This is a genomic window from Chitinophaga sp. (assembly GCF_039596155.1).
Lineage (GTDB): Bacteria > Bacteroidota > Bacteroidia > Chitinophagales > Chitinophagaceae > Chitinophaga.
Map to the genome: position 1 here is coordinate 115,343 of NZ_JBCNKF010000012.1, position 83,120 is coordinate 198,462.

Below are 83,120 nucleotides of genomic sequence, written 5' to 3' on the forward strand. Positions count from 1 at the left end.
AGTGGGTGCTTGATTCCTGTAATTTCTATATACCTGAAACCATGATAGGTAAATCTGGGAGCAATGATCTCCTCTCCACCGTGAGATACGTAGATGTCCTGGGCCATCGCCGCACGGATGTTTTCGAGCATCATCATTCCTGCATGATCTTTATATGCCGGAAGGTTGGGGTATCTGACTTCTGCGTAGCGTAAGATTACCTTACTTCCAGCTTCCTGGCCGCTCAGGCGGATATGCGGGACGCCAGCTATGTTCTGCCCCATATCGTAAACAAATACCCCCGGCCTTACTTCCTCCATCGATCTGGCAGTTAACCTGTCTATTTTCCTCACTGTTTCACCGGTCTGGCCGATGATAGCGAGTTGGCTATAGTCGTCTACCGCGGGCATTCCATACAGTTTGTTCACAGTATCGATACTAATGTTGTGCTGCAGTGGTACCTCGGCGGCCTTTTTCCATGCGGTGTCTTTGTATGATGCAAGCGTCCAGTTCCGGATGACATTTTCCCTGGTCGCATCGTATACTTCCCCCTGGAACATACTGCCGTAAAGCCAGGGGCCTTTGTTGTATATTTTCCAGGTGACCGGATCTGTAACAACCGTATTTTCATGGCCATCGGCATAGGTGATCACCAGTTTGGCCAGTAAGGACTGCCGGTCTCCAAAGAAGTTCCAGAAATCGCCCATATAAGTACTTCCTCCACTCCACCAGCCTTCCCCTAAAACGACGCCCATGGCATTCTCACCGGCACTTACATAGTTTGTAACGTCAAATGTCTGGTACATCTGGGTTTTTGTATATTGTGTCAAACCCGGGTTAAAATAGTCATTCCCTAAATGGTGACCATTGATGTAAGCCTCATAGATGCCTCTCGCTGTTATATATAAACGGGCTTTTGCAACCTTACCCGGTTGAAGGTCGAATTTGGTGCGTAGGAGGGGCATAGCTTTGTTTTCCGGACTGATTAGATGCACGGCGGCAGCCGCCTGGCTATTCAGTAAAAATGGCGCTTTATAGCATTCGTATATGATGTTGGATGGACTTCTGTAATGGCGCACCTGCAGGTGGGAAAATAGCGCCTTCTCCTGTTTACCTACGGAAAAACCGATATCTGCCAGTACGGGGAAGGCAATAAAATCGCCGCCCTGTCCCAACGGATTCAGTCCGATTCTACCCACCAGGTTTTTAGCCGCTTCACCGTCAATATAAAGCCTGGTATCACCCATTACTGATGATACATGCAGTTGATGCGGGAGGTAGCAGTTGGCCTGGTTGATAAGTGACAATGGTACTGTAAACGTTTTCAGGGGTATACCAGATTTCTCCCCAGGTTGGTAACCCGTCCTGAATACGTGTAGTGATGCCGGGCTGCCACTTGTCAATGGGGAAATGTCCAGTTCAATCTTTATGTAAGAACTATCTTTCGGGGACTGTATATTGAAGTTGTTTTTGTTTTTATCCAGCAGCCGCATGTCATTAGCCCCCCAAATGAGTCCGGCGTGGGTTGAATGGGATGCTTCGTCAAGCTGTATGGAACAGTTTAATTTGAAAACAGGCAGGTACTGCGCATATAAAACAAGATCCTGATCGTCTCCACCTATCCACCGGGCCTTTTCCCAGGCCGAAATCCTGGTATCCATCAGGCCTGTCTCAAACCGTGATTTTCCCATTGCGGCAATGCCATCCTGGTTCCATACCTTGACTTTCCATTGATAGATAGTTCGTGGCTTTAATGGGGCGCCGTTATAGGCAATATTTAAAGAGATACCGCTTTTTACTTTACCTGATTGCCAAACGATATCTCCCCGGTCTGTACTTACTTCAATTGAATAAAAAGACTGACTGGTGTTGGGCTTGTCGGCATTCATCTGCCAGCTAAAGCGTGGGTGTGGAATATCTATCCCCAATGGTTCAATGGTATATTCAGTTCTCAGATTCGCTACTGTCAACTGCGGTGTTTGTGCATATATCGTTTTGCAGAAGCAACTCAGGCACAGCATGAAAGGAAATAGGTGTGTTAACCTCATTGGTTTTTATTTTTGACGTCCTGCGCTGCAATATTCAATAGTTGACAGTGCTGAGAAATAGTTTTGAAATGTGTTAACTGGTATGCTTTCATCATTTAGCATTTCCTGGCGGTCTAATTTACATCTTACATTCTCAAATTCTTACAGTATACAGGTACAAATCCCTAACAATGGAATTATTTGAGGATAGTGGGGGAAAAATTCTCAATTTCTTACTGTGTACAGCTACAAATCCCTAACAGTGAAATTATTTGAGAATAGTGGCGGAAAATTCTCAAATTCTTACAGTATACAGGTTCAAATCCCTAACAATGGAATTATTTAAGGACAGTGGCGGAAAAATTCTCAATTTCTTACTGTATACAGCTACAAATCCCTAACAGTGAAATTATTTGAGGATAGTGGTGGAAAAATTCTCAAATTCTTACTGTATACAGGTTCAAATCCCTAACAATGAAATTATTTAAGGACAGTGGCGGAAAAATTCTCAATTTCTTACAGTATACAGGTTCAAATCCCTAACAATGGAATTATTTAAGGACAGTGGCGGAAAAATTCTCAATTTCTTGCTGTATACAGGTTCAAATCCCTAACAATGGAATTATTTAAGGACAGTGGCGGAAAAATTCTCAATTTCTTACAGTATACAGCTACAAATCCCTAACAAAGGAATTATTTGAGGATGGTGGCGGAAAAATTTGAGGATAGTGGCAGAAAAGAGGTACGAGCGGCTGATAGGGGTTGTATACCTGTTTAATGACTGCTGTTCAGGCAATACAAATGTTTTGCTGGCTGTCTGGTATGTTGTGTGGGAGAGAGGTTTAAAGTAAGCCAAAGATGGAGGTCTTTATAGCGATACATTACAGCAGAAATATGTATGTAAGTGCAATCAATTGTAGGATATTCAGTTTAATCCTTGTCTGGTTATTATTGTAAAGAAGCAGGGGAAAGTGTAATCACTATGTTTAAGAAGCAGGGGAGATTTCACGGGAATTCCACGGGGGATATACGAGCAGTATGCCTGCATAAGGCGTTCCCAACGGGTAGAGAGCATCCGTTTGCCCAAACAGTTTATTTAACATAATATAAATTATAGGTAAAAATAGTAAGAAGGTTTTAAAGCTTGCTAAAGTGGCACAGCAAGTGTTAATTGCTATGCAATATGCGGTCATACTATGACAAGAGCCTGATACCAGTAAAATCAGATTACCATCACTAAATGACAATAACCTAATCCTAATATCATCGGGTTATCATCAAACTCTAGCAACAACCCGATTTCAATATTATGCGATCATCGCCAGTTGATGACGATAACCTGATCGTAATATCGTAGGACTATCATCACATGATAAAAATAACCTGATTTCAATATTATGCGATCATCGCCAGTTGATAACGATAACCTGATCGTAATATCGTAGGATTATCATCACGTGATAACAACAACCTGATTTCAATACCATACGATTATCATCACGTGCTGACTATGACCTGATTCGAATGTCCTACGATTACCATCACGTGATAACAATAACCCGATTCCAATATCATACGATCATCAAAAGTTCACTATAAGTACACCAGAAGTGCACTTGTATATCAATTCGATATTGAGGTGTACTCCTGGTGATTATTTAGTGCTGTATTAGTACTCATTTTATACTATAATCTGACTATAATCGCACACTAATCACTATATTGATTCTGTATTGTAATTGTTTCCCAAAATTGTTTGTTATATGGCGCTTGTAAAAGACAGTCTACTCCTTCACGCCGTTCGCGGCACGCTTGGCGATCAGGTTACGATTTATGAACGGAACGGCCAGATTATCATGGCCAAAAAACGCGGTAAATCAAATAAAAAGCCTACCAAAAAACAGGAAGAAGCCAGGTATAAAATGATCCTCGCGGCCGCTTATGCGAAAGAAATGTTGTCAGATCCGGCATTAAAGGCATATTATAAATCGTTAGCCGGCCCTGGCCAGAATGCCTACAATATGGCGATTAAAGATGCTTACCACTCTCCGGAAGTGCAGAATATGCAGCTGGAAAACGATACTGTAATGGTAACAGCCAAAGATGAATTCAGGGTGGCTGAAGTAAACGTAAGTGTATTCGACGCGGCTGGTAAAATAGTGGAACGGGGCAAGGCTGTTGTAGGCAGGAATGGCGTTGACTGGTATTACAAAATAACTGGTTTGCCACCTAAAGGTGAAATTGTCGTCTCTGTGGTTGATCTACCGGGTAACGCTACAATAAAAAAACTTCCAATCAATGGGTCTTAACAGATCCATACACCCGGCAAAATATAATTCCTACTGGCAGAATTTCTTTGCCAGCGAACGGTTAATGCCTGAAAAAGCCAGTTGAATACCTGTAGGATCTTACTTTGTCAAGCCCGTATGACCGTTTATCACGATCAACCACTCCCCTGCAACTTTTCATTCCTTACATTTGTCCTGCTACAAATTCGTTAGGTATGAAAAAGATCTTGTGTATATCAGGCAGTCTACGCCCAACATCTACAAATACAAATATTTTAAAAGTCATACCGCGGCTCGGTACATGGCCCGACACTTCATTTTCTTTATACGAAGGTCTGGATAAACTCCCTTATTTCAGTCCTGAACTGGATGGTGAGGGCGCTACACCCGCCCCTACAGTAGCGGATTTACGGGCACAACTCAAAGCGGCCGATGCAGTGATCGTATGTACACCGGAATATGCTTTTGGCGTACCTGGTGTGCTGAAGAACGCACTGGACTGGATTGTTTCCAGCGGGGAATTTGTTCATAAACCGACAGCTGTAATTAGTGCATCGCCCATGATGACTGGCGGCGACAAAGCAAATGCCTCCCTGGTACAGACTTTAAAAGTCATGACAGCAACAATCACGGAGGAGCAGATTTTGACCATACCGACCGTGCGTACGAAAATTGATGCGGAAGGGAATGTAGTTGATGAAGGGCTGAAAGCGAATCTTATTAAGATTGTGAACAGTCTGGTAAATACCGGTGTGGAGTAGTGATGTAGGAGTAAAATCGTGCTTTGACATTTATGAAAAATTCATTCACGAAGCGGCTCCTACTAAGATTGTGAACAGTCTGGTAAATGCCGGTGTGGAGTAGCGATATAGGAATAAAATCGTGCTTTAACATTCATGGAAAATTCTTTCACGAAGCGAATCTTACCAGGATCGGGAACAGGCTGGTAAATGCCGGTGTGGAGTAGCGATGTAGGAACAAAATCGTGCTTTGACATTCATGGAAAATTCTTTCACGAAGCGGCTCCTACTAAGATTGTGAACAGTCTGGTAAATGCCGGTGTGGAGTAGCGATGTAGGAACAAAATCGTGCTTTGACATTCATGAAAAATTCATTCACGAAGCGAATCTTACCAGGACCGGGAACAGGCTGGCCGGTAAATACATATATGCAATAGCGCTACAGGAATAAAATCATAGTCTAACAGTCATGATAAATGTATTCACTTAAAGTGAACGCATGAACGCAACCCATTATCGAAATAAAACAGCCTGTATCAAATGATACAGGCTGTTTCTACACTAACTTTTGAATTTCTTATCCGGCACCAGGTTGCAACAACCTTTCCTCTATAAAATTTCCCCTGGATGGATTTGGAAAACGAAACAACATTCCGTTCAATCAAAACCTCCATCTCAATCCGACATTCACGCCTAAACCACCAATGTTGATATACGATTTCAAATCATTAGACGGCTTATTATCATCCTTATAAGTCACCTTCGCACCACTCTGACTTACAGGCGTATTTGAGTTCTGATCCAGTGTAGACTGATACTCTGTATGTCTTTCTGCAGTTGACATATCATTCAGTCCGCGATGCTGCGTAGCAATCGTCTGTCCCGTAGTTGCACTGACAATATTCGTCGTTTCATCGTACGCAGTCACTTCTTTCTTTTTACTCCGTACGGGGATATTACGATACTCCGTTTCTACAAATACATCCAGCTTCGTCGCCACCGGGAATACAACCCCAAAAGCCCCCTGGAATCCAACGGTCACATTCGGATCTACACGCTCATCACGCGATATAGTTGTCTTGGTCACCACCGGCGAACCGCCTACCACCGCAGATCCGGTTTGATTCGCATCAGTATGGATCTTCAGCTCGCCCCATAAAGGCACCACCAATCCAACCCGTACATAAGGATCTACTTTCGCAAATCCGGGATGAATGACCACAGCAGGCGCAAAATCAATCGCATTCACATAACCGTGCGATTCAATCTTGCCCAGCTCCGTACCGGAACCAGCCAACACGGTTACCTCGCGTGTCATGAGATTCTTTTTACTGTGATAATAGTTAAACGCAGCTTCAACAGCAATGTACTGATTGATATTCCAGCCAAAGGAGAGTCCTCCCCTGCTGCCTGCGCCATACGATCCCGTCAGGACCTTTTCTGAGATAGTAGTAGTTGTTCCTGTCGATGCATTATACTGTTTTCGTTCATCGTGCGGCTCATACGGCCCCACTTTGGGAAACTCACCAGGAAAAACACTGAAGAAATAACCACCAGCAACTTTTACATAAAACTTTGAGGGCGCTGTTATTTTCTGGTCTTGCGCGTGTAAGGTGTACGAGCTTGATAACGTCAGAAATAACGTGGTAAACAGGGCTAAGTTTTTCATTTTTGTGGAATAATTTGGGTAAAAACTAACGTGTTTATGAATTTAACAAATTTCTATGAATTAAAAAAAATCCTATTGAATAGGTGTAGTGGAGGGTTGTTATGCCGAATTATACTGCCATTATGAATAAAAAAATAGAGTACGGTTACTACACCGAATTGTGCAGTCACTATGAACTGAAAAAATCTTATGGAATAGGTGTTCGTCAAGGCTATTATACCAAAGTATACTGACATTATGAATAAAAAATAGTGAAGGGTTATTTACCCAATCATACTGCCATTATGAATAAAAAATTCCTATTAAATAGGTATTAATGCAGGATTATATTCATAGATGGTCCCTATAAAAACAGGGGTGTTCAATATTCTCAAATATTGAACACCCCTGAAAAGTAAATTCCTTCTCTTCTAAAACGCCTCCGCCAGCGACAAATACAATCCCGATTGCCGCTCCTCTCCTGCCCGTTTCTCACCCCAGGCATAATCTATCCTGATCGTCAACTTAGACCCCTCATCATAAAACCATCTCACACCCATACCATAAGCCGGCTTGAAATGATCAGCTCCAAAATCATGATTGTTGAACACCGCCCCTGTCGCACCAAACGCTGCCAGTGCAAACTTCGGCTGCATATGCAAAAACCAGATATTGATAGGGATCTTCGGATCCAGGAAGTACCTGTATTCTGCCTGAAACGCCAGGTAATTCTGATCCCGGTAGCGACCTGTATAATACGCACGCATCATCAGGTCATTCCCCATCTCCGGCAACAAATAAAACGGCAACACACTCCCCTGCAATGAATTAAACAATCCATTCACCCCCAGCGTGCTCTTACGGGAAATCGGCACAAAATGCTTAGCCTGTGCATCAATTTTCCACAGCGTCTGCTTACTTAAAAACGAGGGCGCATACGCCACATTCAGCCTTACCCACGATCCCGTACGCGTATAGTTCTGGTTGTCACGATTATCAAAAATACCAGTAGCTCCTATGAAAGTAACATATCCACCATCCTTGTCTGCCAGTGACATGCCGGGATAAATTCCTTTCGTCTCATTGGCCTGATAAACATCGTGCTGATACTGAAAAGACAACCCCGCATAGAAATGCCCACTGAGCCGCTTCTCCCCTTCCAATACCACCTTGTAGCGCTGATTTCCTAACAATGTTCCGTCCGCCTTACGGGTAGTATCCCCAATCCCATAGAAATAAATCGGAAAATCATGATAGCGGAGGCTACTCTTAAAATGGTAATTATTATGATCCGTCCATAAATCCGTCTTTAATTCAATCTTGTACTGACTTTTTGTGGTCAGTGAAGGAATTAAACTAATGGTGGAATTACGAAGTACCGGATCATACTTATCCGTATAAAATGAATACAACATAGCAGCACCTATTTCCAGTCCTTTCTCCTGGGAATATCCCAGTACAGGCAACGGAAAGAAGCTTTTTTTATGTACTATAGAAGTATCATTATGTACTGCAGAAGTATCTTTTATTACAATGGCTTTATCATCCTGTGCTTTCAGGGATTCACATAACAATAATAATATAGCCGTACCTGCGAGTAAACGCGTCTTTAATATCATCTTATTTTCTATCTGAGTGACCCAGGCTTTTCTCGGGAGCTACTTTGTCCCGCACTTGTTGTTTTACTTCTTTGATTTCAGGGAAATGTCCGATCACCTTACGGTCCATCAGTACCTCATCATTCACATAAATAATGTAACTACCACCGATTGCACTGGGTTTCAAAGTGACTCCCTCCAGGTCCTCTGCAAATGTGGTCAGTAATTCCTGTGCCATCCAGGCCGCCCGCATGAGCCAACCGCATTTCGGGCAATATTCTATGGTTACTGTCGGTTTCATAGGGGGAAAGTTACAACGATTCCAGTAAATATACTTTGCATCGTATTTTTTTATAATTTTATCCCGCATTCAGGTTACCCTAAGATTATTATTTGTGCAGACGATGAAAACTTACTTGCAGAGAAGGAAATCTGCGCCATATACCATATTGATATTGATGCTGGCATTGTTCTTTACGAAGCCGGCGGCATGCTTTGCGCAGTCAAAAGTGACTGATAGTCTGACGAAAGTGCTGGCCGCCCATCCCTTGAAAGATACCACCCGTGTCAACATACTCAATCAGTTAAGTCGTTATCTCTTTACGCAGGCACCTTCCCTGACAGAGACTTACGCAAAAGAAGCTTTCCATATCAGCGATAGCCTGCGCTATCTGCCTGGCAAGATGTGGGCTACCCGCAACCTGGCCCTGGCTGAAAATGCCAAAGGGAACCTGGAAAAACAGGCCGACCTTACCCTGGAAGCGCTCAAGTGGGCCGAAGCGCTGAATGATTTGAAAGCTACCGGTATCCTTAACGCGGATCTGGGGAATATTTTTATTGAACAACAACAGCCCAGACAAGGTCTAATTTACCAGAAAAAAGCGCTGGCTATCAAACAGCAAGGTCATGACCAGGCTGAAATCGGGAAAACCCTGAACGGTATTGGCACCAGTTATATGGTACTGAAGGACTGGGATTCTGCCCTCCACTTCCTCTATGCCTCCGAACGGATCAAGCTGGCCCTCAACGACCACCGGGGATTGGCCTACGCTTATGAAAATATCGGAACAGTCTTAATGGCAAAAGGTAATTATAAGGATGCCCTTCGCTATCATACCATGGCATCCCAGTATTATAAAGAGTCTGATAATGTGCAGGGTGTGATCAAATCTTACCTGAACCTGGCCCAGACGAACATCCTGCTGAAAGATCTTACGGCTGCCGAAGAGGACCTGGCAAATGCACAGCTACTGAATAAAAATATACAGAATGCACGGAATGAGATGATCTATTATAAGTTTCGCGCCATGCTGGACTCTGCAAGGGGGAATTATGCACAGGCATTAGAAAATTATAAAGAATTTCAGGCACTGAACGAGGACTATTTCAGCACAGAAAAGTCAAAGTTCATTGCTAATTCGAAAGAAAAATATGAATCGGAAAAGAAGCAGCATGAGAATGAGTTATTGAAAAAGGAACAGTTGCTGCATCTGTCAACGATCAGGCAGCAAAAGATCTTTGTTATCCTTTGTACCGGGCTGTTTTTAGCGTTGGCTACCATCACCGTAATGTTATACCGGGTCTTCAAAAGGCAGCGGGACCTGTATGGACAGTTAAATAGCAGGAATCGCCGGGTACAGCAACAGAACCAGATTATTATGGATCAGAATGCGGCATTGGAAAGCGGGAACCAGGTGAAGGATAAAATTTTCTCCGTAATCTCTCATGACCTTCGCGCGCCGTTGGGCATCCTGGAGGGATTGCTGTTTTTGCTGAGAGATGAAAAAATGTCGCAGGAGCAATTTAATATGTTTGTGGATGACTTGTGGAGGGATATGAAAAACACCTCTTCAATGATGGACAATTTGCTGCAATGGGCCAATAGCCAGATGAAAGGGATCCGGGTGATGCCCGACGATTTTAATATTACTGCATTGCTGGATAGCGAGTTCGAGTTGTTGCAGACCCTGGCAAGACAAAAGAACATCCAGTTGAATCATTTTCTTCCACAGGTGATTCATGTGTATGCTGACAAGGATATGATACGCATGGTGTTGAGAAACCTGATCAGCAATGCCATCAAATTTACGCCCAGGAATGGGAGTATTATCGTAGATTATAAATTACTGCCCGATAAGGTGGAAGTGATGGTGAAGGACAATGGAATCGGTATTCCGGCAGAGGACCAGTCAAAGGTATTTTCCAATATTTATTATTCTACTACCGGTACCCAGAATGAGAAAGGGTGTGGATTAGGGTTACCGCTATCGAAGGACTTTATACAGCGGAACAATGGACAGATCTGGTTTCATAGTAATATGGACAGGGGGACCAGTTTCCATTTTACCCTGCCATTGTCGGAGGAGGAAGAAGAGCATACACCGGGTATGACAATTATTCTGCAGGCTACGAGGGATTATTCTCATTAAATCCCAAAATTCAATTGGTTAACTGGCATAACAGATCAAATAAAAAGGAGCCTGCACCCAAAACGGTGCAGGCTCCTTTTTATCTTAATATTTTTCTTTTCGTTTACAGATTAGCTGCATTGAACGTATCTCCCTGCTTAATATCTCCGGTATCGAATCCTTTCTTAAACCAACGCATGCGCTGTGCAGATGTTCCATGTGTAAACGCATCCGGTACAACACGCCCGTTTGCTGCTTCCTGTAATTTATCATCTCCTACAGCACTGGCGGCATTCAAAGCTTCCTCAATATCTCCCGGATCCAGGATATTATCCATTTTCTGCGCGTGGTGCGCCCATACGCCAGCGAGAAAATCGGCCTGCAGTTCGAGTTTCACGGATAGTTTGTTGTATTCCGTTTCACTCAGCTGCGAGCGCATGGCCTGCACTTTTCTGCTGATGCCCAGTAAATTCTGAATGTGATGACCCACTTCGTGGGCAATTACATATGCCTTGGAAAAATCACCGACCACCTTGAAACGCTGCTCCATTTCATTGAAGAAAGATAAATCGAGATACACCCTGTCATCAGCCGGACAATAGAATGGTCCCATCGCTGACTGGGCGGTACCACAGCCAGATTCGTCCACATCACTGAATAAGACCATTTTAGGGGCCTGGTATTCTTTGTTCATTTCTCTGAACAGTGTTGTCCATACATCTTCCGTATTTGCCAGAACGGTAGATGCGAAGCGCGCTTCTTCATCACTAGCGCTGGTGACTGTCTCGGAAGTAGTGGTTTGTTCGGTGTTGCCACCGGTACTGTGAGATACCTTGTTCAACAGTTGAGTGGGACTTTGTTTCGTGATGAGTGCCAGTACAACGATGATAATGACGCCACCGATACCGAGATTCCTGATACCGCCGCCACCACCACCGCCACTTCCGCGGCGATCTTCTACGTTATCGCTGAGTCGTCTGTTTTGCCAACGCATATAGATTGTTTTTAATTATTTTGGGCCGAATGTACAAAATGAGTACGAAAAAACGTACCAAGGCTGAAGGGGTTGGTAGATGGAATGGGGGATTTGTGTACCTTAGGAGGAACTTAGACGAAATACTGAGAAAGGCTGGAATAGCATAATAAGCCATCAGTAAGCATTCAGCGATGTTCTAAGGTGATTTAAAATTGTAATATAGAAGTAATTAGCAGCATTATAGACGTATGTCGAATCCAGCCATTTCTTACGCGCACATTACAAGAGTGACTGATACACTTGTTACAGCTACTGAAGATGCCCTGGCGGCCGAAGAGCCGCTCGAAATCCGCCTGGTGCATGGTCATGAGCACCAGTGCATCACAGTCACCATGCGATCGCCTGGTCAGGATGAGGAACTCGCCGCCGGTTTTTTATTTACTGAGGGAATCATTACCCAATATGATGCTATTCAATCGATCTCTTATCAGAATAATGTAGCCACCGTTACCCTCCTACCAGGAATTACCCCGTCATTACAACCTGCACAAAGAAATTTCTTAGCCAATGCCGGATGTGGCGTTTGTGGGAAAACGGAATTAGCGGCTATTTATACGCCAGTAGCCAGAAATGAGTCAGGTATTAAAATACCGGCAAATGTATTGCATGATCTGCCTGGTCAATTGAGGGCACAACAAGCCGTGTTTGACAATACCGGCGGTCTGCATGCGGCTGCATTATTTAATACGGACGGAACTTTATTGTTTTTAAGGGAGGATATTGGCAGACATAATGCAGTTGATAAACTGATCGGCGCTGCTTTGCGGGAAAAATTGCCATTTGGTCATTATGGGTTGTTGCTCAGCGGCCGTGCAGGGTTTGAGTTGATCCAGAAGGCTGCCGTGGCTGGCATCCCGGTTATTGCAGCAGTAGGTGCACCCAGTAGTATGGCGGTGAAGATGGCGATGGAATGGGGTATTACCTTAATTGGTTTTTTGCGGGAAGGCCGTTTCAATATTTATCATGGGAAAGAAAGAATCGTATTATAAAGCATTGAATTGCTGATAAATTGAATTGTTTACCAGCGCAGAAAGGGTGCATTTATCAGGGGAAAGTCTATGCATCTTATATAAGCACAATAACGAATTTACGCCGGCGCAAAGGTGATGAATTCATCGGGAAAAGGTCTAAGGAATCCTTTTTCTGCGAATTATTGAAATTCATTATAAACAGACTCTGAACGAATTTACTACCGGCGCACAAGTGATGCATCCATCCTGAACAAGAAAAGCTAGCATTATGAAACAATCGAAATTACAACAAACGGATACCATCCCCAATGCAGAAAACCCGGAAACCTTCACCGGCCATTTTCGCCTGGGCAAACCCAAATCATCGGCCGCCGGTTTACCTGCTGTGCTCAAAGCCATGCAGCATATTCTATCGGAGATGGATGCTATCCGTGGATTCAAGGCATTGAATGCATTGAATCAGAAAAATGGTTTCGACTGTCCAGGTTGTGCATGGCCAGATCCTGATGATGAAAGATCTGGTATTGCCGAATATTGTGAAAACGGTGCCAAAGCAGTCGCTGAAGAAGCAACGACTAAACGCCTGGATGCCACCTTCTTCGCAGAAAACAGTGTAGCCGCATTAGCTGAACTGACAGATTACGAGATCGGCAAAAAAGGTCGTGTCGCACAACCTATGTACCTGGCCGAAGGGGCCACTCACTATACCCCCATCAGTTGGGATAAAGCATTTGAAAAGATCGGTACACACCTCAATGCGCTCTCCTCTCCCAACGAAGCTATCTTTTATACCTCCGGCCGTACCAGCAATGAAGCGGCTTTTCTATACCAGTTGTTCGTCAGGGAATTTGGTACCAACAACCTGCCTGATTGCTCAAATATGTGCCACGAATCAAGTGGCGTTGCCCTCATTGAATCTGTCGGCATCGGCAAAGGCTCTGTGACACTTGATGACCTGTACGAAGCAGATGTGATTTTTATACTGGGGCAAAATCCGGGGACCAATCACCCACGCATGCTCACCGCTTTGCAAAAAGCGAAAGCGAAAGGGGTGACTATTATTTCAGCAAACCCTTTGAAAGAAACCGGTCTGCTGGGATTCATGAATCCGCAGACGGTCAAAGGAATGCTCCACATCGAGAGCCATCTCACAGATATATTCCTGCAGGTAAAAATCAATGGAGACATGGCCCTGATCAAAGCCATCAACCTGTTGTTATTACAGGAAGAACAAAAAGCGCCCGGCACTGTATTCGACCTGGAGTTTATTCAAAATAACACCAGCGGGTATGAAACGTATCTCGCTCATTTACAGGAACAAAACTTAGATCAGTTAGTCGCTGACTGCGGTGTACCACTGGCGCTGATTCAAAAAGCAGTACAGGCTTTGGTGCATAAAAAGAAGATCATTACCTGTTGGGCTATGGGATTGACCCAACATAAAAATGCCGTAGACACCATCCGCGAAGTCGTCAATCTTCTATTGCTGAAAGGCAGTATCGGGAAGCCTGGTGCAGGCACTTGCCCGGTTCGCGGGCATAGCAATGTACAGGGCGACCGTACTGTGGGCATCTTTGAACGACCGCCAAAAGCACTATTGGACAAAATCCAGGAGGTGTATGGCTTCGATCCGCCCAGGGAACATGGTTGGGATGTAGTAGCAGCCATCCGGGCAATGCGGGATGGCAAGGGGAAGGTGTTCTTTGCAATGGGGGGCAATTTCCTTTCAGCGACGCCGGATACGGTGCAGACGGCCAGCGCTTTACGCAATTGTAACCTGACCGTGCATGTATCTACAAAACTGAACAGAAGTCACCTGGTACATGGCCGGGAAGCCATTATCCTACCGACCCTGGGACGTAGTGATAAGGATATCATTAATGGCGAGCGACAGTTTGTAACCTGCGAGAATTCCATGGGCGTAGTGCAGATGTCTAAAGGCAACCTGCCTCCTGTCTCTGATCAGCTGCTCAGTGAACCGGTGATCGTGTGCCGCCTGGCTATGGCCACTTTAAAGGACAGGTCGGTAGTAGACTGGCCAAAATATGCGCAACATTATGACCATATCCGGGATGATCTGGAAAAAGTAATTCCTGGCTTCAATAATTATAATCAGCGGGTGCGGCACCCTGGTGGGTTTTACCTGCCGAACGGTGCGCGGGAAGGAAAATTTGATACAACAAATCAGAAGGCGAATTTCAATGTCGCTCCTGTGACAAGGCATGCGTTGAAAGAGCATGAGCTCATGATGATGACCATCCGGAGTCATGACCAGTTCAATACCACGATTTACGGATTGGATGACAGGTATAGAGGTATCTACCAGGAACGGCGTGTGATATTGATGAATGAAGCAGAAGCGGCGAAGCGTGGATTGAAAGCTGGAGATAAGGTGGACCTGATCAATGGATTTGGTGGTGTGGAAAGAGTAGTCAGGAACTTCCTGGTGGTGATTTATGACATGCCGGATCAGTGCGCGGCAACATATTTTCCTGAGGCCAATGCCCTGGTGCCGCTGGATAGCGTGGCGGATAAGAGTAATACACCTACTTCCAAACTGGTGATTATTACACTACGAAAGGCAGCTTAGGTAACTCATCTGAAATTCAGGGAATTCTACCAATACATCTACCTGCAAACTGGTGATTATTACACTACGAAAGGCAGCATAGGTAACTCATCTGAAACGCAGGGAATTTTACCAATACACCCACCTGCGAACTGGTAATTATTACACTACGAAAGGCCGCATAGGTAACTCATCTGAAACGCTGGGAATTTTACCAATACACCCACCTGCAAACTGGTGATTATTACACTACGAAAGGCAGCTTAGGTAACTCATCTGAAACGCAGGGAATTTTACCAATACACCCACCTGCGAACTGGTGATTATTACACTACGAAAGGCAGCTTAGGTAACTCATCTGAAATACTGGGAATTCTACCAATACATCTACCTGCAAACTGGTGATTATTACACTACGAAAGGCAGCATAGGCAACTTATCTGAAATTCAGGAAATTCGGCATCTTCAAGGTAAAGATATCAAACCGGAAATCCACCGTGGTCGTGATTTCAAAATATATCCGATTGGCCGGGTACGGGGCATTCGGAAAATAGTTAGCATCTATCAGCAGGGTATTGATGGGCAGGTTCTCATTTTTGATCCTGCACCCCAGGCCAACACCCCCATAGATCGGGTTCTTAAAGAGATTATTACTTTTGACGGTGATCTGCGAAGCCTGTAAGGTGGTATACCAGTTAAACTTAAAGCCCAGCACCTTCATAGGACTATAATATACCGTTTCCGACCGGATGTTCATGCGTTGGAAACCTACCAATGGCACGTTCTTATAACCATACACCCCATGCTCCATATTTATTTGCAACGGCTTATAAAAATACGGATTCAGGTTACCGAGGTAGTCAAAATAAGCGAATTCTCTTAGTTTACCACCGGCAAACCGGAATGCGCGGCTATAATATTGCACCTTGGCATGAATGATCGCATCTTCTGACCTGCCATCCTGGTAAAAGGTGCTGATTCCGATCTGCGTGTTAAAGATCCCTTTCAGTTTCGTGACCCAGAATTTCTGCGCTTCAAATCCTGCATATCCCCGGGTTCGTCCTTTCCAGGTTTCCCAACCTGAGGTAAAACCGGCACTGTACCCCAGGGGAATATCCTCTGTTCTGCCAAAGCCAAAGAAATGAGTAGATTTGAAAAACTCATTTCTAAACACGATCGCCTGCGCGAGGTAATACCGGTGGTTATTATAAACGGGGTCTAGCTTGTAAATAGGCTGCCAGGGCCGTTTCAGAAAGATCTGGTTGGAATGGCCGAATAAGAGCGCCAGGTTAGGCCGCTGATTATTCAAATTATGTTTGTCCTGTTTGATCAGGTTATAACCGCCCCACACTTCCAGCAATTCATACCGGTAATCGCGGTAAACTGTATCCGGGCGTTCCTGTGCATTAATCGAAAAGCTGTTTCTGTAGGACACCCCGCCGGCCCAATCTGCCGAAGAATTGTACAGGGGACGGTTGATATTGACATAATAGGCACCTTCGAATACGCCGGTATCCTGCGGAAAGTAGTTGTTCAGGGTAGTATATCCCAGCGATACGTCCGCAAAAGTGCCGAAGGCGTTGTACTTGGTGTACCGGGCTTCAGATCCCCAGGGTGGATCATAGCTGTTTTTCCAGTAGGCACCCACACGGAGTTCCTGTCCGGCGCCGAAGAGGTTATTATTATATACGGTGGTTCTGACGGCGGAGGTACTGGCTTCACCAATATCAATACCATATTCGTATACATCCTTGGTCACAACCAGCAGATCCAGGGAATCCGGAGACGCGCCGGCATTGATAATATACAGACGGGCATCCTGCATATAGGGACGGCTACGCAGGTAACGCTCGTTGTCCGACATCTCGTAGGGGTTCAGCGTGTCGCCTGATTTGAAAAATAATGCCTGCCGGATTACCCATTCTTCAGTATTATAATGCAGGCGGTTAGCCAGTTTAATGAGTTTCATGGTAGTGGTAAAGGCTGTATCGCGGATGTTTTGCGGTCCGAATACGTTTACCTTTCTGTAATAAATATCACGGATCACCCTACCGGTGTAAGGGATGAAGTACTGTTCACTCTTGATGATACTACTGTCGGTGGCCGGGGGTTCCGGTACGTTCTGTTTGGTGATGGATCGGATCAGGGAATCCCGGTAATCTTTCCGACGCAGGGAGTCCCGGTATTCTGCTACTCTATGGAACCAGCTTTTGCCTGCTGGCTTAGGTTTGAAGAGCGGAACGGTAATCGTGTCTGCAAGGGGTTTGTACAACGTTGATGAGATGGTATCGGGGGTGTAACGTTTATAACGATGAAGCGGAATGGTATCCGAGAGGCGGCCATGGATGGACGGGCGAGGCATAAATAAAGTGCTTGGAATGGTGTCTTTGTAAATCGCCCCGGTGGTTACAATGGTGTGCCTGCTACCGCTCGTTTCAGCCATTGTATTCCTGTCCACGATCGTGCTCCCATACGCATGCCGCATCATGAGCGGCATAGTCAGGTAACAGCAAACCAAAAAATGCAACAATATTTTGAAACGATTTCCCACTCGTATTTTTCAGTATATCCCCTTTCTTAGCAAAGAGTATACAACAGTTGTAGTATAAACATTGTAATCTAAAGAAAAATCACGAACCTGCATGCGCGAAAAAATCGCTTATGCCAAAGACATAAGCGATTTGATCCAAAAATGGACAATCAGCAATGGGTTAACTGTTCACGACAACAGTTTCCCATCCATTATAATCCGCGTTAATTGCCTGTGCCAGTTCAAACAGTAAAAGCACGACAGCATTGATGCTGGCTTCATCTGTACGATCATGCCTGGATACATGCAAACTATAAGGACGCTCTGCATTCCCACTCAGACTTCGCTGTTGAACAACGAATCCTTCTTTACTGATCTTTTGCCAGTAAAGCTCACGATGTTCTTCTGTGGCGAAATAAATCCAGTGATCAATGTGTCTGGCTTTTTCCTCAATATCCCCATGTTGTTTCAGGGTACGCAGCACCTTCCGGTTCTGTATACGCTGAATTTCCACTTTATCCGGGAGCAGGAAATCAAAATACAATTCCCACGTACGATCATCCTTTAATCCGAAATCGTACTGATACTCCGGGAAGGCAGTCATCACATCGGCTATATGCTTATCGTATAAAGTTGTGTCACCGGTATAAAAGTAAAAATCTCTTACACCATTAGAAATGGTCCTGCCCACAAAGTGAGCATTCAGGTTTGTTTCCAATCCTTTGACCAGGCTATCCTCAATTTCACCCAACACTTGAAACTCATCTCCCTGTGGGAACCCATCGGCCCGGGGAGTATTCAAATATACAGACACATAAATAGCATGCGGTTTACTGTTCAGCGGTGCGAATCGCCGTAGGTCGAGGTCTAGCCCTATAATGGCCGGGTGGTCATCAATGTGACACGTGTATAAATCCCAATCTGGCTGGTAGGCGTTAGACATAAAAATTTGCTATTCGAAAATGTAACGGTCCGGCTGTAAAGATACATCAATCATGTTCGCCATTCATCCATTATCACAGGAAACTTTTTATAAATCATTTATTTTTAATTCCAGTTACAGGCTAACATTAGAAAAGTTTATTGGATCATGCACAAATTTGTCTCGTTATGTTTGGGAATGACATTGTCATTTCTATCATTTTCTTATGCTCAGCAAACCGACCAGAAATCTCCTGAACACGGGTCAGTTCAGGGAAAACTGATTGACGGGCAAACCAATGCCCCTATTGAGTACGCCTCCGTGGCAATCATTCGTGCTGTTGATTCCAGCGTAGTCACCGGCATGCTCTCCAAACCCAACGGAGATTTTAGTTTTCCTGAAATTGCATTGGGGAAGTACTTTGTGAAGGTAAATTTCATTGGTTACACTACCGTTTATAAAGCAATTGTCCTTTCATCAAAAAATAATATTATAGATGTTGGTAATATCAAGCTCGGCACTAATGCAAAAGTATTAGCTGCTGTAGAGATCGTAGGTGAAAAGCCTGCTTATACCATGGCAATTGATAAGCGCGTCTTCAATGTGGAAAAAAATATTTCCAGCGTAGGTGGTACTGCCACCGACGTTTTAAAGCAGGTACCTGCTGTCAGTGTAGACATCGACGGTAATGTGACGGTGCGCAACGGCTCTCCCACCATTTTCGTAGATGGTCGCCCAACGACCCTCACCATGGACCAGATTCCTGCTGATGCGATTGCCAACATCGAAGTGATCACTAATCCATCGGCTAAATATGATGCGGAAGGTGTAAGCGGTATACTAAATATAGTATTGAAGAAAAACAGGAAAGCGGGTATCAACGGACAGGTGAATGCCGGTGTTTCTACTTTGGGTGGTGCGAACGGCGGCTTCGACTTCAGCATCCGTCGTGAAAAATATAACCTGTCCCTGAGTTACAACGTCCGTTCCCGTAAAGGTGGTTCAAGAGAACACCTGTTCCGTAAGAACATCGGTACGGATACCACTACTTACCTGGACCAATATGAAAATGGAGATCAGAGCCGCCGGTTTCAATATGGCCGTATCGGTTTTGACTGGTTCATGGATAACCGCAACACGTTTACCATTGCGGGCAGTATCAATGCCGGTGATTTCAAAGATAATAGTAACCTGTCGGTGTATAACCTGAACATTGGAAAAGAGCAGGTAAGATATGGTTCCGGTATTGATAATGACAACCACAACTTCAGGAACTATGCGGGTCAGTTGGGTTACAAGCATACTTTTGCGAGGCAGGGCCATGAACTGACTGCGGATTTCAACTATAACTACGCAACCAGTGAAGATGGCAGTGATTATGCATTGCAATATTACACTTTGGGCCATGTTGCAATCGATACACCTATTGCACCGGCTAAAAGATATGCTGACGGTGGTGGTAATACCACTTATATGACCGGGCAGATTGATTATGTAAATCCGCTGTCGGAAACTTCAAAGTTTGAAGCAGGTCTGCGTACCACCAGCCGCATTTTTAATAATACGCTGAGAACCATGGGCCTCAACAACGCTACCGGAGACTATGTGTTGGATAGCTCGCTGTCCAATAATTATCATTACAGTGAGACCATTAATGCGGGGTATATCACCTATTCCGGTCAACTGGGCAGCTTTGGTTATATGGGCGGATTGAGAGGTGAACAATCTTACTATAGTGGGGATATGACAAGTACCACTAAAAGTAACTATAAAATCAGCTATCCTATTAGCTTGTTTCCCAGTGTGTTCCTGTCTCAGAAGTTCAAGGGAGATCATGAGTTGCAGCTGAATTACACACGCCGTGTACGTCGTCCGTGGTTCCGGGATCTGTTGCCAAACCTGAACTACACTGCGCAGAGTGCGAGTCGTGGTAACCCGACACTGAAGCCGGAGTTTACGAACTCGTTTGAGTTTAGTTACCTGAAAGATTTTAACAGGAAGCATAATGTAATGGTGTCACTGTACTTCCGGAACACACAGAATGCTATCACGGATTATTCAACTGATACCATGATCACAGTGAATGGTACCGCATCGAAAGTGGTGTTGACCTATCCGGTCAATGCAGATACCAGAAATGCATACGGAGCGGAGTTTACGGTACGTAACCAGCTGACGAAGGACTGGGATGTGACCACCAATATGAACCTGGCGCAGACGAAGATCAATGCTTCTAACCTGCAGAATAACCTGACTAATTCCGGGTTTGTATTCTTTGGGAAGATCAATACGAATTATAAGTTGCCGTATAGAACAACTTTACAGCTGACGGGTATTTATGAGTCGAAGCAGATTATGGCACAGGGGGAAAGAGCAGGCAAATATACAGTGGATGCGGCACTGCGGAAAGAGTTGTTGAAAGACCGGTCGCTGGTAGTATCGCTGGGTGTGAATGATATTTTCAATACGGATAGAAGTATATCTTATACCAATACGGAATTTTCTGAGCAGGAGTATTATAGAAAGAGAGCGACGCGCGAGGCAAGGATCAATGTGAGCTGGCGATTTGGGAAGATGGATACAGGCAGGAAGAAGGAGAACAAGAAGGGTGAAGAGCAAGGGGGGAATGGAGATTTCTAGGATAAAGGCGGTGAACCACAATCCCCGGAATATAAATAACGATACAATATCCCCTGACGGATGACAAAGACAACTGGAAAATAATGATTTCTGATCACTGCCAGGCAAGCGTCGGTGGTCAATTTGTTTGTAGTTTGCAGCGCTCTCAATATTTTGGGGGCGCTGCTTTTTTTATTGAGTATCTTGCTGGCAATATTCAAATCGCGCACTATGATAGAAACAAACAGTAACACAGTGACCCTGCGTTTCCTCGCAGAGCCATCGGATGTGAATTTCGGCGGAAAGGTTCACGGGGGCGCCGTGATGAAATGGATCGACCAGGCAGGATATGCATGCGCAGCTAATTGGAGCGGGCAATATTGTGTAACCGTGTATGTTGGAGGCATCCGTTTTATTCGTCCCATCCAGATCGGCGATATGGTGGAGATCAATGCAACCGTGATCTATACAGGAAACACCAGTATGCATATTGCCATTAATGTATCGGCAGGGAACCCAAGACAGCGGGAGCGGGTGAAGACAACACACTGTGTGATGGTATTTGCGGCGGTAGACGATCATGGGAAAACAGTCCCTGTACCCAAATGGCATCCGGAAACGCCGGCGGCTGTTGAAATGGAAGCTTATGCGAAAAAGCTGATGGGATTGAGGATGAATATTGAGGAAGAAATGAAGCCTTATTTGTAGACCTGATTATAAAGAGACAGGGTGTATTTCTTTTATAATAAAGAATACACCCTGTTTTTATATGGTAAAAGTTGGATATGCAGATACTTTAATAGAAACGGTGGCCCTGGGCTGAAAATGGATTTAAACAGATTGGCAATGAAAGGAGGATGGTGGTTTGATGCACAAACTGCTTATAAATCAATTTATTATACAACCGGCCATTCCCGATTCCCTAATGCGCAAACTGCATCTCGCTCAGGCTCCTATACAGTCCACCGTCTACCATGAGTAATTCCTGGTGCGTGCCCTGCTCCACAATCCGCCCTTTATCCAGTACAATAATCTTATCTGCCTGGCGTACAGTACTTAGCCGGTGTGCAATAACAATAGAAGTTCGTCCTTCCATCAGTTTCTCCAACGCATCCTGTACCAGTTTTTCTGATTCAGAATCCAATGCGGATGTTGCCTCGTCGAGAATCAGTATTCTCGGATCCTTCAGCACGGCACGGGCGATAGCGATTCGTTGCCGCTGTCCGCCGGATAACTGAATACCCCTCTCTCCCACCACAGTATCCAGTCCTTCGGGGAAGCGTTGTATAAATTCCCATGCATTGGCTTTTTTTGCGGCTTCAGTAATTTCATCAGTGGTAGCATCGGGTTTGCCGTAAGCGATATTTTCGCGGATGGTGCCGCCGAAAAGGAATACATCCTGCGGTACGATCGCCATCTGGCTTCTTAAAGCAGACAACGGGAAATTACCCGCATCGCGGCCATTAAAGGAGATACTGCCACCGGCTGGCTCGTACAATCTTAATAACAGGGATACAATCGTACTCTTCCCCGCACCACTGGGCCCTACAAGCGCCACCTGCTGATCTGCTTCGATGTCGAAGGTAATGTCCTGCAGTACATTCAGGTCCTTCCTCGATGGATAACGGAATGCCAGGTGGTTGAAAGAGATCTCCCCGCTCAGCTGATCTTCAGGAGAAATAAGGGCACTGTCTGTAATTGGTTCTGCCGGTTCGTCCAGTATTTCCAGCAGGTGTTCGGTAGCGCCAAGTGTCTTTTGAATGGTCGCATATACTTCCGCAAGACCGGCCACAGAGGCACCGATAAATGTAGAATACAAAACGAATGAAATAAGTAGCCCTGGTTGTAAACTACCCATGGCAATCAAAACAGCTCCTCTCCAGATCACAGCGACGATCGCTCCAAATACGCCCAGGATCATAAAGGCTGCGAAGGCACCTCTGTAGGTACCGGTCCTGATACCTGTTTTGGCAACTTCGGAAGTCTTGTTTTTATATCGTCTCATTTCGAAGAACTCATTGGCGAACGCTTTGACATTCAGAATGCCTTGCAGGGTTTCTTCTACAATAGTATTGGCTTCAGCTACCTGGCTTTGTGCCTGCTTTGAATATTTACGGACTACGCGGCCAAACGCCCAGGCAAGGATGACAATCACCGGCAGGGTACCCAGCATCAGTGCAGTGAGTTGGGCGGAAGTATGAACGAGTAAAACAACACCGCCCACAATGATAATGATCTGTCGGATGAACTCTGCGACGGTGGTAGTGAACGTCTCCTGTAATAGTGAGATGTCCGAAGAAATGCGGCTGCCCAGCTCTCCTACTCTCCGGTTCAGGAAGAAACTCATGGGCAGGCGGATCAGGTGGTTATACACCTGCTGGCGGAGGGATGCCAGCGACCGTTCGGTTACACGGACAAAGATGTTGATACGGAAGTAGCCCAGGATACCCTGGATAAGCAGGAGACCAACAAGTAATAGCCCTGTGTGATTGATGGCCGAAATGTTTTTCGAGTGGGTGCCATTGTCTACGAGGTCACCCAGTAATTTGGGGAATGCAAGGTTCGAAAGGCTGGTAACGAATAATAATAACATGCCCGCGCTGAAGAGGGGCCAATAGGGCCGGATATATTTGTACAGGCGGAAAGTCTTCTTAAAAGATGCTTTTTTAATTTTGGTGTCCTGGTGTTGTTCCATAGAATTAATGATGCAATAGCATTTAAAGTTAGAGGGAGCTGATATAGGTTATGACGGGGTGGAAATGTAAATATTGTACAAATATGGGGTTCAATTTTCGAAATGGTGGTATCACCTGTTATTAAAGGATTTATGATAGGTATAAATGTCGGGTGTTTAATTTTCGAAATGGTGGTATCACCGGGCTGGCTCATTTTTTTAAACCCGTATAATTCCTGCACCCGGGTGGACCTGGATAACAGCAACTTTCAAAAACACTGCAGTTCCTTCAGCACTACTACTGATAACAGCGAAGGCGCTTCGCCGAAGCAGAAGCGCCTATAACCAAATTCACTTGTATTTATTGTCAATTATGGCCTCTCCAAAAAAAGATGACGGAAGGTTACTCCCGTCATCTGTCATTTATTGAGGTCTTCTGTTTCTGGAACTATCTTGTGTACCGGTACCGTAGCGGGAAGAATCTTCTCCCGGATTGGGGGCACCTGCCGGTACATCTGCGGCCGGAACCGTATCAGGATTAATACCTGTAGTAGAAGTATCTACTGTCGTTGTAGTAGAATCTGCATTTGAATTTCTACCGTTTCCACACGAAGCGATAAACGCTCCACCAACTATCAATAAGCTATATATAAAATGACTCTTTCTCATAAAATTATTTTTATAATAAGATAATCAATGTGTTCTGAGGAATTATTTTCCCCAATTAGTAGCGTAGGCGCACCACCCTAGTGGCGAGGTGTAGAATCAGGGCGTGCAGATGAAGAGGAATCCACTGAAGATGCCGCAGTATCTACAGGTGAAGATAATGATGTATCTGCCTGAACAGCCGTTGCTGTGCTATCTGCATTACTTGTGTCTTTACTGCTTCCACACGCAAACAGAAAGAGGCTGAGAGCTATAGCAAAACAGGCGGTTATACAAACTTTACAAACTGCAAGGCGGAAATTGATTGCTTGGGTTCCCAGGTCTTTTTTTTGCACTTTCATGATTAACTAGATTGTCAGGATGAACAAATAATGTCGAATACCGTATGATATTCGAAATAATTGTGCCAATGCAAATGGATAATAAATCGTACAGCTTATGGAAAACACTTTAATTCAATTGGTTGAGTTTCCCACGATACTCAAAGTAGTAGTTTCTTGCCTGGCCGGAGCCCTGTTGGGAATGGAAAGAGAGTTCCATCACAAAGCTGCCGGTATGCGAACGCTCACCCTCATCTGCGTGGGCAGCACGTTATTTACCATTCTATCGGTAGAGATAGGGCTGCCTAATAGTCCTGATCGTGTAGCTTCCAATATTATTACCGGGGTTGGTTTTATTGGGGCAGGTGTCATCTTTAAAGGTACTTATAGTATAGATGGCATTACTACCGCAGCTACCATCTGGATAGCGGCAGCGCTGGGTATCGCGGTGGGTATGAGTCACTACGTGCTGGTGGCAATTGCACTCATATTGGTGCTGATGATACTCCATGGACTTAAAATTATTGAAAGGAAGATTTCCGGGATCAGGGAAAAAAAGATCATTTGTATATCGTATGATACTTCGATCACCCCGGATTTTGATTTCCACGGTATTTTTAAACTATATCATCTGAAACATAAGCATATGACTATATCCCGGAGCAGGTCCGTCATTGAAAACCGGTTTGAGATCAAAGGCAGACCGGCAGATATCAAAGAAATGAGTCATTACCTGCAGAATAATCCCGACATTTGTCAATTCGAAATGCAAACAAATCCATTGTAGACTATGTCACGTGCGTATGCGGATCTTCCTTTACATTATGGTTCAGTGCCACCCTGGCTGGCTGCCAGAATGAGCCTGTTAGGCGGGGCAATTATTGAAACTATTGTCGCAGACTATGGTCAAGCGGAGGTATTGAGAAGATTAAGTGATCCTTGCTGGTTCCAGGCATTGGGTTGTGTATTGGGAATGGACTGGCATTCTTCGGGGATTACCACGTCTGTAATGGGTGCTTTGAAGAAAGCGTTGAACCCCAGGGCACATGAGTTGGGTATTTATATCTGTGGAGGTAAAGGGAAACATTCCAGGCAAACACCGCAGGAGCTATTGGCTATCGCGGAGAAAACCGGGCTACCTGGCCAGGAGTTGGTACGCAATAGTAAACTGGCGGCGAAGGTAGATAATACAGCTTTGCAGGATGGATTCCAGTTATATCTCCACTCCTTTATAGTTTCTAATGAGGGAGATTGGGCTGTTGTACAGCAGGGTATGAATGATGGTAATGGGATGGCCAGGCGATATCACTGGCACTCTGCCACAGTGCGCAATTTTACAGAAACGCCTCACTCCTTTATATATGGTAAGAACCAGGGGCTGATCCTGAACCTGACGGATAAGGATGCCATGCCGACAAAGGACGGGCTGATTGAACTGGTCAAGGCATCGCCGGAACAACTCCTGCCAGAGATCAGGAAGATCACGATGCCTTCGCATCATGAGGTACGGGCGGAAAATGTGGATCTGAAAAGATTGGGAGCTGTGCTGGCGGTAGCACATGAACGACAGGTATTGGATTTTGAGACGTTGCTGCTGATGGAAGGTGTGGGACCGCGTACCTTGCAATCGCTGACGCTCGTGAGTGAAGTGATACACGGTACCCCTTCAAGGTTTACAGACCCTGCCAGGTTCTCGTTTGCGCATGGCGGGAAAGATGGACATCCGTTCCCTGTACCGGTGAATGTGTATGATGAGACGATCAGCGTGATGCGGGAAGCAGTGAACAAGGCAAAGATCGGGCAAAGTGATAAGCAGGAGGCCATACGGAAATTGTCGGTACTGTCACAGCAGGTGGAGAAGGATTTTATACCGAACGAGCGGTTTGATGAAGTGGTGGAAAGGGAGAGAAAGGATTCATGGCGACATGGAGGGAGAACGATTTTTGGGAAGGAGAAGCCGCCGCCACAGAATAATCAGTTAAGCTTATTTGATTAGAAAGCAGGATGAAGATGTCCATTTGGGAAGATAAATCATAAAATGTGCGGGAATTTCATGTGAAGGGAGGATGAATCAGGAAAGAATAATTGCGAATTAGAAAGCAGGATGGGGACGTCTATTTAGAGAGATAAATCATTCCATGCGCAGGAATTTCATAAAAATGAAGGATAAATTTATAAAACTAAAAGTAACTGCTTAACCCGTTCAATTTAATATGACCATTTCGGAGGCCACGGAAGTACAGCATGAATTAAGAACGAAAGTTTTAATCCAACCCATTGATTATCCTGTAGATATCATTGCAGGGGCAGATATCTCCTTCAACAGGTTTAGCACTACCGTGTATGCAGGAATTGTGTTATTACGCTTCCCTACATTAGAAATATCAGGATACAGCCTCGTGAAAAAGGAAGTCCATTTCCCTTACGTTCCGGGTTACCTTGCTTTCAGGGAGGTCCCCGCTTTGCTGGATGCCTGGGAACAGTTGCCTTTTAAACCCGACCTGTTGGTGGTAGACGGACATGGCATAGCTCACCCAAGAAGATTAGGCATTGCCGCCCATTTTGGTGTTGTGGCTGACACACCTGCGCTGGGCTGTGCCAAGAAGGTCTTGTGCGGGTCATTTGAAGAGCCTGGGTTAACGAAAGGCAGTTTTACCCCTTTGATCCATAAATCCGAAATCATCGGCGCCGCCTTGCGCACAAAAGATAAAGTAAAGCCTGTCTTTATATCACCTGGACATAAGATTGATTTACAGGGTGCTATAAGCATTATTAACCAATGTGTCGGGAAGCATAGATTACCCGCTCCCACCAGGCAGGCGCATCATATAGTGAATGAATTCAGGAAAGGGAATCTGCAGGCTGGGTTTACGTCATTGGACAATCAACAGCTATTATCTTAATTCCGGCAGGTACTTCCAATACCTTTTAGGCATGTGCTGCAGTAGCAACTTCCGGTTAACCCGGCTGGCTATATTGGCCCCTTTATAATAAGTTTGCCACAAAGCCTGGTAATCCCCCTCCGCTTCGTCCCATATACCTTCCTGCTTATCCATTTCCATCCAGACCGTTTCCACCTTTTCCAGGTCATAGTAAATTCCGTAATTCCGCACCTTGTCATAGATCATCCAACGCTGGTCTGCATACCTGTCTTTGAAGTGCTTTATGATCAAAGGAAGCACATTATAGTCCGGCGACACCAGGCTGAAATAAATACCATCTTTGGTGAGTTGGAACCGCACAAACGCCTCCATCCGATGTTTCTCCCGATGTACCTTGCGAGCCGTCTGGGCAACAAACAGTACAAAATTATTACCAAAATCACGCTCTACAGACGACTGATTTTCAAATACATGACGGGTGTAGCTTAACATTTGATCTTCGACATTCTCTATTTCTGATAGAAAAGTTGAGAAATATTGATGCAATCCATTTGCTGATAGTTTTTTGCTTAGCCCCGCCCATACCCTATCCGCCTTTTCCAGGTCAGTTTCTACCCGGATTGTGGTCGCAAACATGTCCGGAACGAAGGCATTTTCTTTCCGAATGACTCCCCTGGATGTATAACTTTCGAACACGGCTGTCAGGAACCCTTCAAATGAGCTATCGTATAGATAAATATCCATTTTAGAACAAAGAAAGTTGAGGACTATGTAGTTTTAGATACTTGCTATGTGACTGATTCAGGATCTGTCGCCTGATTTGTTCGGAAGTAAAATCCTTCTTCTCTATCGGACCTTTCCTGCACGTAATGAAGTACTTAGCACGGTTTAATTGAACCCCCATTTGCTGTAGCTGATCCCATCCCAGGGCACTAAAACTCCTCGCCGCGATAATCTTGTTCACGCTATTCATCCCGATGCCCGGTACCCTCGCGATGAGCATTTTATCTGCAATATTGATATCTACGGGAAACAGGTGGAGGTTTCTCAATGCCCAGGACAACTTGGGATCGATCTCCGTATCCAGATGTGGGTTCGCATCGTCCAGCAATTCCTGTGCTTTGAAACCATAAAACCGCATCAGCCAGTCAGCCTGGTATAACCGGTTCTCCCGCATCATGGGTACCTGGTGACCCAGCCCAGGCAACCGGGCATCATTACTAATAGGCACATATCCGGAATAATATACCCGCTTAAGCTGGAACTGGTGATAAAACCGGGCGGCTAAGTGCACGATGTCCTTATCGGTTTCCTTTCCGGCTCCCACGATCACCTGCGTGCTCTGCCCCGCCGGAACAAAAGTGGGAACCTTCTTCAGCACCTTCCTTTCATCGTCCAGCCGGATAATCTCATTCTTCAGGTAATTCATGGGCTGGATCATATCCGCCCTTTTTTTCTCAGGTGCTAATAATTTTAGTCCTTCCTCCGTAGGTAGTTCGAGGTTCACACTCAGGCGATCTGCATACATACCGGCTTCCTGCATCAGTTCATCGCTGGCCCCCGGAATCGCTTTAAGATGGATATAGCCATTGAACTTATGTATGGTTCTCAGGTCTTTAGCAATTCTCACCAGGCGCTCCATCGTATAATCCGGGTCCCTGAAAATGCCCGAACTAAGGAAGAGCCCTTCTATATAATTACGCCGGTAGAAGTTGATCGTGAGATCAACCACTTCCTGGACAGTAAAAGCAGCCCTTTTGATATCATTGCTTTTGCGGGATACACAATAAGCACAATCATATATGCAATGGTTGGTTAAGAGGATCTTCAACAGGGAAACACATCGGCCATCAGGGGTATAAGAATGGCAGATGCCCATGCCGGGATGTGCGTTACCCAGTCCTTTGTTGGTATTCTTCCGGTCGCTGCCGCTGCTTGCACAACTTACATCGTATTTCGCTGCATCTGCTAATATGGATAGTTTTTCCTGTACTCTTTCGTGCATGACAATAGCTTTAACCAAAAATACTAAATTATTTAGCAAAACAAGCGAGGGCGGCAGGCGGTGCATGCATAAAAAAAAATCGTTTCTGCCTGAGACAGAAACGATTTCATATATACGCATGGTGAAATTACTCTTTTACATATACTTCTATTATGGCGTGGGTGGGCCTTCTGGGGGCGAGGAACACATCTACCTTTTTATAGTGTGCCTCCAATTCATACCGCAAGGCAAACGGGAAGAAGTTGTTATTCTCCGGTGCATATTCATACAGCACCACATCATAATAATGATTCCGGACCTTTTGTGTGAACACGTTCAGCTGTTTATTGAACATGCCTACCCCGAGGTGATACCACAGTGGGTTGTCAGGACCCGTTTCCGGCACATAAGGTATTTCTGCGGCCAGTGGGGTTAATTCTGTCATATTCAATACTTTAAGATCGCCTTTATTATTCTTTACTACCGGCAATTCCATGATTTTGCGCATACCTTCCACCGTTTGTGGCGGCATGTAGATCCCTTTAAACGCCTTCAGATCAGAGAACACCCATTTTGAAGTGGGTACATCGGTCGTATCCCATTCAATCATATAGTTACTGCGGGATACCACGTTTTCCCCTGTCTTACTGACTGTTGGTTCGAATGCCGCCAGGGATGTATCTGCCTTCAGGGAAGGTAACTTATTGACTGATTCATCATGGGGCAGTAATCTGGACGTAACCTTATCCATGTATTTCCAGAACGTACCTGACCACCATAACAAAACCAGTAAAGCGGCTGCGCCAAAAGCGGATTTCCTGCTCAGATCAATGTTCAGCTGCCCGACCAGCCTGGAGCCAATAAATGCAAAGGCAAAAGCATGGAAGAAGATATTATTGTCCGGCGGCGTATAGCTGGTTACCTGAAAAATAGCTGATTCTGCAAGGATACCCAGTGTCAGCAATGTAAACAACATGGCTTGTTTATCCTGCCAGAACGATCTGAACTGCTTAAATGAAGGGATCAATACGATCACCATCATTACTATATAGAACTTAATCCATTGTGACTGATACAGCACTTCGGACAGGATATCATAGAGTGACAAGCGACTGTTATGGGGTGCTTGTCCGTGGTTGAACCAATAGCCGAATCCATGGTGCAGGAAGGGGACAATAAAGATAGCCGCTATCACACCATAGAAAGCAAGGTATAAAGGCACATCCCATAAACGCTTCTCATTTAAGCTGTTATACGCCAATAATGCCAGCGAAAGTAACAGGGCCAGGCCACCGCCGTCCTGCTTGGTAAAGAATGACAGGAAAGTGAACAGCGCCGCGAGGAACAAATGTAAAAACCGGATATTTCCCTGTGGTCCTGACAGGTAACGGAACAAAAATGCCAGTCCGACCAGCTCATACACGATCACGGTCTGATTATACCATGGCCAGAAGTTAAAGAAAGAATAAGACAGGACGAACAGCAATACTGACAGTATCCTGATCACTGGTTTCACATCCAGGCTTTTCAGGATAGAACGGAAAGCAAGTCCGGCCATAATGTTCATAAATACCTGTGCTTTAACCAGCGTAACCAGGTAAGGGCCAAAGATCTTAAAGAACAATGCAGGCACGATCCAGAAACCATAGCCTAATGGCAGGCCAAAATCACGGTAAGGAACCTGTCCCTGGGAAATACGGTAAGCTCCTTCCCAGGATAAAAAGATGTTGACCCTGTACGGCAATGGGACAAAAAGGGGGAACAACGCCAAGCCGATAATGATCACTAATTCTGTAATAAAAGCGCTCTTACGGCTAAACGGTGCATAAGTTGACGGCATACAAAACGGGGATAAAAACGAGTGTAAAATTGTATTGAACGGACCAAAAATAGGAGAATTAACCGTAAAATAGCTTTTTCTAACGCAATTGTTCCATTTTCCATCGTATCTTGGCACGGTTATTAAGATCTTATCCCCGTGCAATATTTAAAATTATTACGCCCCTCCCATTGGGCCAAGAATCTCTTTTTGTACATCCCCCTTTTCTTTGCAGGCGAAATTTTCGACCTGAATAAAGTCGTCGAAGTATTCATCGGATTCATGGCATTTAGCCTCATCGCCAGCAGCATTTATATTATCAACGATTATAATGACGTAGAAGCAGATCGTCGTCATCCTGTTAAGTGTAAGCGACCAATTGCTTCCGGCGCTGTCTCCAAACCAATGGCCCTGGTATTCTTTGTACTTTGCCTGTTGGTAGGTGGCTTTCTAGCCTGGTATGTGAAGCCGAAGTTCCTGTTTGTAACAAGTATCTACTTCGTTATCAACCTCCTGTATTCTTTCGGATTAAAAAATATCAGTATCCTCGACATCCTCATTCTATCCACCGGTTTTGTACTGCGTGTCAAGGCAGGCGGCGTGGCTGCGAATGTAGCGGTATCTGAATGGCTCATGATCATGGTTTTCCTGCTGGCACTGTTCATGGCTGTCGCCAAGCGCCGCGACGATGTGCTGATTAAAACCAGCACGGGCCAGGAGATGCGGAAAGCTGCTGCGGGGTATAACCTCGATTTCATGAACGTGATGCTGGCACTGGTCTCCGCGGTCATTATCGTGGCCTACCTGATGTATACCATGGCACCTGAAACCATGATCCGCTTCAAAACATATCGCCTTTACTACACCTGCCTTTTTGTAATTGGCGGATTATTACGATATTTGCAAATAACTTACGTAGAGAACAATACAGGTTCTCCCACCAAAATCCTATACAAAGACCGTTTCATTCAATTAACCATACTCCTGTGGGTGCTGAGTTTTTATGTGCTTATTTATTTACCCACTAACAAAAGTTTTTTTGAGTAATGGAAAAACGGTTAGCAAACTGGGGCAACTACCCCGTCATCTCCTGCGATGAGACAACATTTACGCAGGTAGATCAGGTTGAGGATATGATATCCTCACATTCTTCCATCATTGCCCGCGGCAATGGCCGCTGCTATGGTGACGCCTCGCTGGCTACCAACAGTGTTTCCACTCTTAAGTTTGACAAGGTATTGCAGTTCGATACGTCGACAGGTGTTTTCGAATGCCAATCGGGTATCACTTTAGACCAGATCCTGGAGATCGCCGTGCCTAAAGGCTGGTTCCTGCCTGTTACTCCCGGTACAAAGTTTATTACCGTAGGTGGTGCCGTAGCTTCCGATGTACATGGTAAGAATCACCATGCGGAAGGCTCGTTCTCGAACCACATTATCGATATGGATGTCATCACAGGTAAAAAAGAGACCCTTACCTGTTCAAAGGAGGTATTGCCGGATTTGTTCTGGGCTACCTGCGGCGGAATGGGGTTGACTGGTATTATTACCCGTGTGAAGTTCGGCCTCAAAAAGATTGAAACGGCCTATATCAAACAGAAGCAGATCAAGGCACGTAACCTCGACGAACTGATCCGCCTGTTCGAAGAATACAACCAGTATACTTATAGCATGGCCTGGATTGATTGCCTCCAGAAAGGCGATAGTTTTGGCCGTGGTATTCTTATAGTAGGCGAGCATGCCACCAAAGAAGAACTGAACGCACAGCAGGCGGCAGCGCCATTGAACCTGCCTGACAAACGTCCCCTTTCTGTGCCGTTCAACTTCCCCTCATTTGCCCTCAACACATTGACGGTGAAGGCCTTCAACTGGCTGTATTATGCAAAGAACACCAAACGTGAGATCAATAACGTGATCCCTTACGAACCCTTCTTCTATCCACTGGACGCCATCCTGCACTGGAACAGGGGGTATGGCAAAGCCGGCTTTGTGCAATACCAGTTCGTGCTGCCGCTGGATAAAAAAGAAGGTCTCGTTGAAATCCTGAAGCGCATCAGCGACGCAGGATTGGGCTCATTCCTGGCAGTACTGAAAGTATTCGGCCACCAGGATGATCTGATATCATTTCCAAGGCAGGGTTATACCCTGGCGCTGGACTTCCCGGTGCGTAAAGGCCTGTTCGCCTTCCTCGATGAACTGGATGAAGTGGTGTTGCAATACGGCGGAAGGTTATACCTTTCCAAAGATGCCCGGATGAAGAAAGATGTATTCTGGCAGAGTTATCCCAATGCACAGCGATTTGCGGAAATCGTGCGGAAATACAATGGGGATAAGATCTTCCATTCAGTACAGTCAGAACGACTGGGTATCAATTAAGTAAATTCAGGTATTGACCCTTTTTTGACGCCCGCCAGCTCAATAGTTGTCAGGTTCAACATGGGGCCAATACATCCATTCACCGTCTTAACCGAATAATATAATATGCCTACTGCTCTCATACTGGGTGCGGGTTCTGATATGGCTGTAGCCATCGCCAGACAGTTTGCCAGCGAGAAATACGATATTCAGCTGGCCGCCCGGAAAGTTGACTCCCTCTACCCGTTACAACAGGATCTTGCCATTCGCTATCAGGTCAAAGTGGAAAGCTTTGCATTTGATGCTACTGATTTTGACAGTCATGCTGCTTTTTATGCGGACCTTCCTGTAAAACCGGATATCACGATCTGTGTATTCGGCTACCTTGGCGAACAGGAAAAGGCGCAATCCAACTGGTCCGAAGCTGCCCGTATCATTCATACTAATTACACCGGTGCAGTGTCTATCCTGAATATAGTTGCAGAAGATTATGCAGCAAAAGGCGCCGGTACCATTGTGGGTATCAGCTCGGTAGCGGGTGAACGTGGCCGGCTGAGTAACTATATTTATGGCAGTGCCAAGGCTGGCTTTACTGCTTACCTGAGTGGATTGCGAAACCGTCTTTTTCACAAGGGGGTGCATGTATTGAGTGTACAACCCGGATTTGTCTATACCCGTATGACGGAACACCTGAAACTTCCACCTTTGCTCACGGCACAACCTCAGGATGTAGCGAAAGACGTGTACAAAGCTGCGAAGCGAAAGAAGAATACCTTATATACAAAGTGGTTCTGGAAATACATTATGCTCATTATCAAGTCAGTACCTGAAGGCATTTTCAAAAAACTGAAATTATAATGAAGCCATCCATAGCGTTTTTTGACTTTGATGGAACGATCACAACAAAGGATACCTTGTTTGAGATTATCCGGTATCACAAAGGTAGTGGAGCGCTGTATGCGGGGATGACCTTGCTTTCCCCTGCATTGGTAGCGTTCAGGTTGAAGCTGATCTCTACTCAGCGGATGAAAGAAATGGTATTCCGGTTTTTCTTTGGGGGAATGCGTGTAGAAGCATTCAGAGATAAATGCGCGGAATTTTGCACAGAGCGGCTGCCTGGATTGGTGAAGGAAAATGCGCTGCAGGCCATCAGGCATCACCTGGCACAAGGCCATCAGGTAGCGGTAGTGACTGCATCGGCAGAAGATTGGGTGAAACCATGGTGTAGCAGTCTCGGGATCGTTTGCATCGGCACACAGTTAGAAGTGCGCAACACGTTGATAACCGGTAAGATACACGGATTGAATTGCAATGGTCCTGAAAAGGTGGAGCGGATTAAGCAGGCCTTTGACCTGAACGGGTATGATGATATTTATGCTTACGGAGATACAAGTGGTGACAGACCCATGTTGGCGATAGCGAAATACGGATACTTTCAAAAGTTCTAATACTGGCCGCATGGCCTTTTAAAAGCATTTATCCGCCGGTTGCAGGCACTTAAAAATCCCCGTACTGTTATCATAAGTAACTGTTCGGGGATTTTTCTGAAATAACAATTTGCCTGAATCAAAGGCCACCCAACTTTCCCCATTATTCACTCCTCAGACTCTTAATTGGATTTGCCAGCGCCGCTTTGATCGCTTTATACCCCACCGTTACCCACGCGATCAGGATCGACATCACAATAGCCAGTACAAAAATCCCCCACCCGATTTCAGTATGGTAATAATACCCCTGCAGCCATTGGTTCATACAATAATATCCTACCGGGGCAGCTACCAGAAACGCCACTGCAATTAAGATGGTGAACTCCTTTGAGAATAAGTACAATATGCTTTGCACAGACGCTCCCAACACCTTTCTGATCCCCACCTCTTTATTCTTCTGCACAGCCATAAAAGAAACTAAACCATATAACCCAAGACAACTAATCAAAATGGCTAAGAACGCAAAGACCTTAAATAGTTGTTCGACCATCGCTGCCGTTTCATAAAAATGTGCAATCTGATCATCCAGGAAAACATAGTCGTATAGATAAGTAGGATAGACTTCTGTAAATGTCTTTCTGATTAAATCTGCCGTTGTCATCATCATCTGCGGATCCATTTTAACCGAAATTGTGGAAAAGCCATCATACTCTGACGTGATGACTGAGGGCCAGATTTCCTCATCCAGCGGATTATTGTGAAAGTCCTTTAAGACACCTACTACCGGCACTCTTGTTTTACTTTCGCCAACGGTGATTAATTTACCAATAATCTCCTCATTGGATTTCAATCCAAGTTTCCTGACCAGTGTTTCATTAACAAGTGCCTCCCGCATGCTATCGGAAGCGAACATGTACCTGCCTGCCGCCAGTTCCAGCCCATAGGTTTTGTAATACCCGGAATCTGCGACCAGACGCTTTACGCCAAATTGTTCTTTTTCTATGCGGGTATCGTATAGTAAGTTGACATAGTAGCCTGACCGGGAAGTGGGGGCACTGTTACTGAGGGCTACGGATCTTACACCTGGTATTGCGGCAAACCGGTTTTCGAGATAATGATATTTAGTTTTCAGGAGACTATCACTAGGCAGATCAATCATCAATACGGCATCTTTCTGGAATCCCATGGACTGGTTCCTGAAAAATTTCATTTGTTTGACGACCACCAAAGTGCCTATTACCAATAACTGAGCGATAACAAACTGAAAGATCACAAGGCCTCTGCGTAATTCAACACTTCCTTTTTGTTTTATATTGATCCGGCTTTTCAAAGCGGTAACGGGATTAAAGCCTGATAATACCAGACCAGGGTAGAAACCTGCCAGGAAAGTGACGATCGCCCCTGTTAATAAGAGAAAAAGTACAATTACTGGCAAGGCTGAAAGGGTGATGCCGACGGGTTTATCCAATATATGGCTCAGGAAAGGCATCGCGAAGATAGCCATCGCAGTCCCGATGATCAATGCGAAAATAGTAATGAGGCCGGTTTCGAGCATAAATTGTCTCAGCAACTGCAAGCGGTTGCTTCCCAGTGCTTTACGAACACCCACTTCCTTTGCCCTGTTCACTGACTGGGCTGTGGCGAGGTTAATGAAATTGATACAGGCAACCAGCAGGAGGAAAATACCGATCAGTGCCAGAGACCATAATTCCCGTGGCGCAATACGTTTTGTATAGGGCAGGTCGAAATCAGCATCTATGTGCATAGATCCAAGGGGCTGCAAATTGAGTTGGGTATAAGTAATTTGTTTTTTCTGCTGCTCTTTGTAATGCGCTTTTACAAAACGAGGAAACTGTGATTCTATATTCTGTGGGGTAGTAGCAGGTTTCAATAACACAAAACATTGGGAACCGCCGTGCATATCCTCCCAGTTATTTTTCCATCTTTCCCGCAAATCACCGAGCGTCATCATTGTTTCGAAAGACGCGGCGAATTGCAGGGGTACATCTGTATTTTCAGGCAGATCTTTAAATACGCCTGTCACCCTAAGAGGCACTCTGTAAGACCAAAGCTGAATGGACTTACCCATTGCTTCCTGCGCACTGCCAAAATAAGCTTTTGCCTTGGTTTCATTCAGGACAACAGTATTAGGCATATTCAACTCTGATGCATTTCCTATTATCCAGGTTACATCAAAGATGTCGAAGATCTGGGATTCTGAGAAAAAAAGTCCCTGGCCTTCTTCTTTCACCCGTTTTTCTTCCGCTCCGTTTTTTCCGGGAATGTAGATCTGCGCGCCACCAATCGCATGCATTCTGCCTACGCGTTCCATTCCCGGAAACTCCTGCCGGAGGGCATCCGGCAATGGGATGAGGCACATGGTATATCTCCAGTTAACTTCGTTATTACTCACTTTCCTCTCTGTACTGACTACCCGGTAAATACGGTTGCGTTTTGACTGGTAGTCATCGTAACTCATTTCATTACGGATTACCAGGAAGATCAGCAGGCTGGCACCGATGCCGATGGCTAACCCAAAAATATTCAGGAGGGAAAATGATTTTTGGGCCCAGAGTGCGCGTAATGAGAGTTTGAGATGGGTGTTCATGATGATGGAATATAGGAGATGGTGAACACAAAAAGCAGGTCAAAAACGAAGGGTATTAATAATCAAATAGTTAAGAGGGTTTGATTGGTTTATTTCGTTCGTTATTGATATAGCTACTGTCCGGTTATGGACAAATTTCATGAATTCTTAGTATTTCTTGTGTTTGTTGTATTCACTGCATTTCCTCCCAACCACCCACAAACAAGAAAGCTTCTGCCTACGGCAGAAGCTTTCTTGTTTGCTTATTTCTAAACTTGTTTATTTCTATCATATCCACTAAGCCGCGGCCTTCATACTTACCAGTTTCGCTTCTTTCGGTTTTATCTTAATAATACCGACAAAATGCATCAATCTCATCACCGGGTAGGTAGGATCCAGCTCAAACCACTTCTTAGCGAAGTTCGGGCTGTCTTTAAACTTATGGTGGTTATTCTGGAACAACTCACCTAACAGTAAGATTCCCCATGGAGAAGTGTTCCTGGAGTGGTCTCCGTTATCAAAACTATGGTACCCATATTTATGGCCACACCAGTTGACAACTGCACCCTGTACAGGGCCCATTAGGAAGTGAATAGGCAGCAGCAGGTACCACCAGAAGCTGGGTGCGAATGCTACGTAATAGCCAATATAAATCCCCATCCAGGCCAGGCGGGTAATATTATTATCACCAAATTTATCCATTGCATCCCACACGGGCAGTGGATCTTTTGTAAACTCTTCTTTAGCAACCCGCTTACCATTCAGGAAATCATTATACATTGCACGGGTATGCACCATCATAGACCATACATCTTTGAAGAAGTGTGGTGAATGCGGATCCTCTTCGGTATCGCTAAACTCGTGGTGCATTCTATGCATCACGCCATATGCACGCGGAACCAGGTAAGAACTTCCCTGGAAGAACCAGGTAGAAAAATAGAAAACCTTTTCCCAGAACTTATTAGTGGTATACATCTGGTGGGATGCATATCTGTGCAGGAAGAAGGTGTGGAAGAAAAGCGACAGGAACCAGTGCGCGAAGAAAAATATCAATATCGCTGTCATTAACTCTTTTTAATTTTTAATCAATAAGGGGCCGAAGATAGTCTAATTACTATCATTAATTGTATAATAATCATGGAGATAATGCATGATACCTTGTATGCAGCTATAGGCAAGGTGCAATGAAATGTTAAAATTTTCTAATTGATGCTGACTCTCCGTAATTCGAGCAGGTTGAGTCCGTTATTCTCCATTCCCTTTACGTTTGGCTGAATCAGGTGGATCACTTCATCGTAAAAGAGAGGAACTACCGGTGCATCCGCCACGATCATTCTATCCATCTGGTTATAAAGGTCATATCGGATACTGTCGTTATTCTCCTGTAAGGCAGCTTCGTACAGTTTGTCGTAAGCAGGATTTTTATAGCGGGTATAATTCGGTGGTGCCGGGTTTTTGCTGTAAAATACGGCGAGGTAATTTTCCGCATCGGCATAGTCGCCCATCCAGCTACCCCTGAAAAAGAGTGCGTCAGATTTTGCAGTTTGTTCGAGCAACAATGCTTTTTGTAAAACTTCCACCTGTACAGTAATACCTATCTGTTGTAACTGATTGGCAACATAATTGGCAAAGTCTTCGTACACAGGAATGGATAGCAATCTGATCACGGGAAGCCCCTTCCCTTCCGGATAACCTGCTTCTTTCAATAACTCCCTGGCCCTGGCCGGATTATAGGAATATCCTTTTACTTTACTTGTATCGAAAGACGGCAGGCCTGCTGGAATAAAGCCAGCATTGGCGGGAGTACCGATGCCATTACGGAGGTAGGTAATGAGTTTAGCCCTGTCAAAACCATAATTTATTGCCAGGCGGATATTTTTAAGACGGGTCGGTGAGTTGCGGATTTTTGCGCTGTCGAGTAAAAAGCCGAAATATTCTATGTTAAGCTGTGGTGTTTTGTCCAGGATCATCTTGCCTTCCCAGGCTTTTTTCAATTCCCCTCTTTTATTCAGCACTTCATCTTTGAAGGAAGCATCGATATCATTCATGAAATCCAGTTGTCCCTGCCGGAACAAAAGGAATTCGGTGGCTTTGTTATCCAGGAAACTAATTTTTACCGCATCTAAATAAGGCAGTCCTTTCTCAAAATAGTGTGGGAATTTCTGGAGGACCAGGGCCTGTCCTTCTTCCCAGTAACTAAACTGAAAAGGGCCGGTACCGCAGGGATGTTTCCTGAAATCCTTTCCATATTTCTCCACAATTTCGTGGGGAATGACAGAACAATACTGCATGCTGAGAATACCCATGACCGGGTGAAAGGGATGTAACAGTGTGAGTCTGAACGTGGAATCGTTGATTGCTTCAAATCCTTTGTCAGGATTCACTTTACCATTGAAGATCCAGGCACCTGCGGATGCAGTGAGAGGGTCCATGATGCGTTTTAAACTATAGACCACATCACTGGCAGTCATTTTACGTCCTTTACCACCGGGAAATACATCATTGTCATGAAAGTAGACGTCTGTACGCAGATGAAAAGTATAGACCATCGCATCGGGCGATATCTCCCAGCTTTGCGCAAGCGAAGGTTTGATCTGCAATTGCTGATCGGGTTCCACCAGGGTATTATAAAGTTGTTTGACAGCCCAGATGATAGACTGGTTCTTGGCAAAGGCAGGATCCAGTGTGGCAATTCCATCCACGGCATTGTACCTGAATACCTGTCGTTTGTCAGTTTGTTTCGTGTTACAACTACTCAATCCGAATACGACGGTCCATATTATTAAAAAACGTTGTATGCTCATTAAACTGAAAATTAATATCTTTCCGTAATAAAATTATCAATTTCTATGCGTGGCTTATTGTTGCTTTTATTATTCATGGTTACGGCCTTCCAGGCTGGTGCCCAGGAGCGGACCTTCACCCATGCGGATACACTCCGTGGTTCAATCACCCCGGCCCGCGAATGGTGGGATGTACAGAACTACGACCTCCATGTAGCCCTGAATGCCCAGGATAGTACCCTGGGAGGTTATAATATCATTACCTACTTTATTAATAAGCCAGACAGCATTATGCAGATAGATCTGCAATTGCCGATGGAAGTGGATAGTGTGATGCAGGATAAACAGAAACTGGCGTACGAACGTGACGGCGATGCGGTGATGGTGCGTACACTGGCACAGCAACCCAAAGGTTCAACGAAGAAGGTGACCATCTTTTTCCATGGTCGTCCCAAGACGGCGGTCAATCCACCCTGGGACGGTGGTATCATCTGGCGGAAAGACAAAGATGGTCGTCCATGGATTGCAACTGCCTGCCAGGGCCTGGGGGCAAGTGTATGGTGGCCGAACAAAGACACACAATCAGATGAACCGAATGATATGACCATTTCCGTGACGGTACCCAACTTCCTGGTAGATGTATCCAATGGTCGACTGAAAAAGAAGATCTCAAATAAGGATGATACGGATACCTACGTATGGTATGTGGCGAACCCGATCAATAACTATGATGTAGCGCTGAATATCGGAAACTATAAAGAGATCAGGGATACCTATAATGGCGAGGGTGGTAAGCTCGACCTGAGCTATTGGGTACTGGACTATAATGTAGATACGGCAAAGATCCACTTTGAAGAAGTGAAGAAGATGCTGGCTTGTTTTGAGTTCTGGTTTGGTAAGTACCCGTTCTACCAGGATAGTTACAAACTGGTTGAAGCACCGCATTTAGGGATGGAGCACCAGAGTGCTGTGGCTTATGGAAATAACTTTGGCTGGGGGTATAAAGGTCGTGACCTTTCCGGCACCGGCTGGGGTTTGAAGTGGGACTTTATCATCGTTCATGAGAGTGGACATGAGTGGTTTGGCAACAACATCACCAGTAAGGACCTGGCGGATATGTGGATCCACGAAGCATTTACCAACTATTCAGAGACCTTGTATACAGAGTGTGAGTTTGGCCGTGACGCCGCGTTTGAATACATCGTAGGTGTAAGGCAGAATATCAGGAATGATATCCCGATCATAGCGCCTTATGGTGTGAATGCAGAAGGTAGCGGAGACATGTATTACAAAGGCGGGAATATGATACATACGATCCGGCAGATTATCAACAATGATAATGTATTCAGGGATGTGCTGAGAGGAATGAACCAAACGTTCTGGCATCAGACGGTGACGACAAAGGATATATTGGATTACCTGAACTACCGGACACAGATGAATTTCAAAAAGGTGTTTGAACAGTACCTGATGCATACCACTATCCCTACGCTGGAATATCATTTTAATGGAAATGAGTTACAGTTCAGGTGGGTGACGGACGTGGAGAACTTTGATATGCCTGTGAAAGTGACATTGAATGATAGAGGGTACCAGTTTATTTACCCGGGAAAACACTGGCAATCAACACAGTTCACGCTGACAAATAAGAAGGACTTTAAGGTAGATCCGAATTTTTATATACACGTGAAGCAAATCTAAAGCTGTTTATGACGAGGCCTTTCTGAAGTTTTTCAGGAAGGCCTTTCTTTGGGCGTTAGAAAAAGTGTTTTTAGAAAGTGGCGTTTACAGGTTGCTCACCATTAGAGGAAGTCTGCTTACAAAGGCTTTTGTTTATTTAGCATTCACTTAAAATTGTGTCTGGCGGGTTAATTCAATCAGCGGAGGGCCGTTTGACCAATCGAAAACCGTGTTGCCAGGTGCCTGTCCTAAACCCGTATGCATACCACAAAATGCTCAGCGGCTCGATGTTCCTGCTCATTTCAATACTTCCCATATCCACAATATCAATCCATCCCATTTGCTGTAGCAACTCCGTTACGGTCATTTTTGCCTGCCGTTTATTTCCGCAGATAAACATGGTTGGGGCATCCTGCTCATGCTGAGGCCTGAACATAGATTCATGACCGATACAACTCAGCGCTTTCACGACATAGGCATCTGGTGGCAACCATGCCTGCAGTTGTTCCCCCGCTGAGTTAGTGTGCCCGATAGAGAAACTGAGTCTGCCCTGTGGGTCAGGTCCTTTACCATCAAGGGGATTGGTGACATCAACGACTACTTTATTTTTGAAGTTCCAGAGGCCGGCGGCTTCAATGGCTTTCTGAGTACCTGCCCAGCTGGTGCAGATGACTAATAATTCGCCCTGGGCGGCCGCTTCGCGAAAAGGTGCGGCAGTAACGTGGGGACCGATTTTGCGTATCCATTGTTGCAGAGATTCTTTTGCCGGGTTTCGGGTGCCAAGCACCACTTCATGCCCTGCCCTGACAAGGCCTTCACTTAGCGTAAGGCCAACGGGACCGCTGCCCAGGATACCTATTTTCATGCTTCCGTGATTAGTGGGTAACGAATATAAATAAAAAAAACAGTTTTCTCAATGCTCCTTTTAGTGGATCGTAGCCCGTTTAATTGCCGGACGCTCTCAACGAAAAGAGCCTGTATCTTTCTTTGATACAAGCTCTTTTTATACTGGTACCTGGAGGAACAGGTATCGATTTGTAGTTTGAGTGTAAAAACCTATCTATTGCAGGTATGCCAGGAACTTATTCAGCCCTTGCTTTTTCGAAGGAGTGAGTGGGTAACTCAGGTTCTTAATATAATAAGTGGTCAGGTCATACGCTTCATAAGGATTCTCTGCCACAACCGCCGGAATATTATGCACCCCTATCCCATTCGCATTATTAAACTGCTGGATGAAGTCGATGGGCAATGGTTTATTACTGATCCACGCTGCAAACACCATCGGCAAACTTGTATACCTGATCCAATGTTCCGCCAGGTCATAAATATAGGGAGACACCTTTCGTTGTAAAAATGCCCTGTCTCCAATCACTAATCCAGCGTCCGTTCCTTTGATATTCCCTTCATAATCACCTGTAGTAGGAATAAACTCCACGTCCAGCTTCCAGTAATTCTTCACCAGCAATTTCAACAACGCTACAGAAGACCGGCTCTGATAGTCCAGATAAATCCGCTTAATGTCGTGTAAAGGGACATCTGAGAACAGGCAAACCGACGCAACAGGTCCTTCAGCTCCAATACAATAATCTGAAATAATGTGGTATTCTTTCATCTTCGGTATCACTGCCACCGGCACAAGTGCTACGTCAACGATCCCATCTATCAGCTGCTGGCCTATCTTAGCCGGATAATCCACGCTCAGCTCCATCATGTTCATCACCGGATGATTCCTAAATCCAAATAATAATGGCTTGGTATTCAAATAACTTACTGCCGCTACTTTTACTTTCCGTTCCAATTTCAGTAATTTTGCCGGCTAAATTAGCACATTTTAGCTATATGTATTCTGTAAGGGGTGAAAACCACCCGTTACTAAACAATAAATTTTTAGTATGCAATTACAATCATTGACCGCCATTTCCCCGCTGGATGGGCGTTATCGCAAACAACTGGAAGAACTGGCCCCTTATTTTTCTGAATTTGCACTGATCCGTTACCGGGTCCTGGTAGAGATTGAATACTTCATTGCCCTTTCCGAGCAGAAGCTTTTCACCCTCTCCAAAAGCCAGGTACCGGCCCTGCGTAAAATCTATCAGGAATTTACGGTAGAAAATGCCCAGCTGATCAAGGACACGGAGAAAGTGACGAATCATGATGTAAAAGCTGTTGAATACTTCGTTAAAAACGAACTGAAGACCTTAGGGCTGGAAGACAAACTGGAGTGGGTTCACTTCGGGCTGACTTCTCAGGACGTTAATAATACCGCGACCCCACTATTCTGGAAAGAAGCCATCGAGCATGTATACATGCCGTCAATTGCCAACCTGATACTGGGACTGAAAAAGTTTGGTAAACAATGGATCAAAATCCCCATGCTGGCACGTACCCATGGGCAACCAGCTTCTCCTACCATCCTGGGCAAGGAAATCCTGGTATTCGCAGAAAGACTGGAAGGCCAGGTAAAGCTGCTGGGCGATATACCTTTTGCGGCAAAATTTGGCGGTGCGACCGGCAACTTCAACGCACACCATGTTGCTTTCCCGAAGATCAACTGGGAGAAGTTCGGTGACAAGTTCGTGAACAACACCCTGGGCCTGCAGCGTATGAAATATACCACCCAGATAGAGCATTATGACAACATAGCCGCGCAATTCGATACTTTAAAACGTATCAATACGATCCTGATAGATTTCAGCCGTGATATCTGGCAGTATATCTCCATGGATTATTTCAAACAGAAGATCAAGGCAAATGAAGTAGGTTCTTCTGCAATGCCACATAAGGTGAATCCGATCGATTTTGAAAATGCGGAAGGCAACCTGGGGCTGGCGAATGCACTGTTTGAGCACCTGAGTGCCAAACTGCCTATTTCCCGTTTGCAGCGTGACCTGACTGACTCCACTGTATTGAGAAATGTAGGGGTGCCTTTCAGTCATTCTATCCTGGCGCTGAAATCGCTGGCTAAGGGTATGGATAAGCTGATCCTGAACGAAGCCAAACTGCATGACGACCTGGAAAACAACTGGGCTGTAGTAGCAGAGGCGATTCAGACAGTACTGCGCAGGGAAAATTACCCGCAACCTTATGAGGCACTGAAGGCACTGACACGTGGAGGTGACCAGATCACACAGAAGACAATGCATAAGTTCATTGATGGATTGAAGATTAGTGCGGGGCTGAAGAAAGAATTAAAGGCAATCACACCACATAATTATACCGGTATCTGGTAGTCTTATTACACCCGCGGCAGTATAGGTCTAAACAACCGTAAACACGTTGCTGTTGGACTATGCGGCTGCAAGGGGATATGTATCTTTAGTCATTCCGACCTCGATTTCCTTTTTACCCCAGGTGAAAGAGAATCGAGGTCTTTTTTTTTAAAAACAATCTTCAAAATGTACCAGCTCGTGGCTACCATCCTGCCTGAAAGTGATCGCCACTATATCAAAACGGATCCTTTTCGGCAGCACCTTCATACTATTCATATACCCATTTGCGACCGCACGTATATGCCTGATCTTTCCCTGCGTCACATTCTTCTCGGGAAAGCCCCATACATCGCTGGACAAAGTCTTTACTTCCACAAAAACCACGCACCCATTTTTCTCCACAATTAAGTCAACCTCTCTCCGTCCGAACTTCCAATTGGCACACAAAATGAAATAATCCTGTGCTAAAAAATGCGATCGGGCAATTTCCTCGCCCATTTTACCTAAATCAAGGTGGGATAACATTGGATATTGAATATTTTTTAACTTCCTTTGGGGAAATTTTTAAGGTTCACTGTTATTGAAAATAAACAATTATAACGCATAACGTATGAGTGAGAAGAAACTATTCAGACTGGAAGGTAAGGTTCAAAATTATGCATGGGGCGGATATCACTATATCCCCGCACTCCTGGGTATTCCCGAATCAAACAACCCCAGTGCAGAATACTGGATGGGCGCACACCAAAGTGCACCTTCGAAAATTGATACAGATGGTCAGCCTACATACCTCGACCAACTGATCAAAGCCAATCCCACTGCGGTTCTTGGCCAGAAAGTATGGGACCGTTTCGGAGAACTGCCTTTCCTGTTCAAGATCCTCGACGTAAAAGACATGTTGTCTATCCAGGTGCACCCTACAAAAGTAGAAGCTGAAAAAGGCTTTGCCCGCGAAAACGAAGCAGGCATCCCCTTAAATGCATCGCACCGTAATTATAAAGATGCCAATCACAAACCGGAGATCATGGTAGCCCTCAGCGAATTCTGGCTGCTCCATGGCTTCCTGCCTGAAGATAAACTGAAAAAAGTGCTGACAACCGTTCCGGAATTTGCTACGCTGGCCCCCATCTTTGAAAAAGAAGGTTACTATGGGTTGTACAAAGCGGTAATGGAACTGCCACAGGAAGAAGTGAACAGCTTCCTCCGCCCACTGGCAGAAAGGGTGTTACCTGCTTACCAGGCCGGTGCCCTGCATAAGTCTGACCCGGCTTTCTGGACAGGTCGTGCGATTGCTAACGATCCTCAGGGTCTTGACAGGTTGGATAGAGGTATTTTCTCTATCTACTTCTTTAATATAATGGAGGTGCATGAAGGCGATGCAGTGTTCCAGGATGCAGGTATCCCACATGCTTACCTGGAAGGCCAGAATGTGGAACTGATGGCCAACTCTGATAATGTGCTGCGTGGTGGCCTTACCCCTAAACATATTGATGTACCGGAATTACTAAAGCATACCCGTTTCGAAGCAGTACACCCAAAGATCCTGAAAGGGGATACCGTAAAGGGTGGCCTGGAGAGTATCTATGCTTCCCCGGCGCCGGACTTCGTTGTAAGCCGTATCGAGCTGAAAGCGGGACAACAATATGAGCATACCAGCACTTCTACTGAGATCCTGCTGGTATTGCAAGGTAGCGCTACCTTTACAGGTGAAGGCGGTGTAAACCTGCCTGTGACGAAAGGTCAGTCTGTCGTAGCGTTGTACAATACCACTTACCAGATCGCCTCTAAGGATGGTGTGGTTATTTACAAAGCTGGGGTACCCGCATAGTAATAATTAATTTTAGCAGGCCACAGGCCGGGCTGAAGCGTGAAAAAATCGCTTCCACCTTTGGTAGAAGCGATTTTTTCCCCTGAATCAGTATCTTTGTACAAATAAACTGATCAAATGAAGAAGGATACCCGTGAAAATTTAATGATCGCTGCACTGATCTTCCTGGCTATTATCAGCCGTGTCATCACAAACAACCTCCAGTTATGGAACTTTAACGCCATCGGCGCTGCTGCGCTATTTGGTGGTATGATGATCCGCAACAAACGTGTGGCTTACCTGTTACCAATCCTCACCCTTTTCATAAGTGATCTCTTCCTCCAGTTATTTACCAATGTACAGACCTTCTATGGTGCATACATTGGCCAGCTGTTTTTTGTATACGGCGCCTTCCTGTTAACTGCCCGGATCGCTACCCGCATCAAAAAAGCTGACGCACTTACGGTTCTCATCGCCAGTGTCGGTACAGGTGTTTTGTTCTTCCTGGTGACGAATTTCGGTACCTTCCTCACAACGAATCTGTATCCTCATACCTTTAGTGGTTTGGTTTCCTGCTATGCGGCGGGTATTCCTTTCTATAAAGAAGGCGACCTGTTCAGCAGCTTTGCCCTGAATGGTATTCTCGGGAACGTATTCTTTAGTGCAGTGCTCTTTGGGGCGCATGCATTGATCAAACAGATTTCCTTCCAGCCTAAGAAGCAATTGGCTTAGTTATAAAAGTTATTAAAAAAGGCGGCCGTATAGTATGGATACGGCCGCCTTTTTTTTGTTTTGGAGTTATTCAGGGAACTTGATCAAACAGGCTTCCTTCCAGCAGAGGAAGCAATTGTCTTAGTTATAAGAGTTGTGTAGAAGGTGGCTTACAGATACGGCACCTTTCTTTTGACCTGGAATTATTCAGGGTACTTGATCAAACAAGTTTCCTTCCTGCTGAAGAAGTAATTGCCTTTAATAAAAGTTGTGTAAAAGGAGTCCCCTTTTATCGCCTTAAATTAAATAGGCTGTGTTGCAACAACACAGCCTACTAACTTTTTATACCCAATTTTAAAGCAACCCGACACTAATCATCCAGCTTCAGTACCGCAAGGAAGGCTTCCTGTGGTACTTCCACGTTTCCGATCTGTCTCATTCTCTTTTTACCTTCTTTCTGTTTCTCCAGCAGTTTACGCTTACGGGAGATATCACCACCGTAACACTTCGCTGTCACATCCTTACGCATGGCACTAATCGTCTCACGCGCCAGGATCTTCGCACCAATTGCCGCCTGAATGGCGATCATGAACTGCTGACGTGGCAGCAATTCTCTCAGTTTTTCACACAGCTTACGACCAAAGTCCTGTGCACGGCTACGGTGAATCAACGCACTCAATGCATCCACCTTATCACCATTCAACAGGATATCCATCTTCGCGATATCGGAATCTCTCATTCCAATCGGAGAATAGTCAAATGATGCATAACCACGGGTCTGGCTCTTCAGTTTATCATAAAAGTCAAACACGATTTCTGTCAGCGGCATTTCGAAGATCAGCTCCACACGGGTAGGCGTGAGATAACTCTGATTGATGAGCATACCTCTTTTACCCAGGCAAAGGGTCATGATATTACCAATATAATCTGGCTTAGTAATGATCTGGGCACGAATGAAAGGCTCTTCAATCCTTTCAATACGGCTCGGTTCAGGCATTTCGGCAGGGTTGTTTACCTGGATCACCTCGTTCCTGGTCGTATGGGCAATGAAGCTTACGTTCGGTACGGTAGTGATCACCGTTTGGTTAAACTCTCTTTCCAGCCTTTCCTGGATAATCTCCATGTGCAGCATACCCAGGAATCCGCATCGGAAGCCAAAGCCCAGTGCCTGGGATGTTTCCAGTTCGAAGGTCAGGGAAGCATCGTTCAGCTGGAGTTTCTCCATACAATCACGCAGTTCCTCGAAATCCTCCGTGTTTACCGGGAAAATACCGGCAAATACCATTGGCTTTACTTCCTCGAAGCCTTTGATAGCTTCCAGTGAAGGATTGGCCATGGAGGTGATAGTATCCCCTACCTTTACTTCCTTTGCATTCTTGATACCAGTAATAATGTAACCTACATCCCCGGTTTTAACTTCCTTCTGAGGCGAAAGGCCCAGCTTCAGCACACCTACCTCATCGGCAAAGTATTCCTGGCCGGTATTTACGAAACGGATCTTCTCGCCTTTCTTGATAGTGCCGTTATAAATTCTATAATAAGCAATGATACCACGGAAGGAGTTGAACACGCTATCGAAGATCAGTGCCTGCAGCGGAGCATCTGGCTCTCCTTTCGGCGCCGGAATACGTGCTACAATAGCCTGCAGGATCTCTTCGATACCGATACCCGTCTTACCGGATGCCAGGAGAATGTCTTCTTCCTTACAACCGATCAGTTCGATGATCTGGTCTTTCACTTCGGGGATCATTGCCCCTTCCATATCGATCTTATTGATAACCGGGATGATCTCCAGGTCATTTTCCAGTGCCAGGTACAGGTTAGAAATGGTCTGTGCCTGAATACCCTGGGCAGCGTCTACGAGCAACAAAGCGCCTTCACAAGCGGCCAGTGCGCGGGAAACTTCATATGAGAAGTCCACGTGACCGGGGGTATCAATGAGGTTAAATACATATTGCTGTCCATTGGACGTATAGTTCATCTGGATGGCATGGCTCTTAATGGTAATACCCTTTTCTCTTTCGAGATCCATATCATCCAGGACCTGCGCCTGCATATCCCTTTCGGAAATGGTCTTGGTATGCTCTAATAGCCTGTCGGCCAATGTACTTTTACCGTGGTCAATGTGCGCAATGATGCAAAAATTCCTGATATTCTTCATATATGCTTATAAAACAAGACGTTTCTTCCGCCCCGCGTCAAGCCGCAAAGGTATTTAAATTTTGTTATTCCTGAATGTGTCGGGGCCGGGTATTTCATACTAATTTGGCTATATTTAATACAAACTTATAGAAATGGACCTCAAATCACAGTTCGAAGCGGCCGTTGCCAACAGCAAAACATTGTCTGAAAAGCCCTCTAATGAGGTATTATTACAATTATACTCCTTATATAAACAGGCAACCGAGGGTGATAATACGGCTGAGCCACCTGCCAACCCGTTTGACTTTGTAGCAAAGGCTAAATACCAGGCATGGGAAGCGCTGAAAGGCAAATCTGCCGATGCTGCCATGGAAGAATACATTCAGTTAGTGACAAAACTAAAAGGATAATTACCATTATAACTAGCTCCCGGCAATGGTCCGGTTATAAAAATCCCCTCTGTCTTTGGCAGGAGGGATTTTTTAGCGCCCTTCAGCGCTATTCCTTACTTTTGTAGTGTATGTTACAATCATTCAAGATAAGTGAAAAGACCCGGCATTACCTGGATCTCGAAGAACAATACGGCGCACATAATTACCATCCCCTTCCTGTTGTCCTGGATCGCGGTGAAGGTGTATTTCTCTACGACGTAGATGGTAAAAGATATTTCGATTTCCTTTCCGGCTACTCCGCTGTGAACCAGGGTCACTGCCATCCGGTACTGGTACAGGCACTCATTGATCAGGCGCAGAAGCTGACCCTGACCTCCCGAGCCTTCCACAACGACCTGCTGGGCGAATACGCAGTATTTATCACCAACTACTTCGGCTATGACAAGGTTCTCCCTATGAACACAGGTGTGGAAGCTGTCGAAACAGCCATCAAACTGGCCCGCCGCTGGGGATATGTTGTAAAAGGCATCCCTGAAAACAAAGCTAAGATCATTGTATGTGCTAACAATTTCCACGGCCGCACCCTGAACGTGATCTCTTTCAGCACAGATCCGAGCTCCCGTACTGACTTCGGTCCCTTCATGCCTGGTTATGAAGTGATTCCCTATAATAACCTGCCCGCACTGGAAAAAGCACTGCAGGATAAGAATGTAGCAGGTTTCTTACTGGAACCTATCCAGGGAGAAGCGGGTGTAGTAGTACCCGACGAAGGGTACCTCTCCAAAGCGCGTCAATATTGCGAAGATGCACAGGTACTCTTCATCGCTGATGAAATTCAAACCGGCCTTGCCCGTACCGGCAAAATGCTGGCCTGCGACCATGAAGGGGTGCATCCGGATATCCTTATTCTCGGCAAAGCCCTTTCCGGGGGCTTGCTGCCCGTAGCGGCAGTACTGGCAGATGATGAGATTATGCTGACGATCAAACCGGGGGAACATGGTAGTACCTATGGTGGGAATCCATTGGCCTGTAAAGTAGCCATTGCAGCCCTGACAGTACTGAAAACAGAGAAGATGGCAGACAATGCAGCTGCCATGGGAGATTTGTTACGACAGGAACTGACCGCATTAGCCTCTCCACATATTGGCACAATCAGGGGCAAGGGGCTCCTCAATGCGATCGTGATCAAACATCAGGATCCGGAAGCTGCCTGGGATCTGTGCCTCGCCCTGAAAGAAAATGGATTGCTGGCAAAACCAACTCACGGGGACAAAATCCGCTTTGCACCACCGTTACTCATCACGGCCCCACAAATAAAAGAAAGTGTGGAAATAATAGGCCGTAGTCTGGAGATCTTATAAAGTCAGGCATGTTACTTGAAGGCATATCTTATAAAATGCTCATATGGCATGGTATGATCAGAAATGACTAACCTCCAATCCCGTATAACTACATGTCTGAAAAAATTAAAACGATTCGAAGCAGTGGCTGGAAAACGGATTTCATCATTGGCTTTCCCGAAGGCCTGCTTTTGCTTTTATTCACTACATTCCTGTCACACGATCTGGATATTACTGTACAGCGTTTCTATACCATCAATACGCTGATATGGCTCGTTGGTAGCGTGCTGGTGATGATCACCGCTTATTATGCTAACAAAGGCGATACCCAACATGATATCGGTACCCTTACGCCGGAAGAACGCAGGAAACTGGAAGACCTGGAAATAGGACATCACATCATTGCAGACATTGCCAGCGAAATGGAAAAAGATGCAAATGACTGGGAAAATACCTTACAGGAGGAACAGGTGGAAGTAACACATTTCAATCTGGGACGAGCGTTGTTGAGTGCAACGATTACAGGGATATTCTTTCTGGTGGGAGGCATGCTGCCCCTGCTGCCTTATCTGAAAAATGAGAATTTCTATCGGGCGGCGCAAAATAGTGTGACTCTCTGCTTTGTGTTGATGATTCTGTTCAGTTTTATCAAGTCTAAGATGACCAGCCAACCGGCGTTACCAGTGATCCTTCGCAATATCGGGTATACGGGTGCTGTCTATTTTGGTGCCTGGATCATGGCGATGATCTTCCGCTAAAAATATTTGGGTGAGCATTTTCAGTAATGGCCATTAAATTTTAAATGCCTTTAATGAAATTGCTCACCCAATTGCTTTTCTAGTTTTCCTTCTTCTCTGCCGGCTTTCCATTATTTGTCAGCGCCACACAAACAAACGCGCCCAACGCCGCTACCAATGACAGAAATAATGCGATATGCCTGTCCGGGCACTCTCCCATCTCACATCTGCTAAATAATAACAGGTTTCTGAATGTCCATGCCGCCAGGAAGGCAGCGAGGAAAAGATTGATCCTTGCCGGCATTTTCCCCTTCAGCAAAAAAAGGATACCCACGACGGCAGCAAAGAATACATTCACTTTTCCCGGCTCACCGAAATAAGAGCCATTGGTTTGTAAGCCTGTGAAAACCAGGTGTTTACTTTCAATAGTGATCCATGGCAGGAATGCACAGACAATCACGACCGCGACTGCAATCAGTCCAAAAATTCTATTCTTTGACATATATTAAATTACCTGTGCCAATTGCACAGCATTCTTTCCAATAAATAAATTACCTCGCACCTGGCGCACAATGCTCCTTCAAATAAGTAGTATACAAATTAGCTAAGTGCCTTCTCGTTCCCTCTCCTTCGCTAATACCGTGTGTACGATTAGGATAGGCCATGAACTGGAAGACCTTATTATTTTTAATCAATTCATTCAGTAACATTTCCGCATTCTGGTAATGTACATTGTCATCGCCTGTACCATGCACATACAACAGGTTTCCACGCAGATTTTTCGCGTAGGTAATGGGCGATCCCTTCACAAAATCCTCCCTGTTCTCCTGTGGTAATCCCATATAACGCTCCTGGTAAATATTGTCATAAGTCAGCTGATTGCCGACTGCTGCGATAGCTATACCCGTCTTATAAATCTCCGGATACTGGAACAGCAGGTTCAGGGTCATAGACCCACCACCGCTCCAACCCCAAACGGCGACACGGGAAGTATCCATGTAACTATGTTCTCTGAATAGTTCTTTCGCGCCCATGGCCTGATCACGGGCATTTAGGATACCCACCTTCCGATAGATTGACTTCCGCCATGTTCTGCCTTTAGGTAGTGGCGTCCCCCTGTTATCCATTGAGATATAAATGTAACCATCGGCAGCCATATCTCCGTTGTACAGGTGGTTGTAACCTGCGCCATATTGGTCCAGCGTGGTTCCACCAGCCGGTTCACCATATACATAGAATACTACAGGGTATTTCTTTGTAGAGTCAAAGTTGTTAGGCCTGGTCATCCAGCCTGTCATCGTCACGCCATCTGCAGTAGTAACATTGAAGAACTCCTGGTTGTTGGCAAAGCGGGAAGTCATCAGTGTTTTATTAATTTCCTCTCCTTCACCGCTTTTATGAGTTGCCAGTTTTACCACTTCCTGCTGATTGCGGAAATAATGATTAGAGAAACCATGCAATGCATATTGCGCATCAGGTGAAATTTCATAGGTATGCGTACCGCTTTCTGATGCCGGAGAGAGCCTTTCGGGGGCACCTTTACCACTCAGGGACACTTTATACAGATACTGCTGGGTAGCATCGTCAGGAGAAGCCAGGATATAAGCCACTTTGTGTGCCTCATCTACTTTCAACAGGTTAATTACGTCATAGTTACCGGGAGTGAGCAGCTGTTCCTTACCATTCAGATCGACATTATACAGGTGACGCCAGCCATCCTTTTCACTCACCCATACAAACGACTGACCATTGGAAAGCCAGTCCCAGCCACTGATATCACGGTCATCCCAGCGGGATTTCACATCGATCCAGGCGGAATCAGTTTCTTTATAAAAAGAAGTAGCCTTGCCGGTGATCGCATTTGCCAGGAAGAGAATACTTTCATTCTGCTTGCGGTTCAGCTGTTGCAGGATGAGTTCATTCTTACCAGGCACCCATTCCATACGAGGGATGTAGTGCTGCTGTGCATCGCCGGGAATCTGCATCCAGGTAGTCTTCGCGGTAGCAATATCAACAACACCCACACGGCACGCAGAAGGACTTTCTCCTGCCTTTGGATATTCGACCGGAATAGTAAATGAATAAATGGAATCTGTATTATCGATCATCAGGAAGTCCCGGATCTTTGTAGCATCGATCTGCCAGTAAGCAATGGATTTACCATCGGGGCTCCAGCGGAAACCATCCCGGCAGCCGAATTCTTCTTCGTAGGCCCAGTCAAAAGTACCGTTAATATGACGACGGGTGCCATCAGTCGTAAGGGCCTTGCGCTTGCCAGTCGCCAGATCTTCCACATAAAGATTATGGTCACTGACATAAGCCACCTGCTTTGCATCGGGAGAAAGCTTGGCAAACATCAGTGAAGACTCGGGCAGACCTGCTCCAATCTTCTTCAGACTGTTATTGTTGCCCAGATCCAATACATAGTAATCACCGCGGGTGTCGTAACGCCACACACGTTTTGCGTTGGTATAAACAAGGAGTTTCTTTTCATCAGCAGAGAAATCGAAATCACGGATCCTGATTGGGTAGCCGCCCTGGGTTAATAACCTGGCAGGGATCTTTTCTGATTGGGAACCATCCGAGAGTTTTACCGCAACGATAGAACTGGTAGATGGCTCATAAATATATTGCCCGTCACGGCTCCATTTGGTCGATTGCCCGGGCTGCGCTATAGCTGTGGTAGCTGTGAGACAAGCCAGCACCAGGAATAGATTTGTGTAACGAATTTTGCGCATCTGCTAAGTTTGAGGCGGCAAGATAACGTAATTCAGTTTTATTTGGATGCCGCCCATACCAGAGCACCTGAAAAGGCGAACATTTTCTTCATAAGTCTCCCAAAAATAAAAACCACTTTTTTTATGGCGAAAAACCACCCCCTATCTCCTATCTACAATGAATATCTTTGGTTGTGGAAAACAAATTGTGGAAAAGTTTTATAAAAATGAAACACAACTAGTTATTAATAAAATTTATATATTTACAGAGGCAATCAACTGGTTTGATTTTTGCCGGTTCATGGGGACATATAAGACAATTTATCCAATGAAAACTTTTTACTATTCTTTGTAAACGGGAATAGTAGTAACCAGCATTTAAGAGAGAGAAAGTTATTTATATTTTATCATCCTTTGAAAATCTAAAACTATGATCCAGGTTATCTATTCTTACAAGAATCGCGAATTCCATCAACTGGAAGATGCTGTCATGAACCAGCTGGCGCAAATGGGCGTAAGGCAGATGCATGCATTGCTGGAGCCACTGTCTGATACATTGGTGAATGAAAATGGCAGAATCTTGATCAATCTCGATCAACATCCAAAAATTGAAGTAGAAGGATTCAGCAATCCTGTGAAGGAACATATTGAAATGGTATTGAGAGGAGAAGCTTAGGATGTAGCCTTCGGCAAGGCTTCCTTACCGAAAAGGCACAATGAGATCATTCCTTTTATCATCAAAAATATGCACCTGACCGGATAATCAGGGTGAGTTATTTATACGAAACTACATGAAGCTTAGCCCTTGGCTGCTTTCATTTTTATGCTTCTACATCTGCCAGTTCGTAAAACGTAGCATGCCGCAAAGGCTGCATAGGTCGTTGTTTAAATTCACTCCACGCCTTTGTAAACGCTGCCCCGTAATAGAAGATAATAGAACTATAAAAAATGAACAGCATCAACAATACAGCCGAAGCAGATGCACCGTATAATATACCTATGTTTCCGCCGTATAGTAAACGTCTCAGTACAAACTTCCCGATACTGAAAAGTATTCCTGTAAGGAATGCACCAGAAAAAGCCACTTTCCAGTCAGGCCTGGCATCAGGCAGGTAACGGAACAATACCGTGAACCAGGCGGTGACTATGCACAACGAAACCAGTTGTGCAAATAGTTCATTAAAGATCAGGTCTGCATTTGGAAAGAGGTCATGGATATAGGTACCCAGAAAGGCATGTGCACTTTCTGTAAATACACTGGCAAGAAAGAGTAAACCTGCCGCCCCGATCACAATCAGGGAGCGCAATCTTCCCAACAGGGATGATATAAAGCCCTCCCGCTCAGGCAGTCGGATTTGCCATAACTGGTTCAGGGAACTCCGGATCACTTTCAACAAAGTGGTAGCCACAAATAAAAGGAATATAAACAACAAAGTAGCTACCGGCCAGGTCTTACCCAGGTTGCGGAAACCCCGCAGGGTTACAATCACCTGCTCGGCACTATCCGTACCTACCAGTTCGCCCAGACGCTGAAAGAGTTGCTTACCAAGATGTTTACGGTCAAATAACAGGCCCATAACCTGCAAAAGAATTAATAAGATAGGAGGCAATGCAAAACTGGCAAAAAACGCCGTAGCGCCTGCCAGCCTCAATGGGTCATTACTTTGTAAAGTCCGGAATGCCGTCCGGAATGTGCTGAAAAAGTCTCTTGACATCTGGAACTGTATGGTCAGGTTAAAAGCCTAAAAAATCATGCCTTTTATACCTACCCGCCATTGATTTATTTGCGCGTGTAAAAATCTGGTCTTCATCTCATGCATGATAATCATCGGAGCACTACCTATGCATAATAAAATAATCCTGCGTTACTAACACCCTGTCCGGTATCACATCACCATCATATGACAATGTATTAAATATAAAGGTTGAATCGCTATGCACATTCACCACACATAACGTACTATCCAACTTGAAATACTCCTTCGTCACATACTCATAACGCAGTGAATCCTGGTAATTCCCCATCGACAAGAGTGCTTTCCCGGTTGTGTAGCCTGTCAGCTGAATATCCAGGTATGCTGCACTATCCCCATAGTTACTCGTGTCCCTCCTGTAAAAAACAGTATCTCCGTTGAGGTTCGTATAATACTGCTTAGCAATTGTCTGTGAGATGAACCATTTGCCTGTATAATTGATCGATGTTCTGGTATCCTCACTTTTCTTACAGGCCACGATCATAGCCAGCATAGCGATGGGCAGTAGTTTCCTCATGAGTACTTGTAATAAATTGTAAGGCCGCAAAAATAGTTTATTTTCCATTTTCTCAAACGCCGGCTATGGCTAATTTGTTACATCCTGCCCCTCTTGTTTCTTCTTACTGCCCAATTTTATCTTCACTTTGCCATTTCCGTCGTCCGTAGCATGCAGGTGTAAAACAATTCCCCTCGTCCTGCGTTTCTTTTTCATTTCTTTATCATCGATATCTTCATCCCGCTTTGGATTGCGCAAAGGTACGTCAATGTAAAGATCCGTACCAGAAGTCATACCATACACACCTGAAACGTCCATGTAGAGCACACTACTGTTAATTTGCATGGGTGGTACGGTAACTTTGTCTCCCTGTATAGTGAGGTTATTCCTGACATTTTCAAAAGTAATATTACCCATATCCCGCTTCCTGAATGCGATATTGCCAATGTCCTCAAGTTGAGATACATGTATCAGCGCCCCCTGCTTCAGTTCAAAGCCCACCGTGCCATACAGCGATTTAGGTGCGACTTTCCCATTGTCATAAATGTTCCCGGAAATATTGGCTTTTGCTGATAAGATGCCCCGCAGGTTTTTAGAGGTCAAAGTCTGCATACCAAAATCATTGAATGCATAGAACAGTTGGTCCACATGCACATTGTTAATACCTGTGTTGATCCTGAAACGGTTGTTATTCCCACTCTGAAGAATGTCTCCACTCAACTGCATACTGCCTCCGGCATGGGAAAGGGCTATCTGGTTCAGCCGAATGGAAGTTTGTGTCAGCGAAAGATCCGCTTTTACCTGTTGAGCCATGAAACGCTGGTAGATCAGCTTATCCAGCGATACATTTAAATTCACATTACAGGTACTCAACATCAAATCCAGCTGACTGGTAATGCGGGTCATTTTCTTTTGCGCCGCCGCCTTAGTCTGCACCACTTTGCCCCGCTGCCCAAGGAAACTTCTGAATTCATTGAGGTCCAATATCGGACTATGGACCTTCCACATCAACTGCAACTTTTCAGGAGCCGTGAAAAAGAGATTTGTAATATTCAACACACTTCCTTCCATGAACAGCTTACTCCTGGCTGTTTGTACACTGATGTTTTCCAGGTAAAGGTCCTGCCCGGTAAAGTCCAGTTTTGCGTTGCAATCTGTAAACTGCAAATTACGGGGTGTGTACGCCAGCACCCCGTGTAATACTTCTACAGTTCCTTTCAGATACGGCTTGATGGTATCCCCCGCAGTAATGCCTCCTTTGTAAAAAAGGTTTGCTTTTGCAGTGCCGCCCGTAAAGTTAAATACGCCATCTGCATTCAGGTCTGTTAATGGAAAATCAGCCCTGAAATTACCTGTCAGCGCCGGATGTTGTAAATTGGAAATATGCACTGTATCTGCCTTTACCGGGATGGTAAAACAACGGGTGTCCAGATCATATAAGCTAATAATGGAATTATCATCTCCATGCCCGTTCCCCGGTATCCAATCATTACTATAACTACCTCCAAAGCTGCATTCCGTTAGCTCCAGCCCTTTGGTTGTAACATTATTATTCCGGGTCTTCCAGATTACTTTCAGCAGCGGTGTTCCTTTGTCTGCCAGTCCTCCTTTAATAACGCATTCTGCATCTAACGGTTTTTCCATATGGATGCTATCCAGCTTCTCCCTGATATTGGGTGTAAGCATGGTAGACACATGCGCCAGGGAAGCATCCTGCGCAATGATATGTATTGTAAATGCCTTATCTTCTGCAAATGAGAAATTTGCTCCTACAGAAAGGTCCTGTTTATTGTCGATACGAAGGATCTGTTGAGGAATATCCAGGACCCTCTTCTTTGTGTTAAAGTGTAATTCAAGGTCTGTAGAAAGGTCTTTATCTTTTAAGAAGCTTCCTCTGTCAGTATTGAAAGCAAAGGAGTTTACTTTCAGATTCATGTCAATTTTTGCCGTCCAGCCTGAATCATTGGTAAGCAGGCTTCCCCGGAGACGCGATACATCAAAATCAAAGGACTTTCCCTTCAGCTGATTGTCCATCACAAACCTTACGTTCTCCAGGTTCAGACGGGTAATATCGGTATTTGTATTACTCCCCTTAGTGCTGTTTACCTGCTCATCCTTTTTCTTTAATACGCTGGCATTGGTATAACCTGTTGTATCTGTATACAGATAAATCGTTCCATTCTGAAGACTAATCTGCTTGATGTCAAGTTGTTTTTTCAACAGGGCGAGGGTGTTCACCTGTACAAATAGCTTCGATACCTTTACCAGTTCGTGATGATGCAGCTTCCAGAGACTATCTTTCACACTCACATTCTTAAGCGAAACTGATACATCCGGAAAGCTTTGCACCAATGACGGTTCCAGTTCTCCAATAGACAGCTCTCCCCCGTGCAGGCGGTCATTCAGCTGGTCGCTGATCTGCTTGAGAATGGACGCCTTATGGGTGTGAATATAAAAGGCAAGCCCTAGCCAAAGCAATAGCAACAGACCTATGAGGCCACTGAAAACAATGATGGTTATACGAAGCCATTTGCGCATATACAACATAATATACGAAAAAAAATGCCAAACGGACTGCTCTTACAGGATCTGCATGGGCCGTAATAAGCGGGAAGTCGCGCCTGCCGCACGTTTATCAATGATAATATCCGCTGCCAGGTATTTTTGCCCGCCATCAAATTCCCCAATTCCTCAATTGTGGAACAGCTTTTGTGTAAACATTGAACAATCAGTCCAGAAAGATGTATTGAATAATTTAATATCACGCCGGAAAAGGAATAATAGTTATGGAAAAACACACCTATCAAACAGGTCTGATCGGGAACTGCGCCTTCCTGGCGCACGTGAACATCAACACCAATATCGACTGGCTTTGCTGGCCTCAGATGGATAGTACCTTCGTGTTCGGAGGCATGCTTGACAAGAAAAAGGGAGGAGAATTTTCAATCCTGCCTGAAGGAGAATATAATAGCCGACAGTATTATCTTGAAAACACCAATATCCTGGTCACTGAAATTACCAGTGCAAACGGTAAATACAGGATCACAGACTTTGCCCCCCGTTTTTATCAATACGAAAGGTATTTCAAACCGCTGATGCTGATCCGAAAGATCACTCCACTGGAGGGGAATCCACGGGTCAGGGTAAAATGTGAGCCTGTTTGCGACTATGGCGGGCGCAAACTGAAAGCACAGAGAGGCAGTAACCACATCGAATTTCTCGGATGCGATGAACATATCCGCCTTACAACCAATATTCCCGTGAGCTACCTCTTTGAAGAGGAATTCTTCGTCGTGAACGAAGAAAAATACCTTCTCCTCTCCTATGGTCAGCCGCTGGAAGCACCCCTCAATAGTACTGCTGAACGTTTCCTTCGTGAAACGACTGTATACTGGCGTACCTGGATCAAACATTCCAATATCGCCAACTTCTATCAGCCGGCCGTGATACGTTCTGCGCTGGCCCTGAAGATCCACCAATACGAAGATACAGGCGCTATTATCGCTGCCAGTACTACCAGTCTGCCAGAATCTCCTGGCAGCGGGCGTAACTGGGACTATCGCTACTGCTGGCTCAGGGATACCTATTATGTTATTACCGCCCTCAACCATATCGGCCACTTCGAAGAAATGGAGAAATATTTTAGCTACGTAGCAGATATTTCCTTTTCCGGTGATTACAGATACCAGCCACTTTATGGCATCACCGGCAAGAAAAACCTGGTTGAGCAAATACTTCCCCACCTGGACGGTTACCAGGGCAATCAGCCCGTGAGGATCGGAAACCAGGCGTATGAACATATACAGAACGACATCTACGGACAGGTACTCATCTCTATGCTGCCTTTGTATACCGACCACCGCTTTGTGTTCTCAGAAAGAAAAGACTCTGCCTGGTGGATCGAATACCTGCTTAAAAAGATTGAACGTACCATTGACGAAAAAGATGCAGGCATCTGGGAGTTCCGCAACTTCGCAAACATCCATTGTTACAGCAATCTGTTTCAGTGGGCAGGTTGCTCTGCTGCAGAGAAAATGGCACGCATCATTGGTAGTAATAACCTGGCGGCACAGGCAGTAGCACTGAAGAACAGGGCAGCAGCACATATTGAAAGCTGTTACGATCCTATTCGTAAAGTGTATACCAATGCTACCGGTAGTCTGCACCTGGACGCAAGTACCTTGCAACTCATTATGATGAACTACCTGGATCCCGCTTCTGACAGGGCAAAGGACCACCTCACAGCATTGGAAAAAGAATTGAAAACGCCGAATGGTTTATTCTATCGTTATCTGCATTCAGATGATTTCGGAAAACCTAAAACCACCTTCCTGGTATGTGCCTTCTGGTATGTGGAAGCATTGGCCTGTGTTGGAAGGGTCGATGACGCGGTGAAAGAATTCGAAAAATTAATGCAGTATTCCAATCACCTGCTGTTATTCAGTGAGGATGTGGATGAAACAAATGGTAGTCAGTGGGGTAACTTCCCGCAGGCTTATAGCCACGTGGGGTTGATGAATGCTGCTTACAGGATAGCCATGAAACTGGATACCCCGATTTTCAAGTAATTTGAATAAAGGTTTACAATAAACAAAGAAGGCTACAGAGAGATTCCTGTAGCCTTCTTTGTTTATTGTAACATTATCTTTACACCAGTATCAACGATTTCAAAAATGCTCTTACCTCCCGGTGGTTGCGTAAATAAAACCTTGCTGCGGACAACTGGCTTCCTACCTTGATCGTCACCGCATGTGGCGGTAATGCCTTAAAGATATCTTCATCCGTGTGATCATCGCCTATTCCCAGCATGAAATCAAATTGCCGGTTCTGCAACCATGCCAGCGTTGCTTTACCTTTATTGATCTCCACATTCTTCACTTCAATCACTTTGTCGCCCGGTAATAACTGCAACCCTTTATCTGCCGCAAAATAACGCAATGTATTCATCAATTCATTCGCACGCAACTCACCAAGACCCGCTTCCGCCTTGCGATAATGCCATACCAGCGAAAAGCTCTTTTCTTCAATGAAAGAACCTGGCGTACGATCCGTAAAAGTCTCCAATATAGGAGCAATATCCGCTTTCCAGGTATCTGTCAACCCCGGTAATTGCTGCCATTCTTCTCCGTATTTTCTATGGAAGGCACCATGCTCCGCAATGAGATCCAGTTTCAGATGTCCCAGCCACTCCTGCAGTGTCTGATATTTACGCCCACTCACCATTACTACATGATTCGATGGATCTGCTGTCAACTCCGTCAATAGCTGGATAAGATCCTGGTCAGGCGAAGCCAGATCGATATTTGCCTGGAATCCGACCAATGTACCGTCATAGTCCAGGAAAATCACTCTTTCCTTTGCTTTCTTGTAATCTTTTCTAACATACACCTGCATTTCCAGGCTCATTCTTCTCGCCAGCATAGACTGCTGCAACTGTTTCACTTCCTGTAATCTAGCCATAAATAATTTTACCCAATGAGAAATATTAAACTTAGATACAATCTGCTGCATCTGCTTCATCCTTCTTCGTTGTTCTCCTTCCGGCATGTTTAGTGCTTCATGGATCGCCCTTGCAATTGCACCGATGTTATTCGGATTCACAATGAGCGCATCAATCAGTTCCTTGCTTGCACCAGCCATTTCACTCAGTATTAACACACCATCACTGTCCTTTCTACTGGCTACATACTCCTTGCTCACCAGGTTCATACCATCACGCATAGGTGTTACCAATCCTACATGTGCAAAGCTGTACAAGGCAGACAACGTTTCGACAGGAAAACTGCGATAAAAATAATTGATCGGATGCCAGTTCAGTGTACGGAAGCGCGCATTGATACCGCCTGCCAGCATATCGATCGCATCTCTCAGTTCCTTGTATTGTGCCACAGTATCTCTCGACGGCACCACGATCATATACAGTACAACCTTCTCTATATATTCCGGATATAGTTGGAGGAATAATTCGAATGCCTGTAAGCGTTGAATAATGCCTTTGCTGTAATCCAGCCTGTCGATAGACAATACCATGTGCGTACCATGGAAGTTCTCACGCAGCGTCGCTACCTGTTTGAGCACTTCAGGATCCTGTGATAACAATTCAAATTTACTGTTATCAATACCCATGGGGAAGGTTTCTGCTACTACTGCACGATCATTCACAGTCACCACATTCGCATTTGCATTCAATGGCAATAACCGGGTCACCGCATTGAGAAAATGATGGCTGTCGTCAAAAGTATGGAAGCCCAGCAGATCAGCTCCCAGCATCCCTTCCAGCAACTCTACGCGCCAGGGAATGAGACGGAATAATTCAAACGAAGGGAAAGGAATATGTTGAAAATATCCAATGGCTACATCCGGCGCAGCGGCCCGGATCATACCTGGTAACAGTAGTAACTGGTAGTCGTGAATCCAGATAATATCTCCGGGTTCTGCTACTTCTAAAACCGCGTCTCTGAATTTTGTATTTACCTGATAATAGTAATCCCAATAAACCTGTTCATAACGGGCGTATACGGACATATAGTGGAAAACCGGCCACAATACCTCATTCGAAAACCCCTCATAATAATTATTGATTTCATCCTGGGTCAGGTACACCGGCATAAGATTCATGGTGCCCAGTTGTTGTTTTATTTGCCCCTGTGCTGCTTCGTTTACGTCCACGCCGGGCCATCCAATCCAGATGTTGTAGCCTTGCCTGTAAATGGACCCCAGCCCTGTAGCCAAACCGCCTTCACTCGGATTCAACACATACTCGCCATCTTTCTCAGTGATCTTTACCGGTAGCCTGTTCGATACAATAATGGTTTTACTCATAATACAGTTTTAGTCAAAAAATCGATGCTATAATAAAATGCCAATCAAAGTATGGAATTCCACACATCAAAAAACGCACCTGAATAGTACGGGAAAAATGAACCTTGTCACAAATATCAATGATATGAAAGCCCCGGGTTATGCTAAGCAGCAGCAAGTAAATTGTAAGAATGGGGATGTGATAAGTGGGGCAAAGGTACGAATAATAAATTTAACAGGGTCTGGCAGGATAACCATCATGGAAAGGTGACTCAACAGGTATACCAGAAAGCGCCTGAATATTAATACCTATCGGCACCCCGGATAACAGGGGACGTCTCCGAACCCCGGGACATCCCCTTGTTTACATTCGCATAAGCGAAGGACAGTTTAAAAATGCTATATACGTTCTGGTTATATCACAATGATAGTCTTCCCTTTACTTTTTAATTGCCTGATTTCTGCCAATGCAGCAGGTGTCTCTTCCAGCGTAATTTCCTTTTCCAGCGGGATCTTCAGGGCTCCGTTATCCACTGCGTCCGACAATGTATCCAGTAAGGTACGATTCCCTTTCAACTCAAAATTTCCTCCCTTCAATCCTTTTTTCTTCAAATCCTCTTCATCTGCTACAAACGCAGTGGTCAATGCCACACCACCTTTTTTCACATATTGTGTAAGCTCTCTGAATGCCTCCGGACTGCTGACCATATCAATCAATCCATCTACACCATCCGGATACTTATTTCTGATAATATCGGCTACATGTAGTTTCTTATAATTCACCGTTTCCTTCGCGCCTAATTCACTGACCCTGCTGGCCCCTGCATCATCACTCACGGTTGCAACGATATAGATCCCCTGCATTGCCGCCAGCTGAATAAGAAAGGATCCCACACCTCCTGTTCCACCCACTACCAGTAAAATTGATTCATGCTTCAATCCTGAACTTTCCAACATAGCCAAAGCTGTCATACCTGCGGTAGGGATTGCCGCTGCGTGCTTCAATGGAATATTTTTAGGCGCTAAGGACAAAGCAGCTTTTTCAGGCACTACCACAAATTCTGCGAATGTACCTTCACCTACCGGAGCATGCAGGAATTGCCCGTAAATGTTATCTCCCACTTTGAAATGCGTTACACCTTCCCCAATTTCTTCCACAACACCCACCGCATCCACACCAGGTATCATGGGGAAGTGATGAGGCATTTGCCCGTCAAGAATACCATCGATCATTTTGGCATCAAAGGGATTGATTCCTGCTGCTATAATACGTACCAGCATACTACCGGCTTTTACGACCGGCCTGGGTTGTTCTGTCAAGGCAGGCGTTGCTTTAAATTGGGGAATTGTAATGGCTTTCATGTTTTGTATTTAGATTGTAAAGCTTATTCATTTTGAATGTAGAACGCAATGTGCAACAAAAACTTTGCCGGGCCAATCTTTGCACTCATTTCTTTGAAACTACTAAACTAACTGATACAGATTATTCCGTTCTCTTGTCAACCAATATACTTTATCCTGGATTTATGGAAACAATGACAGCGCCTTTACTCCCACTTCTTCGAAACCCCCAGCCGCTGTGCACTATATATTCCTGAACGTCCGCTAAAATAATACGCAGTGAAACAAGCCACTGCAAAATACAACGCATTGCTCGTCCCAAACAGCTCCACCCCCATCAATGTACACGCAATCGGCGTATTTGTCGCCCCTGCAAATACCGCAATAAAACCCAGGCCTGCAAACAGATCTATCGGTGCCCCTATCATTACGGCAATAGTATGCCCCAGTGCCGCGCCAATGAAAAACAATGGAGTCACCTCACCTCCTTTAAATCCCATCGCCAGCGTAATAGCTGTAAACAACAACTTCCACAGCCATGCCCAGTCAGACATCTCCATATCCTTAAAAGCATTCACAATACTCACCCCTGCCGGATCCTTGCTCAACACGCCTAAACCCGTATAATCCTCTGTTCCCAGTACCCGGCAAAAGACAATGATAATTACACCACCCACCACTGGTATCAACCATGCCGGCTTTATAAACTGCTTACTGTATTTCTTAATCTGATGCATGCAGGTAGAAAATAAGAAACTCGCCAACCCAAATGCAATCCCGGCTATGATCACTTTCGCCAGCAACAGGTAATTAAACGGTGTATCCGATTTAAACAAAATCTCATAATGTGTATGATGAATCCCCCAGGCACTACATACCCAGTCAGCAAATACCGCGGCGATCAAACAAGGTACCAGCGCGTCATACCTGATCACCCCTATCGCCAGTACCTCCAGCGCAAAAACAGTACCCGTCAGGGGCGTTCCGAATACGGCGCCAAAGCCCGCTGCTATTCCCGTCATTAATAGAATTCGCAGATCACCCGGCGATAACCGCATCCATTTTCCCAACAGCCCAGCCATACTACCACCAATCTGCACCGCCGTTCCTTCGCGCCCAGCAGATCCGCCAAACAAATGCGTGATAATAGTGGTGATCAATACCAGCGGCGCCATACGGGCAGGCACGCCACCACCCGGTTCATGAATCTCATCCATGATGAGATTATTCCCCTTCTCCGACGTATCGCCCAACTTATTATACAGGAAATAAATGCCGATACCCGCTATCGGCAGCAAATACAATAACCATTCATGTTCCCAGCGAAAATGCGTAACATAATCAAGTAGCCACAGGAATAAGGCCACCAGAGAGCCCACTACCAGCGCCACAGGAATAATGATAACAGTCCAGCGGATCAGCTGGTAAGCAATCGTAAATTGTTCTAAGGATTTGTTAAATTTCATCATGTTCCTACAAATATATAAACAGAACTGTCCGCTTGTACGGACAGGAATATACTTACTATTTGTAGGCGCCATCAGACCCGAAGAATACGGGACAGTTCTTGTGCAGGAAGACACCATTTCCTGGTCTCGGAAACAAATATACTAATATTATTCAAACGTTTGTTTAGCAAAAAGGATATACATCAAAACAAAATATTATTTACCTTCAGATTCTCTACAGAATCTTTTTATTGTTTTGTAGTAGATGCACAACATTATGTTACTACCGCTAATCTGTATTGGATGAGATTAAACTCTTTATACCTACAACTGTTACTACCGTTTGTAATAGTTACAGGGGTTTACGCCCAACAAGTGTCGACTGATTCGGCAGTGACGATGATTCAAAAGGATACCTCCTATTTGAAGTTTTTCAAAGTAGCAAAAAAGAAAGAATGCACCCTTGCCGGTGTCGTAATTCCCGCTGCTATGCTTGGCTATGGTATTGCCACCTTCGAATATGGCCCGCTCCGCAACCTGGACCACAGCACCAGGAAGGAGATCCTCGAAGATAATGCCACCTTCCATACCAAAATTGATAACTACACACGGTATGCACCGGCATTAACAGTGTATGCGCTGAATGCAGTAGGTATAGAAGGCAAGCACAATTTCCGGGACCGGACAATCATTCTGGGTATCTCGAGCCTGCTCATGATGGGAACCGTAGGAGGAGTAAAGACCTTGTCTCACAGGCAACGCCCTGACGGGAGTACCTTCAACTCCTTCCCTTCAGGTCATACCGCCACCTCATTTATGGGCGCTGAATTCATGCGTATGGAATACAAAGATGTAAGCCCATGGTATGGCGTATATGGCTATGCCGTAGCCACTGCCACCGGGGTATTACGTATGTATAACAATCGTCACTGGCTCAGCGACGTAGTTGCAGGCGCTGGATTAGGTATCCTTAGTACGAAAGCTGCATATTGGGTATTTCCTAAGATAGAAAATGCTTTTGCGAAGAAAGACGGGAAGAACAGCCTGCATCCTATCGCAATGCCAACTTATAGCCCGGAAACAAAATCTGTTGGCGTGAGTGTAGTGTTCTTTCCGGGAAACTAATGAATGCTTCAGATGTGCTGAAAAATAAACGCTTTTCGCTTCCGCTACAGCTTCAATCTTGCTTTGAGACATCACCTTTGATGCATCAGACAGGGAATTGCTGATATGCCGGGAACAAGTCGTTAAGATTGTCGTTTCAAATCCGCCAATAATCCAAAGAACAAAAAGGGAGCCACTGTCAGGCTCCCTTTTTTCTTTTCTCATCGGCGATATCTTTTTGATCATATTCACGCTCATCATATCCCTCCAACAGGTGGTTCTGATCGTCGTCATAATCTTTCTTTGCAGTCGTCTTCGCTTTCGGTGCCACTTCTGCATTTTCTCTCTTTACCTCTTTGATCTCCCTTTTTAAGTTTGTTGATTTTTTCATAATACACCTTTTGGAGAGAGTATCACAAAAATATTGCCTATCCGGTCTTCCTTTCCTCAACATGGCTGTTGAGCATGCTATGTCGATCCTCTTTCCTTTATCTCCGATGAGCCCACTACTCTACACTTATATTCTCCTTAATATCATCTGTAGCGGGTGCGATCACTTTATCTCCCGGCTGCAATGAACCAAACACTTCTGTAGAATCATTGTGATGATTCCCCTCCTGCACATCTACCCAATGCGTGATGCCACTTCTTACAGCTATTACATACTTCTTCTCTGTCGATGTTACAACTGCCGTAGCCGGCACAACCATTGCCTGGCGGCTACCACTTACCGGAATGGTAATTTCCGCGTACATCCCGGGCTTTAATAAGTGATTCGGATTGAACACGTCCACTTCCACCGCTTCCGACCTGAACCGGTCGTTCAATGATCCGGCCTGACGACTGATTGATCCTGTAAACACCTTACCGGGTATAGCATTCACCCGGAAACTCACTTTCTGTGCATCCGTCAGCTGCGCACTATAAATTTCCGGCACCTGCACGATCAAACGCAAACGATCCTCCTGCTCCAGCATCAGCATCGGCCTTCCATCAATATTCGTAGTCGGCCCTACCAGCGCGCCCGGATGGACATTACGCTCCGTGATCACACCATCGAAAGGCGCTGTCACCTGCAGATAGCTCCTGCTTGCTTCCAATGCCCTGAAGTTTGCCAACTGGCTGTTTACAATCGCACTGTCCGCCAGCATCCTGGCCATAGACACCTCCAGGTCATGGGGAGAGATTGTACCAGGTGTGGCACTAACCGCCACAGTACGTTCATAGTTATCTTTTGATGCTGCATAGTCCGCCTTGGCCTGCAACCACTTTGCCTGCGCCGCATAATATTGCTGTATTACCTCCGGTGCATCCAGCTCCAGCAGCATCTGCCCTTTTCTCACAACAGATCCCCTGTCTACCAATACCGCCTTCACAAATCCATTCGCACGTGGATAAATACTTACTTTCTGGTAAGCATCCAGTACCGCAGGTAACTGTATACTGGACGATAACGGTTCCTGTACGACCGTTGAATATGTATATTGACTGGTATGGTGTTTCTCTTCTTTCTTCTTTTTCGAAGCGGCCTCCCTGCATGCTGCCAGCATGCTCACGGCCGTACATATGATGACAAGTCTATGTTGATTATTCATGGTAATGATGATAATTTAATGTTCAGATTATTTTAATGATCTCCTCCGCATGATGGCTTGCACGCAGAACGCATCATGCTTTCCTGTTTCTTCTAAGGCTTTGTGGGCACCACCTCCTCCTCTGGCATCAGCGAAACCGGGTCGAAAGTCGTCTTCCGTTGCATTCGTGCATACACCAACGGTAGTATAAACAATGCAGCAACTGTGGATGCGATCAATCCACCAATGACTGCCCTACCTAAAGGCGCCGTCTGATCTCCCGACTCTCCCATTCCGGAAGCCATCGGTATCATACCCGCTATCATTGCCAGACTCGTCATCAGTATCGGGCGCAGACGTATACCAGCACTTACTATTCCTGCCTTATAGGCATCCCGGTAATCTAACCTTAACTTCTCCGCATTCGTCACTATCAAAATCGCATTTGCTACCGATACGCCTGTTGACATGATCATACCCATATAAGATTGCAGGTTAAGTGTTGACCCGGTGAGCAGCAACATCAACAGCGCACCCGCTATTACCGCAGGTACCGTTACCAATACCACAAAACTTAATCGGAAAGATTGATAGTTAGCCGCCAGTAACAGGAAGATCACCATTACCGCCAGCATCAGTCCATTCTGCAATCCGTTCAATGTTTCAGTAAGCAAACTGGAACTACCCTGTACATCTGCTATCAATCCACGTGGTGGAGGCCCCATCTCATCTATTTCATGCTGCACCGCCTTTGTTGCCGCTCCCAGGTCTATATTGGAAATGTTCGCACTCACTGTCAGATACCGGCGTGGTCCTGAGCGGTCGTATTCACCGGGCACCTCACTTGTACTAAAACTCGCTACGTCTCCCAACACAGGTCTCGCCTGCCCTTTCACCAACGGGATCTCCTGCAGGTCACTGATCGCCTGCATACTATACTCCGGGATCTGTACCTGTACCTGGTAGGTGTACGCCCCCTTCTCATCCAGCCACTGGTTCTTTTCGGAGAAGCGGCTACTGGACGTAGATGCCGTTACAGACCGCGCTACCTGGTACACATTCAATCCCATCTGCGCCACTTTAAAACGATCCACATTGATCTTAATCACCGGGTAATGCAGTGGCTGTACAATCTGTACATCCCGCAGAAAAGAGATATTCTTTAACCTGTTTGTCAGCGTCGTCGCATATTTCTGTATCTGCTGCATATCTTTCCCTGCCACTCTCACCTCGATCGGTGTTGAAGCGCCCTGCGCCATTATCTTCTCCGTCATATCAATCGGCTCAAATGATACCCGTAGCTGCGGGTACTTCTCACGGATCATATCGCGTAATTTATCCTTCAGCTCATCAATATTCACTTTGTAATCCTCGTTCAGGTTTACCTGCAGCACCGCCTCATGGGTACCTGCATTGAATACGTACAGGTTACTTGAACCATAACTGGTGGGGATCAAACCCACATAAGCCGAACTGATCTCCACATTTCCATCCGTTGCCTCGTCTATCAGACGAAGCACCTGGTGCACTTTCTCTTCCGTCCTTTCCAGTCGCGTACCATCCGGTTCTTTTATTCTTAACTGGAATTGACCTGCATTTATATGCGGCATCAGGTCTTTCCCAATCACCACATACGCCGTACCTGCAGCACCAAATGCAATCACTAAATAGATACCTATTACCAATGCAGATCGCCTGCCAAGTCGCTCCAGTATGCGCATAAACCACGCTTTGAACTTCTCAAAACCACCCTGTTTCTCAGGATGTTGCTGATGTTCATGCATATGCTCATTCACTTCCTTCACCTCTTCATTGTCCAGTGCCAGTCCTGCGTGTGCATGCTGATACTTTTCTGCTTTCAGCCACCAGTTGGATATAACAGGTACCAATGTCTGTGCTGTAAAGAACGAAGCGATCATGGCAAAACCTATTGATAGTGACAACGGCAGGAACATCGCCTTCGGCACACCTGACATAATAAACGAAGGTGCAAACACCGCCAGGATACATAACAGGATCAATAACAAAGGAAACGCGATCTCTTCACAAGCCTCATATATTGCCTGTTTTTTTGGTTTTCCCATTTCCAGGTGCTGGTGAATATTCTCAATCGTTACAGTTGCCTGATCCACCAGTACCCCAATGGCTAGCGCCAATCCGGACAGCGTCATCAGGTTGATGGTTTGTCCCGAAAGATATAAACCGAATACCGCGGATAAAATCGCGATAGGGATAGTGATCACCACCACCAGACAACTCCGCAGATCACGCAGGAAGAGTAACACCATCAACCCGGTCAGCACCGCACCCAGAATCCCCTCTGTCATCAGGCCTTTCACAGCATTGATCACGGCCACCGACTGGTCAAATTCATAGGTGATCTTCGTATCTTCCGGCAATAAATTCTGCATCTCGGGCAACTTCGCCTTCAGTTTTTTCACTACTTCCCAGGTACTCGCATCCGGCGTCTTCACTACCGGCATATATACAGAGCGTTTACCGTTTACCAGCGCGTAATCCACCGTCACGTCGGCACCATCCGACACCGTCGCGATGTCTTTCACAAACACTGTAGCATTGCCATTTGTAGCCACCGGGATATTACCAAAGTCTGTTACCTGCTCCTCCAATGAATTAATCGTAGTGAGGAACATTTTATTATTGATACGAATATTACCAGATGGACTCATCGCATTGTTGCGCGCAATAGCTTCTACTACCTGGTCCGCGCTCAGATTGAAACTACGCAGACGGTCAGGATTTACATTCACTACGACTGAACGGGCATTCGCACCAAACGGCGGTGGGGCGGATAAACCCGGAACGGTCGCAAACATTGGCCTGATGCGGGTAGTTGCCATATCATAAATATCCTTCAGTGGACGGGTCGGCGAACTAAATACCAGCTCACCTACAGGCAATGAAGACGCATCAAAACGAATGACCTGTGGAGGTGCAGCACCGGGAGGAAAAAAGTTCATTGCACGGCTCACCTGCAGGGCTACCTGTGCGGAAGCCTCACCCATATCAGTTCCTTCATAGAAAGACAGCTTGATCATGGTCAGCCCCTGGATATTTTTACTGCTGATATTCTTGATACCATTCACATACAGGAACTGATCCTGCAAACGCGTTGCGAAAAAACCTTCCATCTGCTGCGCAGACATACCACCATACGGTTCTATCACATAGATGGTTGGCTGGTTCAGCTTCGGGAAGATATCGATCGGTATATTAATAACTGCCAGTATAGAAAAAAGGAACACCCCAAGTGTCAGTACGACAACCGAGATGGGCTTTTTTAAGGCAGTAGAGACTAATGACATATAATAATTTTAAGTTCAGAGAACAGGTTTAATTCTGAAAGAATCTGCGTTTGAAAAATCGGAGGAAGCATAAGTATTATACGCTGCACATCCCTCCAGGGCCAACAGCATTTCCACTACAGTGTTGCCCTCGCAGCTTCCAGCTGCTGCACCAACAGCTGTATCGAATTCGTCGCAAACGCTTCCATAAACAATGACTGCCATGCATCATGCCTTGTCTGGATCAGATCATTCTCCGCCCGGTTCAACACATACAGTGCATTTGTCACTTCGATAATATTTGTCAAACCACCCTTGTACAAGGCCATCTTCTGCGCCGCCGCCGCCCTGGCAGCATTCAATTGCGCCGGCATTTCATTCAACTTGTCCACTGCGGTGTGAATATTCACCCGCGCCTGGTTCAACTGGTTGTTCAGCATCGTACGTGAAGTCTCCAGTTGGTTGGCAGCAGCCCTTGTGCGCACGTACTGCTCCCTCATTCTATCTCTTGTATGAAAGATGTCGGCCACATTGTAAGTGATACCAATGCCCGCCAGGTAGTTATACCGGCTGTAACCAAATCCACTTCCCAGATTCTGGTATTCATCATTACTATTGATACTGGAACCTCTGGCCCATCCTGCTGCCAGTACCATCACTTTGGGCATCGCGGTTTTACGGATCACCAGTTCATGGTTTTTGTTCTGAGCAAGCAGGGCATTATAGTAGATCAGCGCAGGGTGTGTCTGCTCTACGGTGGCGGTATCAGATTGCGCCAGTAGTAACTGCCTCAGCCCCTTGTCATACAGGGTGTCCGGTACAATAGCCGTACTGTCCAAACCGGTGAGGCTTGCCAGATGCATGCGCACTTTATTATATCCATTCTGGAAGTCGATATAGTTCAGCCTGGCTTTTGACAGCTCTGCTGCTGCGATTGCACTATCCACGCCCGGTTTTAAACCATGCAGTACGATACTCGTAACTGCCTGCGATACGGATTTGGTACGCTCGATATTGTCAGCCTGAATACGCATCAGGTTATAATATTCCAACATAGAGAGGTAGTCCTGGATGACAGAAACAGTAAGGTCATTCGCAGTGATACTGGCGTCGGCACCAGCTACCTGTTGTTGCTGTTTTGCTTCATCCTTACGCACTTTATACAAGCCGAAATTGTATACTTCCCATTGCAACTGTGCCATGCCGATATTACCGGCTACGGCCTGGGAATTGTTCGCAGCCCGGATCCCGCCGGATGTAGAGGGTATAATACTCATCGGGAAGTAGGAACCATATACACCATTATCGGAGCCTACAGTCGCTTCTTCCACGAGCTTCAGGTTTGGATACCACTCGTGTTTTACATCGGTCGTATGCGCGGCCGCTGCGTTGGCAAGGGTATTCTTCGTCTTCAGTGAAGGATAATTTTGCAGGGTCATGTCGATCGCCTGCTTCAAAGGTAAAGTTTGTGCAAAGCCATGTACACTTATACCTGCCAGTAGGCATAGCAAAGCTGCACACCGCTTTACAGTAATGTTCAGATACATAACTGCACGAAATGTTAGTGCGCTGTAATAGCGCGTAGTTGAGTAATTATGAAAATTGCGTGATAGGAGAACTATGCCATTGGAGGGCCCCGCCAGTCGCTAAGCGAGATAGATACACTGATGAAAGAATCTGTATATCCTTTGTAAGTGGGATGAATATAAACAAACAGCGGCTTAATCCTGATACTGGCAACAGTCAGGAAGTATTCATTATAATCAATGAGCCCACGGTTACGTAAATTGAACTTATGGACGGCTGATGTGTTGAAATGGGTATTCCTGCAAATAGCGTGGAAATGCGGTGCAGAGTTGTAGTTGAGTAACTGCGGCTGTCCCTTCGGAGATACGTACTCTCCGGCCACTCCCCCGTAAATGAACGGAAGGAATATGCATGATACAATAAGGATGAGCCTTTGCAGCTGTTTCAATGAAGACCTGATTTAGAATATGCAAGTTATTTATTACATTTTAATTTTAATAGGTGCTCATCAGGTTTTAAGCAAATTATAATATACTGAATACATGCCTGAACTATTGAAAGCCCTTATATTTGCCCCATGAATTGCCTTATTGTAGACGACAATAAGCTGGCCCGCACTGCAATGAAACAATTGGCCAGCCACGTTGAACAACTGCATGTACTGGGCGAATGTGCCAGTGCCCTCGAAGCCTATAATGTACTGCAAAAAGAAAAAGTAGACCTGCTCCTCCTGGATATTGAAATGCCCGGTATGAGTGGACTGGAACTGACCCGTAACCTGGGGAAGAAAGGTCCCGTCATTATTTTCACTACTGTCAAGAAAGACTATGCCGTCGAAGCATTTGAACTGAACGTAGCAGACTACCTCATTAAACCAGTCAGTCCCGCCAGGTTTATCCAGGCAATTGACAAAGCGAAGGAGATCTGCGAGAGCCAGGTACAGGAGGTACAAAGTACAGAAAATGAGTTTGTATTTATCCGGGATAACGGCGTGCTCAAAAGAATCCGCATTGACGAGATCCTTTACCTGGAGGCGATGGGAGATTATGTAAAATTGCATACTGCCCAAAAGTTCCACGCTATTCATACTACCCTCAAAGCTGTGGAAGAAAAACTGCCTCCTGGCAAATTTATGCGTGTACACAGGTCTTATATAGTAGCGCTTGACAAAATAGAGTCAATTGAAGACGGTACCATCATTATTCTAAAGAATGCTGTACCTGTAGCAGATGCCTACAGATCGGCGCTTAATAGTAAGTTGAATTTACTATAAATCCCTGCCATGAGTGATGGTAATGGTAAAACCTGCATGCAGGCATCATCACCTGCATGCAACTGTAGATGCCTGCCGTCTAATAATGATAACCTGCATACACCAGCCGCAGTCCCACTGCCACCTGACAATAACATGCATGCACTAAACATTCATACAAGTCAGCGGACCTTTATGGCATCCTATATTTGCTATAAATGCCCGCTGGCCGGCTAATTTCACCCTCCTCAAACCTATCTCCCCAATACCTGAAATCCTTCCCGTACCAGGTATCAAATCCATTTAGAGCGCCCCGCCCATCTGCCCGCGTTTCCTTTCCAAATTACTCATATCTCCCTAAAAATCAATAAGAAACGACTGCCCACATGCATTTCAATACCCCCACCGACAGTTTTTCCCTGTTTACCGACCACTAATGCCTGTTAACCCAAATCGAAATCACACATGCACATCCGCAATGTACCTTTAGGTCATCAAACAAATTGATCACAAATAATTAAAACAATTATCATGAAAAAGATAGCAATGCTGATGGCCGCTGCCATGATGCTGGTAGGTACCGCCACTTTCGCAAACAACACCGTTAAAGCTGCAAAAGCTACAAAAACTACTCAACAGGCTGAAAAACCAGCTACAGAGAAGAAAGCGCACAAAGGACATAAAAAGCATCACCACAAAAAAGCAGCAGGTACCGCAGCTAAACCAGCCGCAGCTACCAAATAGTTTTTTAGTGGACATCTTTACAAAACGATCGCTTCTGCCGGTGGCAGAAGCGATCGTTTGTGAAGAAAAATTGTACCTTGTATCATCAACGTTATATGCAGCCTAAACATCTGAAATACTATTTACTCGGGGTGTTTATTTCAGGGATGATCCTGTTTATAGTACTCCAGTTTAACTCCTCGCAGAACATCCGCAAGCTGATCTCAGGGAATGAACAGCTGCTGAATGAACTGAACGTTAAGAACGAGCTGCAAAAACTCCAGACCAGTATAGCCAGAACAGACAGTAAAGTAAGAGGTACTGTCATCTCCCAGGATACTTTAAATATCACCGGCATCGAAGCCGATGTTGCCCTTATCAAAGCCGACCTCAACGAAATTAATAAGCTGGTCATGAGCGACAGTACTGAAAAACTGCTGACCCAGCTGAACTACCTGGTAGAAGAAAAAAATCACTTTAACGTCTCCGTCCTCGACTCTTTTTATACGCACGGCAAATGGTCTGCTGAACGCCTCATCAACGCACAGAAAGGGAAACGCCTTGGCGACGCCATCGTCGTTATTCTGCGCCAGCTCGATAGCACCCGGCAAACAGAAGTAAACCGTACTGTTACTCTGATCGATACCAGCGGACAGCGCGCACAAAACTGGGGCTCAGTCATGATGATCTTTGCCTGCGCCAGCAGCCTGCTCGCGTTTCTATACATCACCACACGTATTCACAAACAGGAACAACTCATCGAAGCACTGGATAAATCACAACAGCAGGAAAAGAAACTAGCTGCCATCAAAGACCAGTTCCTTGCCAACATGAGCCATGAAATCCGAACACCCATGAATGCCGTGCTGGGTTTCACCCACCTGCTCCAACAGCAACCCCTGAATGAAAAAGCAAGGGAATATGTCACCGCCATCGAAAATGCCGGCGAAAATCTGCTGGAGATCATCAACGACATTCTCGATATTTCCAAAATAGAATCAGGTATGATGCGGCTGGAACCGGTCTCGTTTAGCCTCCGTGGTGTACTTCACGCAGTACAGACCATGTTCCGCCTGAAAGCTGAAGAAAAGAACCTGGCATTTAATGTAGCGATCGACGATAATGTACCAGATATTCTATACGGTGATGTCGTCCGGTTGACGCAAGTCCTGGTAAACCTCACCAACAATGCGATCAAGTTTACCAATCAGGGACATGTCAATATCATGGTCAATAAATTCGGAGAAAATGAACACACCGTACGTGTGTTATTTACCGTTAGTGATACAGGCATTGGTATCGCTCCCGACAAACTGCCCGCTATCTTTGACCGGTTCAACCAGGCAGAAGCAGATACAACCCGCAAATACGGCGGTACCGGCCTGGGGCTCACCATCGTAAAACAACTGGTAGAAATCCAGCACGGCGCCATCACGGTAGAAAGTGAGCCCGGCAAAGGCAGCACTTTCATGGTAGAACTTCCCTATTCTCTGGGAGAATCACTGCCCGAAAACGGCGAAACCACCAGCGACAATATTCTTTCCGCTCTCCATGCAGACGTCAGACTGCTGGTAGCAGAAGACAATAAGATGAACCAGGACCTGTTGAAACACCTGCTGGGCAACCGGCAGATGCCGTACCACCTGGTCACAACCGGACAGGATGTACTGACCGCCCTCGGCAAAGGACATTACGATATGATCCTGATGGACATTCAAATGCCGGAAATGGATGGCTACACCGCCGCCCGCAAAATCAGGCAGGAACTGCATTCTAATATCCCGATCATTGCCATGACTGCACATGCCATGGCAGGCGAAAGAGAGAAATGCCTGCAGGCGGGTATGAACGAATATCTCTCCAAACCGATCCGGGAAGAAGAACTATTCAGACTGATCCAGGTATTTACAGGCAAAGTCAGCCCTCCGGATGTACATACACACAGTAATGCCGTAAACGGGCAGTCCCAGCCCCATGAAGGACCACTGGTGCAGTTGCAGTACCTGAAGACATTGAGCAAAGGAGATACGGAATTTGAGCATGCCATGCTGCAACAATTCGTAACACAGCTACCCGAAGACCTCGGTGCGCTGAAAAAAGCCATTCAGGCCGAGGACATTGCAGCCATAAAGAGTACCGCACATAACCTTAAAACAACCATTTCCTTTATCGGACTGGATGGTATACTATACCCTATTTTAGAACCCCTGGAATCACTGGATCCTAACCACTACCAGCCCGCGCTGGTAGCAGAAAAATTTGCTACCCTGCGCGAACTTAGCCTGAAAGCCATGGAAGAGACCATGGCCATCCTGTTATAACTTACATCAATTCATTATTCACTCCTCAGGGAACGAATCGGGTTAGCAATCGCCGCCCTGATGGCCTGTGTAGATACTGTACAAAGCGCGATCACGACAGCCATCAACCCGCCCAGTCCGAACATCCACCACTGCATATCTATCCTGTACGCAAAGTTCTCCAGCCACTTCCCAAATCCCCAATATGCCAGCGGACACGCAATACAGAACGACAACAACACCAGCTTCACCAGGTCGAAGCACAGTAGCCGCACCAGCGAAAATACCGTCGCTCCCATCACTTTCCGCACCCCGATTTCCTTGGTCCGCTTCTCTGCAGTATAAGTAGCCAGGCCAAACAATCCCAGACAACCTACCAATATCGCTAACACTGAAAATGCTGTCACTACCGCTGCCATCTGCTCATCCGCGAGGTAAAGGTTTTTTAGCTCGCTATCAACAAATGTATAATCAAATGCGCCCTCAGGTAAAATCTCCTTGTAGGCGGCCTCATATTTACGCATGGTCTCCCCCAGCTCGCCGGTCTTAAACCGCACAAGTACATACCGTAGTCCACCCCATGAATTGGTAAAACAATAAGGTCCAATCGGCGTATGCAAAGAAGAAAAATTGAAATTATCCACAACGCCCACAATGGTGGAATGATCGCCTATATCTGCCAATACTTTCCTGCCAATCGCATCCTGCGGTGTAAGGCCCAGGTAATCCACGGCTGCTTTGTTTAATACCACTTCAAATTTTGGCTTCCCATCCGCGGTGGTGTCTGATTGCTGAAAATCACGCACCATTCTTCCTGCCAGCAGCTTCAGTTGCAATACCGGCGTCACATCCCCCTGTATAAAATTGCAGGTTAGCATCGTGCCCTGCTTGTCTTCAGCCGTCCTGTGCAACGTACGGCTATTCTCTCCCTTCCCGGGAAACGCCTGCGACAGGCACATTGCCTGCGTTGGACTCAATGTGCTCATCCTGTTTACCAGCGCGTCAAACTCTTCACGGCTATTGATGGCATTCAACCGGATAGCCATCACATTTTCCGGCTCATACCCCAGCTTACGCTGACTTACATATTTCATCTGCACACTCATCACAATTACGCCCACAATGAGTATGATACTGGCGCTAAACTGCACGACTATCAGGGCATGGCGGAACACAACCGAGGCAGAACGGGGCATCCCGCTCTTTTTAAGCGCTTCCATCGGGGAATAAGAGGAAAGCACCACCGCGGGATACAACCCGGCTATCAAGGTGACAGTCAGCCATAAAACAGGCAATCCCACCAGAAAAACCGGATGTAATAATGTACCATACATCAGCATCTTCCCGGACAATGAATTGAATAGAGGGATGGCAATGATAGCCAATGTCAACCCGCAAATGATGGAAAAAAAGGTAAGCACCGCTGTCTCTGCATAGAACTTACCAACGAGCCCTTTCCGGCTTACGCCAAGCGTTTTACGGATACCCACCTCTTTGCTGCGTTGTTGTGCACGTGCGGTGGCCAGGTTCATATAATTGATTGCCGCCATCAACAGTAGTGCAATCGCCAGGTAGACCAGCTGACGTAGCTGGGTGGCATCACCTTTTCTAAGGCTATAGCCTGACTTTACCGTTGTATCAAAGTGTACTTCCGAAAGGGGTTGCAGCGACAATGTATAATATGTTCCTTCCTTACTGACATTATCGTAAATCATTTCAGGCAGGTAAGCTTCTACCTTTTTCCTGTCACCTGGATGCCTGAGCCGGATCCAGGTTTCAAAACTTGCATTGTCCCAGGTAAGACCTGTAAAATTCGAAGAGCTGAAGGTACCAATCACCGATGCGTCAAAGGTACTGTTTGCAGGCAGGTCTTCGTACACGCCGGTTACTTTCAGTGCCACGCGCCTGTTGTACATGATCGTTTTGTTCAATGGATGATCCTTCCCAAAATACTGTTTAGCCTTGCTGGCAGAGATGATGATGGAATTGGGCTCCCTGAGCGCCGTCTTCTTATCGCCGTATATAAAGTGGAGGTCAAAAATCTCAGTAATGTCCGGATCAGCCCAATACATCCTGCTCTCGATGAAGGAATGTTCACCTATCGCAAAATTGGCATTTTCTCCGAAATCATTCAGGACGGTACGGGCAGACAACTCCACTTCGGGGATATGCTCCTGTACAGTAGGGCCAACGCGGTTAGGAACACCGGCCCATATGCTATGATTGCCATCATAGCTGACCGTAGCCAGGTAACGGAAGATCCTGTTACGATTAGGAATAGTGTCGAAAGAGCGCTCCTGTATGATGTATAGGGACAGAAGAATTGCAATAGTGATCCCCATTGCCAAACCAAAGATATTAAGGGCGCTGAAAAGCCTGTTAAAGGCAAGATTGCGCCAGGCAACTTTAATTGAATTTGTAATCATTGTCAGGTTTAAAATAGTAACTAACCGGCAGCACGAACTACGCCAAAAACACAAAGTAATGATTTACAAAAGATTGCCTGTATTCCACGCCTAAAAAGCGTTCGCTGGCGAACACCTGTTGTAACAATACGAACATGTTACCACCCGATTTCCCTTTTTCAACGACACTTCGACCTCATTCACCGAAACCGACGGCAAAAGGGGCATAATCAGCTGTACTTTTACGTCAGAAACTACAAACAAACAATTCAAAATTATTTAAAACTAAAGATCATGAACATCAAGAAAAGTCTTATTGTAGCTGCAGTAGCAATGAGTGTTAGCGCTGTAACCTTCGCACAGGCTCCAGCTGAAAAACCAGCTAAGAAAGAAAAAGCTAAAACTGAAAAACCAGCTGCTGATACCGCTAAGGCTCACGCTCACAAAGCTCACAAGCCAGCTGCTGCTGCAACTCCTAAAAAAGGTGCATAATCTAAGCTACGACACAAAAGTCTTTCGGAAGGCTGACCATATGGTCAGCTTTTCGTCTTTTTAGGGCTGACGGGTTGCTCCCTTTACCGTTACCTGCTCATCTACGCAGAAAATGGAGAAAAAGCGGAGTGCATGTCCAATCTGGTGAAGTCAGGGGATCTTCGCAAAGGTTATTTTACAGTAAAGTCAGATAAACGGATTCACAAACTGAACTTTGAGGATATCACTTATTTCAATTCGATGGGCGATTATTTGAAGATCTTTCTGAGAAACCTAATACAACGTCTTATCTCCCTTTGCCTGCCAATCCTGAAAAACTTTAAGAGCCGCTTCCTGGGGAAAAGCTATAAATGGAATCCGCTTGTCTGCATGTGCGATGCCTATTTCGGTATAAATAAAAGAGTCATCGAAGTCAATACTGGCTGCATCCTCTTTGGTATTAGCAAAATACACCCGTAGTGGCCGCGCCCAGTAAATAGCACCAAGGCACATAGGACAAGGTTCACAGGAAGTATAGATTTCGCAGTCATGCAGCTGGAATGTACCCAAACGCTGACAGGCATCCCGGATCGCAGATACCTCCGCATGCGCTGTTGGATCATTCGTACAAAGTACCTTGTTCCAACCCCGTCCGACTATTTCGTCACCGCGAACTACGATTGCACCAAATGGTCCGCCGTCACCATGCTCCATACCCTCTCGACTCAGGTTAATTGCAATGGACATAAAATGTTTTTCCCGCTCTCCGATCATAATATTCATTTTCATCAAATTTACTGAAAATAAGCCATCAAATTTTAGGTGTGAGATGTAGCCCTCCGCCTCCCTTCGTCCCTGCTGCTATCTTAAAGGTACCAGCCAGACCGTTCATGCACCCTGAAGCTCAGATACAGGCACGTTGGCAAACACCCACGAAACTGTTCGTCTGTCGGGAAGTTCAAATAACGGCCCTTTAACAAACAACAGCCAAACCATTCATGCACTCTGAAACTTAAATACAGGCACCTTGGCAAACACCCACGAAACTGTTCG

Annotated in this window: 63 protein-coding genes and 1 riboswitch (1 of these 64 cut by a window edge); of the genes, 28 read left to right on the top strand and 35 right to left on the bottom strand. The window is 45.5% G+C overall.

Annotated elements, in window-relative coordinates:
- Positions 1–2,027, bottom strand: the 5' portion of a protein-coding gene (locus tag ABDW33_RS13845; RefSeq protein ID WP_343690656.1) for a family 78 glycoside hydrolase catalytic domain. The gene continues 1,468 nt to the left of window position 1, outside the view; the window shows 2,027 of its 3,495 coding nt (coding positions 1–2,027); the start codon lies at positions 2,025–2,027; its stop codon lies beyond the left edge, outside the window.
- Positions 2,028–3,769: 1,742 nt separating this feature from the next.
- On the opposite strand from ABDW33_RS13845, the gene ABDW33_RS13850 reads away from it, so the two are divergent.
- Both ABDW33_RS13850 and ABDW33_RS13855 read left to right on the top strand, forming a co-directional pair.
- On the top strand, positions 3,770–4,315 hold the full coding sequence (locus ABDW33_RS13850; RefSeq protein WP_343690657.1) for a hypothetical protein: 546 nt from the start codon (positions 3,770–3,772) through the stop codon (positions 4,313–4,315).
- A gap of 194 nt (positions 4,316–4,509) precedes the next feature.
- Positions 4,510–5,055 (top strand): NADPH-dependent FMN reductase, encoded by a 546-nt coding sequence (locus ABDW33_RS13855; protein WP_343690658.1) that lies wholly within the window; start codon positions 4,510–4,512, stop codon positions 5,053–5,055.
- A gap of 640 nt (positions 5,056–5,695) precedes the next feature.
- Here ABDW33_RS13855 and ABDW33_RS13860 read toward each other — a convergent pair.
- The 3 genes from ABDW33_RS13860 to ABDW33_RS13870 form a co-directional block, all read right to left on the bottom strand.
- Positions 5,696–6,703 carry a hypothetical protein gene (locus ABDW33_RS13860; RefSeq protein ID WP_343690659.1) on the bottom strand — a complete coding sequence of 336 codons (1,008 nt, stop codon included), beginning with the start codon at positions 6,701–6,703 and terminating at the stop codon, positions 5,696–5,698.
- 410 nt (positions 6,704–7,113) lie between these two features.
- Positions 7,114–8,301 carry a hypothetical protein gene (locus ABDW33_RS13865; RefSeq protein ID WP_343690660.1) on the bottom strand — a complete coding sequence of 396 codons (1,188 nt, stop codon included), beginning with the start codon at positions 8,299–8,301 and terminating at the stop codon, positions 7,114–7,116.
- Between the two features lies 1 nt (position 8,302).
- Positions 8,303–8,581 (bottom strand): SelT/SelW/SelH family protein, encoded by a 279-nt coding sequence (locus tag ABDW33_RS13870; RefSeq protein ID WP_343690661.1) that lies wholly within the window; start codon positions 8,579–8,581, stop codon positions 8,303–8,305.
- 103 nt (positions 8,582–8,684) lie between these two features.
- Here ABDW33_RS13870 and ABDW33_RS13875 point away from each other — a divergent pair, with 103 nt between their 5' ends.
- The gene (locus ABDW33_RS13875) at positions 8,685–10,709 is read left to right on the top strand and encodes an ATP-binding protein (RefSeq protein ID WP_343690662.1); all 2,025 of its coding nucleotides are present in this window, start codon (positions 8,685–8,687) and stop codon (positions 10,707–10,709) included.
- A gap of 103 nt (positions 10,710–10,812) precedes the next feature.
- Here the strand turns inward: ABDW33_RS13875 and ABDW33_RS13880 are convergent, their stop codons facing one another.
- Positions 10,813–11,682 (bottom strand): neutral zinc metallopeptidase, encoded by an 870-nt coding sequence (locus tag ABDW33_RS13880; RefSeq protein WP_343690663.1) that lies wholly within the window; start codon positions 11,680–11,682, stop codon positions 10,813–10,815.
- Positions 11,683–11,912: 230 nt separating this feature from the next.
- Between ABDW33_RS13880 and fdhD the strand changes: the two genes are divergently transcribed.
- Positions 11,913–12,713, top strand: coding sequence for a formate dehydrogenase accessory sulfurtransferase FdhD (gene fdhD, locus ABDW33_RS13885; protein ID WP_343690664.1), 801 nt, complete (start codon positions 11,913–11,915; stop codon positions 12,711–12,713).
- A gap of 250 nt (positions 12,714–12,963) precedes the next feature.
- Positions 12,964–15,285: an FdhF/YdeP family oxidoreductase gene (locus tag ABDW33_RS13890; RefSeq protein WP_343690665.1), complete on the top strand. Its 2,322-nt coding sequence runs from the start codon at positions 12,964–12,966 to the stop codon at positions 15,283–15,285.
- A gap of 415 nt (positions 15,286–15,700) precedes the next feature.
- Here the strand turns inward: ABDW33_RS13890 and ABDW33_RS13895 are convergent, their stop codons facing one another.
- Together ABDW33_RS13895 and ABDW33_RS13900 are read right to left on the bottom strand one after the other, a co-directional pair.
- Positions 15,701–17,752 carry a hypothetical protein gene (locus ABDW33_RS13895; RefSeq protein ID WP_343690666.1) on the bottom strand — a complete coding sequence of 684 codons (2,052 nt, stop codon included), beginning with the start codon at positions 17,750–17,752 and terminating at the stop codon, positions 15,701–15,703.
- A gap of 223 nt (positions 17,753–17,975) precedes the next feature.
- On the bottom strand, positions 17,976–18,737 hold the full coding sequence (locus ABDW33_RS13900; protein WP_343690667.1) for a DUF695 domain-containing protein: 762 nt from the start codon (positions 18,735–18,737) through the stop codon (positions 17,976–17,978).
- A gap of 147 nt (positions 18,738–18,884) precedes the next feature.
- Between ABDW33_RS13900 and ABDW33_RS13905 the strand changes: the two genes are divergently transcribed.
- A complete protein-coding gene (locus ABDW33_RS13905; protein WP_343690668.1) occupies positions 18,885–21,356 on the top strand; it encodes a TonB-dependent receptor in 2,472 nt (823 codons plus the stop codon).
- A gap of 210 nt (positions 21,357–21,566) precedes the next feature.
- Complete coding sequence (locus tag ABDW33_RS13910) at positions 21,567–22,043, top strand: acyl-CoA thioesterase (protein ID WP_343690669.1); 477 nt, start codon at positions 21,567–21,569, stop codon at positions 22,041–22,043.
- A 214-nt stretch (positions 22,044–22,257) separates the two neighbouring features.
- Here ABDW33_RS13910 and ABDW33_RS13915 read toward each other — a convergent pair whose 3' ends face one another.
- The 3 genes from ABDW33_RS13915 to ABDW33_RS13925 all read right to left on the bottom strand — a co-directional run bounded on the left by ABDW33_RS13915 (position 22,258) and on the right by ABDW33_RS13925 (position 25,016).
- Positions 22,258–24,030: an ABC transporter transmembrane domain-containing protein gene (locus tag ABDW33_RS13915; protein ID WP_343690670.1), complete on the bottom strand. Its 1,773-nt coding sequence runs from the start codon at positions 24,028–24,030 to the stop codon at positions 22,258–22,260.
- 402 nt (positions 24,031–24,432) lie between these two features.
- Positions 24,433–24,678, bottom strand: a complete 246-nt coding sequence (locus ABDW33_RS13920) for a hypothetical protein (RefSeq protein WP_343690671.1) — start codon at positions 24,676–24,678, stop codon at positions 24,433–24,435.
- A gap of 77 nt (positions 24,679–24,755) precedes the next feature.
- Positions 24,756–25,016 carry a hypothetical protein gene (locus ABDW33_RS13925; RefSeq protein ID WP_343690672.1) on the bottom strand — a complete coding sequence of 87 codons (261 nt, stop codon included), beginning with the start codon at positions 25,014–25,016 and terminating at the stop codon, positions 24,756–24,758.
- Positions 25,017–25,113: 97 nt separating this feature from the next.
- Between ABDW33_RS13925 and ABDW33_RS13930 the strand changes: the two genes are divergently transcribed.
- The 3 genes from ABDW33_RS13930 to nfi all read left to right on the top strand — a co-directional run bounded on the left by ABDW33_RS13930 (position 25,114) and on the right by nfi (position 27,898).
- Complete coding sequence (locus tag ABDW33_RS13930) at positions 25,114–25,782, top strand: MgtC/SapB family protein (protein ID WP_343690673.1); 669 nt, start codon at positions 25,114–25,116, stop codon at positions 25,780–25,782.
- A 3-nt stretch (positions 25,783–25,785) separates the two neighbouring features.
- Positions 25,786–26,991 carry a DUF763 domain-containing protein gene (locus tag ABDW33_RS13935; RefSeq protein WP_343690674.1) on the top strand — a complete coding sequence of 402 codons (1,206 nt, stop codon included), beginning with the start codon at positions 25,786–25,788 and terminating at the stop codon, positions 26,989–26,991.
- A gap of 217 nt (positions 26,992–27,208) precedes the next feature.
- Positions 27,209–27,898 (top strand): deoxyribonuclease V, encoded by a 690-nt coding sequence (gene nfi / locus ABDW33_RS13940; RefSeq protein ID WP_343690675.1) that lies wholly within the window; start codon positions 27,209–27,211, stop codon positions 27,896–27,898.
- Here the strand turns inward: nfi and ABDW33_RS13945 are convergent.
- The 3 genes from ABDW33_RS13945 to ABDW33_RS13955 all read right to left on the bottom strand — a co-directional run bounded on the left by ABDW33_RS13945 (position 27,890) and on the right by ABDW33_RS13955 (position 31,701).
- Positions 27,890–28,621: a TIGR03915 family putative DNA repair protein gene (locus tag ABDW33_RS13945; protein WP_343690676.1), complete on the bottom strand. Its 732-nt coding sequence runs from the start codon at positions 28,619–28,621 to the stop codon at positions 27,890–27,892. The two genes, nfi and ABDW33_RS13945, sit on opposite strands and share 9 nt — an antisense overlap.
- A gap of 1 nt (position 28,622) precedes the next feature.
- The gene (locus tag ABDW33_RS13950) at positions 28,623–29,882 is read right to left on the bottom strand and encodes a putative DNA modification/repair radical SAM protein (protein WP_343690677.1); all 1,260 of its coding nucleotides are present in this window, start codon (positions 29,880–29,882) and stop codon (positions 28,623–28,625) included.
- Between the two features lie 127 nt (positions 29,883–30,009).
- Positions 30,010–31,701 (bottom strand): hypothetical protein, encoded by a 1,692-nt coding sequence (locus ABDW33_RS13955; RefSeq protein WP_343690678.1) that lies wholly within the window; start codon positions 31,699–31,701, stop codon positions 30,010–30,012.
- Between the two features lie 138 nt (positions 31,702–31,839).
- Here ABDW33_RS13955 and ABDW33_RS13960 point away from each other — a divergent pair, with 138 nt between their 5' ends.
- From ABDW33_RS13960 to ABDW33_RS13975, 4 genes are all read left to right on the top strand, one after another.
- The gene (locus tag ABDW33_RS13960; protein ID WP_343690679.1) at positions 31,840–32,727 is read left to right on the top strand and encodes a decaprenyl-phosphate phosphoribosyltransferase; all 888 of its coding nucleotides are present in this window, start codon (positions 31,840–31,842) and stop codon (positions 32,725–32,727) included.
- Positions 32,727–34,055, top strand: coding sequence for an FAD-binding oxidoreductase (locus ABDW33_RS13965; RefSeq protein ID WP_343690680.1), 1,329 nt, complete (start codon positions 32,727–32,729; stop codon positions 34,053–34,055). The genes ABDW33_RS13960 and ABDW33_RS13965 overlap by 1 nt, the downstream gene beginning before the upstream one ends.
- 105 nt (positions 34,056–34,160) lie before the next feature.
- Complete coding sequence (locus ABDW33_RS13970) at positions 34,161–34,892, top strand: SDR family oxidoreductase (RefSeq protein ID WP_343690681.1); 732 nt, start codon at positions 34,161–34,163, stop codon at positions 34,890–34,892.
- Positions 34,892–35,482 carry an HAD family hydrolase gene (locus tag ABDW33_RS13975; protein WP_343690682.1) on the top strand — a complete coding sequence of 197 codons (591 nt, stop codon included), beginning with the start codon at positions 34,892–34,894 and terminating at the stop codon, positions 35,480–35,482. Before ABDW33_RS13970 ends, ABDW33_RS13975 begins: the two co-directional genes overlap by 1 nt.
- A 142-nt stretch (positions 35,483–35,624) precedes the next feature.
- On the opposite strand, the gene ABDW33_RS13980 is transcribed toward ABDW33_RS13975, so the two are convergent.
- The 3 genes from ABDW33_RS13980 to ABDW33_RS13990 form a co-directional block, all read right to left on the bottom strand.
- Positions 35,625–38,069, bottom strand: a complete 2,445-nt coding sequence (locus ABDW33_RS13980) for an ABC transporter permease (protein ID WP_343690683.1) — start codon at positions 38,067–38,069, stop codon at positions 35,625–35,627.
- A gap of 276 nt (positions 38,070–38,345) precedes the next feature.
- Positions 38,346–39,113 (bottom strand): acyl-CoA desaturase, encoded by a 768-nt coding sequence (locus ABDW33_RS13985; RefSeq protein WP_343690684.1) that lies wholly within the window; start codon positions 39,111–39,113, stop codon positions 38,346–38,348.
- A 137-nt stretch (positions 39,114–39,250) separates the two neighbouring features.
- Positions 39,251–40,852, bottom strand: coding sequence for an ABC transporter substrate-binding protein (locus ABDW33_RS13990; protein ID WP_343690685.1), 1,602 nt, complete (start codon positions 40,850–40,852; stop codon positions 39,251–39,253).
- A 45-nt stretch (positions 40,853–40,897) separates the two neighbouring features.
- On the opposite strand from ABDW33_RS13990, the gene ABDW33_RS13995 reads away from it, so the two are divergent.
- On the top strand, positions 40,898–42,532 hold the full coding sequence (locus ABDW33_RS13995; RefSeq protein ID WP_343690686.1) for a M1 family metallopeptidase: 1,635 nt from the start codon (positions 40,898–40,900) through the stop codon (positions 42,530–42,532).
- A gap of 172 nt (positions 42,533–42,704) precedes the next feature.
- Here ABDW33_RS13995 and ABDW33_RS14000 read toward each other — a convergent pair whose 3' ends face one another.
- Together ABDW33_RS14000 and ABDW33_RS14005 are read right to left on the bottom strand one after the other, a co-directional pair.
- Positions 42,705–43,376, bottom strand: a complete 672-nt coding sequence (locus ABDW33_RS14000) for an NAD(P)-binding domain-containing protein (RefSeq protein WP_343690687.1) — start codon at positions 43,374–43,376, stop codon at positions 42,705–42,707.
- A gap of 195 nt (positions 43,377–43,571) precedes the next feature.
- Complete coding sequence (locus ABDW33_RS14005) at positions 43,572–44,309, bottom strand: menaquinone biosynthesis protein (RefSeq protein WP_343690688.1); 738 nt, start codon at positions 44,307–44,309, stop codon at positions 43,572–43,574.
- A gap of 94 nt (positions 44,310–44,403) precedes the next feature.
- On the opposite strand from ABDW33_RS14005, the gene purB reads away from it, so the two are divergent.
- Positions 44,404–45,741, top strand: a complete 1,338-nt coding sequence (purB, locus tag ABDW33_RS14010) for an adenylosuccinate lyase (protein WP_343690689.1) — start codon at positions 44,404–44,406, stop codon at positions 45,739–45,741.
- Between the two features lie 147 nt (positions 45,742–45,888).
- Here purB and ABDW33_RS14015 read toward each other — a convergent pair whose 3' ends face one another.
- Positions 45,889–46,245: a YraN family protein gene (locus ABDW33_RS14015; RefSeq protein ID WP_343690690.1), complete on the bottom strand. Its 357-nt coding sequence runs from the start codon at positions 46,243–46,245 to the stop codon at positions 45,889–45,891.
- A gap of 85 nt (positions 46,246–46,330) precedes the next feature.
- Between ABDW33_RS14015 and manA the strand changes: the two genes are divergently transcribed.
- Positions 46,331–47,548, top strand: a complete 1,218-nt coding sequence (gene manA, locus ABDW33_RS14020; protein WP_343690691.1) for a mannose-6-phosphate isomerase, class I — start codon at positions 46,331–46,333, stop codon at positions 47,546–47,548.
- Positions 47,549–47,665: 117 nt separating this feature from the next.
- On the top strand, positions 47,666–48,259 hold the full coding sequence (locus tag ABDW33_RS14025) for a DUF6580 family putative transport protein (protein WP_343690692.1): 594 nt from the start codon (positions 47,666–47,668) through the stop codon (positions 48,257–48,259).
- 349 nt (positions 48,260–48,608) lie between these two features.
- Here ABDW33_RS14025 and lepA read toward each other — a convergent pair whose 3' ends face one another.
- On the bottom strand, positions 48,609–50,399 hold the full coding sequence (gene lepA, locus ABDW33_RS14030) for a translation elongation factor 4 (protein WP_343690693.1): 1,791 nt from the start codon (positions 50,397–50,399) through the stop codon (positions 48,609–48,611).
- 133 nt (positions 50,400–50,532) lie between these two features.
- Between lepA and ABDW33_RS14035 the strand changes: the two genes are divergently transcribed.
- From ABDW33_RS14035 to ABDW33_RS14045, 3 genes are all read left to right on the top strand, one after another.
- Positions 50,533–50,790, top strand: coding sequence for an acyl-CoA-binding protein (locus ABDW33_RS14035; RefSeq protein WP_343690694.1), 258 nt, complete (start codon positions 50,533–50,535; stop codon positions 50,788–50,790).
- Between the two features lie 110 nt (positions 50,791–50,900).
- Entirely contained in the window at positions 50,901–52,133 is a 1,233-nt protein-coding gene (gene rocD, locus ABDW33_RS14040) for an ornithine--oxo-acid transaminase (protein ID WP_343690695.1), read from the top strand.
- A gap of 92 nt (positions 52,134–52,225) precedes the next feature.
- Complete coding sequence (locus ABDW33_RS14045; protein WP_343690696.1) at positions 52,226–52,870, top strand: VIT1/CCC1 transporter family protein; 645 nt, start codon at positions 52,226–52,228, stop codon at positions 52,868–52,870.
- 79 nt (positions 52,871–52,949) lie between these two features.
- On the opposite strand, the gene ABDW33_RS14050 is transcribed toward ABDW33_RS14045, so the two are convergent.
- Both ABDW33_RS14050 and ABDW33_RS14055 read right to left on the bottom strand, forming a co-directional pair.
- On the bottom strand, positions 52,950–53,351 hold the full coding sequence (locus ABDW33_RS14050) for a hypothetical protein (RefSeq protein WP_343690697.1): 402 nt from the start codon (positions 53,349–53,351) through the stop codon (positions 52,950–52,952).
- Positions 53,352–53,400: 49 nt separating this feature from the next.
- A complete protein-coding gene (locus ABDW33_RS14055) occupies positions 53,401–55,587 on the bottom strand; it encodes a S9 family peptidase (RefSeq protein WP_343690698.1) in 2,187 nt (728 codons plus the stop codon).
- 409 nt (positions 55,588–55,996) lie between these two features.
- Here ABDW33_RS14055 and ABDW33_RS14060 point away from each other — a divergent pair, with 409 nt between their 5' ends.
- Positions 55,997–56,242 carry a hypothetical protein gene (locus ABDW33_RS14060; protein ID WP_343690699.1) on the top strand — a complete coding sequence of 82 codons (246 nt, stop codon included), beginning with the start codon at positions 55,997–55,999 and terminating at the stop codon, positions 56,240–56,242.
- Positions 56,243–56,387: 145 nt separating this feature from the next.
- On the opposite strand, the gene ABDW33_RS14065 is transcribed toward ABDW33_RS14060, so the two are convergent.
- The 3 genes from ABDW33_RS14065 to ABDW33_RS14075 all read right to left on the bottom strand — a co-directional run bounded on the left by ABDW33_RS14065 (position 56,388) and on the right by ABDW33_RS14075 (position 60,354).
- The gene (locus tag ABDW33_RS14065; RefSeq protein WP_343690700.1) at positions 56,388–57,281 is read right to left on the bottom strand and encodes a YihY/virulence factor BrkB family protein; all 894 of its coding nucleotides are present in this window, start codon (positions 57,279–57,281) and stop codon (positions 56,388–56,390) included.
- A 121-nt stretch (positions 57,282–57,402) separates the two neighbouring features.
- On the bottom strand, positions 57,403–57,837 hold the full coding sequence (locus ABDW33_RS14070) for a hypothetical protein (RefSeq protein WP_343690701.1): 435 nt from the start codon (positions 57,835–57,837) through the stop codon (positions 57,403–57,405).
- Between the two features lie 69 nt (positions 57,838–57,906).
- Positions 57,907–60,354, bottom strand: a complete 2,448-nt coding sequence (locus ABDW33_RS14075) for an AsmA family protein (protein WP_343690702.1) — start codon at positions 60,352–60,354, stop codon at positions 57,907–57,909.
- 248 nt (positions 60,355–60,602) lie between these two features.
- On the opposite strand from ABDW33_RS14075, the gene ABDW33_RS14080 reads away from it, so the two are divergent.
- Entirely contained in the window at positions 60,603–62,384 is a 1,782-nt protein-coding gene (locus tag ABDW33_RS14080) for a glycoside hydrolase family 15 protein (protein ID WP_343690703.1), read from the top strand.
- A 79-nt stretch (positions 62,385–62,463) separates the two neighbouring features.
- Here the strand turns inward: ABDW33_RS14080 and ABDW33_RS14085 are convergent, their stop codons facing one another.
- The 3 genes from ABDW33_RS14085 to ABDW33_RS14095 form a co-directional block, all read right to left on the bottom strand.
- Positions 62,464–64,638, bottom strand: a complete 2,175-nt coding sequence (locus ABDW33_RS14085; RefSeq protein ID WP_343690704.1) for a bifunctional alpha,alpha-trehalose-phosphate synthase (UDP-forming)/trehalose-phosphatase — start codon at positions 64,636–64,638, stop codon at positions 62,464–62,466.
- 393 nt (positions 64,639–65,031) lie between these two features.
- On the bottom strand, positions 65,032–65,979 hold the full coding sequence (locus tag ABDW33_RS14090) for an NADP-dependent oxidoreductase (protein ID WP_343690705.1): 948 nt from the start codon (positions 65,977–65,979) through the stop codon (positions 65,032–65,034).
- A gap of 185 nt (positions 65,980–66,164) precedes the next feature.
- On the bottom strand, positions 66,165–67,427 hold the full coding sequence (locus ABDW33_RS14095) for a voltage-gated chloride channel family protein (RefSeq protein ID WP_343690706.1): 1,263 nt from the start codon (positions 67,425–67,427) through the stop codon (positions 66,165–66,167).
- Positions 67,428–67,482: 55 nt separating this feature from the next.
- A riboswitch (Fluoride riboswitch) is annotated at positions 67,483–67,557 on the bottom strand.
- A gap of 152 nt (positions 67,558–67,709) precedes the next feature.
- On the opposite strand from ABDW33_RS14095, the gene ABDW33_RS14100 reads away from it, so the two are divergent.
- On the top strand, positions 67,710–68,531 hold the full coding sequence (locus tag ABDW33_RS14100) for a phosphatase PAP2 family protein (RefSeq protein ID WP_343690707.1): 822 nt from the start codon (positions 67,710–67,712) through the stop codon (positions 68,529–68,531).
- A 178-nt stretch (positions 68,532–68,709) separates the two neighbouring features.
- Here ABDW33_RS14100 and ABDW33_RS14105 read toward each other — a convergent pair whose 3' ends face one another.
- From ABDW33_RS14105 to ABDW33_RS14125, 5 genes are all read right to left on the bottom strand, one after another.
- The gene (locus ABDW33_RS14105) at positions 68,710–68,901 is read right to left on the bottom strand and encodes a hypothetical protein (protein WP_343690708.1); all 192 of its coding nucleotides are present in this window, start codon (positions 68,899–68,901) and stop codon (positions 68,710–68,712) included.
- 115 nt (positions 68,902–69,016) lie between these two features.
- Positions 69,017–70,105 (bottom strand): efflux RND transporter periplasmic adaptor subunit, encoded by a 1,089-nt coding sequence (locus tag ABDW33_RS14110; protein WP_343690709.1) that lies wholly within the window; start codon positions 70,103–70,105, stop codon positions 69,017–69,019.
- 92 nt (positions 70,106–70,197) lie between these two features.
- Positions 70,198–73,410 (bottom strand): efflux RND transporter permease subunit, encoded by a 3,213-nt coding sequence (locus tag ABDW33_RS14115; protein ID WP_343690710.1) that lies wholly within the window; start codon positions 73,408–73,410, stop codon positions 70,198–70,200.
- Between the two features lie 116 nt (positions 73,411–73,526).
- Complete coding sequence (locus tag ABDW33_RS14120; protein WP_343690711.1) at positions 73,527–74,936, bottom strand: TolC family protein; 1,410 nt, start codon at positions 74,934–74,936, stop codon at positions 73,527–73,529.
- Positions 74,937–75,007: 71 nt separating this feature from the next.
- Positions 75,008–75,364 (bottom strand): hypothetical protein, encoded by a 357-nt coding sequence (locus tag ABDW33_RS14125; RefSeq protein ID WP_343690712.1) that lies wholly within the window; start codon positions 75,362–75,364, stop codon positions 75,008–75,010.
- A 129-nt stretch (positions 75,365–75,493) separates the two neighbouring features.
- Here ABDW33_RS14125 and ABDW33_RS14130 point away from each other — a divergent pair, with 129 nt between their 5' ends.
- From ABDW33_RS14130 to ABDW33_RS14140, 3 genes are all read left to right on the top strand, one after another.
- Positions 75,494–76,189: a LytTR family DNA-binding domain-containing protein gene (locus ABDW33_RS14130; protein WP_343690713.1), complete on the top strand. Its 696-nt coding sequence runs from the start codon at positions 75,494–75,496 to the stop codon at positions 76,187–76,189.
- A gap of 510 nt (positions 76,190–76,699) precedes the next feature.
- Positions 76,700–76,912, top strand: coding sequence for a hypothetical protein (locus ABDW33_RS14135; RefSeq protein WP_343690714.1), 213 nt, complete (start codon positions 76,700–76,702; stop codon positions 76,910–76,912).
- 95 nt (positions 76,913–77,007) lie between these two features.
- Entirely contained in the window at positions 77,008–79,212 is a 2,205-nt protein-coding gene (locus ABDW33_RS14140) for an ATP-binding protein (RefSeq protein ID WP_343690715.1), read from the top strand.
- Positions 79,213–79,226: 14 nt separating this feature from the next.
- Here ABDW33_RS14140 and ABDW33_RS14145 read toward each other — a convergent pair whose 3' ends face one another.
- Positions 79,227–81,617 (bottom strand): FtsX-like permease family protein, encoded by a 2,391-nt coding sequence (locus ABDW33_RS14145; protein WP_343690716.1) that lies wholly within the window; start codon positions 81,615–81,617, stop codon positions 79,227–79,229.
- Positions 81,618–81,890: 273 nt separating this feature from the next.
- On the opposite strand from ABDW33_RS14145, the gene ABDW33_RS14150 reads away from it, so the two are divergent.
- Positions 81,891–82,088: a hypothetical protein gene (locus tag ABDW33_RS14150; RefSeq protein ID WP_343690717.1), complete on the top strand. Its 198-nt coding sequence runs from the start codon at positions 81,891–81,893 to the stop codon at positions 82,086–82,088.
- A gap of 273 nt (positions 82,089–82,361) precedes the next feature.
- Here ABDW33_RS14150 and ABDW33_RS14155 read toward each other — a convergent pair whose 3' ends face one another.
- Positions 82,362–82,850: a nucleoside deaminase gene (locus ABDW33_RS14155; RefSeq protein WP_343690718.1), complete on the bottom strand. Its 489-nt coding sequence runs from the start codon at positions 82,848–82,850 to the stop codon at positions 82,362–82,364.
- Positions 82,851–83,120: the final 270 nt, after the last annotated feature.

Bases quoted from the DNA above. Each gene is read 5' to 3' on its own strand.
- ABDW33_RS13850 (WP_343690657.1), top strand. From the start codon at position 3,770: ATGGCGCTTGTAAAAGACAGTCTACTCCTTCACGCCGTTCGCGGCACG.
- ABDW33_RS13855 (WP_343690658.1), top strand. From the start codon at position 4,510: ATGAAAAAGATCTTGTGTATATCAGGCAGTCTACGCCCAACATCTACA.
- ABDW33_RS13860 (WP_343690659.1), bottom strand. From the start codon at position 6,703: ATGAAAAACTTAGCCCTGTTTACCACGTTATTTCTGACGTTATCAAGC.
- ABDW33_RS13865 (WP_343690660.1), bottom strand. From the start codon at position 8,301: ATGATATTAAAGACGCGTTTACTCGCAGGTACGGCTATATTATTATTG.
- ABDW33_RS13870 (WP_343690661.1), bottom strand. From the start codon at position 8,581: ATGAAACCGACAGTAACCATAGAATATTGCCCGAAATGCGGTTGGCTC.
- ABDW33_RS13875 (WP_343690662.1), top strand. From the start codon at position 8,685: ATGAAAACTTACTTGCAGAGAAGGAAATCTGCGCCATATACCATATTG.
- ABDW33_RS13880 (WP_343690663.1), bottom strand. From the start codon at position 11,682: ATGCGTTGGCAAAACAGACGACTCAGCGATAACGTAGAAGATCGCCGC.
- fdhD (WP_343690664.1), top strand. From the start codon at position 11,913: ATGTCGAATCCAGCCATTTCTTACGCGCACATTACAAGAGTGACTGAT.
- ABDW33_RS13890 (WP_343690665.1), top strand. From the start codon at position 12,964: ATGAAACAATCGAAATTACAACAAACGGATACCATCCCCAATGCAGAA.
- ABDW33_RS13895 (WP_343690666.1), bottom strand. From the start codon at position 17,752: ATGATGCGGCATGCGTATGGGAGCACGATCGTGGACAGGAATACAATG.
- ABDW33_RS13900 (WP_343690667.1), bottom strand. From the start codon at position 18,737: ATGTCTAACGCCTACCAGCCAGATTGGGATTTATACACGTGTCACATT.
- ABDW33_RS13905 (WP_343690668.1), top strand. From the start codon at position 18,885: ATGCACAAATTTGTCTCGTTATGTTTGGGAATGACATTGTCATTTCTA.
- ABDW33_RS13910 (WP_343690669.1), top strand. From the start codon at position 21,567: ATGATAGAAACAAACAGTAACACAGTGACCCTGCGTTTCCTCGCAGAG.
- ABDW33_RS13915 (WP_343690670.1), bottom strand. From the start codon at position 24,030: ATGGAACAACACCAGGACACCAAAATTAAAAAAGCATCTTTTAAGAAG.
- ABDW33_RS13920 (WP_343690671.1), bottom strand. From the start codon at position 24,678: ATGAGAAAGAGTCATTTTATATATAGCTTATTGATAGTTGGTGGAGCG.
- ABDW33_RS13925 (WP_343690672.1), bottom strand. From the start codon at position 25,016: ATGAAAGTGCAAAAAAAAGACCTGGGAACCCAAGCAATCAATTTCCGC.
- ABDW33_RS13930 (WP_343690673.1), top strand. From the start codon at position 25,114: ATGGAAAACACTTTAATTCAATTGGTTGAGTTTCCCACGATACTCAAA.
- ABDW33_RS13935 (WP_343690674.1), top strand. From the start codon at position 25,786: ATGTCACGTGCGTATGCGGATCTTCCTTTACATTATGGTTCAGTGCCA.
- nfi (WP_343690675.1), top strand. From the start codon at position 27,209: ATGACCATTTCGGAGGCCACGGAAGTACAGCATGAATTAAGAACGAAA.
- ABDW33_RS13945 (WP_343690676.1), bottom strand. From the start codon at position 28,621: ATGGATATTTATCTATACGATAGCTCATTTGAAGGGTTCCTGACAGCC.
- ABDW33_RS13950 (WP_343690677.1), bottom strand. From the start codon at position 29,882: ATGCACGAAAGAGTACAGGAAAAACTATCCATATTAGCAGATGCAGCG.
- ABDW33_RS13955 (WP_343690678.1), bottom strand. From the start codon at position 31,701: ATGCCGTCAACTTATGCACCGTTTAGCCGTAAGAGCGCTTTTATTACA.
- ABDW33_RS13965 (WP_343690680.1), top strand. From the start codon at position 32,727: ATGGAAAAACGGTTAGCAAACTGGGGCAACTACCCCGTCATCTCCTGC.
- ABDW33_RS13970 (WP_343690681.1), top strand. From the start codon at position 34,161: ATGCCTACTGCTCTCATACTGGGTGCGGGTTCTGATATGGCTGTAGCC.
- ABDW33_RS13975 (WP_343690682.1), top strand. From the start codon at position 34,892: ATGAAGCCATCCATAGCGTTTTTTGACTTTGATGGAACGATCACAACA.
- ABDW33_RS13980 (WP_343690683.1), bottom strand. From the start codon at position 38,069: ATGAACACCCATCTCAAACTCTCATTACGCGCACTCTGGGCCCAAAAA.
- ABDW33_RS13985 (WP_343690684.1), bottom strand. From the start codon at position 39,113: ATGACAGCGATATTGATATTTTTCTTCGCGCACTGGTTCCTGTCGCTT.
- ABDW33_RS13990 (WP_343690685.1), bottom strand. From the start codon at position 40,852: ATGAGCATACAACGTTTTTTAATAATATGGACCGTCGTATTCGGATTG.
- ABDW33_RS13995 (WP_343690686.1), top strand. From the start codon at position 40,898: ATGCGTGGCTTATTGTTGCTTTTATTATTCATGGTTACGGCCTTCCAG.
- ABDW33_RS14000 (WP_343690687.1), bottom strand. From the start codon at position 43,376: ATGAAAATAGGTATCCTGGGCAGCGGTCCCGTTGGCCTTACGCTAAGT.
- purB (WP_343690689.1), top strand. From the start codon at position 44,404: ATGCAATTACAATCATTGACCGCCATTTCCCCGCTGGATGGGCGTTAT.
- ABDW33_RS14015 (WP_343690690.1), bottom strand. From the start codon at position 46,245: ATGTTATCCCACCTTGATTTAGGTAAAATGGGCGAGGAAATTGCCCGA.
- manA (WP_343690691.1), top strand. From the start codon at position 46,331: ATGAGTGAGAAGAAACTATTCAGACTGGAAGGTAAGGTTCAAAATTAT.
- ABDW33_RS14025 (WP_343690692.1), top strand. From the start codon at position 47,666: ATGAAGAAGGATACCCGTGAAAATTTAATGATCGCTGCACTGATCTTC.
- lepA (WP_343690693.1), bottom strand. From the start codon at position 50,399: ATGAAGAATATCAGGAATTTTTGCATCATTGCGCACATTGACCACGGT.
- ABDW33_RS14035 (WP_343690694.1), top strand. From the start codon at position 50,533: ATGGACCTCAAATCACAGTTCGAAGCGGCCGTTGCCAACAGCAAAACA.
- rocD (WP_343690695.1), top strand. From the start codon at position 50,901: ATGTTACAATCATTCAAGATAAGTGAAAAGACCCGGCATTACCTGGAT.
- ABDW33_RS14045 (WP_343690696.1), top strand. From the start codon at position 52,226: ATGTCTGAAAAAATTAAAACGATTCGAAGCAGTGGCTGGAAAACGGAT.
- ABDW33_RS14050 (WP_343690697.1), bottom strand. From the start codon at position 53,351: ATGTCAAAGAATAGAATTTTTGGACTGATTGCAGTCGCGGTCGTGATT.
- ABDW33_RS14055 (WP_343690698.1), bottom strand. From the start codon at position 55,587: ATGCGCAAAATTCGTTACACAAATCTATTCCTGGTGCTGGCTTGTCTC.
- ABDW33_RS14060 (WP_343690699.1), top strand. From the start codon at position 55,997: ATGATCCAGGTTATCTATTCTTACAAGAATCGCGAATTCCATCAACTG.
- ABDW33_RS14065 (WP_343690700.1), bottom strand. From the start codon at position 57,281: ATGTCAAGAGACTTTTTCAGCACATTCCGGACGGCATTCCGGACTTTA.
- ABDW33_RS14070 (WP_343690701.1), bottom strand. From the start codon at position 57,837: ATGAGGAAACTACTGCCCATCGCTATGCTGGCTATGATCGTGGCCTGT.
- ABDW33_RS14075 (WP_343690702.1), bottom strand. From the start codon at position 60,354: ATGCGCAAATGGCTTCGTATAACCATCATTGTTTTCAGTGGCCTCATA.
- ABDW33_RS14080 (WP_343690703.1), top strand. From the start codon at position 60,603: ATGGAAAAACACACCTATCAAACAGGTCTGATCGGGAACTGCGCCTTC.
- ABDW33_RS14085 (WP_343690704.1), bottom strand. From the start codon at position 64,638: ATGAGTAAAACCATTATTGTATCGAACAGGCTACCGGTAAAGATCACT.
- ABDW33_RS14090 (WP_343690705.1), bottom strand. From the start codon at position 65,979: ATGAAAGCCATTACAATTCCCCAATTTAAAGCAACGCCTGCCTTGACA.
- ABDW33_RS14095 (WP_343690706.1), bottom strand. From the start codon at position 67,427: ATGATGAAATTTAACAAATCCTTAGAACAATTTACGATTGCTTACCAG.
- ABDW33_RS14100 (WP_343690707.1), top strand. From the start codon at position 67,710: ATGAGATTAAACTCTTTATACCTACAACTGTTACTACCGTTTGTAATA.
- ABDW33_RS14105 (WP_343690708.1), bottom strand. From the start codon at position 68,901: ATGAAAAAATCAACAAACTTAAAAAGGGAGATCAAAGAGGTAAAGAGA.
- ABDW33_RS14110 (WP_343690709.1), bottom strand. From the start codon at position 70,105: ATGAATAATCAACATAGACTTGTCATCATATGTACGGCCGTGAGCATG.
- ABDW33_RS14115 (WP_343690710.1), bottom strand. From the start codon at position 73,410: ATGTCATTAGTCTCTACTGCCTTAAAAAAGCCCATCTCGGTTGTCGTA.
- ABDW33_RS14120 (WP_343690711.1), bottom strand. From the start codon at position 74,936: ATGTATCTGAACATTACTGTAAAGCGGTGTGCAGCTTTGCTATGCCTA.
- ABDW33_RS14130 (WP_343690713.1), top strand. From the start codon at position 75,494: ATGAATTGCCTTATTGTAGACGACAATAAGCTGGCCCGCACTGCAATG.
- ABDW33_RS14135 (WP_343690714.1), top strand. From the start codon at position 76,700: ATGAAAAAGATAGCAATGCTGATGGCCGCTGCCATGATGCTGGTAGGT.
- ABDW33_RS14140 (WP_343690715.1), top strand. From the start codon at position 77,008: ATGCAGCCTAAACATCTGAAATACTATTTACTCGGGGTGTTTATTTCA.
- ABDW33_RS14145 (WP_343690716.1), bottom strand. From the start codon at position 81,617: ATGATTACAAATTCAATTAAAGTTGCCTGGCGCAATCTTGCCTTTAAC.
- ABDW33_RS14150 (WP_343690717.1), top strand. From the start codon at position 81,891: ATGAACATCAAGAAAAGTCTTATTGTAGCTGCAGTAGCAATGAGTGTT.
- ABDW33_RS14155 (WP_343690718.1), bottom strand. From the start codon at position 82,850: ATGAATATTATGATCGGAGAGCGGGAAAAACATTTTATGTCCATTGCA.